Origin of the sequence: Pseudoalteromonas sp. A3 (assembly GCF_025942345.1) — a bacterium.
Taxonomy (GTDB): domain Bacteria; phylum Pseudomonadota; class Gammaproteobacteria; order Enterobacterales; family Alteromonadaceae; genus Pseudoalteromonas; species Pseudoalteromonas atlantica.
The window spans coordinates 115,344-230,686 of sequence record NZ_JAPCKL010000002.1 but is presented as its reverse complement, the minus strand read 5'-3'; the positions used below and the strand labels follow the sequence as shown (position 1 = coordinate 230,686).

The window sequence follows — 115,343 nt, the reverse complement described above, 5'->3', positions numbered from 1 at the left end:
CGTATTTTATTTTTAGAAGGCTTACCTAACTTACAAGACCTAGGCCGTTTACGCATTGGCGAAAACAGCGAAGAAATGATTGCCGCAAATATGAGCTTTGAGCTTGATACAATTGATGATTTGCGCAGTGCAATTAAATTAGCTGAAAACAAAAAAGATTATATTAGCCGTGAAGCACTCGACAATATTTTGAACGAGCAGGAAGAACAAATTGACTGGCTAGAGACCCAGCAATTACTTATTCAAAATACAGGGCTTGAAAATTACTTACAGTCTCAACTGTAAGGTAAATTTAGGTCATAAAAAAAAGCAGCTTTATAAGCTGCTTTTTTTGTATTTGAATTTTGTAATAACGAATTAAGCGACTTGATCGGTAATATCTGCAATCTCAATAAGTTTGCGATTTAGGATCTTTTTAGTACAACAACAACACTTACCGCATTGGCTGCCTACTTTAAGCTCTTTAGTTAATTCACGCATGGTAGTTGCACCATCGTCAATTGTTTGCTCAATTTTTTTATCAGTCACCCCGTGACAAAGACAAATATACATGAATACAAACTACTCTCAATTTCATTTAGTAGGTGCATATTAATCTAAACAATAATGGTTATCAATTGTTTGTGAAATAAAAAGTAGTTATTTTTCAAAAATTTGATCAGTGCCACTTAAGTCGAGAATACACGGCGCGTTGAGAACTTATTGATTTATAATGAAATATGGCACTTAAATTGAGATTTATCAACTTAATTACACTCTAAAAATAATTATGTTTTTTATTAGGTAAATTTCTTAAACAACGAGAAATCGCTTACAAACATCTATTACAGTAAGTGATTTGAAGCGGTAATTAGCCTAGTTATTAAAACGTATACTTTTTGCTTTAAACATATGGTCGAAAATGAGATACCCTGATGAAGATTAACGGCTTTGACTTAATATGCTTGTGTAGTGGCAGCGTTAACTTGTCCAACTTTATAGATGCTCATCGGTAAAACTTATAATTAAATATTTACTGGTATTTTACTTTGTGGGAAAATAGCCACCCTCTTAGGGGAGTAGCCTGCTCATTAGTGAGTAAACTTATCAACATAATTGCACCTCATGTGCATGGTAAGTTTGTAATGTTGTAGCAAGCATTATCGGCAAGACCTAGGTAGACACTATCCTCATGGCGGGAGATAGTTGTTTGCCTCGGTTTAATATTTCCCGCCAAAAGACTAAAATTTATGGATATTTTCTTAACCTCTACCGTTACTGTCGCTCTTGCTGAAATAGGCGATAAAACCCAACTTTTATCTTTACTCTTAGCAGCCCGCTTTCATAATAAAATAGCGCTTATTTTAGGTATTCTCGCTGCAACAATTATTAATCATGGTTTATCTGCTTGGTTTGGTGATTGGCTAAGTGGGAACTTTGTCGTGGAATACTTACCTTGGATAGTGAATTCAAGCTTTATTGTAGTGGGTCTTTGGCTACTTATTCCAGATAAGGATGAAGAAGTCAGCCACAAATATGACTGCTATGGCGCGTTTGTAGTAGCTTTAATCTTATTTTTTATTGCTGAAATTGGTGACAAAACACAAATCGCAACCGTATTGCTTGGTGCGCAATATCAATCAGTACTATGGGTTACCATAGGGACAACGGTAGGAATGTTAATTGCTAATGTCCCTATTATATACGTTGGTAAAGCTTTGTTACAAAGAATTCCACTAAAAACAGTAAGAGCTATTGCGGCCAGTGTTTTTGTGATATTGGGTATTCATGGCTTAATGACGATATATTGATAAAGTAACGTTGAAATCAAGCGCAAACGCTTACATAACACTATAAAAGTGACTGTAAGCGTTTTAATAGTGTCAATTGTAAACAACTTTAATACTATATTAGTCCTTAAATTTACTATTAAATTTTCGTAATTTCAGATCATAGTGGCGTTTAATAAAATAGCCAATGTTCAAAACTTGTTATTTAGAGCCTAAGCAACAGCTAAAATCGCCACCTGGTAACATGGAATCCAACACATTAAAAACCCGATTGTAGTGTTTGCGCTGATTTATTTAAGCTGTACCTCTTTAATGTGTTATTTACAGACTACTATCTTAGGTTTATCTTGAATTAAATGAAGCTATCATAGGTGAAAAATTATATCTCCATTTTTTATTGACCTTCACTGCAACCGTTTATAGCGATACCATTCATTACATCGACGCATCCTCACTAAGGCACACCCCAATAATAAGTACTTTATTGAGGTTCTGACAAAAGCCTTAAAAACATCAGAACCCGAGTTTGGAAAATTTAATCTAAGCCCAATAGACACCCTAATTAGCCAAGTGGACTACCCAGCTTTGACTTGACACCTGCTTAGAACCTTAAAGTGCAAAACGGAAGCAAACTTCCGTTTCTAGGGCTTCGTAGCTAGTTCTCAGAAATATACTTCTGTTTTTTGAAAGCGTTAACTTAGATAGCTTTATGAGCCACTATAGGGGTCTTATTTGAGCGAGAAGCAGACGACCACTCTAGCGCGTTTTTGGACAAAAATGAGTTAGAGCCGAAGGACGGCTCTGTGCCATAAGCCGACCTTGAGACACATAAAGATTAAGACTGCAAAGATACGAAAGCGGAAGTTAGCTTTGGCCTGTTTAACGACAAATATTCCGACAAAGCAGTCATGACTATTAGTTTATTGTTAAATCTAATCTTTCTTTTCGTTCATCTACTCAATAACCCCACGCTAAACGTGACTTTAGCGTGGGGTTAGAGTTCACAGTCATTTTATCTGGATAGCTCTTTTATTTTTTTCTCTGAAAACCAGCGATATAAAACAGGTAAAACAAATAATGTTAACAGTGTTGCAGTTACCAAGCCGCCAACAATAACACTCGCTAAGGGGCGCTGTATTTCTGCACCAACACCATTAGACATTAACATCGGTATCAAACCTAAAGCTGATGTTATAGCAGTCATAAGTACAGGTCTTAATCTTGAAGTAGCGCCTTCAAAAACGGCTTTAGATGCTTCTAGACCGTCTTTAATACGTTGGTTGATACTTTCTACCATAACGACCCCATTCAATACCGCTACACCAAATAAGGTAATAAAGCCAACGGAGCTTGGTACAGACAAGTATTGTCCAGATAAATATAAGGAGAAAACTCCGCCAATTACAGCAAGCGGCACGTTGACCAATATCAGCATAGCTTGACCAACAGAACCAAAGGCAAAGTAAAGTAGTAGTGCGATTAGTGCTAACGATAAAGGTACAACTATAGCTAACCTATTTTGAGCACGTTTTTGACTTTCGAACTGGCCGCCAATCGAAACAGAATAACCTGAAGGTAAGTCAACCTTTTCAGCAATTACCGTTCTGATATCGGCAACCACGCTTCCCATATCTCGATTTTGTACATTTGCTTGGATAACGACTCTTCGTTGTACATCATCGCGTCTAACTTGTGGTGGGCCTGACTCAAATGAGACTGAGGCTACGTCACCCAGCCGCACCCAAGCACCAGTAGGTGATTGAAGCCGAATATCAGCAATAGCTTCTTTGTTACTTCGGTACTCTTCCTCTATGCGAACGTAAATATCATAACGTTCATTACCATTGATTATTTGTCCGGCTTCAACACCACCAATACCATCACGCACAACCTCCATTATGTCACTCACAGACAATCCAAAGCGTGATAGTTCTTGCCTGTTAGGACTTATCACCAATTGCGCTTCACCAGCAATTTGCTCCAATGCAACATCCCTTGCACCTTCAATGTTTTTAATTGCTGTTTCTATTTCTTGACCTTTAGCCGCCAGTACCTCAAGTTCAGGCCCAAACAACTTTATCGCCAACTGAGCCTTAACACCAGATAGTAGCTCATCGACACGAGTCGCAATAGGTTGAGAAAAGTTGAGTAGCAACCCAGGGAATTCTTCTAAAGATCTCTCCATTTTTCCTTGAAGTTCATATCGATTAGATGCACTGGTCCACTCAGAAACAGGCTTCAACCCTATGTAAATTTCGATGTTATTCACAGGCTCTGGGTCTCCACCTATTTCTGCTCGACCAATTCGGCTTAATGCATAGGTTACTTCAGGAAAAGCCATTAGTTTTTCTTCTAGAATTGGTGCCACAGTGAGCGCGGTATCTAAACTGGAAGAAGGTGCAAGCGTTGCTCTTAAGTTTATCGTCCCTTCTTCTAACTCAGGTACAAATTCAGTACCAATTAATGGAACTAATGCAAAGGCAGAGAAAACTAATATAAGTGCGGCTGAAATGACTAATTTGGTGCGTTTTAGTGCGAATGTAAGCCCTTTTCTGTAGAGTTTGTCTAATGGCCTAAGAACAAAGCTTTCCCTCTCTTTTACACCTGACTTAAATAAATAAGTAGCTAAAGCGGGTACAACAAACAACGCAACCACAATAGCAGATATAACAGCTAAAATGATGCTTATTGCCATAGGTTGAAATAACTTTGCCTCAACACCTTCAAAGCTAAATAAAGGCGTAAATACGACTAAAATAATAGAAGCTGCAAAAAATACGGGACGAGCCACTTCTTTACCCGCATTTTGAAGACGTAACTTAATACCATGCTCATCTTGTTCTACATCATGTGGATCAGTATCAGCACTAGGCACTCTTTCTTTTACAGTTTTTAAATGGGTAGAGTCTGGTCTATTTAAATGCTTAAACATGTTTTCAACCATCACGACTGAACCATCAACTAGCATACCAATGGCTACGGCAATGCCACCCAATGACATAAGGTTTGCAGAAATGCCCCACCAAGCCATGATCATTAACGCGATACCAATTGAAATTGGAATAGATATTAGGACAAGGAAGGTTGCACGTATATTCATTAAAAATAGTGCTAATACAATACAGATGAAAATAAATGCTAGTAATAGTGCATCAACTACTGTATCAACGGCTTTTTCAATCAAATCAGCCTGATCATAAAATGGTTCAAAGCGAACACCTTTAGGCAATGCTTGATTAATCAATGGGATTCTTGCATTGATACCATCAATGGTGGCTTTAGTATTAGACCCCATGCGTTTTAAGACAATGCCAGAGACAACTTCACCTAAATTTTCGACTTTACCGTCTTCGGTTTTGCGCGTCATTGTGACAGCACCTTGACGAATTTCACTGCCCATTTCAACTTTAGCAATATCCGAAACCGTCACAACTGTCCCATCAACTGTTTTGACGGGAACTTGTTTGATATTACTAATACCAGCGTCACCACTTTCAAACCAACCTGCACCTCTAATAACAAGCTGCTCTTGCCCACGGTTCATATACCATCCGCCAACATTGGCATTGTTGTTATCTAGGGCACCAACAACGTCTTCTTGCGTTAGGTTATAAGAAAGAAGCTTAGATGGATCTACATTTACTTGGTACTGCCTAACAATACCTCCAAAGGAGAGTACATCAGTAACACCATCGACAGGCATAACGAGTAATTTTACTACCCAATCATTGAGACTCCTGAGTGCCATAGCATCATAGCCTGCATCTTTATCTGAAATAAGAAGGTACTGAAATACTTGGCCTAGCCCTGAGGTGTTTGGCCCCATTTCGGGTGTGCCGACACCTTCTGGTATCAGTTCTTTTGCGGCTTGAAGACGCTCAAATACAAGTTGTCTTGCAAAGTAAATGTCGGTGCCTTCTTTGAAAACAACCGTGACGCCAGACAAGCCTGTTTTAGAAATTGAGCGCACTTGTTCTACATCAGGTAAGGCATACATGACCGCTTCAATGGGGTACGTAATGAGTTGTTCAACTTCTTCAGCAGCTAGTCCTGGCGCTTCAGTATTTACAGCAACTTGAACATTAGTAACATCAGGAAAGGCATCTAAATTTAGTTTTGGTATAACCATAATTGCGCCGACAATTGTGGCAAACAGCGCAATCAAAATCAGGAGTCTATTATTAACAGACCAATCTATTATTTTATTAAACATAGTCTTGCTCCTTAGTGGTTATGCGGATCAAATCCGCCTTTAGCGATTTCAGAAGCAACAAAAAATGCGCCTTTGGTTACAATTCGCGTCCCACTATCAAGGCCAATGATTTCCCTAAAATCACCTAAGGCTCGGCCTAGTTCTACTTCTACAGCTTTAAATTCTCCAGGGTGGTCTTCGACAAATACGGTCCAATCACCATCTGCGCTGCGGATCAATGCTTCTTCTGGCACAGCCATCACTTTCTGCTTTGTGGCAAACTGAAAGTAAACTTTTACAAACATACCTGAATGAAGGTTATCATCAGCATTCTGTACCCCCAATCTAATAATTCTTGTACGAGTTACGGGATCAATTGTATGGGCTTCTTGGATAACTTTGGCATTGTAACTCTGGCCTTCTAATTTAAGTACCGCAGGAGAATCAATTGATAAATTTAGCTTTTTATTTGGAGAAACTTTTGCTTCAACCCATAGTTGTTTTTCATCAGCTAACAACATGACTGAATCCCCAGCATCAACACGTTGCCCTTGGATAAAGTCGTCTTGAAGCACGACACCTTCACGGTGCGCCGTTAATGCATATTGTCCAAATGCTTTAATGTCTTTGTTAGAAATACCATTTATTGCTTTTTCAGTTAACCCTAAAGCAATGAGCTTGCCATAGCTCGCATTGTATGTTGTTTCAGCTTGTAATAATCGACTTTCACTCACCGTCTTATTACCCAGCTTTTTTACACGTTGCCATTCGGTTGAAGCGATTAAATAGTCAGCTTGTGCTTGTGCCATTGCTTCACTAAATAATGTAACTAACTTCTGACCTATTTCTACATACTCGCCAAGCGCTGCATGGCGACTGATAATGACTGACTCTGTACGTGGTGATACCACATAACTTTTATAGCCATTAGCTTTTATTTCGCCAGGTGCATATACGGAGCTAAATTGATATTCAGGCTTAACACTTTCCACTTTAATGTTAGCAAGCGACATCTTCTTTGGATCAATAGTGATACCTTCTTCATGTCCTTCTTCTCCCTCTTTATTACCACCTTCATGGCCGTGCTCGTCATGGTCACCTTTATCTTCTTCATGTCCCTTTTCGTGTTCATGCTCATCTTGATGTTCTTTTTCTTCTTGTTTCGAAACGTTTGTGACAGAACCAGTTCCATCTGACGACTGTGCAAAAGCATCATGATTTGTAGTAAACCCAACTAACAGGCAGCTAATTACTACGGCTAAAAATTTTTTACTAATTACTGTATTCATTTTTGTAACCTATATTTTTAATAAATTTAAGATTTCGTTTTTCGCTACTGAAAAAACAAAGCGCTCAAATCTCAAATTTGGATAACTGACCCATACTTAAAATGAAGGATATTTCTGCAAGCTTGAATTGATTTTCCAAACGTATTCCTGCATGAAGCCCTTCCGCACGTTGATTTAATGCAAGTAAGTAGTCAGAAGTATTAATGTCACCAGCTTCCCAGCGCTTATTTAATAAGTTTTCGCTGCTATCTAATCTGCCTTTTGTCAGTTTTTGCCATTGCTCATAATATTTTTTACTGACAATAAGCGATTCATAATTAGCTTTTGCTTCAAATGACTGCTTTCGATAAACCGACCGAAAGTTAGCCTCTGCTGCAATTGCTTCTGAATAAGCGGCTTTAACAGTATCTGAATAGTTATTTCTGATATTTAAAGGCATTGAGAAAGTCACGCCAATCAAGTCTTCATCTCCACTTTTCCCTGCGTTAACTCCAATGGTTGGATTGGCTTTAGATTCCATAGTGGTTAGTTGAGCTTTAGATTGTTGTCCCTTCCATTTCGCTCTAGCGAGTTTAACTTTTGGATGTTCCTCAACCCACTGAGAGTTAAATGAATAGTTTGTTGCTCCAAAAGTAAATGAAAACAAATTGGTAGTATTAGGCGTCCAATCAGGCAATAACTCCTGAACATTTACCTCTGCATTTTTCAAAGCAATTTGCGACTCAGATATTTCACTGAAAACTTGGGACAAGTTTAAATAAACCAGTTCAGCGTCAAGTGGCTCTAAAAGTCCTGCTTTTCGCTTATCTTCAATAATTCCAACGAGCGTTTGTAATTGATTTTCTCTTACTGAAAGTAACTGAGCCACCTTTTTTGCTGCTTGCCAATTAACTATTGCAGTTAAAGCGTTAGCCTTTTTAGAATCGAGTAGAGATAACAATTGTTGCTGGTTTGCATAAACACCAATTTCACCAATGCTTTTATTTGCTGATTGCTTATCCCAAAAATCAATCGTTTGACTGATACCAATAGAATAATTATCAAAATCACCCTCTTTTTCATAGCTTGCTTCAAGCTCTGGGTTATATACGGCTTTAGTTAAGCTCTTGGCTCTATGATTACTTGCATTAAGTAACTCTTTAGCCGCAACAACTTCGGGATCTTTATTTATTTGACTATCTAGCCATGAAATACTTTTCTGTTTGGCATAAGTGGCAACTGAAAAACTCACAGCCATACATAAAGACAGGACTAAACCTGCATTTTTTAAATATATATACATAAAAATTCTTAATTTTAAAATTAATAAACACGAAACCTTTATCCATTATTAAAGGATAAATAGGTCATTAAAAATTAATCTAATTAAGAAATGGGCGGACGAAGTATCGCTTCAAGAAAGGTACTTGTTTGATCAATTTGATAAGGCGTTTTATTGATAATGTTTAGTTTGCCCGTGGTATTTGAATTACTGACTAAAATCCAAGATAAGTGGCTGCCACTGCAATGTCCGCAGTGATGACAATCTTTTTCATTATGCTGCTCATCACCTACATTATCATTTGAGACATTTCGATCATCTGCATGATCATGTTGAATTTGAAGGTGCTCTATATCTATTTGGTGATTCTCAGGTGTTGCGGATACAACAGCAGTTAACGATTGCAAAACAATCGAAACGACTAATAGTATTTTTAACGCAACATTGAATTTCAAAATAAACACCTACTTAAATATGAAAAATTATAATATCAAAAAAAGGTTTTCTAAACTAGCCATGCGCATGTTTTTCATGCTCGTCACGGCAAGTTTCTTGAGGAAACTCAAACTCAATGGTTGTATGAGATAAATTATAAGAAGAAAGTTCCTTAGCCACTTGTTGTTTTAGCCTAATTAATTTATCAACCTCAAAGTTATGGGCTAACTCTAGGTGAGCAGTTAATACGTGACTTTCCCCGTCTAATGACCAAAAGTGCATATGATGAATCCCATTAATTTCAGGTATAGCCTTTATCGCTTTTTCAATATTATTCTGCACTTCTTCATCAGGTGTAGCTTGAAGAAATAGTGCCAATGTTGTTTTCAGGTTTTTCAAAACGTTAAACAATATAAACAGTGTAAAGCCTATAGAAAGCAAAGGATCTAATATTGGTAGATCTACAAAAAGCAGCACGATAGAAACAATTAGGACTGCAACCCAGCCAAGTACGTCTTCAAGCAAATGCCACGTAAGTACTTTTTCGTTCAGCGTTTTACCCGCTTTTAGTTTAAATACTGCATACCCATTAACAGCAACCCCAAGTAATGCAAGACCCAACATTCCTTCAGCCATTGGCATTTCAGGATTAGATAATCTTGGTATTGCTTCAAATAGCACCCAGACAGAACCAATAACTAATACAATACTGTTAATTAATGCGCCAAACAGGGTAAGACGACGATAGCCATAGCTAAATCTATCGGATGCTTCTTTATCCGAGAAACGACTCAGTATCCAAGCGAATCCTATAGATAAACTGTCACCCAGGTCATGTACAGCATCAGCCATAATAGCGGTACTGTTGGTTAGCCAACCACCAATAAATTCGATAATAGTAAATGAAACATTAAGGAAAAATGTCCAACCTATACGGTCGTCTTTTCCATGCGAATGGCTATGGCTATGATTGTGCATTTTCCACCTCAAGAACTTTTAAATTTCTTACATTGACTACGTTAAAATTGATAAAGTGACGGATCACTCGTTGATACATCCAACGTTTGATTCCTGATAAGTTAGTTCCTTTTTCGAGATAAAACTCATCAGGGGAATTATAAACACCAAAATCATCATGAATACCTTCTTTTTGTATATAGGTATCTTGACCACGCCAATCTGTATCTGGCGAAGAGAAACACTTTGTTGCAACACCATAACCACAAAATTCGTTTTTTATTTGACTAAATTTGTGCTGTAGTGAACTTAAATATTGTTCATCTAATATAAAGCCTTCTAAGTTTATCCAACGATCCTTGAAATAAACTTCAATCCAACTATGAATGATATATTTAGGTGCTAACCAAAATACATAAGTTGGAATAGCTCCTTTTTGTAATCGCTGCTCAATAGTAAAGCCGTGAAAACGACATTGAATACCTAATCCTCGTAACAAAGCCATCAGCAAGTTACCCTTGGTATTGCATTGTCCGTAACCATCGGCTAAAACACTGCTTGCTGAAATATCATCACTCTCATTGTAACCAAATAATATTTCATCTTTAACAAATTGGTAGGCTGCACCAATTTTGTTGAAGTCATCGAGTTCTTGCCAATTACGCTCAGAAATTAATGATTGAATTGTAGAGTGTTCAAAATTTACTATCTTGGTTTTTTCTAGATATTTGCTATTCATTGATGTTTCCTTACTTTGAACAACCAAAGGTTGATTGTTTATCTTCATTTGGTGTTTAACGTGTTTTCTCAGCAACAGCTAATTCTTGTTTAGCATCGCTTAGTATTCGGTAAGCGCCTCGAAGAATTAACATTGAAATGATGCTACCAATGACGATATCAGGCCAACGCTGTTTCAGCACCATAACGAGTATGCCTGCGATAACGACACCAAGATTTGCAATTACATCATTCGCTGAAAATATCCAGCTAGCTCTCATATGTACTTCATCGTTGTTGTGCTTTCGAATAAGGATGAGACAAATCACATTTGCAACTAAAGCAACCATGCCTACGCCAATCATAAACCAAGAGTGAGGCTCACTTTCACCATACAGCCTTCTAGCAATATCCATTAGAATTAGCACGCCTAACCCCAGTTGGAAATAGCCACTCACTAAAGCAGCATTAGCCTTATGTTGGATTGACTTTCCCACCGCGTATAGTGCAATTGCATAGACGATTGCATCCGCTAGCATGTCTAACGAATCTGCAATTAAAGCCGTTGATTCTGATAACCAACCAAAGCCAATTTCAAAAACAAACATCGAGGCATTGATAGCCAGAAGCCAATAAAGCACCGTTTTTTGCTGGTTATCTTTTAGCTCAACTTCACACCCACAATCGCTCATTTTCATCTCCGATTAACTTGTATGCTCTAACTATAAATCCTATAGTGACTATAGGGTCAAGTTTATTTGGAAATTTTATGAAAATTGGTGAGTTATCGAAAACATCGGGGTATTCAGTACAAACCATCCGATATTATGAAAAGGAGGGCTTGCTGTCAGATCCTGATCGCACTGAAGGGAATTTCAGGTTGTATTCTAATAAGGCATTTAAAGAGCTAGAGTTCGTAAAGCATTGTCGAAGTTTAGATATTCCGCTTAATGATATTAAGCGACTCATTGAATTAAAAAACAAGCCAGAGGAGAGTTGCTCTAGTGTAAATGCATTAATTGATCGGCAACTAACTTTAGTTAATCAACGAATGAAGGAATTGAATGCACTCAAAAAAGAGTTAAAACTAATGGCAAGCTCTTGCGGGTCTGACGGTACAATTGAAGTCTGTGGCATTATCAAGTCATTAGATAGTTGAACTAAATATAACTTTAGATTAGTAGTATTCACAAAGGCAATAATGAAAACCATTGGCAAATTAGCACAATCATTAAATTTAAATGTAGAAACCATTCGTTTTTATGAACGAGAAGGACTGATTACACAACCTGAAAAACCAATATCTGGTTATAGACAATATGACGAATCAATAGCAGGACAACTTAGGTTTATCACAAAAGCCAAAGCGCTCGGCTTTACGTTAAGAGAAATAAAATCGCTAATGTCTATGGACAGCAACTGCGCTCAAGTTGAGCTATTAAACCGACAAAAGTTAGCAATCATTCGAGACAAAATTAATGACCTTCAACGTTTAGAGAAAGTAATTGTGGGTATGACAAATACCTGTATGCAAAACGAAGATCCAACACATTGCCCCATAATTGACTCATTAAAATGATTGACTCCGTACTTGTATACGGAGTTTAGAATGATGGTAATATCAACCAATAGACTTTCAAATGATAAATAAAATATTAGACAGAGTAGGCTCTAGTGGCGTTTGGCTAGCGGCACGGCCTGCCTCCCTGCATTAAGGTCACTTGCATCGGCATTAGGACTAGGCTTCTTCTCTCACTTCGAAGGAATAGCTGTAAATACGCTTTTACCTATTTTTGCATCTTTGGAACTATTGGTAAACTTATACAACTGGCACAAAAATAAAAACCATACCAGAGCTGTCTTCAGCATTCTAGGGCCTGTAGCAGTGCTATTAACGCTTTATCCTCTTTGGCTATATGATTGGAGCACATACCTATTTTACTTTGGTATTTGCTTAATGGTCGTTATGTCGGTTTTGGATATCGTAAAACCAGTAAGGGAGCAAACATGCAACGTATGGCTAATTGCCGTCGTTGAAACGATTAACGGTCAATGTCTGCTTTTCGCTCATAGCAGTCTGCCTGATGAAGTCTAAACTTATTCACTTAAACTGTGAGATCTGATATGAGCTAGTACAGCTGATATGCTATTTACGACAAAGTCGCTCGGTAATTAGAGCGACATAATCCCTTGGTAATCACACTAGTACATCATCATGTTTTTAAATTAAAGCTGTTGTTTACTTAACAAACATCCAAATACCGGCAGCGATCATAAACAGGTTTTCTGTTAGGGAGATAAACCCTAGTGGTACGTTACTGTCACCGCCTACACACGCACATTTTAACTCTCGTTTATCTATATAGACTGCTTTTATCACTGAAACAGCACCAACCCCACCTATGAACAATGAAATAGGGGCAATAATATAGGCTGGTAATCCGGCTATCATTCCAATGCCAACAAATGCTTCTAAAAATGGGTAAACATAGGCGTACCTGACTACTTTCATAGCGACTAAGTCATAGGTTATAAATGAATTAGTAAAGCTAAATAAGTCTTGAAGCTTTTGTATTGCTAACACTGCCATTGTTAGGGCTACAAACAGTTCAGCGGTTTGCATTGATAATAAGCTATTATTCGCTGCAAAACTAAATGCCACACTAAGCAAAAAACTAACCGAAAAAATCGCAATCACGGGCGTGTAAGTTGTACCTTCTTGCCCAGCTTTTGGTTTATCAAAGTAATCGAGTAAGTCGTCATAGCCACCTATACGTTTATTATCAATAAATGTTTGAGGTGTAGTTTCTACACTGTGTTGTTTTTTAAATTCATCTGTTTGCTCTCGAGAAGTTAATAGCTGATCATCAACTGTATATCCCTCTCGCTCTAGTAGGTCTTTTGATTTTAAACCAAACGGACAAATATGCTCATCTGTGGCCATTCTAAAAAGTTGGGCTGATTTACTCATGTTTAGCTCCCTTTTATGTATTGGTATAAAATTTTACTTAGCATTAAAATCCGGTACGGTCCTAGATTGTGCTTGCTCCTGAGTTTCTGCTAGGCCATTTTTCTCTATATCCTTTAGTAACCACTGCATTTCTTTAATCTCACGACGCTGTGCCTCAATAATATTTGTTGCAAGCTCTTGGACTCGCTTATCTTTGATTTTTGCCCTTTCACTGGTGAGTATTGCAATTGAATGATGTGGGATCATCGCCGACATCCATGAGCTATCATCAACAGTCGCTTGTGATCGAACTAAAAATAAACTTCCCGCAAATACGGTAACACTAGCAATGAGTACTGTTATATTTTTCTTTTTATCTTTATACATATTGAGCATGAAAAGTAGCATTATCACTGCCATCATGGCTCCCATATAAAGCGCCATATAAGTGCGAGTTTCACTAAAAAAAACATGACTTAGCTGATAAGTATTCAAATACATCAGTACAAACATGACTAATGTTGATGTGGCTATCATTAAGAAAAACTTTAAATACTGCGACATTAGATGGCTCCTTTCTATCATTTACTTTGTATATCATTTATACCAATGGGTAATTCTTACAGGTTATTAGGCGTAAACCCACTATATATTTAATCATTGAATCAATGTTTAATATTACATCAAGAGTTGTGCCATAAGTGTTAAAACTGCTCAGCGTATTTGCTAATATGCTTATAAGTATTTTGCTGTAAATCGTGCGTAAGCATTTCAATATTATATTTATAAAAGCGATCGCCCATTTCCATACCTGGCGTACCAGCAGGCATAGCGGGAACAGAGAGCCCTATCGTCTTTTCAGGATGTTGTTCAGCTAAAAACTGTTTTATATGTTTGGCGGGAACATGACCTTCAAATACAAATCCATCGGCTGAAACGGCTGTATGGCATGACCGCATATTTGATTTTATTTGATACTGAGATTTAATCGTCCCCATGTCATTGACGTTAATTGCTTTTGTTTGAATATTGTTTTCGCTCAAATGAGCAATCCACTTATTACAACATCCACAATTTTTACTTTTATAAACGGTAAGCTCAATTTTAGGTTTTTCTGAATTCTCATAAGTTATTAATGCTTTATGTTGTTTTTCGATACTTATCGCCGAAAATGACATAGTTAATGATAAAAATAACGCTGAGGTAATGTAGATTACTCGCATTGTTAACTCCTTAATTTGACCAATGAATATGAGTGATTTTCCAACCTGTATCGGTGTTTTTTAATGTGATTGATTCCATTCCCATAGACTTAATATCTTTTCCTTTGTACTTTCCTTGAGTTTTACTTCTTGAAATTGAGTAAGCTATGTCTCCATTTGTGTAAACTTGATGCTCTAGTAGTTCACTATTAACAGCACTTAAGAATTTCATATCCGCTATCATATGATGTTTCGCGTATTCATCTGCAGAACGCTCAACACTTCCGCCTTCAAAAATGATGACATCGTCGGCCAGTAATTTACGTGCAGCTTCGCGATTACCTTGTTTTAGAGATGCATGAAATAGGCTGACTGTTTTTGCAGCCTCGCTATCAACATTGACAAAGGCCTTGCCTTTTTTTGAATATTTTTCATCGTCATGTGCACTAACAGTAAAAGAACTAACAGTGCTAAAAATTAGTAGCAATAAAATTTTTAAATTAAAGGATTTAATTAACATACGTTTCCCTTTTTATTAATCGTTAAATAGGCGGACCAACAAATGTGCTAAATACACTTGTTGTAATAAGTACAAACAGGGCAATTACTATTTCAACAGTAATCGAGCGTTTTAATATACTTATATGGTGTTGTTGAGTGATTTGCGGGACTAAAAAAAGCTTATGCCATGCACCTAGGAGCAGCATCGCGCTGACGAGTAACAGCTTTAATAAAATTAGTTGCCCATAATCTGATGTAAACAATGCAGAAAATGACTCTAGGTACTGCAGGAGCAGAGTTAAGCCCGAAATAAGTAGTACAAATACAATAACAATAGCGAGTTGACCAAAGTAATGCATTAACCGCTTTACTTCACTGGTAGGTAGTAAAGTGCAGCTTTTGTAAAGCGGCCACAATGACCCTAACCAGCTCGCAATGGCAATAAGGTGAAAGGTTAAAATACTTTTCACTAACCCATTTTCGTTTGCACTGTGCCCAGTAAAAGTGAAGCTATAAGCGATAAACCCAAGCATGATTAGTATAACGGCACCGTTTTTATAACCTGCTACGTTATCATCTGATTCCACATTCCACATACATGCGCTAATTAGAGCAATAATAAGCGCTGGTATTCTAAACCTTGCTTGGTCACCTATGACTGATTGCCAAACAATTTCAAGCATAAAGGGGTCAAACATTCCCATAAAGCCTGATTCAGCCATTGCTCCAGCTTCTATAGGTACTTGTAAAAGTGCAGCAATACTACCTGTAACTACACACGTAATTTGCCAACGTTTTAAGAACTGATGAAAGCTAATTAAGTGATGCCCTGCAACATTGCTGTTGCCACACATAAAGCGCATTAATAAAGTGCCCGCAAGCCCTACAATTGCTATATAGCTTGCTAGTTTTAATAATAGTAAGAGCACTGACCATTCACTTAATTGCATGATGTTGCTACTTAATGATTATGTTTGCTGTGGGTATTAGATTGTTCTTGCATCATCTTATGCGATTCATTTTTATGTACCATAAATCTAAACGTGCCAGTCATTTTATGTCCATCACCACCCAGTGCTGTCCATTTAACCGTGTAAGTGCCTTGGGCTAGGCTCGGTAATGACCAATTAAAGTCTGTGCTTGGGGTGGCGCTGGGTTTGAAATCAAAGTTTATTGTTTTATTTTTTTCATCTTTGATGATGACTTTTGCTAGCCTTACTTCACCACTAAAAATTAACGAAAGTTCCTCTGGTCCTTGCATTAACATGGCTTCTTGTGCAGGTATTGATTGCTTGAGTGATATATGCGCTGATGCGGAAAATGTAAGCACTAAACCTAAAATGGCTACTGCAGAGTTAAAAAACTTCATAATTACCTCTTATTTAAAATGATTAAAACCAAAATTTAATACCCGCAACAAATGCGGTGTTGTTGCTACTTTGTCCACTTGATGTGGCATAGTCGGCGGTATTGCCAAATTTATTGCTCCATTCAACGCCAATATAGGGCGCAAACTGGCGTGTAAATTCATAACGAACCCTAAAGCCAATCGCGCTGCTTGATAGGCCACTTCCAAGCTCGTTTTGTTTATCGTTTTTGCCATAAAGTGTAATTTCGGCTCGCGGTTGTATAATTAGCTTTTGCGTGAGTAGTAGTTCGTACTCTGCCTCTAACGTAAATGCGGTATTGCCTCGCTCACCTACGTATGCTGTCATATCAAGTTCAAACCAATAAGGGGCTAAACCTTGTAAGCCAAAAGCCAACCATTGCCGATTTTCACCTTCTTTATTGTAATCAAGACGAACACCTGCTTGAGTATCCCAATATGCTGATACGGCGTGACCCCATAAAATATCGGTTTGGTTTTCTTCAATACTTCCTTCGCTGAAATCACCCTCGGTTTTAATTACCAATCGATCAAAGGTAGTGCCGTACCATGCTTGTAAGTCAAATACACCTGCGTTTGCTTGCTCGTTATATTCAAGACGATCGCCTAGTAATGCGTAAAATGGATGCTCATCAGCGAGTGTTAATCGCTCATTGCCCTCAAGCGCATATGGGCCTTCTGTTAAAGTTGTTCCCGCAGAGTAAGCATGGGGGTCTCTTGCATCTTTAGGTGCACTTCCTCCTTGTGGTTGCATCTTAGCGCTATTCATTTGTGCCATTTCACTTTGCGCTAATAAAGGGAAACTAATTAATGAAGCCCCAGTTAACATTAATAAACTAAATGATTTAGATAGTTTTAATTGTTTCATGATACGACTACCTCTCTAAACATGCCGGCATCCATATGGAATAATAAATGGCAATGCCAAGCCCAGCGCCCTACATCGTGAGGGGTGGTTAAAAAGCTGATTCTTTGTGCGGGTTGAACAGGTATTGTATGACGTCGCACTTGCACATCACCTTGCTCGTTTTCTAAATCACTCCACATACCATGCAGATGCATAGGGTGCGTCATCATGGTATCGTTTTGTAAAATAACTCTTAAACGTTGGTTATGCTTCATATGCACTGGCGTGCTTTTACCAAATTCTAAGCCATCAAATGACCAGCTATAACGTTCCATATTTCCGGTTAAATGCAACTCAATTTCAGCTTCTGGCTCTTGCTGGTTAGTGACCCCTTCAAGTGAGTGTAAATCTGCAAGTGTTAAAACACGGCGACCATTTTTACGTAAACCAATACCAGGATCATCAAGATTTGTTCTAGGCATATCAACGCGCATATCAACGGAAGCTCCATACTCCGTTTTGGCATGACGCACTTTAGGGCTGGCAACTGCCAATGGGTTTTCAGACATACCATGTTTGCTATGATCCATCGCCATTGCACCGTGCTCCATAGCGCTATGATCCATTTCTTTAGAGTTCATACCTGACATGCCAGCCATACCTGCCATTGCAGAATGCTCACCGCCGTGGGTCATATTGCCCATCATATCGGTCATCGTTAACCATTCAACAGGGTCAAGTGCAGGTACTGGCGCATCAATATTAGGCGAGCTTGATAAAGTTCCTTTTGCGTAACCAGAGCGATCCATACTTTGAGCAAAAATCGTATAGGCATCATTTTTAGGCTCAACAATTACGTCGTAGGTCTCACCAGGGCCGAATCTAAATTCATCAACTGTCACTGGTTCAACGTTTTGCCCATCAGCTTGTACAACTGTTAGTTTTAGTTCTGGAATACGAACGTCAAAAAAAGTATTGCTTGAGCCATTAATAAACCTAAGTCTTACTTTTTCTCCAACTTTAAACATTCCTCGCCAATTTGACATTGGCGTACTACCGTTCATTAAAAAGGTCATTGCTGATGCAGATAAGTCAGCTAAATCTGTAGGATTCATTCTCATTTGATTCCACATTTTGCGGCGTTGCAAAGCATTCGAAACACCGCTATTTGAAACGTCATCAAAAAATTCTGGAACAGTGGGCTGATTGAAGTTAAATACATCACTCTGTATTTTTAATTTGCGGAACAGCGCCATTGGGTCATCATCAGTCCAATCAGATAATTGAATAACATGCTCGTTATCTGCACTAATAATATCTTTTTCTCGCGGTTCAATAATTAATGCACCGTACATGCCAGTCATTTCTTGAAAGCCACTATGTGAGTGATACCAATATGTACCGCTTTGTTGTAATTTAAATTTATAAACAAAGGTTTCGCCAGGCATAATGCCTTTAAAACTGATACCAGGTACGCCATCCATTTGATACGGTAAAATAATGCCATGCCAATGAATTGAACTCGGTACTGATAACTTATTTGTTACTCTAATAGTAACGTCATCGCCTTCTTTGAGGCGCAAGGTAGGGGCGGGTATAGAGCCATTGATAGTTGTCGCCATACGTACTACGCCAGTAAAGTTAACCGGCGATTCATCTATAACCAGATCAATTACTTTGCCGCTAAGTTCGGGCACAGTGCCTGTTATTGTTCCTGCTACTAAAGATGATGCAGCATGTAATACACTCGGAAAAGCAGCAAGTACACCTCCTGCAATTAAGCCTTGAACAAATCGTCTTCGTGGTGTGCTAACCTGTTGTGATGACTTTTTAAACCCCATTTCCTTACTCCTTCATACCAGAATATGTATTGAGTATAGAAAATAGACCTGTCTTAAACATGACGCGAACATTACAAAGTTGTAATGTTGGTGTCATGTTGCTGTAGTGACAGATACTGCATAATATTTGCAGAGGTAGTTGTTAGGACTTTAATGAAGGAATTGTATGCGCTTATTAGTTGTTGAAGATGAATCAAAGACAGGAGATTATTTAAAACAGGGACTAAGTGAAGCTGGTTTTCAGGTTTCTTTGGCGCGCAATGGACTTGACGGTCATCACCTAGCAATGACCGACTTATTTGATGTAATAATACTTGATGTCATGTTACCTGACGTATCCGGTTGGAAAATTTTACAGTCGCTACGTGAAGCAGATAACAAAACCCCAGTACTATTTTTATCTGCTCGCGATAGTATAGACGATAGAGTAAAGGGGCTCGAACTTGGTGCTGATGACTATTTAATAAAGCCTTTTGCTTTTGCTGAAGTTTTAGCAAGAGTACGCACTCTTATTCGCCGTGGTGTAGTACAAACAGTTGACGATATACTGATAGTTGCTGATTTAGAAATGGATATTCCAAAGCGAAAAATACAACGTGCAGGCAAGCGTATTTTATTGAGTAATAAAGAGTTTAGCTTACTTGAACTATTGTTACGGCGCGAAGGTGAAGTACTGCCACGTTCGTTAATTGCTTCTCAAGTATGGGATATGAATTTTGATAGCGACACCAATGTGATTGATGTTGCCATTCGTAGGCTAAGAGCAAAAGTTGATGATGACTTTACTGTTAAATTAATTCATACGGTTCGTGGTATGGGCTATAAATTAGAGGTTGAAACTGATGACTATTAAGTCACGGCCTTTATCACTTACGATGCGTGTTGTGTTGTTTGTGGCTGTAACCGTTATTGCGTGCTTAACTTTAGTTGCCACCTTAATAAATAGTTCGATAAAACATCATTTTTTCCAGCAAGATAGTAGTGAACTGCATGTTATTAATCAATCTATTGAATTAGTTTTAAGACAACAGTATAAATCAAACCTGAAACTTAAAAATGAATTATCTAACGCTGTAGCGGGTCATCACGGTGTTTACTATCAGGTAAATACCGCAAAAGGAGAGCTCATTTTTCAAAGTTCTGAACGAGATTTTAGTGATTTTGTAATGAGTGCTAATGCTTCAGCTGGCTTTAACCGTAACAACATTACCTCATGGCAAAATGATACCCACACCTACCGAGCTCTGGTGAGTAATTTAAGTACTGGGCAACAGCAATACAAAATTACTACAGCGATAGACATGAGCTTTCATTTACACTTTCTCAATCAATTTCAACAAAGTCTTTGGGCTATTATGTTTGGCTCTGCGGTACTCATTTTATTGGTGGCTTGGTTTGCTATACATCAAGGATTAAACCCTTTACGAGGTTTGAGTCAGAAAATGCATGATATCCAAACTAATAAGATGGATGTAAGGCTTGATGAAAATAAAGTGCCTATTGAGCTTGTTAATATGGTGCAGTCGTTTAACTCGATGCTCGACAGGCTCCAAGGTGAATTTATTCGTTTATCAAATTTCTCTAGTGATATTGCGCATGAGTTACGTACTCCACTAACAAATATAATCACTCAAACACAGGTTGGTTTATCTAAAAAAAGACAGTTGTTAGAGTATCAAGAATTATTGTTTTCTAATCTAGAAGAGCTGGAACGACTAACTAAGATGGTTAGTGATATGCTTTGGCTTGCAAAAACTCAGAATGGACTGGTTAAACCCGTTCAAAATACTCTAAAAAGCCATGATGAAATTGAAGCATTATTTGAGTACTTTGATGCTTTGGCTGAAGACTCATTGATTACATTTAAGAAAAAAGGTCAAAACCTTTGTTTTTATTGTGACAAATTACACTTTCGCCAATTATTATCAAACCTCCTATCCAATGCAATAAGGTATGCCCCAAAAGGCTCATCAATCACAGTAAATAGTGAAATATTTACCGCTGAAAAAATATGTATTTCAGTGATTAATACTGGGGAGAGAATACCTTCTGAGCATTTACCTTATTTATTTGACCGCTTTTATCGACCCGATAAATCGCGCCAACGACACAGCGATGGAGCTGGTTTAGGGCTTGCAATAGTTAAAGCTCTAGCGCAAGCAAACGGTGGAAATATAGAGGCCAGTTCAAATAATCAAACTACCAGCTTTAAAGTTTTTCTAAATTTAGCTAAAAGCTAATTATTAAATTTAATAACCCAATGTTTGCTTGTACCTCTAGACTTCCCAGCTTTCATTAAACACCGGTTTATAAACTTAAAGTACAAAACGGAAGTAAACTTCCGGTTTCTAACCCAATATTGCTATATTTCGGAAGCAAACTTCCGTTTATAGGAATTCAAAGGTAGTTATCGGAAATATACTTCTGTTTTTTGAAAGCGTTAACCTAGATAGCTATATGAGCCATTTTTCGGGGCCTTATTTGAGCGATCAGCGGTCATTGAGATTGGATAAATTTTAAAAATAACCAATATAGTTTATAAATACAGCAACCCAGACGACTGAACATATCAATAGAGCAATTAGTACTGCTGCGGAGCCTAAATCTTTAGCGAGACCAGACAATGGATGAATTTCTAAGCCAACTCTGTCTATTGTTGCTTCTATTGCTGTATTAACAATCTCTGCGAATATCACAAATAAAACAGAGATTAGGAGCATGACCTTTTCGTAAATACCTATCTGCCAAATAGAAATAATAGTTAGCGATAAAGCAAGTAATAAAAGCTCTTGTTTAAAAGCAGCTTCATTTTTGGCAAGCCATTTAAATGCACGCTGTGAATTTTTAAAAGCTAAAAATACTCGATTAATACCTGACGGCTTATTTACATTATCAAACTGCATTGGGAATTCCCTCATTGTAGGCTTCGGCCTTACAGGCGTTAAAAATATCGTATATAGGTTGGTATTGGTTGCTATTTACATGAGTTAATCCAAGCAAAGTGTCAAAAATATTGTCGTGTGAAAATGTTTTTGAGTGTTGCATCTCAACACAGCGATTGAATTCAGAGTCAGTAAGTTTATTACTCCAAAAAATCATTGGGATATGAGTTTGCTCGGTTGGTGCTAATGCATAAGGAAACCCATGAAGGTATAAGCCTTTTTCACCAAGTGACTCACCGTGATCTGACACATACAAGAGTGATTTTTCCATTTCGTTACTTTCTTGTAATACTTTTATTAATTCGCTCAATACCCTGTCTGTGTATGCAATAGTGTTATCATATGTGTTTGTTAGCTCTGTTGTAGTACAGTTCTGAATGTCGCTTCGATCGCAGTCAGGTTTATACAAACTTGCGTGTTCAGGGTAACGACGATAATAAGTTGGCCCATGTGAACCTATCATATGTAGAATAATCAATTTATGCTTAACGTTACTTTTAGCTATTCTGTCTTTGAGTTTCGAGACTAATATTTCATCAAAACAGTAATCACCGTCACAGAGCGAGTGCTTTTTGTTCGGCTCAATGTTTTCTGATTTGACGCGAGCACACACTCCTTTACAGCTGCTATTATTATCAATCCATGCCACTTCAACACCACTGCGCTGGATAATGTCTAGGACATTTTCTTGACTATTAGCAAGGCGAGAATCATATTCTTTGCGATTAAGCCGTGAAAACATACAGGGCACGGAGATAGCCGTTGCCGTTCCACATGATGAAACATCACTAAAATATTTCACGCCTAGCTTAGAGGTATAAGCATTCGTTGCTCTACTATAGCCTTGCAGTGAAAAGTTAGCAGCCCGAGCAGTTTCTCCTACAACCATTACTGTTAGCGAGGTGGTCGTTTTATTTTCTAAAGCTGGTAAATTATCAAGTACCTTAAAAGGTAGTGGGGGGTAAAAGTAATTATCTCTCAAATATTTATAACCCGCTGTATAAAAAGCAAACGGGGTGATATAGCTTGTAAGCTGTCGGTTATTACGCCCTACAGAAGCGTACTCTTTATAAAATGTTGCTGCTATTAAAGCACAACAAAGCAAAGCAAATAGATTTAGCTTCACAAAGCTCTTTAAACGTACTCTAAAACTACCAATAATTATGAACTTGGAAAATAAGTAAGTAGGTAAAATTCCTAATAAAACTACAAATATTACAAGCTGAAAATTCAAATATGAAAATGCTTCACCTGAGTTTGTCTCAACAATATTTTGTAACATGCTTTTGTCAAAAATAACGCCATAATTAAGTGTTGAATAAAACAATAATGAGCAAAGTAAAACGCTAAATAAAAGTACGGGTTTAACAAAAGTAACTAAGGACAGCCAACTCAAAACTAAAATAGTCAATGAGAAAAGCAATAAAGGAATAGACGTGATAAAAAGCCAATTTATATGGCCTGGCTGTGTTGCAGCAATAAAGGTGTTGTATAAAAACAAGCCATTAAATACGATAACGATATACATCGAAACTAAGCAAACAAAATGACTATAACTTACATGCCAAGACGAAATGTTAAAAATTTTAAAAGCATTTTTCATAATTATTCCTTATCGCTATTTTTATCAGCTAAACGATAAAGCTGCTCTGTGTAAGCTAAGTTGCTAAATAGCACATGAGCGAGTGCTTTTTCAGCTAACGTTTTATCTGCGTTTTGCGGTTTATTTCTTTTTTGTATTTTGGTTTTTTTGTTATAGCGCCAATAGCTAGTTTGTTGATTTGGCGTTAGGATGACAGCGCGATCATTTTCTAGATATGCAAAATTGTCGTAGTACTGCATCATCGCGCGTTCAACTGGATAATTTTTGGTGAGATCAAAGCCCACCATTGGAGTTGCTTGGTCAACTCCTAAAAGTGACAACAAAGTAACAGGTAGGTCAATTTGACTAACAAGTCTTGAGTCGCGTTTAGCCTTCATATGGCTGTTTAAAATAACCGCAGGTATGTGAAAAGACTTTAAAGGGACGGGCTCAGAGCCAAAAACACGCACATCATGGTCTGCCACAACCAAAAATACGGTGTTTTTCCAGTACGATTGTGTTTTTGCTTTATTTATAAACTTCCCTAGTGCGTAATCTGCATACTTAATTGCAAGATCACGTTTATAGTTTTCAGGGCTATACCCTTCAGGTAGCGATACCTTACCTTGTGGGATGTCAAATGGATCGTGATTGCTCGAAGTAAATACAAGACTAAAAAATGGCACTGCCGCATTACTTAGTTTAGTCAGTTCCTTATCTGCTTGTTGGAATAAGTCCTCATCACTCGCGCCCCAAGATGAGATAAACTGAGGGTTTTCAATGTGGTTGATGTCAACAATATCGTTAAATCCGTTTCCTAGGAAAAAGCTTTTCATATTGTCAAAATGACTTTCACCGCCGTAGATAAATTGGGTAATATAACCTTGTTGACTCAATACATCAGCTAATGAAAAAAAGTTATGCTGGGATTTAGATAGTTTAACTACCGAGCGAGATGGAGATGGCATAAAGCCAGTGGTAATTGCTTCAATACCTCTCACGGAGCGCGTTCCCGTAGCATAAAGGTTGTCAAACCCCCACCCTTGTTGATATAGCTCATCAAGTTCAGGAGTTATACCTAACCCACCAAGTTGTCCAACAAATCGGGCACCTAAACTTTCCTCAAGTATAATTACTAAGTTTTTTTTAACTCCAGACACAAAAGGTTTGTTATGTGCCAAGGTCGGAATATTTCCGGTGACAAACTGCTTACGATAAGAAGCCTTTTTGACTATATCTATAACTTGCTGATGAGGCATTGTGCCATACAAATTGCTAGCACTTTTTTCGTTACCCATGTTTTTCAGCGCAAACGCAACACTGTAAGTGGAGTTAAGAACAAGTGAATTTACTAGTGAATCTTGAGAAAAATAGACTAATGCAGGGTTAAGCGGCCGGTGGCTCAATGTACCTCTGGCAGCAAGGAAACAAAGCATTAAAACAGCCATAAGAATAGATAAATTAGCTACTTTTTTCAGTGGCTGTACTTGTGGTTTTGTGAATGCTCTATATAAAAGGCGATAGCTGTAAATACTTGTTATTGTCGCCACAAGTAATGTACTTAGCATTGCTAAAAGGTGACCATGAATTAGCATCGAGAATACTTCTTGTGGGTAATCAAGATATTCAATATATAACCGGTTAGGCCTTACATCATATTGAGTGATGAATGCAGCTGTTGATGTTTCTAAAATAACAACAACAGTCGCAATAATGCTACCGTAAAGCGAAAACATGCGCTGGAATAGCTTTGTTTTAGAGCGTGCAATTACATGCAGCATCAATATCAGTACTCCAATAGTTGCTAAGTATCCAACGCTACTTAAGTCTATTTTGATAGCACCTGAAATGACTGGCCAAATATCACCATCATTTAATCTTGAATGTTGCCATATCAATAGCCCAATTCGGGAAGTTATAAAGATTGATAACAATATAAGTGTAAAACGTAACAAGGGTTTTAAAACGGAAGTATTTGCTGACATAGTTGTACTCGTCTTTAAAAATTGCAGCAATACTAAAAATCGAAACTTAAGAAATCCTGATGATAAACTTAATAATGGCTATACTATAAAAACTTAAGGAAGCCTTAAGTAAAACTTAAGTTATATAGCGTAACCTAGTGATTAAGATGCATTTTCAGGCGAACAAATAGAACATGAAGTTATTAATAATTGAAGATTCAGGGTCACTGCGACGTAGTTTACGGGTTGGCTTAACAAATTTGGGCTTTGCGGTGGATGAAACCGGTGATGGCTCACAAGGGTTGAGTATGGCAATGACAGGTGAATATGAGCTTGTAATACTTGATATTATGCTACCTAGTATCGATGGCATCACTGTACTGCAAACCATAAGAACAAAACAGCTTGATACTAAAGTTTTAATTTTATCCGCAAAGCAAGAACCGGAAGACCGCGTTTTAGGGCTTCTAACCGGAGCGGATGATTACCTCACTAAACCTTTTTCATTTGATGAACTTCACGCTCGACTCTTAAATTTAATGCGTCGTGGTGGACTAAAAATGGTCAGTGATATTATAGTTATTGATAATTTAGCCCTGAATTTACAGTTAAAACTGCTAAAAGTTTCTGACAACGTTATTGATTTAACACCCAACGAGTACAAAATTGTCGAATGTTTATTTAGCAATCAAAATAAAGTGTTTAGTGCGGAAAAGCTAAGTACCTATCTTGCAGGACAGTATGATTTAATATCGAAAAACTCGATTGAAGCCCATTTATCATCTGCTCGTAAAAAAGTAAGAGTTGCAGGAGGAGAGCTACCAATTCAAACCAAACGTGGCTTTGGTTATATTGTGCAAGGGCAATGATGAAATCTATTCGCAGTAAACTAGTAATTACTCTCTCAGTAACTATAACAGGGTTAGTTTTATGCATATTGTTGGCCACTGATATTGCTGTTGATAGCTGGATAGACAATGAGTTTGATCGCAGCCTGCAATCTAAAGCAGGTATGTTAAAGACCTTAGTAAATAAGACCGATAATGGTTATTCCTATAATTTTTCCAGTGAGTTTATGCCTGAGTTCGCAGGAGAAGTTGAGCCCGAATACTTTCAAATATGGAACAAAGAAGGTACCTCCATCCGCTCAAAAAGTTTAGATTTATTTGAGGTTAAAAACCTACCATTTGAAAACTTGGAAATTGGCGAATCAAAAATACGACCTATTCAACTACCTGATGGTCGAGATGGCCGAATTTTTTACAGTCGTTTTATACCACAAGTAAAAGATAATGCATCAGTTGACACCTCTAAAAAGACAGACGGTGAGTCAATGATTTTAGCTTATACAGCATCCTCTGAGGAAGTTGATTTTGTACTTTGGTTGATTGACGTTATTTTTATAGTCACGACGATTACAGTTATTGTATTTATTCGATTGTTTGTCAGAAAGGCCATAGATACATCACTTGCGCCATTGGTACAATTAAATAAGGATATCAGTCAGTTAAGCATTATCAGTGAAGGCTCAGAGATATTTATAAAAGAGCCAGTTAAAGAGCTCTTGCCAATTGTTGAAAGTTTAAATGCCTTTATTAAAGAGAACAGGCAACTTTACCTAAGAGAGAAGCGCCTCACATCAGATATTGCCCATGAAATAAAAACGCCCATTGCCGAACTAATTAATATGGCAGAAGTCTCCATACGGTTTCCAAATGAAAAAGAGCTCAATGATGACTTTAAGCCTGAAGCTTTGAAGATAAGCCTGAGACTTAAAAATATAGTCTCAAATTTATTGCTATTACATAAATACGGGGGAGGTAAGCTGAACAAGCGAGATGCCTGTGATTTAAATCAAGTTATTAGCAGAATACTGGAAACCCATGATTTATCACGTGTAAATTTGCAGTTGGATGAAAATGCACCAGCAATTATGAGCAACTTGTTTGCCCTTGAATCAATTTTTAGCAATTTAGTTAACAACGCGAAACAATACAGTCCACTCGATTCAAAAATTTTAGTCTCCACGAGAGTTGTAAGGGATAAAAACTTAATATTATCAGTTACTAATTCCCTTAATGAACCTTTGAATGATAGCGATATAGACCAATTATTTGACCCATTATGGCAAAAAGACACTTCAAGAACATCGATTGATAACTTTGGATTAGGGCTATCAATCGCTAAGACGCTTAGTAAAGCAATTGATGCGCAATTAAGCGCGAAAGTTAGTGACAAAAAAATTACATTTTCTTTAGCCTTAACTACGGATTAGCTTATTCACTAACTACATAGAAATAAAGGCTGGGGTGTACAATTATGTGAAGAGGCTCCTATATACTTAATTTTCTGGCAGCTATAAAACAATCAACACCTTTTCTGCGGCTTAGCTGGGTGTTGTTATCACTGTCCGCTCATGGAATAAATGCGTCTGTTCGATTTGATTGACTTTATTTGTTCAAATCTGACAGTTTTGGTTAGATCTTATTAAATGAATACATTACGCGCTTATCTTGTTAAGCAAAAATGCTAACTAAATCACTGTTAAAAGAAAGTCCGCTTAAGCTATTTTCATTAACCAGAGATTTAAACGCAGCATTACAATAAAGTGCTGTCCCACCTTGCATGCATGATTTAAAAACAAGATTTTTGTCTGATTTAAATGATAAGGATTTGAGGCCATCCTCAATACCATTCAGGTAAGCCTTTTCAGTAAGAGATTCGTCTTCTTCTTCGAAAACGAGTGGATTAAATAAAATTAGCTCTTTATCACACCTAAGCGGTATAAACTCCCCGTATACTTGCAGATAGTTCCCTAGGGCAATATACGCTTTTTGGTTCAAAACAAGGTAATTCGTAAATAAGTTTACGTCGTAGGCTTGCTTTAAAGCTTCTTTTTCAACCTTGCAGCTAAATCCGTTTTTGACTATATCCGTTATTCTAGTTTTGCCGCTTGGAAAGCCAATCTTGGCTAATATTACTGCTTCTTTATAACTGAGGTTATTTTCTTCGGCAATTTGGTCTGCCATCGATACGATATCTAGGTCAATTATATCGTATGTTCTATCTGGTTTGTGTAATTTATAAATATCGAGTTCCTTTCCCATAAGTAATCCTTTGTGAAGTAATATTTGTGCTTATTAAAGATTAATGAAGCCAGAATATCAACTCCTTCGGCAACGCAAACAGAATCTTATTGAATATTAGCCAAATTTTATTAGGCTGGATTACTAAGGGAGTGCGCGTTAGTTATACCTGTACTCTATTCATTTATTAGCTTTTACTGTATTCATTTATTAGCTTTTACTGTATTCATTTATTAGCTTTTAATGTATTCATTTATTAGCTTTTAATGTAGAACTAGCAATATTTACATAATACAGATTCTCATCTTTGCCTACCAAAGCCCCTAGGTATCTACCGTAATGTAGAGCTCATGACCTTTAAAAGTAAAATAGACAGATTAGAAGGCGATAATCGCCTTATTTATCTTCCATAATATCTTTAAGTGCAATGCGCTTTAGCTTAGTACCATCGCGATACCCTTTTACTAACAATTCATCTAATACAGCGCCAGTGTAGAAGGTATAGCCATTTTCTTCATCAACGGGAAGCTCGTATACAGAGCCTGATATTTGAGGCCAAATCCAATAATTCCCACAGGGTGATAAGTGAGGTAGAACCATTGAACCTGAGCTTACTCTCCATTCATCATCATTTTTCCACGAACAAAACAACACATAGCAGGGTTTGCTATCAATAGTTTGAAACGTTAAAACAACCCACCCTTCTGGCTTGTGTTTCATATGTCACTCCATCTTGTTTACAAAAAAATTTAAGCCTCCATTAACCTTAACTTAATAAACAAGAACACCCCCTCTTTTTTCTTAAAAAACACAAAAAATAAAAATGCTTAAATTAACCTAGAATTAATATCGTTGGCATTTTATGAATTTTAAAACCCAAATCAAAGACACTTAAAGAAGATAACGAGAGGTCTGACCAGTTTAACCTTCTCTATTTCTGTAATATCTGCAATCATAGTGACTGCCTTTTGAAAAGCATCAACCTTGCTGGGGGCTAGGTGTGAAATTTTAAATTTAAGCTTTTAGGAGCAGCACTGAATACTAATTTCACTTTGGGTGTTTTACTTGAACATAACAACTTCATGTTAAACACAAACATAAAATCGGTTTGGATAAGGTAAAAACAACTCGAGAAACCTTCACAGTACTTTAAAGATAAATTTTTTTTGAGAATAAATAATTTGCTCGTAGAAAAAACATTGAACTTAACTTTTGAATTTTAAAGTGAGATTAACCCTTGAAAATAAAACAAAATTTTCAGTGGCTCCAAGGATTGATAAGCCTAATTATGACGAAAGGAATAATGTAAAAATGCTTACCAAGAACAACTATTCTAAAGATAAACCTTTTAATTTATCACCCATTATCTATAGTGTAAAGACATTTATTTTTTGGGAGGTAAAATTATGACCGTTACAAAGACGAACGCTAACGTTCACAGAGGTCGATTTGTTATACGATTTTACTCCCATAAAAATCAGTGCGCACTTAATCCCGAGTCATTTCAGGAGCTGATCCTGGCTTTTAAACTGGAATGTGACCCTAATGTGAAGCTGTTTGCCACCCAGCCTGAGCAAATAGAAGTGACTATAGACAAAAAAGTTTACCGCTATACACCCGACTTCTTAGTCCTATATCATTCTGGCTTCGCTGAATATATTGAAGTTCATCATGAGTCTCAGGTTGATAAAGAGTATCACTCGAAAATTCATCTTTTTAATGAGTACACCCGAAAAAAAGCACAAATAGGTTTACGGTTAATCATCGTCGATAAGCTCAATACTATCTTTATGGCGAACCTGAATCTGATAACAATGTATTACTCGGAGCATTCATTCCCATTAACAATGCTGCCTGATGGAGATTTAACCTTTGGTCAACTCATCGAATGCTTGGAGGGTATAGCTAAAAACCCAGTGTCAGAGGCTTATGGACTAATTGCATCAAATGTATATAAATTCGATATGGAGAAGCCGTTAAACGCCTCTACTACATTGATGCGAGGTCACCTCAAATGATCGGATATGCTACGGGCACTGACTTGACTAATAAGTACGGTAACGTTGAATCTATTGCGTTTGTTGACAGTACATCAATACTCCTTTCCGGTGATGGTATAGAGACTAAGAAGCGCCTATTACCTCGAGACGACTTTGAGAAATCAATTGATGATCAAGGCTTTATATTAAGAAACGCACAGCATCCACATATTGAACTAACAGAATATCAAAAGTTAACGGTTACATCACGATTGATGTATCAATCTATCTTGAAAGAACTGGTTAGTGAAGGATACCCTGCTACAACTAAGAAGACATATGATGAGCTCATCAAACGAGTCGAGAGCCAACATCCTGCAACTATTGCCACAAAACACCCGCAATGGAAAACGGTATGTCGCCATTGGCGCGTATGGGTTCAATCAGATTTTAATGATGAGGCGCTTGCGGGAGTGAAGCGCAATAGCCCTGTACGGCTAAATGCGGCCACTGAGGCTTTCATACAGCACTACATCGCTACCGTCTATTCGTGTAATAACTCTGCTTTCAAAGGCGCATATTACAGTAACTATAAACGAGAAGCGCAAGAAGCTAGCTTGAAAAATAATGAGATTCAAATCGCATCACAACGCACCTTTTACCGCCGGTTACAAGAGCTTACTGATGCCGAAAAACTTGCTAATTTTAAAGGCCTTTCACAAGCGGAAATCAATAAGCGACTAACAACGCTACGTAAACGAATAAAAACCTATTACGCAATGCAGCGCGTTGAATGCGACCGTGTTGTGCTAAATATGTGTTTAATTGACGACAAAACAGGCCTTCCGACACCGCCTATTTCTTTGTATGTAGCAATAGACGTATACACACGCGCACCTATCTCTGTGGTGCTTAGCTTTGAACCTGAAAACTCTGCCGGTGGGCTTAACCTTTTACGTCAAATATTTATGGCGGATAGTAATCTTACAATGAATGGACGCAAACCGACTACATTGATTATGGATAATGGCCCAGGGTTTAATAATCGTTTGATAAAAAAGGCTGCGGAGCGACTTGAGTTAAATATTCATTATACACCATCAAATCAACCTGCTAAGAAGCCATTCATTGAGTCATTTTTTAACGTATTAAGAGATCACTTTTTTTCAGGTATGAAGATTGAAACGCAAAGTGGTGAGACGAGTATTGGATTTCAAAGTTATTCAGGAAAACGTACTAACCCGAACTCACTCGACACAATTCCATTAGCTAAACGTGCGGATATAAAGGTATCTGATTTTACAAAGCTACTGAATATATTTTTGACAGAATACATGCACAAACACCATAAACAGGCTGGCCATACGCCTATCAAAAAATGGAATCAGTCCATTATTGATACGCCTATGCCTTCATTCACATATGATCAGCTACAACATTGCTTCCACGTGTCCAGAGCCCAGGCCTCACATAAATTACAGCAACGTGGAACTATCAGATGTTTAGGTCAAGATTATTACAGTGATGAGCTAAAACAACTATACGCGGCTACTAAAACAGACATGGAGCTGGGTGAAAACCCCTCTGTTTATGTGTTTCATGACGACCTAGATGCCAGAAAAGTAACAGTTCAAGCAACACTGCCTGGCGAGAACAATCCTGTGGAAATAGTGGCTGATAATATTGACCATCATGATACTAAACTACCAGTCAGCTTTGCTGAATTAAATGGCAATCAAACTCTGACCCAACTCGGAATATATACAGAAACTTTCTCCCATACTCCTACTGGTCACTATGTCGGTGAAATAACTGAATTCGTAAAGCAAAAGCCCAAACGCAAACAGCACAGAGGCCCGAAGGTAGCGTCTTTCAATAAAAATACGAAAGAGAACTTATCCATTGTAGAGCGAATAAAAAAATCTCATAAAGTGAATGAACTTAAATCACAGATATCGCACTCAGGTGAACAAGATACCTACGCAGATACGATAGTGAGCAAAACCAGAGAAATGGCCTCTACCCGTTATAATGATGATGAAGGAAATGAAAAACAATGGTAACTATGCCCAGTACAATTTTCGCATGTGACATTCAAATGAAGATATGGCAGAGGATAGCGGAAATCCACAATATGTATCACGTACCTTCAGAGGATAAACGAGCTCAACTTATTTATGGTGCCTCGGGTGCTGGCAAGACGTATATATTAAAGCAGTATCACGCTCAGTTTTTACCTGTTACTAAGCCAGAAAAAACGACAAAACCAATCTTTTATGTCGCTTTTAAGGAGTTTAAAAAAAGTACTGCAGAGATAACTCGATTTTTAATTTCAGAGCTAGAGGGAACAACACAAAACTCTCGCACTACTGCAGCTGAATTGGATGCCCAACTTATCTCACTTCTCAAAGACCTAGAAGTGGAGCTAATCATTCTTGATGAAATTCAGAATATTGCCTCAAGTTATGATGGGATAGAGTTTCAACGAATTATTAAATATTTTTGCTATCTGATCGATAGCAACAAGATCCGTTGTTCGATTATTTTCGCCGGTACAAGCAGTGCTAAGCGCCTTATTACATTTGGTAGAACCGCCGGTAAATTTGACGATGACGAGCAGATGTCTCGTCGACAAATGCGCCCCATTGAAATTAAGCCAATCCTTCCTAAAACGAAAAACTGGATTGCCTGTTGTAATTGGTTCATTCAACAAGTTGGGTTGCCAAATTTAACAAAGGATGAGCACAGTGAGCTACTTGATCGTATTTACCTTGCGTACAGTGAGCACACCATGAGTACAATGCGCGATTTATTTTTACGTAATAACACACGAAATGCAAAAAACTATGATCAGCTTATAGAAGCCTTATTTGAAAACTTTGAGAAATATGCAATTGGGGCTGTCAATCCATTTGATTATGAACTTTTAACAAAAAAACAATTAGATGCATATCTAAATGAGCAAGATAAAAACCTTAGAAGTCAGTTCTATTCGGGGTTATGCTAATGCGTTTCCCAATAAAACCCTCTTACTATGAAGCGGAGTCAGGTATTGGTTATGTACTTCGTTTACTTAAAAGAAATGGCATACAATCAGAATCTCGCGTACTCAATAAGGCTATGCTAACCAGTATCATCAAAGGTAGATCAACAAAGAACGGACTCCTTGATCACCTTATTCCTATAACTCGCACTTTATCATCATTAAAGATAAAGTGCTGGACACATGCGAGATTGCTAACGCCACAAGTTTGTCCAGATTGTGTTAACCAATATGGGTATTTTAGGGCCCAGTGGCAAAATCCATTTTTACGACACTGTATTATTCATGAGTGTGCCCTGTTATCCGAATGCCCTCATTGCAATTCACCGCTGCAATTTACCATTAATCTTCTAAATGGCCGCTGCACATCACCTTTGTGCGGCTTACGCTTAACGCATATGCCATTGAATAGTCAATTAAAATCACCTGAACAAGTCCACGATGCATACCTCATAGCTAAAGTGATAGTTGACGATAGTAATACACGAACGAGTTTCCCACCAAAGGAGATTACCTCCACATTATTAAATAGAGCGGCTGATATTCTTAATAACCCAGATAGTGCTAGAGTATTCTTAAGTGAAAGGGCTAAACGTGTACCAACAGATCTACCGTTGAACATTGAGTTTCACAAAATTGAAATTATTGTTCAGAATTTGCTATGTGAATGGGGGTCATTATCCACACTATATGAAATGTATAATAGCGAGTATATTCGTTCAAAAGCTCCCATAACTCAGCTTTGGTTTGAAGCTCAAACAGCCTCCTCTATAATTGGGGTAACGTTTAAACAAATCGCTCTTTTAGTCGAAGTTGGATTGATAAGAACTGATTCAAAAAAGGCCTTAAGAACAGATACTCGCGTTGAAATATCAGGTGTTTATACCTTTTTAGCCGAGTTCAGCCACAATAAAGATTACGTCCCCCTTTCTGAGCTACGTCGCTTTATGGCTCTTCATAATATCTGTATAACTGATGTACTGATAGCTACTAAAAATAAAGAATTATCAATAACATACAAACCTTCATTAGACTTAATGCATTCCATACACGTTTTGCCTGAAGCATTCGATACCTTTTGTAAATTACATACTCAACTTATAAGAGATAAAACGATGTCCGTTGCAAACGTAGCTGAAGTCACCGGTATACCAAAGGTAGAACTAATGAGGTTGATTAATACCGGTAAGCTCAGGCCCGTTTACATTCATGGCAATAATTCAAAACGTATACTTAATTGTGATACTTTGAAGTTGGCGAAAACGCAAAACAAACAGCTATCACTCGACATTTAGTACTTTGTAATTTCAACTTTAATTTTTAGGCCGAGACATGTTCTCGGTCTATGCTTTATTAATAACAATACCGGCAGTTCACTAAAACTAATCGACTGAATATCAATAAGTTTAACTTTCCCTTTTTTAATAAAGGTTTAGTAACTTCATCCATAACTAAACCTAAATCAAACCAAATTTGAATTAACTCAACATTACAAATGAAGCTTCGCATATCTGCATTTTAACTTTCACTTAAATGGCTTCATTTCTCTTTATCCTAAAAATCCATTTTCTAATCGATTTACTACACTTTTACTAAGTAAATATTAGCGTATAGTGTTCGCCACTAATTTACCGAATACAGAATCTACTTAATTATGTGCTCATTAAAATCAAGTCAGAGTTCTTCAGTGGCAGAATGAGAATCTGCAAGGCAGAATGAGAACTTTTTGGCTGGATGAGAATTTGTGTTGGGGCAGTTTTTAGCTATAAATAATTCTCAATTTAAGAGGCGCAGTACCGATAAAGAACACAAGCTAAGTTATTGTTTTGAAATCTTATTACATGGCTGAGATTCTCAAGTTATATGGCGCCGATCAAATTGATCAGTGCCACTTAAGTCGAGAATACACGGCGCGTTGAGAACTTATTGATTTATAATGAAATATGGCACTTAAATTGAGATTTATTAACTTAATTACACTCTAAAAATAATTATGTTTTTTATTAGGTAAATTTCTTAAACAACGAGAAATCGCTTGAAAACATCTATTACAGTAAGTGATTTGAAGTGATAATTTGACTATCTATTATACGAAAGCTAATCGGGTTTACTTCGAGGTAGTATTTATTTAGGCCGATGCTTTCAGAGGAGCGACAGCGCATCTTTATTTTTCATTACATAAAGAACTTGTATTCATGGGCAGTTATAGCCGTGGATTGCATCACTCAATAATTACCAGCGGTCTGCTCTGTGCCAATTGCAGACAGTGGTAACGCCCAAATTTAGCGCGGAAAGCAGCGCAGCGGCTTGACGTCGCAGCCCAGACTTTTTGCTGGTGATAAAATTTGTTTGTTATACGCCATCAATAAAGCCTAGTAATGCACTAATAGAGCTAAAAAACAGAGGCTTGTTATCATGTGGTACGTTATGGCCCGTTTTATTAGTAACCATATGGATAGAATTTGCATTATTGATGATCATTGACTGGTGCAAATCCCGCCAGATCTTTTTACCCTGCACACTATGCCCAATCCACCAGTCACTTTCATTTAATTTTGATGAAGTGACTATAACTACAGGAATTTTATTGGCAATATCGTCATCAGCAATCATTTTCTGATGATAAATTTCCTGTAGGAGATCCCATTCAGGCTGGTTATTCATCATTCCGTTTAATTTAGTAGTATCGCGTTTCGCCCACGTTGCGTCGTATTTATTTAATTCACTATCAAACAACTCATGACTTGGATCGATCAACAGTAACCCTTTTACCCGCTCGGGATAAGCAGCAGCAAATGCTCTGACATGCAAGCCACCAAAGGAGTGACCAATTAAAATTAGATTTTCTTTTGCGTTAATAGTCGAAAGCAGTTTTTCGAGTCGTTGATTTGAACTAGCTAAACTAACGTCTTTGACAACCTGAGATTTTCCATTCCCAGCACGAGAATATATAACTGCTCTGATATTTAATTTTGAAAGGTCTGTTAATAACGGGTGCCAGTAAGCTAAGCCCATTCCGATACCTGATTCAATCACCAAAGTTTTGCTTCCAGCACCGATATCGATGTATTCCATTTGAATGCCATCAATAACTAAGAATCTTGGTTCCTGAGTTCCCGCAATGACTGGACTGGCATATAAGACAAATAAAAAAAATGTTAATCGAAAAATCAAGCGCAACTCCTGTGCGTATAACGAGGCTGGAGGATAAGTTTAACAGCCAAAATGGGTAAAAACGAGCTCCTGTAATCGTTCCTCAGCACTTTTTCGGCATTAGGAAATACATTTGAAACCCATAAACGGGCTTATTTTCTTTAAAAGGAGTAATTCTAACGCCCCACACCCAAATTATGCGCTGCCGAAGGTGATCTGCATTTATTTGTAAGGAATTTATAGCGACTCTACACTTTCTCTCCATTTTTTGAAGGAAAACCTATCATTATATTCAATTCGTTTAGCTACTGCTCTAGGGCTTCGGCCTAAATACTGAGAAATCTCACTTGCTGTCATCTCAAATTCAACAACCATCACTCTTAGTTTTTCCAAGTCGATAGTACTCCAAGGTTTACCGTTATTTCTATATTTTAGAGCAGCTTTCTCTCTGACTTCTACTCTTTGCTTCCTAGAAATTTCCCTGACAGTAAGAACATCTTGGAGTTGAATCTTAGCTAAAGAAAAAGCGGTTGGCGGAGTTGTAGACTTATTAATATTTTTGATTACAATTTTAGAAGCATCATCAAGATCAGGCAAACAATCAAAATCAATATTTATTTTTCTGACTTTGGTATTTTCAATCTTACCCAAAATACTAATATCATTTAGATTAAAAAAACCTCTCAAGTCGAAAGTTTTTATTATTCTACTCTGAATTAAACTTTCTATTATAGTTGCTTTTTCGTATGTGTAGTTTGAAAGAGGAAGTGCCCAGACACATAAGTTTGGAAGGTATTTATTATGTAATATTTGTTCCCATTCATTCGAAAACTTTTGATTTGATGACAGTAAATTTTTTGGTTCAATTGATGTGATAGTTGTTGATGCCCAAATTTTTTTAATATTTGCTAAATTTTTGTATTCTTTAATATGGTTATGAACAAGATATGAAGACATCAAGCTATACACATCTTCTGACTCATCTACGTTGTAGATCGTTCTGTTACCTCGAAGATAACCTTCGTAGTGTTCACTCATTCTTATACCAACATTTACACTAACACCAACATAAACTATTCGGTTTAATGCACCTTTATGGACTATCAAATAAATTCCACTACAACCAGAGCTTTTCGCTTCTTTAAGTGAACCAAGACATTTCCATTTCATAACATGTTGATTCCTCGATTGATGCCTAACACTTTAGTATTTATGCAGCACGCAGTTTGTGTTGCATAATCACTTGAACAACTTTATAAGAGAACATTTTTCTTATTTTAACGCGAAAACGTCCATATTGTATGGACTTATATTCTTAGCGAATAGTGTAAGCCACTGCCAACTATAAATATTATGCTTACTGTAGCTTATTTAAACATTTATAAAAGAGGAAAGTATTCACTTATTTTTACTAAGTTAATGACGACTCACCTGACTGACCGATTATCGCTCTTTGACGAAGTTCGGCTCTGTGCCAGCGGACCTTCAATCGTAGCTCGTTTTTGCCCCAAGACGAGTTAACGTAAATACTCTATAGGTCGACTTTGAGCGAAGCAGTCAATCAAAAGTTTTGATGTCTGAAGTAAAGATTTGATCCTCGTTGGCTTTTTCAAAACGAATGGGCACGAGCTTTTGTAATAGTGGCAACACAAGCAAAGGCTCAGAGCGATTATCAACACAAACAACGGCATTTGCACTACTCAGTGCTCTCACCAATGCGTTAACAGGGGTTATATCGTCCAAAGACTCAATAAAACAATTGTCTTTCTCAAACTCACTTATATCGTCGAAATACGCATCAGGCGAAAAACAATATAACTCAAGCGGCTTAACTACCGCGTTATTGTTGTTTGATAGTTTTTTCCCTAACACGATGAGTAGATGAGCTTTTTTATCCAATCCGAGCTTAAGCAAAAGCGTATTTATTAAATCCATGTACTTCACTGAATACCTAAATAAAATAGCGTCATATTTTTATCGTGCATTATTAGGTACATTAAAACAATAGCTATTTTGATGAATTACCAGCGATTGCGCTATGCACTATGCACTATGCACTATGCACTATGAGTAAGTAATTTAATCCATTCATCTGCGTTTGACACAATGAATTGATATTTATTGCCATCTTTTAATACGACTTCAATTGCATCATGTGTATAAGGCAAAATACCTGCAACTTTACCAGTGCACTTACTCACTTTTACAATTTCACGCCGTGAAAACGTATAAGGCCCTAACCCAAATTGTGCATTAAACGGTGAAAAATGAATATCAGTGTTGGTTAGCCAAAATTTACCGTCGGCTTTAATCGTCCCTTTTTGAATTGTGGCGGTTGTCGATTTGATTGTTATTGCTTGCATAATAATATTCCTTTATGTGGCTATTAATGTGTCAGTTTTATCGCTTTTAAGTCATTACCAAGTGACGACATTTAAGCTGACTGTATTACCTTTTCTTGGTTCGCCTACCGTTAATTAATGCACCCAACCACGTATTTTTAACTAATAATAAATAACTTATTTGACCAATAAGTAATGTAACAACCACGCTAACTATAAACTTTACTAAAACTGGCCAACCAGTATTAATCAATGGCATCTGAATATAAATCAGCACTGGCACATGTATTAAATAAATCCAATATGATGCATTTGAGATGCTGCGACTGAGCTTACTTTGGTGATTTAAAAAACGATGCCCAAGTAAAAACGTTATGGCGGTTAACAAAATAACACTCAGTCCTTGTGATAAAACATGCAATACATTCAGCTCTCCCGCTGCGGCAAAATACCCCGAAGTTGCGGCGGCAATCACTTCATCTAAGCTTGGCGCGGCTGGTAATAAAGAAAAATAACCAGTCAGTGATAGTGCAACACCCAAAATAAGAGGCCATAAGTACTTATGATATGAGCAAATGAGCTGCTGTTTTTTATTAAGCCCCACTCCCAACCAATAAAAACTGCCGTAAAAACCATAGGACCATAACTGTGGCGTGAGTTTATCAGGAGCAGGAAATGGAATAGATTGCCCCATTAATGAAAACGTTAACACGATGGGAAGTACAACCCACATAAATAAAGGGTGAGCGCTAAGCGCATCAAATTTATTGCCTAATAAGTTAGTTGTTTTCAACAACCAGTGAATTAGGCAAAACTGGAATAAGTTCCACAAAAACCATAAGTGCATAGTGCTAACAACAGGCTCTTTAATAACTTTAAACACAGCAAAAATCGGCGGTATTGGATTAGCTATACCGGCTCCAAAAATCAAGGCATGGTAGTAAACGGCAAAGCTGAACGGTAAAAATACAATAAAAGGCAGTAGAATATGTTTACTGCGATGATGTAAAAAGCGCGCTTTGCTCGATTTATGTATTAAAAGTGCACTGCAAAACCCTGCAATAATAAAAAATAATGGCATCCGAAATAAGTGCAGCGTATGCGTAATATAATCAAATAGACCATGTGTGCTTGGGTCTGCCGTAAACCAAATATTGCGAAAGAACGGACTGTAGGCTAAAGCGGCATGAAATACGATGCCGAGCAATAGCGCGAGGCTGCGTAAATTATCAATGTAGTGTAATCGACTGTCTTTATTCATTAATGTGCCCAACTAACTTTTATTAATAAAGCATAAATGAATGAGGTTTCATGACACTAGTCACAAAGCTCATAGCCCGAGCTATGACAGATGTCACTGTTTTTACAACGCGAGTTCTGCAATAATTGCTAAAAAAATATGGCCACAGTAATGGAATCAACTATACGACATACAACCGATTGGCATTTCTCAACATTGGCATCGTGGCTTGGGGTGACATTGGCGTGTGCCTATTATACCAACTCAGAATTAGCGCTATATTTGCAAATCATAGTAAGTGGTTCCATTTTAGCTATTTTGCTGTATGTGTTAAAACAGCCTAACAAATTTGTTCACGGCGTAGCACTTGGCTATTTCCTGCTTATTTTGGCAATGATACAACTGAGTTCAACATCCTTAGTTTTTATCCACCTAGTGATGTTTACCGCGGTTTTTAGTCCTCATTTTTCGCTTCCTAAGATACTGGCTTGTGTTGTGGCCGCCATGCTGGTGTATGGTTTAACGCATTATGCGCGCTGGGAAAATGGCATTCCTTGGATCATGTTTACAATTTGGTTTTTCTTTTGCTTGATGAATTGGTTTGTTAGCCGGCGTATTGTCGAAAGTTTAAATACACATTACCAATCCCGCCAAAACTACAAAGAGTTAAAAGCCACCCAACACATGATGGGGGCGATGCATGCAGCGCAAGAGCGACAAAACATATCACGCGAGCTCCATGATTCGCTCGGCCATAAGCTTACCGCGCTCAGCATTAATTTAGATTTTGCTAAAAGAGCTGCAAATGAAGCCACCGTTGAAACCCTCTCTCTTTGCCACCAACTTAGCCAAGAAGTATTGGCTGAAGTGCGCGAAATCGTTTCCACTCAGCGCAATGACAAAACGATACTTAAGCAAGCTCTTGAGGCCATTTGCGAACTGACACCTAATTTACACTGTGATCTCCAACTAAGTAAAGAGACAGAGCAGCTCCCTCAAGACTACGCCCTGTGTGTATTTCGGTTTACCCAAGAGATGATCAGCAACACCCTTAAACATACCCAAGCAAACCATTTTACTTTGCATGTAAATGTCACCCTCGTTGGCGAACAGCCGCTGTTAGTTGCAAAAGCGTATCACAATCAAGCAGAGACCCATTTACCAAAACAAGGGAACGGATTAGCAGGACTAAATGAGCGGATGGCACAATTTGGCGGTGAATTTTCACAACACCTTGAGCAAGAAACATTGATCAATACCATGAAACTACCACTAAATTTAGAAGAATAAAGCCATGATAAAGTGCCTACTAGTTGAAGATCAGACATTAGTTCGTTTAGGCCTCGCTAATTTACTTAACCTCGATAGCGCCATTAATATCGAAGCCCAAGCTGAAGATGGCTTGCAAGCGCTTACACTATTAGCTGAGCATAGTTTTGACATTGCTTTACTCGATATGAGAATGCCGAATTTAGATGGGCTCGGCGTGCTGCAAAAAATGCGTGAAAAGGGTGATAAAACCCCTGTGCTGATCATCACCACATTTGAAGATTGTGATGTATTAGTCAAAACCCTTAATCTAGGTGCTCGTGGGTATGTGCTTAAAAACATTGAACTTGAAGAGCTCATTAGCGCTATCAAGCAGGTCGTTGTAGGTGAGCGAGTATTGCAAAGTGCGGTGACTGATTTTTTACTCAAAAAGCAACTAAGCCCTCAGCTCTGCTTAACGGACAAAGAACAAACCGTATTGCAGTGTTTGTCTTTAGGTATGCCAAACAAAGTGATTGCCAAAAAATTAGATAACTCTGAGGGGACTATTCGTAATCATGTGTCACAAATTCTTGCCAAATTAGACGTAAAAGACCGCACTCAGGCCGTTATAAAAGCCATTAATCAAAACCTAATTTAACACGCGAACAACACCAAATTACTATTTTTGATTAGGCTTAAGTGGTGCAATCAACATAAATAAGAGTAAACAAAACCAACTAATAAACAAACAGGCGACTATCCATGCGAGCTTTTCTTGGCATTCCACTTTTTGTGACCTAGCAATGAGTATGATTGGCATCACCCAAATCTTGATTCCAGACATTAAAGATCTTCAGTCTTCTCATGGCACCGAACCGCCCGTCGACTCTAACTCATAATTGTCCAAAAAGAGTTTGTCTGGTCGTATCTTCACAAATAAAAAAGGCGAACATTTCTGCTCACCTTTTCTAGAGTTATAGTTTGGGGAAAATGCAGTTTTTTAGACCGCATTTTTCTTTATAGAGTTTTTAGTTTTAGATTGGGAATATTTAGACAATTTAATAGCCCCAATCACATGGTCGTTATTATAGTTTGGGAATTTTTAAGCTTTACCATAAATCCTTTGCTCTAAGTTTTTCACTTTCGCTTTTGAGCTCCTAGCACACTCTCCAACCTTATTTAAAATAACCTCTAATTTACTTGATAAACCTTCTATGTTTTTCCATCCCTCAAAAGTATCTTGTATCAATTTACTTTCTGCACTTGAACAAGCGGTCATGAAATTATAAACAACCCATTGGGCGCCTTCTTTTGGAATCCGCTTTAAAATACGGCCTTTATTTTTTGAAAAATATGCAGCAACAAACTCTCTATTTTCTGCAAAAAATGCTGGAAACTGGAAACGGTAATCAATAACAAACTCAGTAGTTGAATCATTGAGCAGTAACTCATAAAACGCTTTAATTTGCTCCTCTTTTAATGTGTAGCCAATTGAGTCCAAAACATCTTCTTTAAATGTAATGTCACCACTATTGAACATAGCTAAAAGCGCTAAATATTCACTGTCTGTAGAGTTTGCGGCGGCTACTCGTAGCACGGAACTGCGTGCCGGCAAATCAATAACTTTACCTTGTTTTATTTTTCCTTTAGCAAAGGCTATAGCACTGTCAGATTTCAAATAAACACCATAAAACGAAAGCCAAGCTCCACCATTTTCTTTGTTAAATACAGTTTGCCAATCAATAATCTTTGGTAAGTTTGCTTGTAAATAACTGCTGTAAGGCGCTTTTAAATCGCTTGGTACAAACTCAATAAACGAGTCTATTAGACTATTCAGTGCTTTTAAGGATTCAACACTGTCTGTAGGTAAACTATTTAGCGTTAGTACTAGCGTATCAACATAATCCATATAATCAATGAGTGCTGCGCTTGCCAATGCATCATTATTTTCCATATAAGACAGCTTTTCTGCATCACTGAGCAAATGAAGTGGAAATTCAGCATTATCTGTTTTATCAATATACCTAAAGTAACCCACACCTTTGGTGTCTATAAAAACCTGCGATGAAGGCGAAACTTCACTCAATAACATTGTTTGAGTATTTAACAGAACATTTTTATAAGAAACCTCATTGCCAACATTATAAATTTTCAATGTAAGCGGAATGCTCCACAATTTATTTTGCCTAAAGAAGTTATCTTGCTTTAAGTAAAGTGCATCATCTTTACGATACAAGGTCACTAATGGATATGATGACTGTTGTAAAAATGAGGAGGCCACTCCTACTAGGTTTTTAGGGATATAGCGTTTAAAGCTATCGAATGACACAACTGTGCCTTGAAAAGTCTTTACATACTCGCGAATTGACTCTTTAAATTCATCCCCCCCCATTGCCTGCTCAAGCATAGCCAGTATAGAAAAGCCCTTACTGTAAACAAGCTGACCTGTTCCATCTTGCTCTGAAGCTACCTTCACTTCAGTAATTACAGCTCGATCCATGTCGTTGTCACTTTCTAATGAACTTGATTGTGGCGTATAAGTACACTGTGCTTCTGTGGGATAAAAATGAGTCACTACTTGTGCAGCAAAAAACTCGCTAAAAGACTCATTCATCCAATAATCGTCATACCACTGCATAGTGATATCGTTACCAAACCACATATGTGCAACTTCATGAGCAACGAGTTTTCGGAACACGCACATATCGTAGCTACTTGCTCCGGCCGAGGGAATTTCTTTTGGGCTAAGCGCAATTAAGCCAACATTCTCCATTGCAGCAGAAGAGTCAAACGGTGCGATGAAGAAATCTAATTTGTCGTAAGGAAAAGGCTTACCTAAGTAGCCTGACAAATAATCAATTGTGTTATTGATTAATAGAGGCAATTCTTCATGATATTGATACTGTAAACCTTGTGGCGAAAACAAAGTACTCTTGTATTTAGTCTCCTCCATTTTCTTGCTATCAAACATACCTACGGCGATTGCTAAAACATCTGTCGGAATTACAGCCGTTTTTTCAAACTTAATCGTTTTTTTATTTGAATCAATTTTTGTAGAAAGAGCACGTGTATTGTGAAGCGCCGTTAAATTTGAAGGGATGGTTAAAGTAAACTGAAATGATGTTTTTTTATCTGGTTCATTTAAACTAGGGAAGACTTGCCTAGCAAGCATTGGCTGAAATTGTGAGAAAATATAATCTGCTTCGGCACCACTTGTTTGTACAAATAGACCCTGTCCATGACTAGAGAATTTCCCAATAAACTTAATAGCTAACTTTGCCTGACCACTAACGTTGTGATCGAGCTTATGCTTAACAATGTCATAGTTATTTGCCGTTTCAACCGGTAAGTTTGTTGATAATTCATCCATTAAAAGTTCCACAGACTGAATATTTAAACCATGGCTGTGGTAGCTAATAGTATCTGTTGGTGAAGAAATATCTAACGATAAAATTGTGGTGCCACTAAAGGTAGGTTTTGATGGATCTAATTCTAAATTGACGATTTGTGAATCTAGAGTAATTTCTTGGGGTAGCCGATAGTTATTAACTCCTGTCGCGTAAGAATAAACACTACAGAAGAAACAAAAAGCTAAAACATACTTCAAGCAATATTCCTTCATTTAATTTGCTATAAAACTCCGACACTAACAGCTACCTTATTGAAATAAAAGTTATTTTATAATTAGAATTAGAACAACCATCATCTGGAATACATAAACAAACTGAATTCAGCAACCTCTATTACATGGATTGTGAAACGAAGCTACAACTTGCGCACAAAGAATTAAGTGATGAAGGTGTTTGGAAGCCGAACTACAATCCTCCACTTGTAAAGTTGTTAAGCAAACTTGGGCTATATTTACCACCGCATTATTATCAGAGTTTTTTCGCAAACGTTATGCTTTGTGTGGCTTTTTCTGCTCCGGTTTGGGGAATCTTCCAATGGTTTCTAGTGTGGAGCGAGCTAGGTAAACCAGTTTTAGAAGCAGTTTATATCTCGTTACTTACGGGTGCATTGTTTAGTTTAGTTATGGCAACCCTCTACTACATTAGGCGCAAGCAATTAAATCTAACAGACTGGGGTTCATTGAGAGAATAAGCCCAAAACCTACAAACTGTTCAAGAGGGATTCGTAACGCGTGGCATTTGTACTATGCATTGGTTTTAGTGTTTAAGGCGATATGCGGTGGCTTCGGTATTGCGTTGCTCACCCCTTAACAGAGCGTTACCGAATAAATACTCTAATACGTTTTTCTCCAAAGACGAGCTTGAACGACCGTCCTCTTTTTGCTCCAATAAAAACCCGAAAATGGCCCATATAGCTATCTAGGTTAACGCTTTCAAAAAACAGAAGTATATTTCCGATAACTACCTTTAAAGTCCTAGAAACGGAAGTTTACTTCCGTTTTGTAAGTTTATAAGCTGGTGTCTAGTGAAAGCTGGGAAGTCCAGTGATAATTTTGCTAGTTGTCTAAACCCATGTGCTAATAGTTAAAGCATGAGCAAACATTGATACAGTTCAAATGCTATTTAGTAATTGAGCAGGACGCTTTCAAGAAAGCAGGCAAATAAGCGGCTAGAGTTAATTAAGCGTTATTATAGAAATAACTATATTTAAGTACTTTTAAATTCACTTGCTGTGATTGTACTAACAGTAGGCTTCATCAAAATTTGTTTATAACCGTAACCTAAAGCCGTAAATGTAGCGCTTACTCGTATTTGTCCCACAAACCTACCAGTCTAATATTCTTAATATTATGCAGGTGGCGTTTTTAATACCTATAAAAGGCTAATCAGTAATAGCGCTATCAAGCAGTGCAGTAACAACCACTGGTTTTATTAAGTAACAGTTCGCTGTTAAAACCAGCTACAAGATTATTTATAACCGTTTCAACAAAACCACTGCCCTGCGCGCAGCCAAGCCCTTGAGAAAGTGGGCCGGCATAAACAAAGTCACCTTTATCGTTAATCACCACAGCAGCTGGTGTAGCAGGGAGCAGTATTTGTAAAGAGGCTGTTTGCTCAATATTGATAAGCGTAATATTTTGCGCTTTAGAAAACGCAGCCAACTGTTTTAAATGAGGCTGAGCTTGCTTGGTGCAGCCACAGTCAGGGTCAGTAACGATAATCAACGAATTATGCTTTGCAGCTGTAAACCCTATGTGTTGTTTAAATTGAGTAAACCACCCTGGTTGTTCAAGCACGCCATAGCTGTCAAAAACGCGCAACTGATTATATTGATAATAAACTAAACCAGAGACCGTCAACACTAACCACAGAGTAATCACTGCACTCATTTTAATGGATGAATTACTTAAATTTAGCAATGCTTTGCTCTAATACCGCAATACTTACGTCGATCATTTGTACTTTAGCGGTTAGTTTTTCTACCACTTTGGTATCTTGATATTGGCTTTGCTGCATTTGTTCTGTGCTTGAGGCTATTTGTTTTGTGTTTACAGCTTGCTCAGCAACAACTTGCGCTACAGAGTGAGTACTTTGACTAACGGCTTTTATTTGCTCACTCATGGCGCTTATGTTTTCTTTCATGGTGGTGCTGATATGCGTTAAATCAACAACAAAATCGACACACTGGCTCATAGATTGGGTTGACGTTTTACTGTTTGTAACTAAATCTTTTAATGTTAAAGCAATTTTATCTGTCGTGGCTTTACTGCTTGTAGCAAGCGTTCTGACTTCATCGGCTACAACAGCAAACCCGCGGCCATGCTCACCCGCTCTTGCGGCTTCAATGGCTGCGTTAAGCGCAAGTAAGTTAGTTTGCTCTGCAATGCCTGATATTTCATTTAACAACCCTGATATTACATCGCCAGCGGCCACTAAATGATTTATTTGCTCTTCTGTATGATTAAGTAAATTAAGTAGCTCCGTGCTTTTAGTGTCTGTTTGCATAACGTCATTTAAGGCGCTATTGGCAGCTTGAGTAATGTTATCTACTTGCTGCTTTAATACTTCGCTTTCATGCTCAACTAAGCTAAAACCCTGTGCAACTTGAGCACCAGAGTCAGCTATATCATTAGTTTGTTGCTTTCTTTGCTCGGCCCCGCTTGCTAGCTCATCGTGTACGTTTATTAATTGCTGCGAATTTTGCTGCAGTGAAAGAGACTGCGTTTGCACTTGTCTAATTACATCTGATAAATAACCCAATAAAGTATTAAAGCCCGCTACTGCATTGCTATTTTTATCATCGGCCCTAAGCGAAAGCTGTATATGCTCAGGGTCTTGCATAATGGCTTCGGTCGCTTTGGTTAAAGACACGCCAGCTCTGCGCTCTTGTTGTAGTGTTTTAGCAATATAGCCTGCTACAAACACTTCTACTATTGCATAGCCGGCATGTATAAGCACCGTAGTAAACGCCAGTCTGTCAGGGTCAAATACATAAAAACCGGTGTTTTGTGTTTGTAAAAAGTAAAAGTTTAAATGATGAACGGCCACAAAAATAATGGCCGTAATAAACACCTGCCACTGTACAAACATGATCAACATAGCCATTAAGATGAATATTTCGAAGTGTATTTCTATTAACCCAAAGGCTTGTTGTATGTGCAAAAAAGAAAACATCATAATTGCCGCAGCAACAACATGACCTGTGATTGGGTTATTTTTCTGAGTTTTAAGTAACCATATAGGCATTAAGCTTAAAGGTAGGCCGACTATAAATGCTTGTGTAAGTGTCCCAAAGTACAAGCCTAGGGCGATAGACTCTACAAACAAAAAAATGAATATTATGGTGAATAAACGACTTACACTATTCATAAATACCTTTAATTATTAAAATTTTTAAACAAAATCAGGGGTTGTACGTATTAGCTAATAATTACGACCACATTTAATTATCAATATAGCCTAGCTTGCCAACTTTACTTAATAATTGATAAAACCGCTTTAAACTCAGGTAATGCTGCGTTTTTTGTCCACTGAAAAATGATACTTTCTACGCTTGTAATTATTGCCCCTGCCTGTTGTAACTGCTCTAGAGCTAGCGATTTATGCATCGTATTTCGTGAACCCACAGCATCTGCCGCTACATGCACCTCAAATCCTTGAGCTATTAAATCTAAGCAGGTTTGTAAAACACATACATGCGCCTCTGTGCCTATTACTATAATTTGTGAACGCGTAAGCTTTGTAAACACAGCATTAAATGCAGGCTCATTACACGCACTAAAATGTGTTTTTTCAACAGTCTGTGCGTTTATAAGGGTGTTTTTTAAAAGCCTGTTTGTACCACCAAGCCCTTGAGGATATTGTTCAGTCACTATGCTAGGAATTTTAAAAAGGGCGCTTACTTTGGCAATTTTTATTGCCCACTCTAGTAAATCAGAAAATTCGCTAATAGCGGGAGAAAGCTTATCTTGAATATCTATCACTAATAACACGCTGTTATCTGCAGATAAATTTTTGTGACTAACCATAACACCCCGTTTTAAGTAATTATAATTAGTAAGCGTAGCTTAAATGGTTATAAATAACTAAATTAGTGCTTTAATTTAGTTGTTATAAGTTGTAATCCACATTTTAAAAAATGTGCTATATTTAACTTTTATATGTATATCCCCTGCCCTAGAGCGAGTTTATTAGTGCGATTGAGTATTTTGTTTTTTCTCTTCACCACTGTATGTTTTCTTTGTATTACTAGCGTATCTGCCTCCACAAATTATGCTCAACAACTACAACGAATATCTACCGATGAAGGTTTATCCCAAAATTACGTAACTAAAATTTTGCAAGATGATTTAGGTTATATTTGGATAGCCACAGCGCAAGGGCTTAATCGATTTGACGGCTATACGGTAACCCCTTTTGATGGCGGATTTACCCTTAACGAAAACTTCATCACTACACTATTTAAAACGCATGCAGGCAATATAATTGTTTCTACTGAGCTTGCCGGTGCCTATTTAGTTAACCCAAAAACGTTAACTACTCGTAATATATTTTCGGGCAATCTTGCAGGTAATACAGCTAGTTTCGCTTCTATTGAAGCGATAGCTCAGCACCAAGATACCTTTTACCTTGCCATTTTAAACAACGTGTATTCACTTAACTCTAAAACAAATTCACTTACTTTAGAGTTTACTATAGGCAATGAAAACAGCGTGGTGCGCGCATTAAAATATTACAAAAATACGCTATTTATAGGCACTCAAACGGGTTTATTTAGTTACGACCTAAAAACAGAGTCATTAACCCCTCTTAATTTACATACCCCCGATAAACAAACAGTCGATAACAGTAATGTTAAATTTTTATCTGTAGACCCCGCGCTAGGATTATTAGTAGGCACCGTTGAGGGCATGTACGCATTAAGTTTAAATAGCTCAGCAGGAGCAGCTGCAGATAAAAGCACTAAAAGCGTGATTGCTGATTACAATATTTGGGATTACAGCAATACACCCTATGGCGAATTTATTGCCACAGAGCATGGCTTGTTCGAATTTAACCGAGAAAAGGGCACCACTGAGTTAATTCTTAGCTTTGATCAAAGTAAATTTAATATTACCGAAAATACTATTAACGATTTAATGGTCGACTCAAGTGGCGTGTTTTGGCTGGCGTCGCGCACTCAAGGCGTGCTTACTTGGTCAATAAACACACGGCGCTTTAACAAAATCACCCTACCCGAAAACAACTATATAAACAGTATTTACCAAGACGATGATTTAACTATGTGGTACGGCACCGATAATGGCCTTGCTCATGTAAATGCTAAAAACAAAACAACCTACTACCTAACCTCGCAAGACCCTAAAGCGGTTTATGGTGAATACGCTATTTTTGCAATTAATAAAGCGCATTTAGATTCCACTTCGCGGTATTTATGGCTAACGGGGTACTACAGTTTAATTTTATTTGACAAAGAAACAGGCACAGCCGTTGCTAAAAAAGATTTAAATAACGCACTGTCTGAAGGTGCGGTTATTTATGGTTTGTCTGAGGTAGCCCCCGACACATTCGCTTTTTATAATGATCACAGTTTTTATGTGTACAATGGCAAAACAGGCTTAACACGCGAAATTAACGGGTTAAAACAACATGTAAACCCTTTAGAGGCCTATACCTTTCATCGACCTTTTGATGATTACCCAAATGAATTTGTATTAAGTACAACTACCCACTTTTACCGGTTTAACGAACAAACAAACACCCTTACCGCTATTTATAAAACCAGTAAAAAAGACAGCCAAAATTACCACACAGTCGAAAACTGGTTAGCTGACAAAAACAATATTTTATGGTTAGCAACAACCAGCGAAGGCTTAGTGGGTATTGATGCGCAGAGCTTTGAAAAAAAGCACCACTTTAACGTAAGTAACGCCTTAAAAACGCAGTCTATTTATTCACTTATTAGCGATGAGTATGGTTATTTATGGTTTAGCAGTAAAAATGGTTTGTACCGCTTAAATACCGATACGTTAAGACTGCGAGTTTTTACAGTAAAAGATGGTTTATCGGTTAATTTATTTAGCACTTTAGGGGCAATTACGCTTAAAAATAACACTGTAATGTTTGGCAGCAGTTATGGTGCAATTTCGTTTAACCCCGCTGAGTTTTTACAGCAAAGCACGCAAACAACAACCTCAATAACCGATATAACTTTAATGTCGCGCGATTTAGACTATCAGCCAAATCAGTTTGCCACCTCTGCATTGCAATTAACACATGAAGATATGGGTTTGGAGGTCAGCTTTTCTAATTTTGATTTTCAAAATAGCGCGGAAACACGTTACAAAATTACGCTTCAAGGACCTACTTCGCTAGAGTATGATGATTTAAAAGCAAACAAAATATTTTTTACAAAGCTCCCACCAGGTAATTATCAATTAAAGGCCAGCGCGTATAATTTTAATAGTGCGACTGAATCAAAGCCGGCGCTGTTAAATTTTAATGTGGCATACGCGCCGTGGAAGTCTCCTTATGCATATGCAGCTTATATTTTAATTATTATAACTGTACTGTGTTTACTGTTTTGGCAATACAGAAGCAGACAGCTAGCCATAGCTAATGCGCAAAAAGCGACTATACACTCGCAAAAACAAACGGAGCTTGCGCTCAGTAACAATAAAAGTGGCATTTGGGATTACCATTACAGCGACGATTCAGTAAATACAAACCGGGGAAGTGAGCTTGGGTATACTAATTTGCCAAACCGTATTCCATTAAAACATTATTTAGCTTTAATTCACCCTGAAGACAAACCGCGGGTTATTTCGCACTGGTTAAACTTTACCAAACAAAAAAAGCATGAGCATTGGCAAGCAACTTACAGGTTAAAGCATAAGCTTGGCCATTGGTTGTGGTATCAAGATTTAGGGCAAATTATTTATGACGAACAAACAAATAAACCGATATCTGTATCTGGCATATATACCAACATAACTGAGCAACGTGCCAATGAGCAGCAAGCCAACATTTTAGGTGAGGCGTTTGGGCAAATAAACGACTGGCTGCTTATTTTAGATAATAATTTGGTGCCGGTTTCTGCAAATAACAGTTTTATAAAAACCTTTTCGCAAACTCATAAACATCCGCTTAGCTTAAAAGTGTTTGTTAATGCGATAGGTAAAGCGCAATGTAAAAGCTATGCCAACACATTAAAAAGCTTAACAGCAAAACAAAATTGGCGAACTGATGCCGTTATTAAAACTGCAACTAACCCGCACCACCCCATACATATAAGTGCCACTGCAATCGCTAAAGATACACATAGCATAAGTTACTATGTGATTGTTATTTCGGATTTAACCGAACAAAAAAAGGCAGAAGACGAGCTACGTTATTTAGCCAATTTCGATCCCCTAACACAATTGCCTAACCGCAGTTTAATGCATCAAAAAATTGGTAAATCGATTAAAAAAGCTCACCAGCAGCTCACTCAAAGCGCTTTACTATTTATAGATTTAGACAAATTTAAACCGGTAAACGACACATTTGGTCACGCAGTGGGAGATCAACTGCTGTGTAATATCACCCAAAGAGTGAGCGCTATGTTGCCAAGTAATGCCACGCTTGGCCGCCAAAGCGGTGACGAATTTTTAGTGCTTATTGATAACGTAGAAGACATAGCCGCACTAAATAACATAGTCAAAAGTATCAGCTCAGAACTTGCCAATAAGGTCATTATCGAAGATTTTTCTATTAATATATCAGCCAGTATTGGCGTGGCTTTATACCCATTTGATGCCAGCTCGACCGATTTACTGATCAGAAACGCCGATGTAGCCATGATGCATGCAAAGCAAGCAGGCAGAAACGGGTTTAAGTTTTTTAACGACTCGATGAACGAGCAAATAAAACAAAAGCTCATCCTCGAAAACGATTTAAAAGACGCCGCGAAAGATAATCTATTATTTAATCACTACCAACCCATAATAGACACGCACGCACAAACAATAAATGGGGTTGAATTACTTATGCGCTGGGAAAATAACGGCCAATTTGTCTCGCCGGCTTTATTTATCCCTATTGCTGAAGAAACAGGCCTGATAGAAGCATTAACTGAGCAAGCTTTAGAGCGCGCGCTAACTGAGCTAGCCCCTACATTGGCCAGCAACCCATTGTTTTATATTTCACTTAACTTGTCGCCAAAGCACATTTTAAGGACGAATATAGCAACCAAGCTGACCAATATATTAAAACAGCATCAAATGAGCCCAGTGCAACTGCGCCTAGAAATAACAGAAAACATACTGCTAGAAGACAAGCAAAAAGCCGCAAAGCAACTACAAAAGTTAAAATCGGCTGGTTTTAAGCTGTTACTCGATGATTTTGGCACCGGCTACTCATCACTTACTTATTTGAGCCAGTTCCCTATTGATGTCATTAAAATTGATCAAAGCTTTGTAAACAGCATTGGGGTTGATAAAAGTGATGAGTCGATCATCAAAACCATTTACACTTTGGCTCAAAACTTAGAGCTTTATTGCATAGCCGAAGGCGTTGAAACTAAGCAACAAAAAGCCTTTTTAGAAGGGTTAGGTTGTCATGTTTTACAAGGTTATTATTTTGCAAAACCAATGCGGGCAGAGCAATTACAAAACCCCGAAACACATGAGCATATTCACACTTTAATAAAAAGTTAGCTATGAATATGCTGGCATTCGTGGCTTTCTATTTGTAGTACGCTGCTTTTAACATTAAAACGCGCAGCGAGGAGTTTTTCTATTTTTAAGCGGCAGGCTTCATCGTGCTTTTCAACTGTACAATGCTCTTTTAACACCACGTGAGCGCCGACAATAATATCGCTGTCTTTGCGCGACACCGTCACATTATGTACGTTATGCACATGCTCTAAATCGGTAATTGACTGCTCAATATCCTTCACTTTAGGCAACTTAGCGTTATTAAAGAACAGCCCTTTAATACAGCTCGTGATCACTTTACCGCCAGTAAATAACACAAACGAGGCAATTAGCATGCTCGATAAAATATCAATAATGCTCCAGCCCGTAAAATAAATAAGTACGCCAGCTATAAACGTAGAAATGGTCGATATAATGTCAAAAAACGAATGCAAAAATACAGCGTACACATTAATGCTTGCTTTGCGGCCTTTATAAAGTACCCACGCTGCAGCACCATGAAATAAAAACCCTACAGAGGCAATACTCGACATTAAAAAGCTGTTTATTGCTAAATCATGGCCATCGTTATGATGGGAAATTCTCTCTACACCTTCATATAAAATTACGGAGCTTATTGCCAAATACAGTAAACCATTAATTAAACCACCAATGAGCTCAGCGCGTTGATAGCCATCGTTATAGGTTTTAGCAAAATGAATTGCTAAGCTTGAGGCAATAAGGGCAATAAATAGCGAGCTATTATGCACAAATAAATGCCCTGCATCGGCAAGTACAGCAAGCGAATTAGCGTAATAAGCGCCAATTACCTGAATTACCATAAATGAACATGTTATCGCTAAAGCGATAAGTAACCGACGACGAGACGCCTGGTGTGTAGTGATTTCTGTCATGAAATGCTTGAAAAACCTATACTTAAAATGCAAATAAGCCGTCAGGTGGCTTAGAGTAGAAAAGGGTAATGATATACAGTAGCAATTGTAATACGAAGCCCTCTTAAACGCACTAAAAACTTAGCAAAATAGCTAAAGTTGTACTAAATAACATAGTAGGAACAATTAAATTGTATGTAAAATCAACGGGAGCAATGAGTGGGCTTAAAACCAATCGAAGATATGTGGAGTACTATAAAGCTTATTCCGTTTGCCGTTGTACTTTATGATGCTAAAACACAAGCCTATAAAGCAAACACTCAAGCGCAGAGTATATTTGATTTACCCTCACAGCCAACATTAAAAGATGCAGACTTTAAGCACCTCACGTTAAGTAGTCCAGAAAGTAAAAAACAATTTACTGTTGCGCAATTGTTTGAAAAATACTTAGTTATAAATACTAACTGCCACGTATTTTTACAAAAACAAACGCACGGCCTATTACTAAACGCCAAACTTGCCTCGCTAAATAGTTACTTATACATTGCTACGTTTGAGATAATTGAACACAACGAAGATGCGCAATATAACTTTGATAAAATTATTTCAAAAATTTCTACCGACCTAATAGATATTCAAATAGACGATATTGATACTCATATAGAGTTTGCGCTTAAAGCCATTGGCACTGTATGCCATGCCGATAGAAGTTACTTATTTAAATTTTCTGACGATGGTAAGTCAATGCGTAACACCCATGAGTGGGTTAACCAAGGGATTCAGCCATTTAAAGATCAACTACAGCACATACCAAAAAACTCACTCCCCTACTTTGCTAATTTAATGGGCACCACACACTTATTTAAAGTAAATGATGTTTCCAGCCTCCCAGCAAAAGCGGCTAAAGAAAAACAAGAACTTGAGCGTGAAGGTATTCAATCGGTACTGTGTATTGGCCTTCGCTACGATAAGGAGCTAGTAGGCTTTATTGGTTGTGATTGTGTAAAGCAAAAACGTGAGTGGACAGACTTAGACTTAATTAGGTTAAAACTAGTAGGTGAAATAATCGCTAATGCGTTTAAAAATTTAAACTACAAGCAAGAGCTTCAGCATATTCAACAACAGCTAATTACCGCAAATCAAAAGCTTAACCACCTTGTAAATACCGACAGCCTAACCACAATTGCAAACAGACGTTGCTTTGACAAAGCACTAGAGAGCGAAATTAAACGCTGCGCACGTGCAAAGCAGCCCGTTAGCTTAATTATGTGCGATATAGATTTTTTTAAAAATTACAACGACAGCTACGGCCATCAACAAGGCGATGAAGCCTTAGTCAAGGTGGCAGCAGCGCTTAAGTCGCGATGCCGACGCGAAAGCGATTTAGCCGCGCGCTATGGCGGTGAAGAATTTGCGGTCATTTTACCGGCAACTAATGAGCAAGACTGCCAACAATTTACCCGCTTAATTCAACAAGCAATTAAAGCGGCAGACATAAAACACAATAATTCTACCGTAAGTGAGTACTTAACATTAAGTATCGGTTTTTATTCAGCCACGCCTGATAAAAATAGTACGCCGCAGTGCTTTATAAACAAAGCCGATCAAGCACTCTATACCGCAAAAGAAACAGGCCGTAATAAGGTGTGTCAATTTACATAACTAAATCTATTATAGAGTAACGGGCGGCTCTAGCTGCCCGTTTTTTATACCTGATATTTCAAATACATTACCTTGTAATGACTGGTTAGTTTTTACATTACTGTCATCTGCAGAAGTTACAAATAGCCACTGTGCGTTATTGCCACCAAACGCAACGCTTGTAGGTTTTGTTGCAGCAAGCGACAGTGTGTTTAAAACCTCCCCATCTGGCGATAAACACATAACGCAGCCCATATCCCATACCGCAAGCCATAAGTTGCCAAGGGCATCAATCACACAGCCATCTGGGTCTACTTGGGTATTTTTAAATTGATAAAAAACTTGGGCGGGTAATATAGGCTCGCCGCTGTCTGGGTTTACATTTAAAGTAAAAATACAGCTGGCTTTTGAGTCGCAGTAATAAGCACGTGAGCGCGCTTTATCAAAACATAACCCGTTGGGAATGGTTAAACCTTGCACCACGCAATTAAGCGAATTTTGATAAAAACGGTAAATCTTACCTTCGCCTGAGCGGGCGTTTGTATCCATAGTGCTTAGCCAAAACCCACCCCAAGGGTCTGCCCGACCATCGTTAGAGCGCCGTGTGGACTGGGTATTTTCTAAAAATGTGAGCGTTTGGCGCACCCCAGAAGCTATATGGTATTTATATATACCCGTACTGGTGCCAATAATAAGGTGTGCTTTATCAAGCCACGCTAAAGCCGAAACCGTATCTTGCATTTCAACTTGTGTTAGTGAGTCAGGCTTTGTTAAACACTTACTTAGCAGCAGGTTTTTTTCTATATCTACCCAAAATAGCGTTTCAAGCAAAGGGTGCCAAAGCGGGCTTTCACCTAACTTATTTTGCAAGTTACTAAATACGGTCACACTTGAGTCAGTCATAAATAACGATTCTTTAATATTAACAAAGCCTTGTATTAATAAATACTTTATCAGAAATACCCAACACTTACGATTAAACAAAACATATTAGCAACTAAATGCTTTTGCTAAGCCAAACAGTGCACTAATACCAAATAGCTTAATTAAGTGATTTAGTTTTAAATACTAAACCATGTTGATTACAGGATAAAAGCTTCGTTATTGCTCTGTTTATATCAAAATTTTTAGCGCCGTTAGCGCCAAGTTTAATCCCTTAAGTGAATTAAGTAATGTGGCAAATGGGTATAATTATTTCAGCATTTTATCGCGCTTTACATGGTTAGTTGGTAATATCATCAAAAGGGAGGTAATAGTATGATTAATAATAACAATAAACATTCTTTAGTGGTTGAGGGAGGTGCAATGCGCGGTATTTTTGCCGCCGGCGTGCTGGATGAGTTTTTAGCGCAGCGCTATCAACCTTTTACTAATTACTTTGGGGTTTCTGCTGGCGCTACCAATATAGCCGCTTATTTATGCCAACAACCTAAACGAAACTATCATGTTATTACCGATTTTTCGTGTCGGCCTGAATTTATTAACTTAGCGCGCTTTATCAAAGGCGGCCACTTATTTGATTTAGATTGGCTGTGGCAAGCAACCATTAAAGAAATCCCCCTCAATACAGAAGCCTTTGCAAAGGCGGCTCACGAATTTTATATCGTCTCTACAGCTATCACCACAGGGCAACCCCACTACCTTAAAGCAAGTAGTGATGCGATGGTAGAGCAACTTAAGGCATCGTGCGCGATTCCAATTGCGTATCGTAACTACCCTATAATTAATGATATTGCGATGACCGATGGCGGCGTAGCAGACTCTATTCCCGTAATAAAAGCATACGAAATGGGCGCTCAAGAAATAACCGTGGTGCTTTCTCAGCCACTAGGCTATAGAAAAAAGCCAAGTAAATCGCAGTGGTTAACCAAAAAACTTTATAAAAACCACCCTGCTTTAATAAATAGCTCGATTAACAGAGCGCATGTTTATAACAGCAGCATAGATTTTATTAATAACCCGCCTGAAGATTGCAAAATCAATATTATTGCTCCACCGCCTCAATTTAGAGTGGGCCGTACAACAAAAAATGTTAAACGCCTTAACGACGGGTACAAAATGGGAATTGATACAGCCAAAGCCTTTTTAAGCTAAGTGTGTTGTTTCCCTTTAGATAGCGCAACCAGTATGCCCATTACAGTAAACGCTGCAATGGTGCATATAATGCCCGCTAGCACAGCGTAAACATTTATAAAAAACGCTAAGGCAATAGCTATTAAAGCACAACAATACAGCCACTTATAGGCTACATTGTAGTGCTTACTTCTCATTAATAATAAAGCGGCCAGTAAACACGCTAGTGCAATAATTATCATAACGGTGCTCATCCTGCTTTTACCTTTGCAAGTGCTATGGCATCAGGTTTTGTTTTTAAGTATCCCCATAAAAACGCCAGTCCCACAATTAAAAAGCTAATATCTGTAAATGCCACTAGGGTACTGTTTGCGTTAATGACATTATTAACGCCCAATACACTATTAAGTGGTAAAACACTTATTAAGAATAAGGCGCAAAGCAACAAGGTTGCTCTGAAGTAGTTTTTATAGTTTTGCCAAAATGCTGCAATTACTAGCCATACTAACCACGTGTAAAAAAATACCGGCCCAAAGTAAGCATTGTGCTCAACACCAGCCACGGCATAGTTTAAAAGTACTTGCACAGGGAATAACACACAACAAGCAAGCACTAAACCACCGCAACTGCCTATAATAAAGCGGTTCCACCTTGCATACGCGCCAGCGCTAAGCGTTGGTGTGCTGCCTCTGGTACGCTTTGCTAACCACATCATCATGCCTGAAAGTGGCATTAAGGCACATGCTAAGCCAAGCATTACCCAAAGTAACTTCACAAATAAACCTGCAAAATTACCAAAATGGAGTGGGAAGAGTATTTCAATAATTTTAATTGATACCCCTGCAATATCGCCAAAACTACTCATAGAAGTGATGTACTCCCCTTGCCCATTGTAATGCAATAACTGAGAAGCCACGGCTTCGCCTCCTAAAAGGCGTAAATACACTTGTGCGTTAGCATCGTTATGCGCCATTACCGTGGCATCTAAAATAACTGCATGTGGGTAGCGTTGTTGCGCATCACTTAAAATAGCGGTTATGTTAGTCGGCTGATTTACATGACTAATTATTGGCTCAGGAATAGCTGTAAAAGTTTCTATCAACTTATCTTGGTCTCCTCCAAAGCTAACAAAAGCTGCTGCAGGTAGTAAAATTACGGTTGCGAGCCCTAAAAATGCGCCGCTAAAGCCAATTACAATATTAAAAATACTGCCCCAAATGCCCATTACTTTATGGCCGTCACTTATGGTTACATCAAAGCCTTTAAGCCACCTAAAGGTGAACAGCTCTTTAATTAATTTACGATGTATAAATAAGCCAGTTACCGTACTTACTAATAATGTTAAACCTAAAAACCCAGTTAAAATAAGCCCTATAGGTCGCCCTAAATGTAAGTCAGCGTGAAACTCACCAATGTAGCTGGCTGCATCTGTTTTTTTATTGGCATAATATTGCTTACTGGGGCCATAGTAGGTATTTACCAACGCTAAGCTCGCTGGGTCAAATTCAAATGCCCGAAGTACTTCTTGCTGGTAATTTTCATCACCATGGTGCGATTCAAATACTAAAGCCAGTAAGTGAAAATTATGCCCTGTTGGCATAAATACATGAATGTTTTCACCAAACTCTTTGGGCACCTGAGCGTGGTATGTATTAACTAATGTGCTTATTTCGCTATTAGGAATATGTTGAGTTTGCTGCAGTGATTGGTTGGCCCAAATTTTTAGCTCAGGCCTTGCAAGTACTGCTAACGCGCCGGTAAATGCCACAACAAACAATAAAACGGCGGTTACTACGCCCACCCAACTATGTAATAAGAATAGCTTTTTTAAAGTAATTGATTTCATCCTTGCCCCTGCATTAATGCAAAATAACTTAAAATTCCATGCACTAAACACAAAGTGATCATGAGTAAAAGTGGCTGCCATGCTTTTTCGCTAATGTAGGCATATATAAAAAGCCCAACCCAAATAATTGGAAACAGTAAAATAGGCAGTAAAATTTGTTCACTCATTTGTAAGGGCAAGTAGGTAGTCATCCCGGTGATCATCACCGTAGCGGTTACCAATGCCAATACGCACGCCATTAAATGGCGACGCTTTGTAGCGCTAAAGGTTTTTTTATTATTCATTTTTAGCTCATTTAATAAATAGCAGGCGCGCACATTTGCACATGCAAATAACAACTATTTGCATTATATTGCGCATTTGTAAATTTATGCAACATATTATCGTTACTTATTAAGCGAACAAGCTCCTTTTTATTCGCACAATCAATGCCTGTTTATTTATAAAATTACATTTTTTGAGCATACTTGGTATTTAGGTAGGCAAATATGATGAGCTAAAACTGTTTTTAAATAATCCCAAAAACAACTGCGTTATCATGCTGATCAGTGATTAACTGCTTAACCCAATAAAATAACGACTAAACAGGCAAATTTTTAACTTTAACAGTCAACAAACTCTATAATTATTGTTATTTTGTTAGGGCGTATGCAAAAAGCTAATTGTCCCTAGCCAGGCTCTTTTAGCAGCTGTAAAACTAATCACTATACATTGATAAAATGAGAGAAATTTATGAGCGATAAAATCAATCCAGACGCGTTACACGCACTAAAAATTGCATTTACTTACATGCCGCAAGCAATTGAAGTAACAAAATACGAATATGGCGAGCGCTATCAAACAGTGCTTGATCATATTGAAGCCGTGCGCGAAGTGTTGCTTATAAACGATGTAGACCCAGAAGAAGTAGGCGGCGACATAAACCCAGAATACACGCCTAATTCTACCTATTAATGGGAAAAGTTTGCTAATTGAGCAAAACAATTAAGTTCGCGTGTTGATAGCCTAACACCCATTACTCAATATATTGCTCAGCGGTTTACGCCTGTTGGTATAAACTGTTAAAAACATATAAATAAATGTGCCTATCTGCCGATACGCATAACGATATAAAATACAATTAAGGTAATTGCGGTGAACTTTTTAAGGCGTTTTCACGATATAGTCTCAGACCAAACTCTGGATTTTAATTCTAAAATTAAAAACCTACTCGCGTTTGGCCTAGAAGTGTTCAGCCTTGATGTAGCAATAATTAGTAAAATTGATGCTAATACGTACACAGTATTACATGCTCTAACACCCGATAACGCCTTATTACCCGGTACACAATTTGAGCTAGATGGCACCTATTGCGTCCATACGTTATCTGCGGGCTCGGCGCTTTCGTTTCATAAAGCCTCACAAAGTACGATTGCAACTCACCCTTGTTACATAAATTTTCAACTTGAATCCTACATTGGCGCACCTATAAAAGTAGCCGATAAAACCTTTGGCACGGTTAACTTTTCATCACCTAACGAGTCAACTGCATTTAGCGACGAAGCCTACGATTACATTGAGCTATTTGCTCAGTGGTTAGGATCTGAATTTGCAAAAATAGACACTAAAGAGCAACTTTTAAAAAATAGCTACACCCTGTCAAAGCTCGAAAACATCGCGAATATCGGCACTTGGGAGGTCGATTTAATCGAGAACAAAGTTTATTGGAGTAAGCAAACTAAACGCATTCATCAGGTAGCCGATGACTATCAGCCAATAGTTGATAACGCAATTGAGTTTTACAAAGAGGGCCCCAGCAGAGAAGCCATAAATAAAGCGGTAGAAAACGCCATAAACAAAGGTGAAAAATGGGATTTAGAGCTTGAGGTTATCACTGCACAAAACCAAGAAATTTGGATTTCGACTTTTGGAGAAGCCGAGTTTCACGAAGGTAATTGCATAAGGCTATTTGGTACATTTCAAGACATTACCGAATCTATATTACTTAGAGAAGCGCTAAAAAAGAAAAAAGCCGAAGCAGAGCATATGTTAGAAGATAGAAGTATGCTATTTGCTAAAATTAGCCACGAGTTACGCACCCCCCTAAATGGCATAACCGGCATGCTCACCACCCTAATAGATGAAAAAGACACTGAAAAACGAGATGAAAAAATAAAAATAGCGCTACGCAGCGCTGATATTTTATTAAATATTATCAACGAAGTACTCGATTTTTCTAAAATTAATCATGGTGAATTAAAACTAGAGCCAACCGATGTACTGCTTAAAACCATATTTAGTGATTTAGCCTCTTTATATACCCCGTTATTTAAAGAAACCCATGTTGAATTAATCATAGAAAATACAATTGATGATAGCTGCTGGGCCTTTTGCGACAGTACACGCCTGAGCCAAATTACCTCTAACTTATTAAGTAACGCATTAAAATTTACCGAGCAAGGCCATGTAAAACTTAAAACACAGCTCATAAATAATAACGATGCGTTATCTCTTGGTATCACAGTTTCTGACACTGGTCGCGGGATGACCCCTGCCTTTTTAGAGTCTTTATTTTCGCCATTTACACAAGAGGTTGACGCTAAAAATAATAAAGGGGGCACAGGGCTTGGCCTAGCAATTATAAAAGAGCTTGTAGAATACATGGGCGGCACAATAAAGGTGACAAGTGAGCTACAAAAAGGCTCAACGTTTAGCATTAATATTCCGCTAGAGCTTGGTAAAGAGCAAGTAATAGACGATATTAAATCAAAAATTGAGTTAAACAGCCATTCGCTCAGTGTACTTATTGTTGATGACAACGATATAAACCGCCGTGTGCTTGATGCCTCTCTTGATAAGTTAAACGTAAAAGCCGACTGCGCCATTGATGGCCAAGACGCTATTTTTAAGTGTAAGCAAAAGCATTACGACCTTATTTTTATGGATTGCATTATGCCAATCCTGGATGGTTTTGAAGCCACTAAAACGCTGAGAGCGCAACGTATTTGCCCTAGCGAAAGCACCTACATTGTAGCGCTAACTGCTAATACATCGTCGCAAGATAAACTAGCTTGCCAGCAAGCAGGCATGGATATGTTTGTCTCTAAGCCATTTAAGCTTCCGCACATAGAAAAAGCGCTTTCTAATGCCTTAGAACATACAGCTAAAGTAAACTAGCTTTAACTATTAAGGATATAAAATGAAAAATATAATAAGAACATTACTATTCACTGTACTGTGTTTAGCCATATTTAAGGGCATTTCCACTGAGCAATGGAGTTCATCAATAACGGTCGTTATTGTATCAGGCGTATTGTTATTAGTTACGTTTATCAATGGGAAAGCATCACGTAGCTCTTCAACTTATACAAGCAATGACTCTGCAATTTATTCTAACAATAACTCACACTCTAATAATGATTGCGGTGGGGATTCTGGCGGCTGTGATTAATAATTTAAAGCGGCCTATTAAAGCTTTGTAGAACGGAGGTATTTTGCCAACAATTAAAATTGCTAAACTCTGGCGTTCTATTGAAGCATTTGGAGAAATTTGTACGCGAATCCTTGGCCTAGGATTAGTCTATCTAATTTTCTCATTCATAGGGCAAGAATTAATAGGTGAGCAGTTCAAAAATGATGTTCTACTAAGCTTAGTCGTCTTACCTGCAATTTATGTCTTAAAAGATTCTCATAAAATTCTGGAAGCAGTTTTCATAAAAGTCATTGCAAAAGATAACTCGATAACCGTATTTAGTGGAATACTAACAAGAAGAGAAGACAAGCTAGGCTTCACAAGTGTCGAAAATGTTGAACAAGTAACAACATTTTTAGGCCGTATTTTTGGTTACTCTACAATCCACTTATATGCTTATGGAAGCTGGGTTAGGATACCTTTCATCAAAGATCCTAAAAGCCTTAGAGTTTGGCTTGAAGAACGAATACCTAACTAAGTTCTCAAAGTCGTTAAAAAAGCCGCCTTTGGAGAGGGCGGCTTGGGTTAACAAACAGCTTTTGGGTGTACCTATTGCTGTTACATCAAGAGACGATTTGCCTATTAAGCTGCATTTTGGTCTTGGTTGCTTTGCTCGCTATGGCGAATTAAGTAATCAAACGCCCCTAAGCTTGCTGTTGCACCACTACCCATTGCAATAATGATTTGCTTAAATGGCGTATTTGTTGCGTCACCCGCACCGTAAACGCCCGGTAATGAGGTTGCGCCTTTAGCGTCAATTTCTATCTCGCCAAACTTGCTTAGTGTAAGGTCGCTCTCTTTTAACCATTCGGTATTAGGGATCAAACCTATTTGTACAAAAATACCTGCAAGTGCTAATGACTTTTCCTCGCCTGTTACACGGTCAGTGTAATTAAGTCCGGTTACTTTTTTACCATCGCCTACTACTTCAGTGGTTTGCGCATTTTTAATAATAGTGATGTTGCTTAAGCTATTCGCTTTACGAATAAGTACTTCGTCAGCGCGCAGCGTGTCAGCAAACTCAAGTACCGTTACATGCTCTACAATGTTAGCTAAGTCGATAGCCGCCTCTATACCCGAGTTACCACCACCAATAACGGCAACAGGCTTACCCTTAAATAGCGGACCATCACAGTGTGGGCAGTAGGCTACGCCATGGCCGCGATATTCTTGCTCACCAGGGACGTTCATTTCACGCCAGCGTGCACCGGTTGCTAAAACAAGCGATTTAGCTTTTAAAGTAGCCCCGTTTTCAAGGGTAATTTCATAACCATTACTACCGCGACCAAGCCCTGCTGCGCGTTGGTTATGCATTACATCTACATCGTATTCTTTAACATGCTCTTCAAGCTGAGCAACAAGCTTTGGACCTTCAGTGGCTTTAATCGAAATAAAGTTTTCGATAGCCAACGTATCGGCAACTTGGCCACCAAATCTATCGGCCACTATACCGGTGTTTAACCCTTTACGAGCAGAGTAAATAGCGGCTGAGGCACCCGCAGGCCCGCCACCGACTACTAATACATCAAACTCATCTTTTTCGCTTAATGCTGCAGCTTGTTTAGCCGCGCCTTTAGTGTCTACTTTATTTAAAATGTCGGTCAGGCTTAATGCACCTTGGCTAAATGGTTCGCCATTTAAGTACACAGCTGGTACTGCTAAAATATTGCGCTCTTCTACTTCGTCTTGAAAGAGTGCGCCGTCAATCATTGTTGCTTTAATTTTGCTGTTTGTTGCTGCCATTGTATTTAGCGCCTGCACTACTTGCGGGCATGTTTGGCAACTTAAGCTTATGTATACTTCAAAATTAAGTTCTTGATTGAGTGATTCTATTTGTTCAATGTCTTCGCTTTTTGCTTTACTTGCGTGTCCGCCAGTGTGTAAAAGCGCTAACACTAAACTTGTAAATTCGTGACCCATAGGTACGCCAGCAAACGTAATGTGGGTGTTTTTTTCAGGTGAATGCACAACCATAGATGGGCGACGTGCGCTCGAATCAGGGTTGCTCACTACCGTAAACTTATCGCTTAGCGAGGCTAAATCGTTTGCTAAGCTTTCTACTTCTGCTGATTTTTTGCTGTCATCCAAGGCAATAAGCAGCTCAACAGGTTGAGTAAGCGATTCAAAATGGCTTTTTAATTGATTTTTAATGTTGTTATCTAACATGGCTTAACCCTTTTTAGGAAAATTTAAACAGCAAACCTCCCATGCCAACTAATGCATGTGCTAATGAGTCCGAGTTGAGATAGGAGGCACCAACAAACGAAATGATGTTGGTTTAAGGGCAGTTACCTGCCCTCATAAAAGTGGGTAAACCTGTATTTAGATTTTACCAACTAGGTCTAGTGAAGGAGCAAGTGTGTCTTCACCTGGCTGCCAAGATGCAGGGCAAACTTCACCGTCGTGAGTTGCAATGTATTGTGCAGCTTGAACTTTACGTACTAACTCTTTAGCGCTACGGCCAATACCTAGGTCATGCGTTTCGATTACTTTGATTTCGCCCTCTGGGTTCATTACAAAAGTACCGCGAAGTGCTAGGCCGTCATCTTCAATCATAACGCCAAAGCTGCGAGTAATACGGCCAGTTGGGTCGCCAATCATTGGAAATTTAATTTTACCAATAGTGTCTGACGTGTCATGCCATGCTTTATGCGTGAAGTGAGTATCAGTTGATACTGAGTAAACTTCTACACCCATTTCTTGTAGCTGCTCGTAGTAATCAGCAACATCGCCAAGCTCAGTAGGACATACAAACGTGAAATCTGCAGGGTAAAAGAAGAAGATTGACCACTTACCTAGTACGTCTTTTTCAGACACTTCTACAAAGTCACCATTGTGGTATGCAGTTGCGTTAAAAGGTTGAATTTTTGTGTTGATCAATGAAGTGCTCATAGTATTCCTCATTTATATTTAAAGTGTTTTAAAGTTACTCAACGCAGCCAAAATGTGTGGCCTTTCGCGTTGGCTTGATTAATACAATAAGCCCATTGATTAACTAAATAAAATTGATTGTTTAGATTAAAACAATCGATTTTTAAGATTGAACTATCTAGCTCTTCTATTCGTAAACGATTTATTACCTGTAAGTGCTAAGAATACTGCTACAATAGCCGCGCTAAAAAACACACAACATAAGGCATGCTGTAATGGAAAAATTTGTTAATCATATTCAACTTGGCTATTTGGGGTTACTACCCTTTTTAGGCTGCGTAGCGTGGCCGCTTATGTTTGGCAGTAATAGCGTTAACTTGGAGTTTTTTACTTTTTATAGCATTGCTATACTGGCATTTATGGCGGGCAATTTATGGCGCGCTGGGATGCAAAGCTACAGCGATGCAATTAAAGCGGTTGTGCCTGTTATACCCGTACCATTTTTATCGTTTATCCCGCTGGAGTGGGCGCTTGCCTGGTTAGGGGCTAGTTTTTGGTTAGTTCTGATCTTTGAAAAAGCCACACCACAATGGCAAACCTACCATCGCGATTATCAAAAAATGCGCTTTATTCTTACCTCAGTGGTATTTGTGTGTCACATACTCACCATTGGTATGAGCCTTTACCCAAAATAACCTTGCGCTGCTTAACCTACTAGGCGTAATAGTGTAACATCCGCGCACTGCTATTTAAGGACGCACCATGATTGATACATTACGCCAGCAGCTTAACGAGCTTGGCGAAAACTACGTAGAAAAAAACGCCGCTTTTAAAATTAAAGTTATTCCGTTTTTTTGCGCTATTAGTATTAAAAAAGATCACAAAAATGAAGGCCGGCTCAGCTTTTACTCAAACCAATTAATAGAAATACTGTTAGTGGTGTTATTTATGTTGTTTGGGCTTACGCTTTATAACCCAGAGGCGGGTTTTACACATGGCCCTATTCATATTGTGTTTGCTATTTTAATTACCTTTAATTTAATTTTAAAACAAATAGCCATTGAAGGGCTTAAAACACGCCTTGCGTTTCATCGTTTGCATGGTGCTAGTACAGCGCAAAATACTCAAAGTGCAGATAAAAACACTCACAAATCTAATTAAGTTATGTATTTAAATCCTAATTGGCGAATTCTCACCGTAGGCGATGGCGATCTATCGTTCTCTAATGCGGTGGTTAATCATATAGAACCGGCAAAGTTAGTCGCATCTACTTATGATAGCGCCGAAACCATAGAGCAAAAATACCAGCACAATGCGCTAGGTAGTTTAAAAAAGTGTCATGTTGAGGTTATTAATTGCTTTGATGTAACGGACCCTTTATGTTGGCAAAAACTAGCTGCCCACCAGCACAGCTTTGATGTGGTTATTTTTCAGTTTCCGCTTATTCCAGCCTTTGTAGGGCGCGAAGCATTTGAAAGCAACACCCAAAAAACCAGCATGAACGTGCTTAATCGCGCGTTACTACATCAATTTATTAAATACGCTAACAAATACGCACTCGACAAAAGCGGCCCTATGCTTTGCTACATAACCTCAAAAGATGTAAAACCCTATCGCGAGTGGAATATTGAAGGCAGCTTAAGTAATGGCCTTGAGGCTAAGTACGCGGGCCAAATGCCTTTTGATATTAACCAGTTTGATGGTTACAAAATAAGAAACGTAGACCGTGACAAACACGTAAAAGACACCAGTGGCATCACTTATGTGTTTACGCCTAAAGCAATCTCGGCGCAATCTGACGAACTAAGCACTCATCTTACAAAGCCTGCGTATTTAGGTGAAAATCATTGCTCGCTTTGTCGGGTAGGCCCTTTTATTGCCACCGAAGATGAAAACAAACACCTTAACGCTAAAAAGCACCAACAAATGCTTAAATTAGAAGATGACTGGCAGGCGTGGCTTACTCACTTTTACAACCGCAACTTATAACCCTGTTTTATAGCTCAATTTAATTAAATCAGCGGCCTTTTCAGCAATAGCAATAACAGGTGCGTTTGTGTTACCTGTTACTATGGTTGGCATAATTGAGGCGTCAATAACCCTTAAGCTGCGTATCCCGTGTACTTGTAGTTTGCTATTAACCACCGCCATATTGTCGGTGCCCATTTTACAGGTGCCCACAGGGTGATACTCGGTATCGGCAGTTTGGCGAATAAACTCAATAAGCTGGTCGTCGTTACTTACATCAAGCGGGTAAACAAAGTTGCCACGAATTTTATCAAAGGCGGGGCTTTGCATAATACGCAGCGCTTTTTTAAGCCCTGCAAGCATAAGCGATAAATCATCAGGGTGGCTTAAATAATTAGGGTCGATAAGCGGCGCACTGCGTGGATTGCTATTGGCAAGCCTTATTGTCCCTCGGCTTTTGGGACGCATAATACTACTGTGAATACTATAGCCATGGCCAAGGTGAACTTTGCGACTATGATCGTCCACCAACCCAATTACAAACTCAAGTTGAATATCCGGCGCAGGCGAATTATCCAACACATTAATAAACGCATGTGACTCAGCAAAATTACTGGTTAATATTCCGCTGCGTTTACTAAACCACTGCGCACACCCTTTAATAATACTTGCAGCGCCTTTTACACTTACCCCAAAGGTGCCTTTTGCAGTATTTGCTTTACACAAAGGCACCACGGTTAAGTGATCTTGTAAATTACCCCCTACTCCTTCCAGTGCATGTTCCAGTGGTATGTTATGCGCTGCTAAATGCGCTTTAGGGCCAATTCCTGAAAGCATTAACACTTGTGGAGAGTTAATTGCACCGGCGCTTAAAAGCACCTCCTTTTTGGCCATTAATGTAATAATTTTACCGCCGCGCTCAAGCTCTACGCCGTGGGCGACCTTATTTTTGATTATAATTTTATTAACGTGGCTGTGGGTAAACACACTAAGGTTAGGCCTGTTTAAGTGCGGTGTTAAATACGCTTTTGCAGCACTACAGCGCTCACCATTATGTTGCGTAACCTGCGAAAGCCGTGCTCCATGTTGCTCAGCGCCATTTATATCGTCATTTAACTGTATTCCTTGCTCAACACACGCCTTTAAAAAGCAAGAGTTTACCGCACTTGGCTTAGTCAGCTCTTGCACATGCAATGGCCCTTTTGTGCCATGTAACGCGTTATTAAACGTTTTATTGTTTTCGGCTTTTATAAAATAGGGTAATAAACTGTTGTAGTCCCACCCAAGGTTGCCATTTTGTGCCCAGTTATCGTAATCGTATTTATTACCGCGTATATACACCATGGCATTAGTAGAGCTAGACCCACCTAGCACTTTACCCCGCGGCACAAAGCCACATCGGTTATTAAGCGCCTTTTGCGGTACCGTATTGTAGTGCCAACTATTTATGCCATATGGCACACTGGCCGCAATACCCGCAGGCATTTGAATTAAAGCGCTCTTATCGCTACCCCCCGACTCTATTAAGCACACACTTATATGCTGATCTTCTGATAAACGCGCTGCCAGCACACAACCTGCACTGCCTGCGCCAATAATAATATAATCAAACGTGTGGTTACTCATAGGTGCCTTTGCATAATCACTATTTAGGTGTTATTGGTAGCTGCTTCTGCTTTGTACATCCATGCAGTTGTAAATAAGCAGTTTTATTGCAGCAAGCTATTCGCTCTATAGTGCATAGATTAAATCCTAAAAACTTGATATTTTTAGACACCCTCTTTAATTTACAGCGCCAGTGTATGAGCAGCCCAATACGTGCCACCTCTTTATATTCAATAGACTCGTTAATTAAAGAACTTGGCGCAGACCCAGCAAGCGTAATGAAAACCTGTAAGGTCACTGTCGACTTTAATAACCTTGAAAACCAATATTTACCCTACTTGAGCTATGCAAATTTATTAGAGTACTGCAGCCACACGCTTAACTGCCCAAGCTTTGGGCTTAAATTAGCAAATAAACAAAACTTTGATATTTTAGGCCACATAGCCATAGCCGCTAAAAGTGGGACTAATTTAGAAGAAGCGCTTAGCTGGGTGGTTAAATATTTACACTTACACAGCCCCGCATTGTGCTTAACAACGCACTCATTAGATAATGACGAGAGCTTATTTTTATCGTTTGAATTTAACCTAAAGCCCCTACCACAAATAAACCAAGCCATAGAGCTCACGCTTGGCTTAGCCATGAGCATAATAAAAAAATTAAGTAATAATCAGTGCAAGCCTCGCACTGTGTTTTTACCGCAAAAGCTGGCAACTAATACACTCGCATACAAAAGCTATTTTGGCTGTGAAGTAATAGAGCACCGCAACAGTGCGGGCATTGTAATAAACAAAGCCGACTTATCGATAAAGCTTAACCACAACAACCTTAATAAAACCGACGCGGCCTTTAATTTTTTAGCTAAACGCAACGAACACAGTCACTCATTACCTGCCCAAGTAAGCGCACTCATAAGGCCAATGCTGCCTATTTATCAATGTTCAAACCAAACTATTGCCGAGGCACTTAATATGCACCCGCGTACCTTGCACCGTGAATTAGCTAAACATAACACCAGCTTTGTAAAACTGAAAGACACCACACGCCGGGCGCTGGCAGCGCATTACTTGCTTCAAAAACAATACTCTATCAGCACTATTTCAATGCTTTTAGGCTATCACGAACAGGCAACCTTATGCGCAAGTGTTAAACGCTGGTTTGGGTATTCTCCACGCGCATACAGGGCAAAAAAAATGTTAAAGTAACGGCTCTTATTATTTAAGCTAAGGAGCAGGCATGAACTTTGTCATTGTCGGTACAAATTTTATTAGTGATACCCTATTAAGCGCAGCAAATACGTTACCTGCATTTAATTTATACGGTGTGTGCTCACGCAAACAATCAAGCGGCGAAGCCTTTTTATCTAATCACCCCAATACCGATGTAAAAATTTTCACCTCAATTGAGCTGGTATGCCAAGACCCCGATGTTGATGCGGTGTATATTGCAGCGCCAAATAGCCTACACAAGCAATATGCAGTAATGTGCCTTGAAGCAGGCAAACATGTACTAGGCGAAAAACCTTCAGCCGCTAATAGCCAAGAGCTAAATGCTATTTTAACTGCAGCTAATGCCAATAAACGCCTATACATGGAAGCAATGATGACCACGCATTTGCCAAACTTTGCGCGACTTAAAAATGCGCTGAGTAAAATTGGTAAACCCCGTAAGTTTATTGGCCAATACAGTCAGTACTCATCACGTTACGATAAATACAAAAACGGCGAACGCCCAAATACCTTTTTACCGGAATTTGCCAATGGCGCTTTGCTCGATTTAGGTGTGTATCCGCTTTACCTACTTATAGCACTTTGGGGCGCTCCACAGCGCGTGAGTGCCAGTGGGGTACTATTAGATACAGGCGTAGATGGCGCAGGCGACGTATTATTAAATTACGATGATAAACAAGCCGTTATTAGCTACTCTAAAATTTCTCAAGGCGATAACATCACAGAAATACAAGGTGAGCGCGGACGCTTACGAATACACGCCGTGTCGCAGTTAAAACACATAGAGTTTGTTGCCAATAACGGGGAGGTTGAGGTTATTTCTGATAAATTTGATGAGCACTTTATGAAATACGAAGTTGCGCACTTTATGAAAACCATAAACGCGCAAAAGCGAGAGTCAGATATTAATACACATCAGCTTGCCCGCGACGTAATGAACGTACTTGATACCGCAAGAAAGCAGCTTGGGGTAGTGTACCCTAATGATAAAAGCGCAGCAGCGGACTAAAGTTGACCCCCATCCGTGGGCAATCAAGGCAAGAGCCTAGTTGTAATTATGTGCTTACTTATTTTTTATTAGGTACAGCTAAATTACACAGGCTCTTTATTAAAGCGTGTAGATTTTTAATGGTTTAATTTGCATAAATCTATTCACCATTCAACCAAGGCTGCGCCAGTTATTAGGCGAACTAGGTTACTCACCTCGCACCACCATTAACCCGCGCCTAGATTGCACACATTTCAATCCATTAAAGTTAGCTTGCTCTAAGCACGCTTATATAAATGAGCAAAGTTAACTTAGCACACAAAAACATGACCAATCAAGCTAGCCAATTATTAAAATTTATACTAAATTGGTAACATAAATAGGTTAACACTCATTTATAATATTATATGGCCGTTACATCACTTTAGAATTTTGACATAATAGTGAATTTTGGGGTAACCTCTGCTAATAACAGTAGGTTTAGGCTATTTGAGCCTATTAGCCGCTATTCCTTAAGGTAATAAAGGTAGAATATGGGAAACCGTCGCTTATTTTGGCGCATTGTTGATAAAGTTGAAGCTTTGATAAACCAAGGAGAGTTTTCTGCTGGGAGTCGTTTACCACCAGAGCGAGAACTTGCCGACATGTTTGACGTAAGCCGCCCAACAATTCGTGAAGCTATTATTGCATTAGAAGTACGAGGCCGCGTAGAGGTCAAAACCGGCTCAGGCGTTTATGTAATAGAACAACAAGAAACATCTGTAAAAACTAAAGAGATCAGCGCTTTTGAGCTAACACAAGCTCGCGCACTCATTGAAGGTGAAATAGCCGCACTTGCCGCTCAATCAATCACCGATGAAGAACTAGCTCAATTAAAGCAAACGCTAATAGCCATGGAAAAAGGCTTATATGTAGAACAAGCAGACCGCGAGTTTCATGAAATTATAGCGCGTGCTACACGTAACAAAGCCCTTGAGTATGCAGTGGCAAATTTATGGGATTTACGTTTAAACAATTCACAAATTGTGGCTGATTATGGCAGTGTGTGTAAAAACAATAACGATTGCGTAATGGATGAGCACACCGCTATTTATAACGCGCTACAAACACACGATGCAAGCGCCGCACGTACCGCAATGCATAAACACTTTAACCGTTTAATTAATGCATTATTTGACGCTGTTGAAGCGCGTGCGCTTGAAGAAATCAAACGTAAAAATGATGAAAAACGTGGCCTTTATTCTTTAGATGGCCTAGTTAAAAGTGCTAGCAAAACACACTAAAACGACCTAAACGTTTATAAGCCAGCGATCTATTCGCTGGCTTTTTTATTTTAAGGCACTCAGCGTTTGCCTTTAGTTATGCATAATCAGCTACGCTAATTCATCGCACATATTAGTCACTCCCTCCCAAATTTAATTTGTATGCACTACAAGCTATTACTTAGCCAATAAAAAACAGATACACTGCGCAAAACTAGACGATTGTTACCAAGGAAAACAATGCAATCATCCACTAAAGACTTTTTGCTCGCGCTTATGTGCGTTATTTTAGCAATGATCACAATTCAATCTGGCGCCTCATTTGCTAAGCAGTTATTTCCTGTTATTGGCCCCGAAGGCACTACTGCACTTAGGCTTGGCTTTTCTGCACTTATTTTGTGTTTAATATTTAAACCGTGGAAACACCTACCAGCTAAGGGTAATCGGTTATCAATTGTGGTATACGGTTTAAGCCTAGGCGGAATGAACATTTTATTTTATTACGCCATTGAACGTATCCCTTTAGGGATTGGTGTGGCGCTTGAATTTACCGGCCCATTAGCGGTGGCGTTATTTAGCTCACGCGCTAAGCGCGACTTATTTTGGGTGGCGTGTGCAATTGCGGGTATTTTACTGTTATTGCCCGATATGAGCAGCCAAGAAAGCCTAGACCCAATTGGCGTAATACTCGCGCTAGGTGCCGGTGCTTGCTGGGCAGCCTATATTTTATTTGGCAAGAAAACCGGCACGCAAAGCTCAGGCGGCGCAACGGTCGCACTCGGCATGACCGTAGCAGCCATTGTACTTGTACCTTATGGCGGCATATTACAAAGCAGTGCGTTTACATGGAGTGTTATACCGCTGGGCATTGGCATTGCTATTTTATCAAGCGCACTGCCCTATACACTTGAAATGGTTGCACTGCGTAATATGCCCGCTCAAGGGTTTAGCATTATGCTAAGTTTAGAGCCTGCGTTTGCCGCCCTTGCTGGGTTTATTATACTTGGTGAGTTATTAACCTTGTGGCAATGGTTGGCTATTTTATTAGTGATTATAGCCTCGGTGGGTAGCTCATTTTCGAGTGTTAAAAAACAATAATCCCCTCTATAAAAAGGCCAGCACATAACTGCGCTGGCCTTTTAAATAACAAAATATTATATAACTTGTATCGCGCTACTTTTTACTTGTCATTAAATAGCCAACTAGTGATATAACTGGCATACCCGCTGCCACTAACGCCACGCTTTCCCAGCCACCAGCTTCGTATAGCGGGCTTGCCATTAACGAGCCAAGCGCTCCACCAACAAAAATACTGGTCATGTATATAGCATTTAAGCGAGCTCGGCTTTGCGGCTCTAATGAATATACCACCCGCTGACCCAGCACCATATTTGCCTGCACAGAAAAATCAATAAATATGCCCGTAAGCGCTAAAATAATAATACCGTGCGGAAGCTCAAATATACTGGGTAAAAAGCACGCAGCAGCAATCACTTTTGCAAGTAACGATAATTGATGCGTGTAACCTTTGTCGGCTAAACGCCCAACAATAGGGGCTGCAATAGCACCAGCTGCGCCTACTAAAGCAAATAAGGCGATTTGTGATTGCGATAAACCATACTCCCTGGCTAATACCACCGGTACGCTGGTCCAAAATAAGCTAAAAGAGGCAAACATAAGCGCCTGATACAATGCCCGCTGACGCAGCACTGGCTGCTGTATTATTAGCTGCTTAAGCGATTTTAATAACTTAAAGTACGTTGTATTGTGTGCCGGTTGCCTGCTCGGTATAGCAAAATATATAACACTGGCTATAAATGCCATACAGCCTGCGGCAAAGTAAAATACGGCTCGCCAACCAAAGTGATCGGCTATCAAGCTTGAAACTGGCCTAGCTAATAAAATACCCAGTAGCAACCCTGCCATTATATTGCCCAGTACTTGCCCACGTTTTTCATCTGACGATAAATGCGCAGCAAGCGGTATTAATACTTGCACCGATACAGAGCTCGCCCCCACCAATAAGCATAATAGCAACATTACACTTGGGCTTTGCGCCAAGCCTGCGCCTATCAAACTTAAAAATGTTATGGCTAAGGTAATGAGCATTAAGCGTTTGTTTTCGACTAAATCAGCCAATGGCACTAAAAAAAACAGTCCCATTGCATAGCCAATTTGTGTAAGCGACACAATAAAACTGGCGCTGTGCGCACTTAAACCCACATCGGGCGCTAATAGCTCAATAATAGGTTGGGCATAATAAATATTTGCCACAATAAGGCCACAGCACAGAGCAATAATGCTCACTAAGGTATTACTTATTTGCACTGGCTGTACACGTGATTGGTTCATAAATAACTCTAATTTATAAATAATAAAACCCACTGCATATAAATGCAGTGGGTAGCCATGGTAAATGTAAAAGTGTGGGTTACTTAATAGGTGAAGGCTGCCCATGTGGGCTAGATCGCAAGTACTGCTTAGGCGCATTAACGGTTGCACCAAGCTGCGCTGCAGCATGCCAAGGCCAATGCGGGTTATACAAAATACCTCGCGCTAGTGCTACGCCATCGGCTTGCTGCTCGCTAATAATATCTTCGGCTTGTAGTGGCTCCGTGATTAAACCTACGGCTATTACCGGCATACTTACGACCTCTTTAATAGCGGTTGCAAATGGTACCTGAAAGTTAGGTTTAACCGGTATTTGTTGCTCTGGGCTTAGCCCTGCTGTACTTACGTGAATAAAATCGCAGCCAAGCTTGTCTAATGCTTTAGCAAGCTCAATAGATTGTGCTAAATCCCAGCCACCTTCTACCCAATCAGTAGCAGAGATACGAATGCCTACCGGTTTATGGCTTGCAAATTCAGCTCTTAGTGCTTTAAAAACCTCAAGCACAAGGCGCATACGGTTTTGCAAACTGCCCCCGTATTCATCATCACGCTTGTTTGAAAGAGGCGATAAAAACTGGTGTAACAAATAACCATGCGCACCATGTAGCTCAATTAAATCAAGCCCTAGCTCATCAGCGCGCTTTGCTGCACTGACGAAATCGTTTATTAGCTGGGTTATATCCGATTTTGTCATAGCCTTTGGTTGATAGGCGCTGTCATCGTAGGCTATGGCAGAAGGCGCTAGTGTTTGCCAGCCGTTTTCATCGCTAGGTGCAATTGCACCACCGCCATCCCATGGTTTTTCAGTAGATGCTTTTCGCCCTGCATGCGCAAGCTGAACGCCAATAGGCATAGGACTGTATTGCCTAAGCGCTTTTAAGCTTTTGCCCAGTGCTTGCTGGGTTTCGTTATTCCAAAGCCCTAAATCGGCGTAACTAATGCGCCCCTCAGGGCTTACCGCGGTGGCCTCTAAAATTAATAGCCCTGCACCACTTAAGCTCAATTGCCCTAAATGAATAGTGTGCCAATCACTGGCAGACCCCTGATTTGCTGAGTACTGGCACATAGGCGCAATAATAATGCGGTTGTCTAAAGTGAGTTCACCGAGCTTTAAAGGTGAGAATAATTGGCTCATAAATATTCCTTAAATACGCGTACTTTAGTACGAAATGCTATAGCTTACGGTATGAAGGGTTAATGGGGATCAAACTTCACTTTTATAGTGTCAAAACGAGAATAAATACCGTTGAGCAAAACATTCAACAGGGCCTTATAGGTTTTTAACCGTATTAATACATTTAGGTAATTAACCAATATGAATGGCTATTTACATTTGCTCAACGAGTAAAATATGCTTCTTTGTACCTTAATTAGCCAATTACTTGGATGTTATACATATTTATATAATTTTTTGTTGTGCAACTAGCCATATTTATTCCAAAAAAGTGAATTAAAATTCAATTTTAATATTCCCACCACTTTAACTCCCTGATAAACTGATTAACTTATATTAACTGGTGTTAAATTTTGAATCTGGGGATCACTTTTTATGTTTAAACCAAGCTTGCTAACCTTGGCTATTTCGAGCGCTGTATCTGGCGCATTTTTATTTTCTAACTCGGCTGTGGCACAACAAGAAACCACCGCTAAAAACAAATCACTCGAAGTAATCGAAGTTACAGCAACAAGACGCAGCGGATCTGTACAAAATGCACCGCTAAACATTACCGCACTTGATGCCGATGTAATGAAAGATCAAAACATTGGCGAACTAGCCGATGTAGCGCGTTGGGTACCTGGTTTAACAATTACCGATCAAGGTGGTCGCTCAGGCTCACCGATTATAGTTCGTGGTTTAAACACTAACTCGTCGGGTCCATCATCAGATGGCGGCACCGTAGCCACATACGTTAACGAAATCCCAGTGTCAGTTGATATGCGTTTAGTAGATATAGAGCGCGTAGAAGTACTTATTGGGCCACAAGGTACCCTTTATGGTGCGGGCACTTTAGGCGGCGCAATTCGTTACATGCTTAAAGAGCCAGAGCTTGATTTTACAACGGTAGAAATATTTGGCGATATGTTTCAAACCCAAGAAAGTGACTCGTTAGGCGGCGAAGGCGGCTTTATAGTAAACCTGCCACTTATTGAGGATGAACTTGCAGTACGTGCCAGCTTGAACGTATACGAAGACCCAGGCTTTATTGATTATGCTTACACAGTGCGTGAACCAGGTGTATCGCTACCGGACCCTGATTGGAGCAACGCCGACGAAGTAAACAACAATATTAAAAATGTTGAAGATGCTAACGGCGAAACAACTACAACAGGGCGTATTTCTGTACGTTGGAAACCAAGCGAAACATTTGAAGGGACACTTAATTACTTTTACCAAAACCAAGACAGCGAAGGCCGTTCAATTGTTCATTACAACAGCCTAAACGATGATAACGGTTTAAGCGATATTGTAGGTAAATACGAGTCGGCTTATCGTTATGAAGAGCCGCGCGAAAAAGAAGATCAACTACTAAGCCTTGAGCTAAAAGCCGACCTAGGTTTTGCAGAGCTTGTATCGGCAACCGGTATTTCAAGCTTTGATGCCGACGGCCAACGTGACCAAACCGATTTACTTATCCGCCTAGATTACGGTTATGAAGAGTTCCCTGCGTTTTCATCATACACACGTGAAATTGACGAAGAAGATACCTTCACTCAAGAAATTCGCTTAGTGTCTCAAAGCGACAGCGACTTTAACTGGATTGTAGGCGCGTTTTACAACAAAACAGAAACCGAAGCATCAAGTAGAGAGTTTACGCCTGGGTTTGACCAATTCGCTATCGATAACTTTGGTGGCGCTCAGCTAAGACCTGACTCATTAGAATACTTAGAGCTTACAAAAAGTAAGGTCACTGAGTCTGCGCTATTCGGCGAAGTTGGCTACCAAGTTACCGAAAAATTAGATATTACCATTGGCGCACGTTTTTACGAATACGATGTAGAGGCGCAAGCAGCATTTGACTTCCCGCTTGCAAATACACTTTATGGCGATGCAGACCCTGATGCAATCACCGTTGCTTACGAAAAAGACGAAGCAGGCGATAACGGTAACTTATTCAAATTTAATGCTAAATACCAGTTTACTAATTCAGTAATGGGTTATGTAACAGTAAGTGAAGGCTTTAGAATTGGCGGTTCCAACCTTCTAGCTGTTTGCCCTGATCCTATCCCTGAAAACCAGCAAACAGGGTGTGGTAACGCTGACGAAAGGCTTTTTGATGCAGATACCACAACAAACTACGAGCTAGGCCTTAAAAGCACCTGGTTTAGAAGCCAATTACACTTTAACGCCGCTTTATTTAATGTAGATTGGGAAGATGCGCAAATTGCAGGCGCAACAGATGTAGGCCAATTACCGTACTTATCTAACGCAGGCTCTGCCAACGCAAAAGGTATTGAGCTATCTACCCGTGCTATTTTATCTGACTCGTTTACCGTGTACGCAACATACGCATACACTAAAGCAGAGCTAACCTCAGACGCCCCATTTTTATTTAATGCTGATGGCACCGATGGCGCAGAAGACGGCGACCGCTTACCGGGCTCGCCAGAGCATCAGTTCTCAATGGGTGTAAACTATCAAACAGATGTGTTTAACGACAAAACCCTTGATATTAACTACGGTTTAACCGCACAAAGTGATGTAATTTCAAAAGTAGGTTTGCATGACAATGGCGAAACCCTGCCAGGTTACAGCTTAAGTAATATTTCTGCTAAGCTAACGGCTGATGAGTGGTCTACTACTTTATACATTGATAACGTATTTAATAAATACGCCGTTACATCAGTACGTCGTTCAGATGCCGATATAACAACTGCAAACGGTGCCGACATACAACGTAACTACGGCCACTATATAAATCGCCCACTTACGGTAGGCGTTAAATTTAACTACAAATTTGAAATATAATTTATAGTCACTTTTAAACAATGTTATAAGGCTCAAATTTATTTGAGCCTTTTTTCTTTATTAACACATAAATAAAACAAACATCATGCAGCCAAACTTAAAGCACCTTCATCAAAGCGCCATTGAGTATTTAAACCAAGGTAATATACAACGTGCCCATAAAGCCCTCGTTGAATTAGTAACGCAAAAAAATGACTTTGCTGATGGCTACTTTTTACTGGCCATGGTTAATTTACGCGTAGGGCAAATTCATAAAGCCATAAAGCTAATAGAAAAAGCCCTTAGCCTTGGCAAAAGCATTGAATACACCGCGCAGCTTGCAAAGTGTTATGCATTAACAGGTGAGCTTACCAAAGCCAAAAACACCGCTTTAGCGATACCCGTTGAGCAAATAAAAAAGAGTCTTGATGCCGACACTCTAGGTGTTGCACTTACGCAAGCAGGCCTACACAAAGAGGCACTAAACTATTTTAACTGCGCTATTGAGCTGGCTAACCATGCAAATAAACCGCAGCCACAGTTTTATTATAATTTAGGGGTAAGCGCTAAATTTTTAGGCCAATTTGAACAAGCCAAAACTGCCTTTGAAAGCGCAATTACTCTCAATCCGCTGCATCACCAAAGCCACTTTGCATTAAGTGACTTAACCAAAGCGTCGCTGCAAAATAACCATATTGAAGGCCTAAAAAACGTGTTTGAGCAAGTAACACACCCCGATGCAAAATTACACATTGGCCACGCACTTGCAAAAGAGTACCAAGACATAGGCAAATTTGATGATGCGTTTAACAGCCTAGAGCAAGGAAAAGCCACTAAACGCGCTATACAGCCTTTTGATCATAAAAGCTCAGTCGCATTATTTGCACACATTAAACATTTAAGTGAGCAGCATAAACACGCGCTAACACACGGCAGCCCAACGCAAGAGCCTATTTTTGTATTAGGTATGCCCCGCTCTGGCACCACATTGGTTGAGCGTATTTTATCGAGCCACAGCGACGTACAATCAGCCGGTGAATTACAAGACTTTGGCCTAAGCGTTAAAAAATTAAGCCAAACTCAAACACTGCATGTGCTCGATACTCAAACACTCACTAAAGCGTATGAGCTTGATTTTAATCAGCTTGGGACAACGTATTTAAACGCCACTCGCGTAACCACCGGCAGCCATAAGCACTTTATAGATAAACTCCCGTTTAACTTTTTTTATATCGACTTAATAACCAAAGCCCTGCCAAACGCGAAAATTATTTGCATGCTACGCGACCCAATGGACACCTGCATTGGTAACTACCGCCAGCTATTTACTATAAATAACCCCTACTACGCGTACTCGCTCGATTTACTCGACACTGCCAAATTTTACAGCCGCTTTTATAAACTCATGCAGCACTTTAGCGCCCTGCATAGCAATATAAAATTAGTAAAATACGAAGAACTAGTCGCCCAGCCCGAGCAGCAAATAAAAGAGCTAGTTAGCTTTTGTAATTTAGAGTGGCAAGCACAGTGTATAGACTTTCACTTAAACACCGCGCCGGTATCTACTGCAAGTAAAGTGCAAGTACGCCAACCACTTAACAATAAAGCAATTGGGCGTTGGAAGGCATTTAAGCCCCATACTAATGCAGCAGTGGAGTACCTTTTAAGCCAAGGTATTAGTGTTGAATAAGCGTTTTATTTTGGGTAGTAGGTGAATCCAAATAAGCAGCTTTGTGTAAGTGTAGGTCGGATAAGCGAAGCGCCATCCGACACAGTAAAATACCTTGCCAATTATTATCACATTTTATGTTGTCGAGTGGCTGAAGAGTGCCAGAAGCGGACCTTCACACGAAACTCGTTTCTGCCCCAAAACGTGTTAAAGCAATTATTCTATAGGTCGGCTTTGAGCGATAACCGGACACTGAAAAAGTTAAATTTATTCCTGTGTTTTAAGTAGAAATCTAATTTTGTCCAATAACATTATTAAACGCCGTTTTGGGGCAAAATAACATGCTTAATTCCTAGCTGTTTTAATTACTTGTTTACAAAGGTAATTATTGGTGAAATTATCAGGGTATGTAATATACGCCGTTTCGGTGTGTTATAAACCACCAAAATGGTGTTCAATAAGCTGTTAGCTGTTTTGCTATGTTCTAGGCTTTTTTCAAATAAAAACATCGACTTTCTTTTTGTCGGTTAACAATAAAGCAGCCTTTTCTTGATATAAATCAAAAGTATCGTCTGATATAAATTTATCAAACGTATTAATTATTTCTTTCATGTAAGAGGCTCTTACTTGATAAGTCTGACGTTCAGGATATTCTTTAGCAAGTCCATCTAATTTCTCTGAACTATTAGAAAAATACTCCATAACATTAATTTTTTTATCAGGATCTACATCCCCTCCACCATAAGAAAGGATCCTAAGTTTAGACTCTAAACTATTCATATCTTCTCTTTTTTTGGATATTATGGGGTTTCCTGACTTACCTAATCTAACTGGTTCATCACTATCGTATTTTTGTGTGTATTCTCGTTCCATTTCATTCACATTTTTAACAATACTATGAAGTTCTTTTATACTCATATTAGAAAAGTTGAGCTCTTCTTTTTTAAATACTTTTTCATATGCACTTCCCTCAATTAATGATGAATCAAAAGCATTATTGTCTTTTTTTTCTTTAACTTTAGGATCAAGGTGAGTTGTGTTTATATTAATTTTTAAGCCACTTTCGCTTGTTTTAGTAGAAAAGCTTTTTATTTTTTCATCATCACTGTTTGTAAAAATAGATATTTTACTTTCAAATAGAGTAGGTAGTAGATTGGTGCTGATTTTCATAAAAATCCTTTTTCATATGTCGTTTTCTTTTATCGACATAATTTTATAAAACTTAAGCTTTTATTTTAGATTGTTTTCTATTAACGACTCATAGGGCTGAGTCGTTAATAGAAAGTTTAACTAGCCACCAGATCTTACTTCATAAGTAATTCCACCATAAGTAGATCCAGTTGTTGTTTTATTTTCAACTTCCCAATAATAAGTGCCTGCATTAAAGATAGAAGTGGAAACTGCTACGCTATATCCGCCAGCAACTCTATTGAATCGCCCCGTGTTTGCCAGAGACTCAATAACTTGAGAAACTGGAACTATGAAAAAATCAAATCGCTATACATCAGAATTTCGTGAACGTGCAATTAGGCTTGTTACCACACAACAGCATGAATACCCTTCTCTTTGGGCTGCGCTAGTATCGATTTCAGATAAACTGGGATGTACCCCAGAAACACTTAGAGCATGGGTCAAGAAATCTCAAGCTCAACCGTCTAAACCCTCTTCTAATACGCAATCAACTGAAGAACGCCTTGCCGTCTTAGAGCGCGAGAATAAAGAGCTCAAGCGAACGAATGATATCCTGAGGCAAGCTGCCGCTTTTTTCGCCCAAGCGGAGCTCGACCGCAAACAGAAGTAATAGTGGATTTTATTGATGCTTGCAGAGAGCATTACGGTGTCGAGTCAATTTGCAAGGAATTGCCGATTGCACCATCAACGTATTATTCTCATAAACAGATACAAAGAGAGCCTGAGCGACTGTCTAACCGCAAAAAGCGTGATGCTGAGCTGATAATACTCATTCGCGAAGTGTGGGAGGATAATATGTCAGTTTATGGTGCAAGAAAAATATGGAAGCAGCTACAGCTTGACGACCATCAAGTCGCCCGCTGTACAGTCGAACGATTGATGCGAGTTATGGGAATTCAAGGTGTTCGTCGGGGTAAAGCACATAAGACAACGATACCTGACGAGCAACAAGATAAGCCACTTGATTTAGTTAATCGTCAATTTACTGCTGAGCAGCCAAATCAACTTTGGGTAGCTGACATCACCTATGTTGCCACATGGAGTGGGTTTGTTTATGTCGCTTTCGTGATAGATGTTTTTTCACGATACATTGTAGGTTGGCGTGTATCAACGACAATGCACACAGAGCTTATTCTTGATGCGTTAGAGCAAGCTATTTGGCATCGTGGCAACCCCGAAGGGTTAATTCACCACAGCGACAGAGGCAGCCAATATTTGTCTATACGATACACTGAGCGACTTGCTGAAGCTGGAATTCAAGCGTCTGTAGGCAGTGTGGGTGACTCTTATGACAATGCATTGGCTGAAACAATAAATGGATTATTTAAAACAGAGATTATTCGCAGAAATGGCCCGTGGAAGAATGTTGATGCTGTTGAATACGCAACGTTAGAGTGGGTCAATTGGTTTAATAATCAACGCTTATTATCTTCAATTGGGTATATTTCACCAGCTCAATATGAAACAGACTACTATGATAATTTAAACGAGTCAGGTAAAGTGGCCTGACTTAAACAAACTGGTCTCCGATGAACTCGGGGCGATTCATTCGACAGCGTGCCTATTATCTCATTTTGTCATACACAGTTTTCATCTAAAATAACCTGTTGCGCCTTTAAAAATAGGCGTATACGCTTTGTTTACACCCGTATACATCAGAGGTATTTTAGAATGGCTATTCTAAGCATCCGAATTGACGATAAATTAAAAGAGTCTTTAAGTAGTGAGGCGCAAAAGGAAGGTATTTCTTTATCTGAATATGTGAAGAAATCACTGGAAATTAAGAGCGTTGATACTCATATACTAGCAACAGAGAAAAACTTAAAAAGCTCTGTTGATAGTATTAAAGATTTAGCGCTCGTCTCTCAGGAGACTGTACACGAAGTTGAACTAAATATTCAGCGGCTAAATGAATCGCTTAAAAATGCAAATCACTTAAAAGAAATCAAAAAATTGAAATGGATATTGATTTCTATATCCCTCATCTTTGTATCAATCTCGATCCCAATATTTCACTTTAATATTGCTTATTTCAAAACCTTCTTTTATTAGGCTTTATCCTGAATAATTTAAGGCCTATGAGCCAAGCCTATTAGTAAATATTCCAGTTACCGGAAAGCCTTTGCCGTCCAACACCTCTGTATTAAGCTTTTCACTTTACGATGAATTACCTTCAACAACTTAATTTAAATAAACTTTTTAAAGGCGTTTTCAAAAGACTATAAGTGTATAATTATGGCGCAGGTTTTGCAGTTAATATCACTCATACGATCATACTAAGGAAAAGAACCTATGCGAGTTGATGCAAACGTACATTATTTTAATGGGAACCAGCGTACCAAGCCTTCAACAGAGGCCTCAACGTCATTTTCGGCTGCATTAACAGCAGCACAAACAGACAATGATAAGACTGACAGCAGCACAAAACAGGCGGATTTCACTAGTATGACCCGGCAAGAAATGCGGGACTGGGCCAACACTCAAATCCGCAATGGAGAAATGTCTCTCGATGACGGCAGGCCTTTCATGGCTATGACTATGAAAATACCCGTAAATGGAGGCGAACTGGCAGGTGCACACAGTGATGAAACACGATATAACTTCATTCAAAAAACGCGTGATGGCATCCAAGGCGCACTGTCACGCAATGACGAGACTACTTTGAAGATGTTAGAATCAGCTATGTCTATCATGCAAGACAAAAGTACTGGTGTTAACATTCGTATTTAGAAATATAAAAAGGCCAGAATGTCTGGCCTACATCATTAATAAATCAAAGAATACTGATCTGGACTGACATAGTATTCCATGGCGAATTAGTCGAAGTATTTTGGTATTTGAATAATCCGTTTTGATGACCATCGACATTGTATTCATTGAGGAAACCCACGACAGTTTGCCCAGCGGTACAAGGCCATGTGTAATTACTACCAGTCACACAAACAGGCGTACTTGAGTACATTGTGGAACTCGGAAGTAACCCACCGTTCATCCAAGCAATATGATTATAACCATAACCAATTTCTAAAACAGCAGTACGCAGCTGCTCTCCCCCATGATCACATGCAGTTGTTGTCATACCAACAGTGGACTCCCACCCACAATCAGTTGAACCAACAGCATATACCCACATTGAAGATAGCGGCGGAGCTGATGCTCGAGCCATTAATTCAGACTCCATGCGGATGTTTTTGATTTCGGCAGGAGCTGGAGCATTCTGACTAGTGAGTACAGGAAGGGAGGTAATTACTTGTTGACTGCGCGGAACTTCCTCAGCATAACTCATATTACTTACACCAGTTGCTATGACTACAGATAGCAGGCAATTAATTAAATTTATTTTTATAGTCCTTGAATTTCCCTTTTAATATCAATTGAAAGGTATTTATAGTTCACGCCTTTAGCATTGTCAAAAAATGAAAACATAATGATAAATAATTAATTTTTATATTTGTTAACTGATAGCAGAAAATCAAACACAAGACCTTCATCCAACAACTGAGTTTCACCGGTGAAACTTTAATTTTAGCGGCTAAAATAATGGGGTATCACACTTTGACCTGCAATACCCCCTACCTAACAATTAACCTATTAAACTTATAACCAATTGGGCTACAGAAATTAGGGAAATTAAATTAATAGAAAACCTTCCTTCTACTTTCACTTTATAATGAATATCTATTTTCATTCGCGTGCTCATTAATATTGATAGTGCCCCAACCGCAGTGTAATCTTAAATTGCCGTAAAAGATTGGCGGTTAGAACGTGGCATCCATGCCATTTTACTATCGTTGATTTTCAACCAGGCCTCGTGCCTGGTTACCTTCATTTTTTATGTTTCTTTGATACTAACAAAATTTTTTAACTATCTGCGGCGCTGAAAAAATTAACCTGTCGCCTTAGTTCCGCTTAATCATAATTTAACGCATAGCACTTTTACGAATAAGCAAAAGGTGAGTATTTATTAAAATAATTGCCGGTGTATCTACCATTTCACATTAAAAACAGGTGCGGCGGCACTCTAGGTTACACTGTCGTATTAACCTAGAGGCCTTGCCATGTAAGCGCTAATAACGAATTGCACACGGGAAAGTTACACGCGTGATGTGAACGGTACTTTTGAACGGACTCGATAAAGTTATTGAATAAACAGGTCTGATAAACACAGCCGTACGTATTGCTATCTGTGCGTTGCTAATTTAGAAAAGTCCCTGACACGTTTCTGTCCAAAAACGAGTTTAACCGACCGTCTGCTTCTCGCTCATAACGGCCCTTTAAAAACTTAATTTAGTTAGCCCGAGTCCCCTACCACAACGCTTATTTACTTTTGTGTCGGTTCAACCTCTTATAATGTCGATTCAGATAAACATTAATGAAGCTGGTTAAAAAGCTCGCTAAATTCCTTATCAACAAAACGCCAAATACCTATTTATTGATAAGGAATATAGTCATGAACATTATTACAAAAACAGTTATAGCACTGAGTTTAGCAAGCCACTTTAGTGCGTATGCCATTGACCTGCGGGTCGACAACATTCGCTTATACCAAAGTAGCTCGCAAAGTTTTTCTGTGCCGAGTTCGCTGTATATTGATGATGGTAAAATAGTAAGTATTACTAAAGCGACTGATCCACTACAAAACGCAGATAAAACTATTGATGCTAACAACCAATATGCAATACCTGGTTTAATTGATTTACATGTACATTTGGGTTCATCGGGCAGTAACTTTACTGAGTTTCAGTATTTGCCGGTTCAATCGCACTTTAATTCTAATTTGTATTTAGGCGTAACTAATATTGTTGATTTGTTTTCGTTTGAGCAAACCCTAAACGAAGCCGCTCAATTAAAAGCAGCCCAACTAACCCCTAACCTTTTTTATGCGGGTACTTTGTTTACCAACCCTGGTGGGCATGGCACGCAGTTTGGCGGCCACGCATACGAAATTGCAAAAGATGAAGACATAGCAGCGCTATGGCAAAAACATATAAGCACTAATCCACATGTAACTAAAGCAGTTATAGAAACCTTTGGCGGTGTGGGTAAATCGTTAACTGATAGCCAATTAAGCGAGCTAGGTAAACGCTCTAAAGCGGCTAATTTACCGTATTTTGTGCATGTTTCTACATTAAATGATGATAAACGCGCTATTAAAGCCGGTGCAACGGCTCTAGCGCACGGTATTAATAGCGAAGCGATTGACGATGAATTTATTACGCTAATGAAACAGCATAATGTAACCTATATTCCTACCCTTGCGGTGTATCATAACCATAGCGATGAAAAGCATAACCATACTATAAGCTCACAAAGCGAGTTACTAAAAACCATTCCCGAAAAGCTTCAAGGGTGTTTGTTTGACAACGTGCCTGCACCTTCAAAATGGAAAGAGCACGCGTGGGAGGAGCGAAAAACCGCTTATGCAAATATACAAAAGCTACATAAAGCTAATATTACTATAGGCACAGGATCTGATGCCGGAAACCCTTACACGCTGCACGGTACTGGGTTACACAACGAGTTAGATGCCCTTAAAAAAGCAGGCTTAACAAATGGTGAAATAATTAATGCAGCCACAGTTAACGGCGCAAAAGCGATTAATAAAGCCAAGAGCATTGGCAAGCTGGCTAATGGCTTTGAGGCAAGCTTTGTACTGCTTAAGCAAAACCCGCTTGATGATATAAACCACATTCACACTATCTCAGAGGTTTACAAATCAGGTATACAAGTAGACCGCCCAGCCTTAATTGCGCAAAACAAGGCTATAACACCACAAGGCCCCGCTTGTAATGAAGTAATAAAAAGCAGCCAAGCGCAACATGTTATTGATGATTTTACCGGTGATACACCATGGCAAACCTTGAGCGACTCGGTAATGGGTGGTCAGTCTGTGGCAACACTTACCACAAATAAAAACAGCTTAACTATTGATACAACCATTACAAAGCCAACCAGCTTTGGCGCGTGGGCAGGCGCTGAAATAAAATTTACATCGCCGGCTGATGCCTCTGCATTTAAAGGTATTCGATTAACCTATAAAGGTTCAAGCACGCCTTTTGCCTTGTCTGTTTATCATAATGATGTAAAAGATTGGGATCACTTTAGTGTACTTTTAAAGCCGCGCGATGAGTGGACAACGCTTGATATTCCTTTCACTACATTTAAACAATTTGGCTTTGGTAGCCCCGTTACGTGGTCGGCCACTGAATTAACTGGAGTTAACTTAATGTGGCGAAAAATGCCAGGCGCAAGCAATGAGCCATTAAAAAACACATTACAAATCAAAGAGCTAACTTACTTTTAAAAGAGTAGCAGTCAAAACACAAACTCTTTGGGTTTTGACTGTTTTTTGTTATGGTTTAATCACTTACAAAAAGAAGCACCTATTATGCTCAAACATCCTTTTTATAAATACAGCTTTTTTATTTTACTTGTTGTAGATATTGCTTATGCCCTTGGGCTGATAATTGCTAACTCTGCGCCCTTTACTGCGGGTAGTGCACTCGCTGCTACCGTGTGGTTTGTTACTTTTTACTGGGTTCCTGTTTGGAGTGCGGCAGCGGTTATTTTTTACCTGCGTAATAAACACATTAACAAAATAGCGTTTGAATGGTTAATAGCAGTTGTATTTATGGCACTTGGTAATGTGCTTACCGATATAGTACTCACACAGCTTTTTGATGGGCACAAATCGATGGGGGTGTTTGTTGTTTGTAACGGCTTACTTTGGGGCTCGTGTATTTACTTTACCAGTATTTTTATTGAAAACAAAAAACGCGCAACAGCCGAAAAACACGCGCTTAAACAAGCCCAACTTGCTACATTACGCTACCAACTAAACCCACATTTTATGTTTAATAGCTTAAATACAATTTCGGCTTATATTCATACAAACCCTGATTTAGCCGATGAAGTACTGCATGAACTGGCTGACATTTTAAGGTACTCCCTCGACACGGCAGAGCAACAACAAATACCTTTACAGCAAGAGCTTACAATAATAGAAAAGTACCTAAATATTGAAAAAGCCCGCTTTGGCGATAAACTTCAGGTTAATTACCACATTCCCAATACGCTTAAAAACATATCGCTGCCCCCGCTACTTATTCAACCAATTATTGAAAACGCCATTAAACACAACGCCCAACAAACGTCGTTAATACTTAATATAACGCTTAGTGAGCTACCTAACGGCGTTAAAATACAAATTAGCGATAACGGTAAGGGTTTTTCGAGCGATGTTATAAAACACGGCCATGGCAGTGGTGTAGGAATGAAAAACATACTCAAGCGCGTTAAACAACTTGGTAAAAGTAAGGTACTACTGAGCAATAATAATGGTGCAGTGGTTACGTTGGAGCTAACACTATGAGCAGCGAAAACCAGCCAAACACAATGACTAAAATGCGTGTATTATTTGCCGATGACGAGCTTCCCGCTCGCGAAAAATTAAGCCATCAATTGAGTTTAATGGAGCATGTTGAAGTAGTGGGTATGGCCACAAATGGCAAAGAGGCCATATCATTAATTAATGAGCTGACTCCGGATGTGGTATTACTTGATATACAAATGCCTGAAATTAACGGCTTAGAGCTTATTGATTTACTTAACTACCAGCCCATTATTATTTACACAACCGCGTATGACCAATTTGCAATTGAAGCTTTTGAGCACGCCTCAACTGACTACTTACTCAAACCTTTTCCTATTGCTAGGCTAAAAAAAGCTCTCGGCAAAGCGCAGCAGCAACTAGAGCAACAACGTGCCCACTCCCAAGTTAACAGCCCAGAACACGAGCAAACCTTTACATTAACCAAAAACACCATAAATAAGCTCATTAGTAAAAACGGTGAGCGGATATTTTTACTCTCCCCAAGTGACATTAAATTTATTAAATCGGAGCAAGGCAATAGTTTGGCGTGGAATGGCGAGACATTTCATCACTTAAGCGATACACTCGATCAACTTGAACATGCCCTAGTAGCAAAAAACTTTGTACGAATTCATCGAAGCTATTTGGTTAACGTTGACCACATTAAAGAAATACAGCGTTGGTTTAACGGCAAGCTAATGGTGATTGTAAATGATGATATTAAATCTGAACTAAGCACCAGCAGAGCCGGTGCCGATAAACTAAAGCAATTGCTACATATTTAACTTATCTAAAAACATGTTACTGATCATTACTGGTATACACACTTAAAATAGGAAACGTATGCTCAGCAAACGATACCGTTACCGACTGTGTTTGATTGCCTTTAAAGCCTAGTTTAAAATCACTTGGTGTTAGCCTGCTGCCATCTGCAAACAACGCTAATACGTGTTCTTGATTAAGTTCACGCTTGCCAGAGGCTAAATTAGTAAGGGTAATAACCGCCCAACGCTCTCCTATTTTGTTGCTCATAAGTACATAGTTTGCAATAGAAAAGTCAGACTTTTTAGGCGTTATATTATTATCGTTTGGAAACGACAAGTGCATGCCATTTGGTATGGCTCGGTCAACGTTTAGTACATTATTTTGCGCTGCACACACATTGGCGCAAAGTACCAATAAAAATAAAAAGCTAACTACAATTTTTGCCACAATTAAACGTCCTTTTAAATTTCGAATTTTGCATACTTGATTGAAATTTATACTCGCAGTTTTTACCTATTATGTAAACACTCTATTAAACGCTCAGTAAACTAACTAAGCGCTCATTCAGTGACGCCCCATTAGTATTAATACTTTGCGGCACGTTAATAAACACATGATTATTAAACAGGAGTAAATTACATGGCAACCACACCTAAAAATTCACATGAGGTTAGTAATGCGCAATCGGCTTTATTAAACCCAGAGCACAGCATTCAAGTACGAGGCGCGCGTGTTCATAATTTAAAAAATGTGGATGTAAACTTGCCCCGTAATTCACTTGTTGTTTTTACTGGTATATCGGGCTCGGGTAAATCATCGCTCGCCTTTGGAACATTATTTGCCGAATCACAGCATCGTTATCTTGATTCGGTATCGCCTTATGCGCGCAGATTAATAGACCAAGTAGATGAGCCCGATGTAGATTCGATTGAAGGGCTGCCACCCGCGGTAGCATTACAACAACAGCGTGGCGCACCCTCGGTACGCTCATCGGTGGGTAGCGTAACCACTATTTCTAACGCGCTGCGAATGCTTTACTCACGCGCGGGCGAATACCCCAAAGGGCAAGGTATACTGTATGCCGATGCGTTTTCGCCTAACACGCCACAAGGTGCCTGCCCAGAGTGCCATGGTATTGGCCGCGTATTTAACGTAACCGAAGAGCTGCTAGTGCCCGACCCGACTAAATCAATTAAAGAGCGCGCCATTGCAGCATGGCCGCCAGCTTGGCAAGGTAAAAACCTAAGCCGTATACTTACCTCGTTAGGTTACGATATTAATAAACCGTGGAATACCCTGCCTAAAAAAGCCCGTGATTGGATTTTGTTTACCGACGACACGCCCACAGTACCCGTGTTTCCCGAGTATACGCTTGAGCAAACCCAAGCGGCTATTAAAAATGAAGAAAGCCCCAGCTACATGGGTACATTTATAAGTGCTAAACGCTTTGTTTTACAATCGTTTGCCAGTACCCAAAGCCCACGCACAAAAAAGCGCGTGTCGCAGTATATGCAAATATCACAATGCCCGCAGTGCGAAGGAAAAAAACTTAAAAAAGAGTCGTTATCGGTTAAAGTAGCAAGCCTTGATATAGGCGAAATTTCGCAATTAACACTTGGCGAGCTGGCAGAAAAACTCAGCATTGCTGCCAATAACCCCGCTAAAAGTAACGCAGCCAACCCCGAAAAAGCCATTGTGGCAAAGCGCATCACAAGCGACATTATCAAACGCGTAGAAGCACTCACTAAACTTGGTTTAGGGTATTTATCGCTTGAGCGTACTACGCCATCGTTATCAGCTGGGGAATTACAACGCTTGCGGCTTGCAACGCAAATTCGCTCAAAATTATTTGGTGTTGTGTATGTGCTAGATGAACCTTCGGCAGGTCTACACCCAGCCGATACGCAAGCACTTTTAAGCGCCCTAGATGAGCTAATAGCGGCTGGTAATTCAGTATTTGTGGTCGAGCACGATACAAGTGTAATTCGCCACGCCGATTGGGTGGTTGATGTAGGGCCAAATGCGGGTTCGCATGGCGGTAATATTGTTTACAGCGGCCCAGTTGAAGGCTTAGAGCAAGTGAGCAACTCACATACAAGTCAGCATCTTTTTAAACATAACAATAACGCAAAGCCAAATCATCAAACACAACGTACGCCAGCAGCCTGGCTTAAGCTAAGTGGTATTGAGCGTAACAATTTACACAACATCAGTGCCGAATTTCCGCTTGGGGTTATTACAAGTGTTACGGGGGTTTCTGGCTCAGGTAAATCAAGCTTAGTAAGCCAAGCCTTAGTCGAGCTTATTCAAGATGCTTTAGGACAACAAACGCCGCCGCCAATGCCTACCGATGAAGCCGACTTGCTTGATCAAGAACTCCAAACACCAACCCATGGCAAAATTACCGAGGGCCTTGAGCATATAAAGCGCCTAATAACGGTTGATCAAAAAGCCATTGGCCGCACGCCTCGCTCAAACCTTGCTACTTACACTGGTTTGTTCGATCACGTACGTAAATTGTTTGCCAATACCAAAGAGGCAAAAGCGCGTAAATACGATGCAGGTCGTTTTTCGTTTAATGTGAAAAAAGGCCGTTGCGACAACTGCGAAGGCGTAGGTTTTGTAAGTATTGAGCTGTTATTTTTACCTAGCGTGTATTCGCCGTGCCCTGTGTGTAACGCCAAGCGCTACAACCAAAAAACACTCGACATTACCTATAAAGATAAAACCATTGCCGATGTGCTTAATTTAACGGTGGAGTCAGCGCATACATTTTTTGCCAATGAACCCGCTATTTTACGTGCGCTAAATGCGCTCTTACAAGTAGGCCTTGGCTATTTACGTTTAGGGCAACCTGCTACTGAGCTTTCGGGCGGAGAGGCCCAGCGCATAAAGCTTGCCACAGAGCTGCAACGTGCGCAGCGCGGCGATACGCTGTATATTTTAGATGAACCAACCACCGGCCTACACCCAAAAGATGTAGCCATGTTAATGGCGCAGTTAAATGGCTTAGTTGATGCGGGCAACACCGTAATTATGGTTGAGCACGATATGCAAGTTGCCAGTAACAGTGATTGGGTTATTGATATTGGTCCAGGAGCCGGCGACGAAGGCGGCTTAATTGTTGCTCAAGGTAAACCAGAAGATGTGGCTCAATCTGAGCATAGCCGCACGGCAACATTTTTAAAAAGCGCAATTTAGCTTTTTAAAAATCGCTCTAATTTAGGTTTTACAGTAACCGACATAACAAGCATTAATGTTAAACCAATGGGTAGCGCGGCTAATAACCCCTCTACCCACGCGGTATAAAATAAGCGCATATTGGCAAAACCTATATTGTTACTAGCGGTTACAAACGCCATTAGCGACTCCATGGTAAGCGCCATAAAAACACTAATCACTAAATTACGTTTTAGCTCACTTGCTTTTGGTAATAACTTAGCCACCAAGGTATTCATAAGGGCTGTCATTGCTAACCCCACAGGAGCCATAACCAACACCGCACTTAAAAACGAGGTAAACCAATCCATATAAAAATGCTCAGTTATACCTACATTTGTGTAAGTCATAATGCCTGTTAAGCTGCCGCCTACAAAAACAATAATACTTACCATCACCATTATTTTATAAATTACAGGTGTTTTTTTAGGCTCTACGAGCGCAGAATTTACTAAAGCAGGCGTATTCATTAAACAGGTATTTCTCTTAAAATAGATGACAAAATCAACTATAGCAAATTAATTGACAATATCAACTGTTATTTGATTACCCTAACGCCAGCCATATGCCTACTAGCACCATAAGGCTGCCTGCAATTCGGTTCATCCATTTTATATTATCGCCACGGCTTAAAAATAAACGTAGGCTTTTACCGCCTGTGGCGTACGCTAACATGCAAATAAATTCGCTTATCATAATAACTAAAACAAGCACTAACAGTTGCGGGGCGAGTGCGTGTTCAACGCTAATAAATGGCGGTAGTAAAGAGATCATAAACGCCCAGCCCTTTGGGTTAGCAATGGCAGTCACAAAGCCTTGCGTAAATAGCGACTGGCGGCTTACATCACTTGGGCTATGTGTATCAATCGACATTTTACCTTTTGCGCGCCACATATTTATACCTATATAAATTAAGTATGCACCGCCTACCCATTTTAAAATATCGAACGCATTAGGGTAATTTAGCATTACGCTTGCAACACCTAATACCGCAGCAATAGCAACACTTGCGACCCCTAACAGCTCACCTATCATCATCCATAATGTGCGCCTTACACCTATGCTCATACCTAATGTCATGGCAAGGGTCATACACATACCCGGTGTGATAGATACAAAAAAGAAGGTAGGAATAAAAACGGCAAGCGCTGCAACATCAATCATTTTTTCTCTCTATATTAAAAGCAAAAAACGCGGCTAAAGTAGCCGCGCTATTGGTTACCTATTATCTACTATTGTTCAGTACTTGCCACTGGCTGAGTAATGACCTCTACTGGCTTTGCGGTATCACTTAATAAATACTTATCTAGCCATTGCTCTTGCTCCCACAGTACATGTAATAAGCTTTTACGTGCGCGGTAGCCATGTGCCTCGTAAGGGAGCATTACTAAGCGAGCGTCTTTACCTAAGCCTTTAAGCGCTGCGTACATACGCTCACTTTGCATTGGGAAAGTTCCAGAGTTAGGGTCTTCTTTGCCATGAATCATCAGCATTGGCTCGTTAATTTTTTCAGCATGGAAAAACGGCGACATGTTTGCGTACACACTTTGTGCTTGCCAAAAATCACGCTCTTCACCCTGAAAACCAAACGGCGTTAGGGTACGGTTGTAAGCACCACTGCGAGCAATACCGGTTTTAAATAAATCACTATGCGCTAATAGGTTTGCCACCATAAATGCACCGTACGAGTGCCCTGCTATAGCAATGTTGTTTTTATCGGCAATGCCTTTTTTAACCAGCACATCAACCGCAGCTTGCGCACTTGAAACTAGCTGCTTTCTAAAGTTATCGTTTGGCTCGCTGCCATCAATACCTACAATAGGCATTTTAGGGTCGTCAAATACGGCAATACCTTTAGCAAGGTAAGGCATAGGGCCCCAATAACCAATGTAAGTAAATTCGTATGGCGATTCGCGCACTTGTGATGCTACGGCTTTATCTTTGTATTCAAGTGGGTACGCCCACATAAGTACGGGTAACGGGCCTTGGGTTACATCGTAACCTGGTGGTAAATAAAGCGTGCCTGAAAGCTCAACCCCGTCATCACGTTTGTAACGTAACTGCTCTTTTGTAACCCCTTTAAATGCTGGGTACGGATGAGCAAAATTAGTAAGCTGCGTAAGAGTATCGTTATCTAAATCACGGATAAAAAAGTTAGGTTGCTCGGTTTTAGACTCTCGCACAGTTATAAAGCGCTCGCCTTCGTCGTCAAGCAATGCACGAACACGCTCGTAGTATGGCGCTTGTGATTGCCATAAACGCTTGCTGCTATTCGTTTTTACATCGTACTGGTCTAAAAACGGAATATTACCTTGCTCAGACGCGCCGTTACCGCGCAGATACATATAACGCCCGCCAACAATTTTAATAACGTTGGCGCCTAAATCGTTACGCTCGTATATAAAGCTACCTGGGTTTTTATACGCATCGTTATAGCTTCGCTCAGAAAAAAGCACACGGTTTTTATCTGCATTGCGTGGCTGGATAACATACGTACGCACTTGGCGGTCGCTAAAGCGCCAGTCGCTAAGCATGGCAATATTTTGATTGCCCCAGACTATACCAGCATAGCGGCGCTCTACTTTAGCAAACAGTTTTGGCTCGCGTTTAAACGGCGCGCGTAGGCTGTAAATATAATCATGATGCTTAACATCAGTTTTCATGTCGCCGCCATCTTGCGCTTCTGCCCAAATAACTTCTGCGCCTTGATCCGCGCGCCATTCAAAATCGCGGCGGCCGGTGCGAACACTGTCATAGCCTTGTGGAATGTTATCGGCAAGCGGTTGTTTTACAAGTTCGGCTAATGCGTAACCACGCATTCCCCATATTTGCCAAGTGCTGGCAAAACGGCTGTACGGTACTTGATACGAAAACGGCTCGTTTATCGCAGCAACTAATATATTGGTTGAATCTGGCGATACCGAAAACGATTTAAATAATGCAGGGGTGCCAATGGCTTGTGTATTGCCATCAAGCGTTACGTAAGCTAATTGCCCTTGGCCGTAAAATTTAAACTGTGCTTCGTCAAACGGGCTGGTTAATAAGTTTTGATAAGTACGCGCTGGGGCTTTTTCGCCTGTGCTTTGCTGTATAACAGGCACTACATTTTGACTGCTGTTTTTTAACGCGGGTTTACCTATATTAACCGCTAAATTTGCAACCAGTGCGCTGCTATCGGGCAGCCATTGGTAAGGCGTAGCGGTAATAACCGAGTTAAGCGCTGCATTTGAGAGCATTTTTGCTTGCTTTGTCTCTACACTGTAAAGCCATAAATTTGCTTGGTTTTGTTGCTCTACAACAAATGCTAAATATTTACTGTTAGATGACCATTTAGGCGAGCGAATAATACCGTTTGGTAAATTATTAATATTAATAACGGTGCCGCTTTGCACATGCTTAAGCTCAAGCGCGCTGTATTTAGCGCTAACACGCGAGCGTGAAAAGTTAGCAGGGTTTAGCTTTATACCCGCAAGTTTAAGCTCATCTTTAGCAAGCTCGTCAAGCGTCTCTACGCGCTTACGCTCAAATAAAGCAAGCCATTGGCCATCGCTCGATAAAAAACTAGTGGGTGCTAATTTGGCATCTACCACAGCGGCTAGCTCAGGCGAAGGTGTTTGATAACCTTGCTCAGCATAGCTGTTTGGCATTATTACAACACAACAAATAAAGGCAACTAACAGCCTAAATGCGTTCATGTATTTATCCTTTTGTTATTTTTAAGATTATAAAAGGTATATAAACATGTTTTGCTCTGTTCATAAAGTATTAAGCTTTAAATTACAGGGCTAAAAGATGACTTAAACGCATTATATACGCTACACTACGCAGCTATTTACTCACTACTGCGCGCTTAAAATACCATGCCTAACAAAGCTAAATCGGTCACTATTTTTGATGTTGCTCACCGTGCGGGGGTGTCTAAATCGACCGTATCGCTGGTGCTTACACACAGCAATAAAGTAGCCGATAAAAGCAAACAAAAAGTGTTACAAGCCATAGGTGAGCTAGGCTATGTGTATAATCGCGATGCAGCAGCTATGCGCTCAGGGCGCTCTAATTTAGTGGTTGTAGTGATTGACGATTTAACAAACCCGCTTATGGCATTGCTTGCTAAAAATATAGAGCAGGCTTTAAGCGAGGCTTTTTTTCAGGCCATTATTGTTAGTAGTAACAACAGCGTAGAGCGCCAAACGCAGCTAATAAATAATTTAAAAGAATACAAAGTGGCTGCATTTATAATTTGCCCTGTGGCTAGTACCTGTGCGCAGTGGCTCGACAACCTTGCTGCTGCCTACCATGTTATTAGCCTAATGCACGAAGTACCTTACAGCTCAGCCCCGTGTGTTTTACCCGACTACACTAAAGCAAGCCATGTAGTAACATTGCAGCTAATAAATGATTCGCCTAAAAACATACTGTTTATGGGTGATGAAAGCTTATCTGCACAAGGTTTATTAAGTGGCTTTAATAGCGCGTGTAAAAAACACAATATAACCCCTGAGCCAGCTATTACGTGCACAAAAAGCACCCCATTACATGCTAAGCAAATATTTAGTAGCACATTACTTAATAATCCGAGTATTGACGCGGTTGTATGCGCTAACAATATAATTGCGCATGGCGTTTTAGCCGCCGCCCCGCATTTGAAAAACAATATAGTAAGTTGCTTACATATTCCTGATATTACCGAAATGCAACCTCGCTTTACTTGCGCCAATATAAACACGCAAGAGCTTGCTAAGCGCAGTATTTTAGTGCTGCAAGAACAACTTCAAACAAACACTGCACCAGTAAAAACACTGGTAAATGTAAACCTACAAATTAGAGAAACACCGTAATGAAAAAAGTGCTGGTAATTGGTTACGTATGGCCAGAACCAAATTCGTCTGCTGCGGGTACGCACATGATGTCGTTATTAAATGCGTTTAAAGCGCAAAATTGGCAAGTAGAATTTGCCACCCCAGCACAGCGCACCGAGCACATGGTAAACCTAGATCACTTTGGTATAACCAGTCAAAGCATTGCCTTAAACTGCGAAAGTTTTGATGAGTACGTTAAAGCGTACAACCCAGACATAGTGATGTTTGACCGCTTTATGATGGAAGAACAATTTGGCTGGCGTGTAGATAAACATTGCCCCAATGCCATTAAAATACTCGATACCGAAGATTTACAATGCCTACGTAATGCGCGCCACGAAGCGCACAAAGGCGAGCGAGAATTTACCACCAGCGATTTACATTCAGACATAGCAAAACGCGAAATAGCCGCAATATTGCGCTGCGACCTAAGCTTAATTATTTCAAGCTTTGAAATGCAATTACTTAGTAGTGTATTTAACGTAGAAGCCAGTTTATTACATCATCTCCCTTTTATGGTCGATTTAACCGCTTTACCTGCGCAAACTAAATCGTTTGAACAACGTGAGCACTTTATGACCATAGGTAACTTTAGACACGCCCCCAACTGGGATGCCGTGCTGTACTTACAAAAAATATGGCCGCTTATTCGCAAGGAATTACCAAAAGCAGAACTGCATATTTATGGCTCTTACCCGCCACCAAAAGCAACAGCACTTAATAACCCTAAAACCGGTTTTTTAATAAAAGGCTGGGCCGACAATGCCTATGAGGTAATGCAAAGCGCACGCGTATGTTTAGCCCCACTTCGTTTTGGCGCAGGTATAAAAGGCAAGCTGCTAGAAGCCATGATAATGCAAACCCCCAGCGTAACTACCAATATAGGCAGTGAGGGCATGCACAACGAACTACCATGGCCTGGTAAAGTGGCTAATAATACCGACGATTTTGCAAATGCAGCCGTTGAGCTTTACACCAATCAAGCCGATTTTGAACACGCGCAACAAGCTGGCAATACGCTACTTAATACCTTGTACGACAAAGTAAAATTAAGCGCGGCGTTAATTAATAAAATTGACTCTATAAGCAACGATTTAAAAGCGCATAGGGAAAAAAACTTCACCGGACAAATGTTAAAACACCATACTATGCGCAGTACGCAATATATGGCGCAATGGATTGCTGAAAAAAATAAAAAATTAGATTAAAAATGACTAGACTCCTACAGATTTGTGTTTAAAATCGCGCCCATTACAAATGGGCGTTTTAGCCTATACTTTTAGCTAATTTATTTACACACTGGTCCATACAAGATTTGAAAACTGCAACCTTTACTGAAAAACGCAAATTTATCGTTAAATTAGGTAAAATGCTTCATAAGTACGGCACCCCTGCGTACCGCCTAGAAGCACACTTAATGGAAGTGGCCACTTACTTAGGACTTAAATCGTCTTTTGTTATGTCGCCAACTTCGGTAACGTTTGTAATTTGGACTGATGGCCACGAAGACGAATACACCCACGTGGCACGCGTAGACCCAGGCGATCACGACTTAGGCTCACTTGCCGACACCGACGACTTAGTTAATCAAATGCTCGACGACAAGCTCACCTTACAAGAAGTTGATGCTCAGCTTGATGCCATTTACGACATGCCAAACCCGTACAATAAATTTGTTACCGGTATTGCTTTTGCAACATCGGGGGGTGCATTTGCCATGCTAATGGGTACCAGTTGGACAGACGTTATTTGGTCTGCGTTACTTACTTTAGTGGTGTATGTGTTTGTGCTGTGGTCGGGGCGCTCAAAACGGGTTGCTCACATGCTTGAGCCCCTTGTTGCTATAGTATCGGCAGTGCTGGCTTGTGCAATAAGTGTGTATATTTCGCCCGATATAAATATACGGTTAGTCGTGCTTTCAGCCATTATTGTATTTATACCTGGTTTAGCGCTAGCGCTTGGTTTAGCAGAACTTGCAGCTAGACATTTGGTGTCGGGTACGGCGCGGGTTATGGACTCGTTTATGCTGTTATTTAAACTGTACTTTGGCGCCTTTATTGGCATAGGCATTGGCTTTGCCATATTTGGCCAAACCGATTTTGTACAGCCCGAGCCACTACCGCGCTGGACTGCGTGGCTGGCTATATTTTTACTTTGTAGCAGCTTAATAGTGATATTTAGAACCAAACTTAAACATGCTGGATGGTCTATCGCATCAGGTTTTATAGCCTATGGCACGAGTATTGGTTCGGCTATGTACCTTGACTACACGTTAGGCACGTTTGTTGGTGCGCTTTCGGTTGGAGTGTTTAGTAACTTATTTAACCGCGTTGCAAATGCGCCAGCTTCCATTGTTGCCATGCAAGGCTTAATTGTACTGGTACCCGGCAGTAAAACGTATATTGGCTTAAACTCGCTTATTGAAGGCCAAGACTTTGTTTACGCCGAGCATATAGGCCAGCAAACGTTTTTAATATTTATGTCGCTTGTAGCAGGGCTAATATTTGCAAACGTAGCTTTACCGCCTAAAAAAAGCTTATAAGCTTGTTACCATTTAAAAGCCCGTTTACTTTGTAACGGGCTTTGTTGTTTAACGCGCTATTCGCTATGAGGGATGGTGAGTACAATTTTTCCTACGTGTTGTTTTTGTGCAAACACTTTTTGCGCCGTAACAATTTCGCTCAGTGGGAATGTTTGCGCCACAATAGGCTTTATTTTTTCTTGCTCAATAAAGTTAACTAAGCTTTTAAATACCTCAGGCTCTATAACTGTACAGCCAAAAAAAGTTAAATCTTTTAAGTACAAAGTACGTATATCAAGCTCGACTAATGCCCCGCCAATAGCGCCCGACACCGCATAACGCCCTTTTGGTTTTAATACCTCCAGCAGTGCAGGCCATTGCTCGCCGGCAACAAGGTCAATGACTACATCAACACTGTTTTTACCTAAGGCTTGAATTAAATCATCTTCACGAAATATAACTTTATCGGCACCTAACTCTATAAGCTGCTGCGCCTTACTTTTACTCGTAATGGCAATAACAAAAGCGCCACGTGCTTTAGCTAATTGCACCGCCGCTGAACCAACACCACCAGAAGCCCCCGTAATTAAAACGGTTTGCCCTTGTTGTGGGTTTGAGCGAAACAGCATGTTTTCGGCCGTAGAATATGAGCACGGAAAAGAGGCCAGCTCTTCATCACTATAGTTACTATTGATTTTATAAGCGTGAATAGAGTCAACGCGGGTAAATTGTGCGAAGCCACCATCGCACTCAGAGCCAAAATACCATGGTGATTTAAGCCTTTCACCATTAGCTTTAATCAAACATGGCTCAACTATGACGCGCTTACCAATACGGCTTTGATCTACGTTTTTACCAACAGCGACTATTACGCCGCATACATCTGCCCCTTGAATACGAGGAAAAACAAACGCATCACCAGACCAACTTGCATCGTCTTTACTGCTTTGTTTTTTAGCGTACCACGCCGTACGGGTATTAAGATCTGTGTTATTAACACCTGCAGCCATGACTTTTATAAGTACATCGGTTTGTGCAAGCGCTGGCAACGGTAAGTTAGTTGCATACTTTAATACATTAAAATCGCCATGCTCGGTAAGCTGTACAGCGTGCATTGTGCTAGGTAAATTTGCCATTGGTTGCTCCATTATATTAATTTTAGAATACTGTTTTTTGCAGATGTAACCGCCTCATCGCCCATAACTGGCCATGCACTCGATACTCCCTCGTGCAGCAAAAACAAGCTACTAGCCAACGATGAATTTAAACCTTGCTCACCTAGCAGTTTTTTTACGTCATTTTTATGTGTTTGCACCGCAAGGCTAATAGCTTCATCTTCAGGGAACGCCGACAACGCATTAATAGATAAACAGCCATTAGGCGCAAATTGCACCATCCACGCTTTTAGTTGATCAAACATGTGCAAAACCGCCTCAACTCCCGGAGCAGGTGCATTTTTAAGTAAAAAATTAATATAGCGATTATGTCGGTACTCAAGCGCAGCAATGATCATTGCCTGCTTTGACGGGTAATATTTATAAAGGGTGCGCAAACTAACGCCACTGAGTTTTTGCAGCTTAGCCACACTAGGCTCAGCAAAACCATGTTGACTAAAGGCCACCTCAAGCGCAGCAGCTATATCTTGTTTTAGCAAAGTGTTTAACTCATGTAGAATGAATGCTCTACCCAGCATGATAGAGCATTCATTCTACATGTCAACCAATACAGATTTATACAAAATAATAACTTTGACACCCATTTTAAAATTAACAAATGAGGAAAGCCCTCAAGTTCAAAATGTATAAGGATAGTGATAGATATGGCATCCCTTTAATCTTTCTTAGTCATAATAAAGCTATAACTATGACACCCAATCTAATTATTTATAAATTAACAATGTAGTAAGAAATATTTAGTTGGATTTATATATTGATTTGAGATGTTGAGTGGTAATGGAGATGTTTGAGTTTATATACTTAAGCTTTTTATCATAATCTTATGGCCATTAGAAACTTCATGCACCGTAAAAGCTCAGCAAAGCTAAGTGACATACTATTTATTTAATGGATTTTTAGGCTAATAATTTTTTACTATTTGAATAGCTAGGCCTTCGCTTAATAGCTTGATGTTTACAATAACTATCTAATGAACTTACACGCCCCACGGCTCCATGAAAAACATTGCCAAATTCGGTTGTAAGTTTTAACCAGTTCTCTGGCGCTATATTCAGACGTATCAATAATTCAGGTGTTGAATGCGCAATAAAGCCTATTTTATCAGCGCGAATACATCTGCCTGTTAATTCCACTAACTCTAAATACGTTTTTAATTCGAATGGTAAACCTTTTGGCGCGTATTTTTTAGGCTTTCCTGCAAAGCGTAATAACTGTTTTGGCTGCTTAACTTTTAACGCCTGGTTGCTTTTAAGTGCAATTGCTTTTATGCGTTGTTTTACGCTCGTAAAGTGTGAATCCTCTGGCGTGGCAGCCGCTTTGGCGCGTATTGGATTTAAATCTACATATGCCATGCACGCCAACAAAGCAGCTTCATCTAGTAACGCTTGAGATTTAAATCGCCCTTCCCAAAATCGCCCTGTGCAGCCATCTTCTTTGTTAGCTCGCCTTGCAATATTTTCGTTCAATGCTCGCATAAACCAGCTAATACTACTTAAGCGTTCTCGATACAGCTTTAGGCTCTCGTTTAAAAACCAACGTTCGGTAGCCGATAACTTCTCACCGCGTATAAATTTATGCGTGATAGCGGTACCTTTAAAAAGCTTATGCCAACGAATTGCTATTGCTTTGTCGTTTAACCTATTAGCTTTTTTATCATCTACATACAACATAATATGTGTATGATTACTCATAACTGCGTATGCACAAACATCTATACAAAATACCTTTGCAAGGCTTATAAGCTTATCCTCTACCCACCCTCTTCTATGCGCGTAATTTTGTCCTGTAAAAGGGTCTTCACCACACAAATATGCCCGGCGAACACAACGTGAAATACAGTGATAATATTTTGTATCTGCCAAACTTATTTGGCGCTTACGAGCAATAGCCATAACACAACCCTGTTTATTATTTAAGCTAAAGCGTAGTCCGAGCTTGTGTTTTATACAACTATTATGATGGGTGTCGTTATTATTTTATTATTTGTGTTTTGATGGGTGTCATAGTTATGTTTTAAATGGGTGTCATCATTATTTTAATAATAATTTTCATACTTATTTACTAGAAAATGGGGTTTTTAAAGGGATGTGGTGGTGTATTCCCAATAAAGTATTAACTTGTTATTTACAAGCAATGCTATAGTTAGTTATATCGTTTTAGGTGTTGATTCAGTAAAAAATAAATGACGAACAATATAATAATAAAAATCAATATGGTGTGGTTTCGCTTTTTTGTGCTCCTGTTATTTTTACTAACTAGTAGTGCTACATTTGCCAGTAGCTCTTCACTAACTTCATCTGATATAAAATCAATCCAAAGCCTGCTTAGTGATATTAAAGCCAACAAGCTAGATTACCTTTTACACCAAAAACAACTAACCCACGCTTATAACGTCACTAAACATACAAAGCATAAACAGTTGCACCTTGAAGCGGCTGCCTTATATTCAGAGCTACTTTTTCGACAAGAACAATACACCGCGCTAAGTACCCATTTGCTAATGTATTTAAAGAGTACTGAGCTTGTAACATATAAAAACAGCCACCTACTATTTTTAGAGGCTCAGCTTAAGCTTTTCGCAATTAACAAAGAGTTAAGTAATGCGCAATCGCTTGCTAATCAACTGCAAACGCAGGTAAAACAGCTTTCTCCTAACGAAAAAATCATTGTTTTTCGGGCTATAGCCTATTACTACACCGAAACCGACGAACTTAAAAAAACGCTAAGTGCGGCGTTAACAGGTTTAGAGCTTGCTATAAAGGAAGAAGACATAGCCTCGCAGGGCTACTTTTTTAGAAAAATTGCCGACGCTTACAACTACCTCTACAAAGATGATAAAGAAAAAGCCATTTACTATGCCCAAAAAGCGGTAGATGCCTACGAGCAAACAAGCGACGGCCTATTTACTGCTAAAGCTTATTGGAGTTTAGGAAACGTATTACTTGAGGTCGGTCAGCCTAAAAACGCGCTTGTATACTTAAATAAAGCGCTAGCTTATTTTAGCAAAGTTAATATGAAAAAAGGTTTAGCCTTCGCTCAATATTCTATTGCAAATATTCAATACCTGCAGGGTAATTACGATACAGCTTTAATGCTTGCAAACAAAAATATTGCACTTGCAAGCTCTGCCGGTATTAACGACATGCATTTAGCATCAATGATTTTATTATCAGACATCTACACAAAACAAAATTTATTAAATAAAGCCAACCAAGTAAACGACGAAGTATTTTTAAACCTAGATAAATTTAGCCGCAGCATTTATAAGGCTGATTTTTTAAGCAAACGCTATAAATTAAAGCGCCAACTTAACTTCACCGAAGATGCATTTAAAGCAATCGAAGATGAGCTTGCTTATACAATAAAACACTACGAAGCCACCAGCGAAACCAATATAAAAACCTTGCAAGTTAAATTTGAAGTAAAAGAAAAAGAAGACAAAATTTTACAGCTAGAATACGAAAAAGACATAAACAAATTGCAGGCAACAGAAGAGCACCAGCAAAAAATAATTTGGCGCTTAAGTGCCTCAATTGCCTTTATTTTAGTCATCGTGTCGCTATTTTTATTTTACCGCCAAATGCGCCAACGTAAAAAATACCATGCTATAGCATTAACCGACTACCTAACTAACAGCTTAAACCGGCGTGGCATTTTGCAAAAAGCAAATGAGTGTTTATCCCAGCAGAGCCTAGCAATAGCCATTGTCGATTTAGATTACTTTAAAGCTATTAACGACAAATTTGGCCACGATATAGGAGATTTAGTACTTATAAAATTTGCTCAAGCAGCAAAAGACACACTAAGTACTAACGATAAGTTTGGCCGCTATGGCGGCGAAGAGTGGCTATTTGTTTTAAAAACGCAAAATCGCGATAAAATAAGCGACTTTTTTGAAAATCTTGAAAATAAGTTAGCGCAGTACTGTAGTCATATTGAGGCATTGCCAAGTAAAACACACGTTACCTTTAGTGCTGGCGTGGCAATAAGTGATGCTAAAAGCGACTCACTTAGCGAGCTAATTAAACGTGCAGACCAACAACTCTATAAAGCAAAAGAAAATGGTAGAAACCAAATAGCAATCGCGTAAATATACGTTATTAGTCACCTTCAATAATCATTTGTTTTATTTTTATCGCTTTTTCAAAGTGATCTAACTTATGGGTGTGTATCCACCACGTAGCGGCTTGCATCAGCAGCTCTGGATTGTCGTTTTTATTTGCAAAAAAAGCGTAAAAAGAAAGGCCTACGTTTTCGACTTTGGCTGCTATTTTTTTATCGCATACAGCTATAATTTTTGCTTTTAGTTCTTCCTGCATACATACCTTATTTAATTGTATTTTAATTATCTAAATATACCGTTTAAAAAACTAACAATTAGCTGTAAAAGACTTCTATCAACAATACTATGATTCTGAAACTCTTTATTAGGCGTATTTACTTTTGTAGCTTTGCATTCATTATTTAGCGGCTCATTTTTATGTATATTGGTTTCATAAGCTATATCAGCTTGTTCCATACATTTTGCAGAGCCCGCATAAGGCTTTGCCACACAGCCAGTTAAAAATATACACAATGAAAATACAATTAAAAACGCTTTCATATTCAATCCTATTTTACGCACCCTTGTGCTTTAAATTATAGCTGTAAGTTTGCTTACTTAGTCGGCTATTAAAACAAGTAGATCAATAAAAAACACACCAACTTCATCAAAAAAAGTGTCGCCTTTAGCATCCTTTTTTATTTGAGCGCTTACACATTCATTGTAAACCTCTGAGCTTGTTTTAGCGCCATTTAGCTCAGTCATTTCTGCCTTTTGTATGCATACACGTCGTTCAGAATGCTCGGCTGTACTACATGCACTTAATAACGCGCACAGTAATAATGCTGTAGTGGGGCTTTTTAAGTTCATCCTTAAACTATCCTAATATCTAAAGTTTTATAAAAATATAGGTAAGGCAAGTATGTACAGCTTGTACCCAAATAATGCGCTACTTTACCACCTCAATAAAATACCCAACCAGTAAAAATATGTAAGCTTATGTAGCGTCAAAAGCAATCACCTCTTTTAATCTGAAAAAATTGCAGCTGTTTATGTGTAAAAGTTACAGAGCAACGCCATCCAAACCAACCAAAAGTACATTAAAGTCAATTATATCAACATATTAAATTTGGCACTGCGCTTGCTTTTAAAAGTTTATAAAGCAATTACAGCAAGGAAAGAGTTATGAATATTTTTGAAGCGCTACGTCACGACCACGATAAACAACGCGAGTTAGTAGATGCCCTTATTCAAACGCACGGCGATACACAGCAGCGCCACAAGCTAATGGACGAGCTAAAAACAGAATTAGAAGATCATGCAAAATTTGAAGAGCGTTATTTTTATAACCCACTCATGTTTGACGATTTAACGCACGAAAAAGCACGCCACAGCGTTGCTGAACACCATGAAATTGACGAATTAATTGAACAACTTGAAGACACCGAAATGAGCTCATCGGCATGGTTAGTTGCTGCTAAAAAATTGCACCATTTAGTGCATCATCATTTAAGTGAAGAAGAACATGAAGTATTTCAATTAGCGGGTAAAGCCCTAACCGAAGGGCAAAAAGAAAGCCTAGCTAAACAGTACAACGATGCCATGCATTAGTTATTAATTAAACCGACTTCCATACACTCCCTTGTGTACTTATTGGTTATAAGCCGTATGGCTTATAACCATTTTTTTTGCTGCGCTACTTAATGGTAAATTTAACGTCTTGTTCGCGTAACACATACAGTGCAAAACACGCTGCCCACATTGGCCACGCTGTAAAAAACAATAAGTTATTAAAGCCATCAATATACTGATTATAAGATGAAAGCGTAGAAAGGCCGTGCATTACAAATATAACGCCATAAGTAAGGCGATTTTTAATACCCGCTATGAAAGCCAACACTAAAATAAGCTGTAACGCCCCCAGTACATAAGCAACCACATCTGTAGAGCCGCCAATACCATAAAAATGCTCAAAAATTCGAGCGCTATGCCCAGGGTTAACAAACTTATCAAACGTCCACATAATCATTACAATAAATACGCCTAGGCGTAGCGAAAAAAGCGACCATTGCAAACGATTTTGAAAGTCAGTACCTGTTGTACCAGTCATAAAATTTCCTTAAAACTAAATAATTTAATGTTGAAACTAGCAAGACCGCTCAACACATATTTTATTTCATCTTAATGTATAATTTTTTAATAAATTCGGTGCCCTGCTTTACGTTTGTTTGCGTATAAAACCGCTATTTATAAATTACGACCTATTATGGCAATAACTAACTACAGTATTTGTAAAACAAAAACATAGTGGCTAAAACTGAATAACGCTTTTGAGCAATGTGCTAAACTTTTAACGTTTCATTCTAAAAAACAAAAAGAATTAATATTTACTGAAAGTTATTCACAAAGCTGCAGGTCTTTATTGCCACATTCACACTAACCAAAATGAGAACCCTTTTGAAACATTCATATTTGGCACTTTTTATAGCCGCTTCACTCACACCTAATTTTTATGCTCATGCGGCACAATCTGCAGCTAATACCGACTCAATTGAACGTATTGAAGTAGCAGGCCAAACGATTAAATCTCAAGGGCTTTCTGTAAAAGATGCCACTATTAACGGCCCCTTCGGCGACAACCTTGCACTGCAAGACATAGCACGCTCAGTAACGCCTATTTCAAGCGAGTTAATAGAGCAACTAAATATTACTACCCTACAAGACGTACTAGCCGTAAGCCCAAACACTTACTCTGCAAGTGGCTTTGGTGCGCCCAGCTTACCTACTATTCGTGGCCAGCTAGGTGAGCTTTTTCAAGATGGTACACGCCGCCAAGCAGGTAATAATGGCTTTGGTGTGCCGTTATCGTTCAATTCTGTAGAACAAATAGATGTAGTAAAAGGCGCACCGCCGGTTTTATTTGGTTCAAGCCAACGTAACGGTGGTTTTGTAAATTTACACTCAAAGGCTGCCTCTACAGATGAAAGTAAAGGTAAAGTTAAGCTCTCAGCGGGGCGATGGGATCAATACAGTGCGCAAGTAGATTACACTGCCCCCATTATAAAAGATAAAGTGGGCCTAAGAGTAAGTTACGAGCACCTCGATGAAGGCAGTTACTACGATTACTCAGGCACTAAAAGCGACAGTTTATTTGCAGCACTACGCATATTGCCCGATGATAAAAGCAGTTGGGATATTAACTTTGAGCTATACCAAGTTGAATTTACCGACAACGCTGGTATTAACCGCCCTACCCAAGCCTTAATTGATGATGGCCTTTATATTACCGGCCAAGGCGTGCAAGCCAATGGCAGTACCGTACCTGCAGCGGGTTCTATTGTATCGCCTACTGGGCAAGTAAAAATAGATCGCAGCACCGTACTTACCGACCCTGATAACCAAAACGAAGCAACCACTTATTTAATTCACAGCATTTATAAGCGTGAGCTAAGTGCTAATGCCTCACTTAAAAACATTACGTATTTTCAGCATTTACAGCGTGAAGAAATAGCCCAAAACAGCTTTGTAGAAATTATAGACGGCGCCGATACAGCGCAAAACCGCACTGAGCTTACCTACCGTTGGAATAGTGACCAACAAACAATTTTTGCTTTTGACGTACGCTACAACAAAGTACTTGGCTACAGCCAATTTACTACCGAGGCCGATTTACCAATTGATTTAACAGGCCCACTTTCAAACCGCCGCATACCCTTAACCGATGCACAAAAAGCACGTTTAGTAGAGCTAAGCCCAGGTGTATTTGTATCACCTGGCGGCCAATACGATCTAGATAACGATGGCAGCGGCGACTTTAACCTATCAGACACCACCGACTCACGTTCATGGCAAACCGGGCTTGCTATTCAGCAAGACTCAGATTGGGGCGATAAACTTCATACCAGTGTGGGTTACCGCGTTGACTTTTACGATGTAGAAGCAAACGACCCTATTGCACCACAAGGTCAAGTTGCCGCAAGCGACAGCATTAACGAAATACTGCATTCTGGCCAAGTTAGCTTTAATTACAAATTAAATAGTGATTACACCACTTATGGTGCAGCAAGTTATAACGAAGCAACATCAAACAGTATGGCTGGCGGTACATCACTTGGTGGCGATAACGCGATTAGCGCACAAAATTTTGCAACCGAAAACACCTTAGTTGAGTTTGGCTTAAAGTACGCCCCAACCGACAGAGACTGGTACGCTGATGGCGCGGTATTTAGCCAGCGCCGTAGTTTACGTAATCGCGACGGCAGCAATACAGGTATTCGTACTACAGGTTTTGAAAGCCAAGTATTTTACGATGCCTACCCATATTGGCTAAGTGCGGGTTACAGCTACATAGACGCTCGTTACGACAATTCTGCAAGCAGTCAAGATTCTGCTCAAGTAATCGATGCGTTTGACAATTCACGCCCAGATATTATTGCAGGTACCGGCGTTGGCGCACCAAGTTTTACCGCGTTTGCACCTTCAAACCGCCAAGTTCAGGGCATTCCTGAGCAATCGTTCAGTTTTAACGGAAATTATTCAATTAATTCGAAATGGCAAATGGGTTTTTCAGGTCTATATACAAAGAGTTACCCATTAGACTTTTTAGCAACAGTTAAAATTCGTGATCAATACACGCTAAACGTTAATACTAGCTACGCTTTTACGCCTAGCACTAAGTTGCGATTAGATGTAAACAATGTCACTAATCAAAAAAACTGGCGCCCAGTATTTGAAGGGGGTTACTTTGGCGCAACATTGGCATTTCCTGAACTACCAATAAACGCAAAATTAACACTAACCCATAATTTTTAAGAGCGGTTGAGAGAACATGATTAAAAAACTATTTTTGGTATTGATTGCAGCAGCGGCTATAGGCTTGTTCTTTCACTTTAATTTACACCAGTTACTTACGCTTGAAGGCTTAAAAGGCTCGATGGATCAATTTAGCCAATATAAAGAGCAATCGCCATTATTGGTTTTTGGTGGCTTCTTTTTATTATACGTAGTGGTAACGGCTCTCTCATTACCGGGGGCGGCTATATTAACACTGGCCGCAGGTGCGTTATTTGGCTTAGTTGAAGGCTTATTGGTTGCCTCGTTTGCCTCTACGGTAGGTGCTACGCTTGCCTTTTTAGTGTCGCGTTACTTATTGCGCGATACAATTAAACAACGTTTTCCTGAGCGCTTAGACGCTATTGACGCAGGCGTTGAAAAAGAAGGTGGCTTTTACTTATTTACGCTTAGGCTAGTGCCAGTATTTCCGTTCTTTTTAATTAACTTATTGATGGGTGTTACCGCCATTAAAGCATGGACCTTTTATTGGGTAAGCCAAATAGGCATGCTGGCGGGTACATTTGTATTTGTAAACGCAGGTACGCAACTTGCGCAAATAGAGAGCTTATCTGGCATTTTATCGCTCGATCTTATTTTATCGTTCGCTTTATTGGGTGTATTCCCTTTTATTGCTAAAGGAATCTTAAACGTGTTTAAAAAACGTCGCGTATACAAAAATTACACTAAACCTAAAAAGTTCGACCGCAACATGATTGTTATTGGCGCAGGTGCTGGCGGCTTAGTAACAAGCTACATTGCAGCAGCGGTTAAAGCCAAAGTAACCCTAATTGAAGCCGGCGAAATGGGCGGCGATTGTTTAAACTACGGGTGTGTGCCAAGTAAAGCCGTTATTAAAAGCGCTAAAATTGCTGAGCAAATTCGCCACGGTGAACACTATGGCTTAGAAAACGCGGCACCGCAGTTTTCGTTTAAAAAAGTAATGGCACGAGTACATAAAGTAATTGCCGACATCGCACCGCACGACAGCGTTGAGCGTTACACTAACCTAGGCGTAGATGTAGTAAAAGGCTACGGTAAATTATTAGACCCGTGGACTGTAGAAATTAAGCTTAACCACGGTGGCACGCAAACATTAACCGCTCGCACGATTGTTATTGCCACAGGCGCACGCCCATTTGTACCGCCATTACCGGGTATTGAAGAAACAGGCTATGTAACAAGCGATACATTATGGACTAAATTTGCTGAGCTTGAAGAAGCCCCTAAAAAGCTTGTTGTACTTGGCGGCGGCCCAATTGGTAGCGAACTTGCACAAAGTTTTGCACGCTTAGGCTCAAATGTTACGCAAGTTGAAATGGCAGAGCGTATTATGATCAAAGAAGACCTAGAAGTGTCTACCTTTGCTCACGAAGCGCTTATTGAGAGCGGCGTAAACATTTTAACATCGCATCAAGCACTGCGCTGTGAAGCGCGCGATGGCAAAAAGTTCATTGTGGTAAAACATAATGATACCGAAATCGATATTGAATACGATGAGCTACTATGTGCTGTGGGCCGAAGCGCTCGCCTTAAAGGTTACGGCCTTGAAGAACTTGGTATAGAAACTAACCGTACTGTAGTCACTAACGAATACCTTGAAACGCTTTACCCTAACATTTTTGCCGCTGGCGATATTGTAGGTCCGTATCAGTTTACGCACGTAGCCGCTCATCAGGGCTGGTACGCAGCAGTAAATGGCTTATTTGGTAATCTTAAAAAGTTTAAAGTAGATTACCGTGTTATACCGTGGACTACGTTTATTGACCCAGAAGTAGCACGTGTTGGTTTAAACGAGCAAGACGCTATTGATAAAGGCATAGACTATGAAATCACTCGCTTTGAATTTGAAGAGCTAGACCGCGCCATTACCGACAGCGCCACCAAAGGCTTTATTAAAGTAATTACACCAAAAGGCAAAGACAAAATACTCGGTGTTACTGTGGTATCTGAGCACGCTGGCGATTTAATAGCTGAATTTGTACTGGCAATGAAACACGGTTTAGGCCTTAACAAAATACTGGGCACTATTCACAGCTACCCTACTTGGGCTGAAGGTAACAAGTACGCTGCAGGTGAGTGGAAACGCGCTCACGCACCAGAAAAAGTACTTAGCATGCTTGAAAAATACCACGCATGGCGCAGAGGCTAATATGTTTAAAACACCTTTAAAAGCGCTATTGTTAGGGTCTGCTTTGCTTGCAACATCGTTTGCAACATCGTTTGCAACGTCATTTTCGGCCCAAGCTCAAAACATGCACGAGAGCTGGAACGCATTATTAAACAACCATGTTGTAGCTATTAATCATGGCCACAGCACAGAGGTTGATTACGCAGCAATAAAAGCTAAGCAGAGCGAGCTTAAAAGCTATTTAGATTCGCTATCGGCTGTTACGCAAAATGAGTTTGATACATGGAAAAAACCAAAGCAGCTGGCGTTTTTAATCAACGCGTATAACGCCTTTACTGTTGAACTAATATTAACAAAATACCCAAACCTTAAATCAATTAAAGATTTAGGCAGCTTTTTTAGCTCACCATGGAGCAAAGAGTTTGTGCCATTACTTGGTAAAACGCGCAGCCTTGATGATATAGAACATGGTTTAATACGTGGCAGTGGTAAATACAACGACCCACGCATTCACTTTGCTGTAAATTGCGCAAGTATTGGCTGCCCAGCCCTACGTGAAGAAGCCTACACTGCCACTGATTTAGAAAGCCAATTGCAAGCGCAAACGGTGCGTTTTTTATCAGATACAACCCGCAATATAGCGCAAGGTAACACGCTAAGTGTATCTTCAATATTTAAGTGGTACGGCGATGATTTTGAACAAGGTTTTAAAGGCGCCAACACATTGCAGCAGTTTTTTTGGCAATACCCTAAAGCACTAAAACTGATACCCGCTCAGCAAAAAGCGCTTAAAAATAACGACATAAAAGTTAAGTTTTTAGACTACAACTGGGATTTAAATGCTCGCCAATAAATGTTGGCAAACATTATCGCGATACAGCTTTTGCTGTGTCGCGTTTTGCATTTGCCTTGTTATTAGCTTTAAAAGCCTAGCAAGTACACAACTACAAAGCCGTTGGCAACAAATAGAAAGCTTAGGTAAAAACCAAAGCGTATATTTTTATGCGTGGGGCGGCGATGCGCAAATAAATGCATATATTCAATGGGCTGCGCAGCAAGTAAAAGCTAAATACAACATTAACTTAGTCCATGTAAAACTCAGTGATACCAGCGAAGCCGTTAGCCGGGTACTTGCCGAAAAATCAGCAAACAATAACGATAAAGGCAGCGTAGATTTAATTTGGATAAACGGTGCTAACTTTGCCACCATGAGCGAGCACTCGTTATTACTTAAACAATGGGCTAATAAGCTGCCTAATTTTAGCTACACCGACCCTAGCAATAACCCCGCTGTTAATTTTGATTTTGGAATACCCACCAACGGGATGGAAGCACCTTGGGGCCAAGCCTCGCTCACCTTTTACTACGACAGTTTAGCAATCGACGGCAC

100 protein-coding genes, 1 riboswitch and 1 other annotated feature (2 of these 102 cut by a window edge) are annotated in these 115,343 nt (G+C 39.3%); of the genes, 47 read left to right on the top strand and 53 right to left on the bottom strand.

From position 1 onward, the window contains the following. On the top strand, positions 1-285 hold the 3' portion of the coding sequence (gene bfr, locus OIZ54_RS04100) for a bacterioferritin (RefSeq protein WP_004588793.1). It extends 180 nt beyond the left edge of the window; 285 of the gene's 465 nt are visible here — the last part of the coding sequence; its start codon lies off the left edge, out of view; it ends in the stop codon at positions 283-285. 72 nt (positions 286-357) lie between these two features. Here the strand turns inward: bfr and OIZ54_RS04095 are convergent, their stop codons facing one another. Beyond that, entirely contained in the window at positions 358-552 is a 195-nt protein-coding gene (locus tag OIZ54_RS04095; protein ID WP_004588794.1) for a (2Fe-2S)-binding protein, read from the bottom strand. A gap of 489 nt (positions 553-1,041) precedes the next feature. Continuing rightward, positions 1,042-1,143: riboswitch (yybP-ykoY riboswitch) on the top strand. 86 nt (positions 1,144-1,229) lie between these two features. Between OIZ54_RS04095 and OIZ54_RS04090 the strand changes: the two genes are divergently transcribed. Further along, entirely contained in the window at positions 1,230-1,790 is a 561-nt protein-coding gene (locus tag OIZ54_RS04090) for a TMEM165/GDT1 family protein (RefSeq protein WP_055016676.1), read from the top strand. Between the two features lie 991 nt (positions 1,791-2,781). Here the strand turns inward: OIZ54_RS04090 and OIZ54_RS04085 are convergent. From OIZ54_RS04085 to OIZ54_RS04055, 7 genes are all read right to left on the bottom strand, one after another. After that, the gene (locus OIZ54_RS04085) at positions 2,782-5,982 is read right to left on the bottom strand and encodes an efflux RND transporter permease subunit (RefSeq protein ID WP_004588883.1); all 3,201 of its coding nucleotides are present in this window, start codon (positions 5,980-5,982) and stop codon (positions 2,782-2,784) included. A gap of 11 nt (positions 5,983-5,993) precedes the next feature. Then, positions 5,994-7,250, bottom strand: coding sequence for an efflux RND transporter periplasmic adaptor subunit (locus tag OIZ54_RS04080; protein ID WP_002962258.1), 1,257 nt, complete (start codon positions 7,248-7,250; stop codon positions 5,994-5,996). Positions 7,251-7,314: 64 nt separating this feature from the next. Continuing rightward, positions 7,315-8,532, bottom strand: coding sequence for a TolC family protein (locus OIZ54_RS04075; RefSeq protein WP_264389792.1), 1,218 nt, complete (start codon positions 8,530-8,532; stop codon positions 7,315-7,317). Positions 8,533-8,615: 83 nt separating this feature from the next. After that, on the bottom strand, positions 8,616-8,966 hold the full coding sequence (locus OIZ54_RS04070; RefSeq protein ID WP_004588885.1) for a hypothetical protein: 351 nt from the start codon (positions 8,964-8,966) through the stop codon (positions 8,616-8,618). A gap of 55 nt (positions 8,967-9,021) precedes the next feature. Beyond that, the gene (locus OIZ54_RS04065) at positions 9,022-9,924 is read right to left on the bottom strand and encodes a cation diffusion facilitator family transporter (protein WP_004588886.1); all 903 of its coding nucleotides are present in this window, start codon (positions 9,922-9,924) and stop codon (positions 9,022-9,024) included. Then, on the bottom strand, positions 9,911-10,642 hold the full coding sequence (locus OIZ54_RS04060; protein WP_004588887.1) for a transglutaminase-like domain-containing protein: 732 nt from the start codon (positions 10,640-10,642) through the stop codon (positions 9,911-9,913). The genes OIZ54_RS04065 and OIZ54_RS04060 overlap by 14 nt, the downstream gene beginning before the upstream one ends. Before the next feature lie 55 nt (positions 10,643-10,697). Further along, entirely contained in the window at positions 10,698-11,312 is a 615-nt protein-coding gene (locus OIZ54_RS04055; RefSeq protein WP_004588888.1) for a cation transporter, read from the bottom strand. Positions 11,313-11,389: 77 nt separating this feature from the next. On the opposite strand from OIZ54_RS04055, the gene OIZ54_RS04050 reads away from it, so the two are divergent. From OIZ54_RS04050 to OIZ54_RS04040, 3 genes are all read left to right on the top strand, one after another. Beyond that, on the top strand, positions 11,390-11,779 hold the full coding sequence (locus tag OIZ54_RS04050) for a Cd(II)/Pb(II)-responsive transcriptional regulator (protein WP_004588889.1): 390 nt from the start codon (positions 11,390-11,392) through the stop codon (positions 11,777-11,779). A gap of 42 nt (positions 11,780-11,821) precedes the next feature. Then, entirely contained in the window at positions 11,822-12,199 is a 378-nt protein-coding gene (locus OIZ54_RS04045; RefSeq protein ID WP_004588890.1) for a MerR family transcriptional regulator, read from the top strand. 102 nt (positions 12,200-12,301) lie between these two features. Continuing rightward, entirely contained in the window at positions 12,302-12,715 is a 414-nt protein-coding gene (locus OIZ54_RS04040) for a MerC family mercury resistance protein (protein WP_226898058.1), read from the top strand. 144 nt (positions 12,716-12,859) lie between these two features. On the opposite strand, the gene OIZ54_RS04035 is transcribed toward OIZ54_RS04040, so the two are convergent. The 8 genes from OIZ54_RS04035 to OIZ54_RS04000 form a co-directional block, all read right to left on the bottom strand. Then, on the bottom strand, positions 12,860-13,591 hold the full coding sequence (locus OIZ54_RS04035; RefSeq protein WP_024032682.1) for a MauE/DoxX family redox-associated membrane protein: 732 nt from the start codon (positions 13,589-13,591) through the stop codon (positions 12,860-12,862). A gap of 33 nt (positions 13,592-13,624) precedes the next feature. Beyond that, positions 13,625-14,134 (bottom strand): DUF305 domain-containing protein, encoded by a 510-nt coding sequence (locus tag OIZ54_RS04030; protein ID WP_024032683.1) that lies wholly within the window; start codon positions 14,132-14,134, stop codon positions 13,625-13,627. A 140-nt stretch (positions 14,135-14,274) separates the two neighbouring features. Next, positions 14,275-14,793 (bottom strand): DUF411 domain-containing protein, encoded by a 519-nt coding sequence (locus tag OIZ54_RS04025; protein WP_024032684.1) that lies wholly within the window; start codon positions 14,791-14,793, stop codon positions 14,275-14,277. Between the two features lie 10 nt (positions 14,794-14,803). Beyond that, on the bottom strand, positions 14,804-15,292 hold the full coding sequence (locus tag OIZ54_RS04020; RefSeq protein WP_008109928.1) for a YybH family protein: 489 nt from the start codon (positions 15,290-15,292) through the stop codon (positions 14,804-14,806). A gap of 22 nt (positions 15,293-15,314) precedes the next feature. After that, positions 15,315-16,223 carry a copper resistance D family protein gene (locus OIZ54_RS04015; protein ID WP_264389789.1) on the bottom strand — a complete coding sequence of 303 codons (909 nt, stop codon included), beginning with the start codon at positions 16,221-16,223 and terminating at the stop codon, positions 15,315-15,317. A gap of 11 nt (positions 16,224-16,234) precedes the next feature. Continuing rightward, positions 16,235-16,642 (bottom strand): copper resistance protein CopC, encoded by a 408-nt coding sequence (locus OIZ54_RS04010; RefSeq protein WP_004588802.1) that lies wholly within the window; start codon positions 16,640-16,642, stop codon positions 16,235-16,237. Positions 16,643-16,664: 22 nt separating this feature from the next. Next, the gene (locus OIZ54_RS04005) at positions 16,665-17,528 is read right to left on the bottom strand and encodes a copper resistance protein B (RefSeq protein ID WP_055011431.1); all 864 of its coding nucleotides are present in this window, start codon (positions 17,526-17,528) and stop codon (positions 16,665-16,667) included. Then, a complete protein-coding gene (locus tag OIZ54_RS04000) occupies positions 17,525-19,348 on the bottom strand; it encodes a copper resistance system multicopper oxidase (RefSeq protein WP_024032687.1) in 1,824 nt (607 codons plus the stop codon). The genes OIZ54_RS04005 and OIZ54_RS04000 overlap by 4 nt, the downstream gene beginning before the upstream one ends. Positions 19,349-19,514: 166 nt before the next feature. On the opposite strand from OIZ54_RS04000, the gene OIZ54_RS03995 reads away from it, so the two are divergent. Both OIZ54_RS03995 and OIZ54_RS03990 read left to right on the top strand, forming a co-directional pair. Next, entirely contained in the window at positions 19,515-20,201 is a 687-nt protein-coding gene (locus OIZ54_RS03995) for a heavy metal response regulator transcription factor (RefSeq protein WP_024032688.1), read from the top strand. Continuing rightward, entirely contained in the window at positions 20,191-21,588 is a 1,398-nt protein-coding gene (locus OIZ54_RS03990; RefSeq protein WP_264389788.1) for a heavy metal sensor histidine kinase, read from the top strand. Before OIZ54_RS03995 ends, OIZ54_RS03990 begins: the two co-directional genes overlap by 11 nt. A gap of 276 nt (positions 21,589-21,864) precedes the next feature. Here OIZ54_RS03990 and OIZ54_RS03985 read toward each other — a convergent pair whose 3' ends face one another. The 3 genes from OIZ54_RS03985 to OIZ54_RS03975 are packed head-to-tail and all read right to left on the bottom strand — an operon-like array spanning position 21,865 to position 25,857. Then, a complete protein-coding gene (locus OIZ54_RS03985) occupies positions 21,865-22,251 on the bottom strand; it encodes a diacylglycerol kinase (protein ID WP_024032690.1) in 387 nt (128 codons plus the stop codon). Next, positions 22,241-23,893 (bottom strand): phosphoethanolamine transferase, encoded by a 1,653-nt coding sequence (locus tag OIZ54_RS03980; protein ID WP_264389787.1) that lies wholly within the window; start codon positions 23,891-23,893, stop codon positions 22,241-22,243. The genes OIZ54_RS03985 and OIZ54_RS03980 overlap by 11 nt, the downstream gene beginning before the upstream one ends. Before the next feature lie 2 nt (positions 23,894-23,895). Next, positions 23,896-25,857 (bottom strand): LTA synthase family protein, encoded by a 1,962-nt coding sequence (locus tag OIZ54_RS03975; RefSeq protein ID WP_264389786.1) that lies wholly within the window; start codon positions 25,855-25,857, stop codon positions 23,896-23,898. Positions 25,858-26,030: 173 nt separating this feature from the next. Between OIZ54_RS03975 and OIZ54_RS03970 the strand changes: the two genes are divergently transcribed. Further along, the gene (locus OIZ54_RS03970) at positions 26,031-26,705 is read left to right on the top strand and encodes a response regulator transcription factor (RefSeq protein WP_024032693.1); all 675 of its coding nucleotides are present in this window, start codon (positions 26,031-26,033) and stop codon (positions 26,703-26,705) included. Continuing rightward, positions 26,702-28,111: a sensor histidine kinase gene (locus OIZ54_RS03965; RefSeq protein WP_223866400.1), complete on the top strand. Its 1,410-nt coding sequence runs from the start codon at positions 26,702-26,704 to the stop codon at positions 28,109-28,111. The genes OIZ54_RS03970 and OIZ54_RS03965 overlap by 4 nt, the downstream gene beginning before the upstream one ends. 241 nt (positions 28,112-28,352) lie before the next feature. On the opposite strand, the gene OIZ54_RS03960 is transcribed toward OIZ54_RS03965, so the two are convergent. Together OIZ54_RS03960 and OIZ54_RS03955 are read right to left on the bottom strand one after the other, a co-directional pair. Then, on the bottom strand, positions 28,353-28,943 hold the full coding sequence (locus tag OIZ54_RS03960; protein WP_055018897.1) for a hypothetical protein: 591 nt from the start codon (positions 28,941-28,943) through the stop codon (positions 28,353-28,355). 375 nt (positions 28,944-29,318) lie between these two features. Then, complete coding sequence (locus tag OIZ54_RS03955; protein ID WP_024032696.1) at positions 29,319-29,642, bottom strand: hypothetical protein; 324 nt, start codon at positions 29,640-29,642, stop codon at positions 29,319-29,321. Between the two features lie 686 nt (positions 29,643-30,328). On the opposite strand from OIZ54_RS03955, the gene OIZ54_RS03950 reads away from it, so the two are divergent. Genes OIZ54_RS03950 through OIZ54_RS03935 form a run of 4 tightly spaced genes read left to right on the top strand, consistent with a single transcriptional unit; the run spans position 30,329 to position 35,239 of the window. Next, entirely contained in the window at positions 30,329-30,940 is a 612-nt protein-coding gene (locus OIZ54_RS03950) for a TnsA endonuclease N-terminal domain-containing protein (RefSeq protein ID WP_055253882.1), read from the top strand. Continuing rightward, positions 30,937-32,964 carry a DDE-type integrase/transposase/recombinase gene (locus OIZ54_RS03945; RefSeq protein WP_096042865.1) on the top strand — a complete coding sequence of 676 codons (2,028 nt, stop codon included), beginning with the start codon at positions 30,937-30,939 and terminating at the stop codon, positions 32,962-32,964. Before OIZ54_RS03950 ends, OIZ54_RS03945 begins: the two co-directional genes overlap by 4 nt. Beyond that, on the top strand, positions 32,958-33,908 hold the full coding sequence (locus OIZ54_RS03940; protein WP_024032700.1) for a TniB family NTP-binding protein: 951 nt from the start codon (positions 32,958-32,960) through the stop codon (positions 33,906-33,908). Before OIZ54_RS03945 ends, OIZ54_RS03940 begins: the two co-directional genes overlap by 7 nt. Beyond that, entirely contained in the window at positions 33,908-35,239 is a 1,332-nt protein-coding gene (locus tag OIZ54_RS03935; RefSeq protein WP_264389785.1) for a TniQ family protein, read from the top strand. Before OIZ54_RS03940 ends, OIZ54_RS03935 begins: the two co-directional genes overlap by 1 nt. Before the next feature lie 1,057 nt (positions 35,240-36,296). Here OIZ54_RS03935 and OIZ54_RS03930 read toward each other — a convergent pair. The 5 genes from OIZ54_RS03930 to OIZ54_RS03910 form a co-directional block, all read right to left on the bottom strand. Next, positions 36,297-37,118, bottom strand: coding sequence for an alpha/beta fold hydrolase (locus OIZ54_RS03930; RefSeq protein WP_054981798.1), 822 nt, complete (start codon positions 37,116-37,118; stop codon positions 36,297-36,299). Positions 37,119-37,334: 216 nt separating this feature from the next. Further along, positions 37,335-38,267 (bottom strand): hypothetical protein, encoded by a 933-nt coding sequence (locus OIZ54_RS03925; protein ID WP_054981797.1) that lies wholly within the window; start codon positions 38,265-38,267, stop codon positions 37,335-37,337. Between the two features lie 387 nt (positions 38,268-38,654). After that, positions 38,655-39,032, bottom strand: coding sequence for a hypothetical protein (locus OIZ54_RS03920; RefSeq protein ID WP_024605377.1), 378 nt, complete (start codon positions 39,030-39,032; stop codon positions 38,655-38,657). Positions 39,033-39,154: 122 nt separating this feature from the next. Beyond that, a complete protein-coding gene (locus OIZ54_RS03915) occupies positions 39,155-39,460 on the bottom strand; it encodes a hypothetical protein (protein ID WP_138578570.1) in 306 nt (101 codons plus the stop codon). 85 nt (positions 39,461-39,545) lie between these two features. Then, positions 39,546-40,700, bottom strand: a complete 1,155-nt coding sequence (locus OIZ54_RS03910) for an acyltransferase family protein (protein WP_264389784.1) — start codon at positions 40,698-40,700, stop codon at positions 39,546-39,548. A 150-nt stretch (positions 40,701-40,850) separates the two neighbouring features. On the opposite strand from OIZ54_RS03910, the gene OIZ54_RS03905 reads away from it, so the two are divergent. Together OIZ54_RS03905 and OIZ54_RS03900 are read left to right on the top strand one after the other, a co-directional pair. Next, a complete protein-coding gene (locus OIZ54_RS03905) occupies positions 40,851-41,969 on the top strand; it encodes a sensor histidine kinase (protein WP_264389783.1) in 1,119 nt (372 codons plus the stop codon). 4 nt (positions 41,970-41,973) lie between these two features. After that, a complete protein-coding gene (locus OIZ54_RS03900; protein ID WP_264389782.1) occupies positions 41,974-42,588 on the top strand; it encodes a response regulator in 615 nt (204 codons plus the stop codon). A gap of 444 nt (positions 42,589-43,032) precedes the next feature. Here the strand turns inward: OIZ54_RS03900 and OIZ54_RS03895 are convergent, their stop codons facing one another. Further along, positions 43,033-45,537 carry a M1 family metallopeptidase gene (locus OIZ54_RS03895; RefSeq protein ID WP_264389781.1) on the bottom strand — a complete coding sequence of 835 codons (2,505 nt, stop codon included), beginning with the start codon at positions 45,535-45,537 and terminating at the stop codon, positions 43,033-43,035. 140 nt (positions 45,538-45,677) lie between these two features. Here OIZ54_RS03895 and OIZ54_RS03890 point away from each other — a divergent pair, with 140 nt between their 5' ends. Then, entirely contained in the window at positions 45,678-46,031 is a 354-nt protein-coding gene (locus tag OIZ54_RS03890) for a DUF6404 family protein (RefSeq protein ID WP_096042196.1), read from the top strand. 709 nt (positions 46,032-46,740) lie between these two features. Here the strand turns inward: OIZ54_RS03890 and OIZ54_RS03880 are convergent. From OIZ54_RS03880 to OIZ54_RS03870, 3 genes are all read right to left on the bottom strand, one after another. Next, complete coding sequence (locus OIZ54_RS03880) at positions 46,741-47,229, bottom strand: DUF6436 domain-containing protein (protein WP_264389780.1); 489 nt, start codon at positions 47,227-47,229, stop codon at positions 46,741-46,743. A 13-nt stretch (positions 47,230-47,242) separates the two neighbouring features. Continuing rightward, entirely contained in the window at positions 47,243-48,709 is a 1,467-nt protein-coding gene (locus OIZ54_RS03875) for a methyl-accepting chemotaxis protein (protein ID WP_264389779.1), read from the bottom strand. Positions 48,710-48,813: 104 nt separating this feature from the next. Further along, entirely contained in the window at positions 48,814-49,368 is a 555-nt protein-coding gene (locus tag OIZ54_RS03870) for a hydrolase (protein ID WP_055253861.1), read from the bottom strand. A gap of 132 nt (positions 49,369-49,500) precedes the next feature. On the opposite strand from OIZ54_RS03870, the gene OIZ54_RS03865 reads away from it, so the two are divergent. Next, complete coding sequence (locus OIZ54_RS03865) at positions 49,501-54,036, top strand: EAL domain-containing protein (RefSeq protein ID WP_413680432.1); 4,536 nt, start codon at positions 49,501-49,503, stop codon at positions 54,034-54,036. Here OIZ54_RS03865 and OIZ54_RS03860 read toward each other — a convergent pair. After that, complete coding sequence (locus tag OIZ54_RS03860; protein WP_264389777.1) at positions 54,033-54,929, bottom strand: cation diffusion facilitator family transporter; 897 nt, start codon at positions 54,927-54,929, stop codon at positions 54,033-54,035. The genes OIZ54_RS03865 and OIZ54_RS03860 overlap by 4 nt on opposite strands. 198 nt (positions 54,930-55,127) lie before the next feature. Here OIZ54_RS03860 and OIZ54_RS03855 point away from each other — a divergent pair, with 198 nt between their 5' ends. Further along, the gene (locus OIZ54_RS03855) at positions 55,128-56,570 is read left to right on the top strand and encodes a diguanylate cyclase domain-containing protein (RefSeq protein WP_264389776.1); all 1,443 of its coding nucleotides are present in this window, start codon (positions 55,128-55,130) and stop codon (positions 56,568-56,570) included. Positions 56,571-56,579: 9 nt separating this feature from the next. Here the strand turns inward: OIZ54_RS03855 and OIZ54_RS03850 are convergent, their stop codons facing one another. Further along, positions 56,580-57,452 (bottom strand): SMP-30/gluconolactonase/LRE family protein, encoded by an 873-nt coding sequence (locus OIZ54_RS03850; RefSeq protein WP_264389775.1) that lies wholly within the window; start codon positions 57,450-57,452, stop codon positions 56,580-56,582. A 354-nt stretch (positions 57,453-57,806) separates the two neighbouring features. On the opposite strand from OIZ54_RS03850, the gene OIZ54_RS03845 reads away from it, so the two are divergent. After that, positions 57,807-58,643, top strand: coding sequence for a patatin family protein (locus tag OIZ54_RS03845; RefSeq protein ID WP_264389774.1), 837 nt, complete (start codon positions 57,807-57,809; stop codon positions 58,641-58,643). On the opposite strand, the gene OIZ54_RS03840 is transcribed toward OIZ54_RS03845, so the two are convergent. The 3 genes from OIZ54_RS03840 to OIZ54_RS03830 are packed head-to-tail and all read right to left on the bottom strand — an operon-like array spanning position 58,640 to position 60,752. Next, positions 58,640-58,876: a hypothetical protein gene (locus tag OIZ54_RS03840; RefSeq protein WP_264389773.1), complete on the bottom strand. Its 237-nt coding sequence runs from the start codon at positions 58,874-58,876 to the stop codon at positions 58,640-58,642. The genes OIZ54_RS03845 and OIZ54_RS03840 overlap by 4 nt on opposite strands. Then, positions 58,873-60,468 (bottom strand): PepSY-associated TM helix domain-containing protein, encoded by a 1,596-nt coding sequence (locus OIZ54_RS03835; protein WP_264389772.1) that lies wholly within the window; start codon positions 60,466-60,468, stop codon positions 58,873-58,875. The genes OIZ54_RS03840 and OIZ54_RS03835 overlap by 4 nt, the downstream gene beginning before the upstream one ends. Beyond that, complete coding sequence (locus tag OIZ54_RS03830) at positions 60,465-60,752, bottom strand: hypothetical protein (RefSeq protein ID WP_031289698.1); 288 nt, start codon at positions 60,750-60,752, stop codon at positions 60,465-60,467. The genes OIZ54_RS03835 and OIZ54_RS03830 overlap by 4 nt, the downstream gene beginning before the upstream one ends. A 448-nt stretch (positions 60,753-61,200) precedes the next feature. Here OIZ54_RS03830 and OIZ54_RS03825 point away from each other — a divergent pair, with 448 nt between their 5' ends. The 3 genes from OIZ54_RS03825 (at position 61,201) to OIZ54_RS03815 (ending at position 64,397) form a co-directional block, all read left to right on the top strand. Next, positions 61,201-61,422, top strand: a complete 222-nt coding sequence (locus OIZ54_RS03825) for a hypothetical protein (protein WP_024032720.1) — start codon at positions 61,201-61,203, stop codon at positions 61,420-61,422. 180 nt (positions 61,423-61,602) lie between these two features. Continuing rightward, positions 61,603-63,624, top strand: coding sequence for an ATP-binding protein (locus OIZ54_RS03820; RefSeq protein WP_264389770.1), 2,022 nt, complete (start codon positions 61,603-61,605; stop codon positions 63,622-63,624). Positions 63,625-63,941: 317 nt separating this feature from the next. After that, positions 63,942-64,397, top strand: coding sequence for a PH domain-containing protein (locus OIZ54_RS03815; RefSeq protein ID WP_264389769.1), 456 nt, complete (start codon positions 63,942-63,944; stop codon positions 64,395-64,397). A 104-nt stretch (positions 64,398-64,501) separates the two neighbouring features. Here the strand turns inward: OIZ54_RS03815 and ahpF are convergent, their stop codons facing one another. Beyond that, complete coding sequence (gene ahpF, locus OIZ54_RS03810) at positions 64,502-66,085, bottom strand: alkyl hydroperoxide reductase subunit F (protein WP_054981773.1); 1,584 nt, start codon at positions 66,083-66,085, stop codon at positions 64,502-64,504. Positions 66,086-66,241: 156 nt separating this feature from the next. Further along, a complete protein-coding gene (gene ahpC, locus OIZ54_RS03805; protein ID WP_004587118.1) occupies positions 66,242-66,811 on the bottom strand; it encodes an alkyl hydroperoxide reductase subunit C in 570 nt (189 codons plus the stop codon). Between the two features lie 254 nt (positions 66,812-67,065). Here ahpC and OIZ54_RS03800 point away from each other — a divergent pair, with 254 nt between their 5' ends. From OIZ54_RS03800 to OIZ54_RS03790, 3 genes are all read left to right on the top strand, one after another. After that, entirely contained in the window at positions 67,066-67,485 is a 420-nt protein-coding gene (locus tag OIZ54_RS03800; protein WP_054981772.1) for a DUF3429 domain-containing protein, read from the top strand. Positions 67,486-67,552: 67 nt separating this feature from the next. Beyond that, a complete protein-coding gene (locus OIZ54_RS03795; protein WP_096042842.1) occupies positions 67,553-67,951 on the top strand; it encodes a hypothetical protein in 399 nt (132 codons plus the stop codon). A gap of 3 nt (positions 67,952-67,954) precedes the next feature. Then, the gene (locus tag OIZ54_RS03790; RefSeq protein ID WP_264389768.1) at positions 67,955-68,779 is read left to right on the top strand and encodes a class I SAM-dependent methyltransferase; all 825 of its coding nucleotides are present in this window, start codon (positions 67,955-67,957) and stop codon (positions 68,777-68,779) included. On the opposite strand, the gene OIZ54_RS03785 is transcribed toward OIZ54_RS03790, so the two are convergent. Next, a complete protein-coding gene (locus OIZ54_RS03785) occupies positions 68,774-70,384 on the bottom strand; it encodes a GMC family oxidoreductase (protein ID WP_264389767.1) in 1,611 nt (536 codons plus the stop codon). The genes OIZ54_RS03790 and OIZ54_RS03785 overlap by 6 nt on opposite strands. A 176-nt stretch (positions 70,385-70,560) precedes the next feature. Between OIZ54_RS03785 and OIZ54_RS03780 the strand changes: the two genes are divergently transcribed. The 4 genes from OIZ54_RS03780 to OIZ54_RS03765 all read left to right on the top strand — a co-directional run bounded on the left by OIZ54_RS03780 (position 70,561) and on the right by OIZ54_RS03765 (position 74,940). Then, positions 70,561-71,568 carry an AraC family transcriptional regulator gene (locus tag OIZ54_RS03780; RefSeq protein WP_264389766.1) on the top strand — a complete coding sequence of 336 codons (1,008 nt, stop codon included), beginning with the start codon at positions 70,561-70,563 and terminating at the stop codon, positions 71,566-71,568. 31 nt (positions 71,569-71,599) lie between these two features. Then, the gene (locus OIZ54_RS03775) at positions 71,600-72,601 is read left to right on the top strand and encodes a Gfo/Idh/MocA family protein (protein ID WP_248443952.1); all 1,002 of its coding nucleotides are present in this window, start codon (positions 71,600-71,602) and stop codon (positions 72,599-72,601) included. A 512-nt stretch (positions 72,602-73,113) separates the two neighbouring features. Further along, entirely contained in the window at positions 73,114-73,863 is a 750-nt protein-coding gene (locus OIZ54_RS03770) for a FadR/GntR family transcriptional regulator (protein ID WP_004587131.1), read from the top strand. A 219-nt stretch (positions 73,864-74,082) separates the two neighbouring features. After that, the gene (locus OIZ54_RS03765; RefSeq protein ID WP_248443953.1) at positions 74,083-74,940 is read left to right on the top strand and encodes an EamA family transporter; all 858 of its coding nucleotides are present in this window, start codon (positions 74,083-74,085) and stop codon (positions 74,938-74,940) included. A gap of 75 nt (positions 74,941-75,015) precedes the next feature. Here OIZ54_RS03765 and OIZ54_RS03760 read toward each other — a convergent pair whose 3' ends face one another. Next, on the bottom strand, positions 75,016-76,194 hold the full coding sequence (locus tag OIZ54_RS03760) for an MFS transporter (protein ID WP_248443954.1): 1,179 nt from the start codon (positions 76,192-76,194) through the stop codon (positions 75,016-75,018). A gap of 79 nt (positions 76,195-76,273) precedes the next feature. Continuing rightward, complete coding sequence (locus OIZ54_RS03755; protein WP_248443955.1) at positions 76,274-77,368, bottom strand: NADH:flavin oxidoreductase/NADH oxidase; 1,095 nt, start codon at positions 77,366-77,368, stop codon at positions 76,274-76,276. Positions 77,369-77,782: 414 nt separating this feature from the next. Here OIZ54_RS03755 and OIZ54_RS03750 point away from each other — a divergent pair, with 414 nt between their 5' ends. Continuing rightward, complete coding sequence (locus OIZ54_RS03750; RefSeq protein ID WP_248443956.1) at positions 77,783-80,200, top strand: TonB-dependent receptor; 2,418 nt, start codon at positions 77,783-77,785, stop codon at positions 80,198-80,200. A gap of 85 nt (positions 80,201-80,285) precedes the next feature. Beyond that, positions 80,286-81,869 carry a tetratricopeptide repeat-containing sulfotransferase family protein gene (locus tag OIZ54_RS03745; RefSeq protein WP_248443957.1) on the top strand — a complete coding sequence of 528 codons (1,584 nt, stop codon included), beginning with the start codon at positions 80,286-80,288 and terminating at the stop codon, positions 81,867-81,869. A gap of 474 nt (positions 81,870-82,343) precedes the next feature. Here the strand turns inward: OIZ54_RS03745 and OIZ54_RS03740 are convergent, their stop codons facing one another. Further along, complete coding sequence (locus OIZ54_RS03740; RefSeq protein WP_013463096.1) at positions 82,344-83,018, bottom strand: hypothetical protein; 675 nt, start codon at positions 83,016-83,018, stop codon at positions 82,344-82,346. Between the two features lie 310 nt (positions 83,019-83,328). On the opposite strand from OIZ54_RS03740, the gene OIZ54_RS03735 reads away from it, so the two are divergent. From OIZ54_RS03735 to OIZ54_RS03725, 3 genes are all read left to right on the top strand, one after another. Next, a protein-coding gene (locus OIZ54_RS03735) for an IS3 family transposase (RefSeq protein WP_223230517.1) occupies positions 83,329-84,548 on the top strand; the annotation gives its coding sequence in 2 pieces (ribosomal slippage) (positions 83,329-83,617 and positions 83,617-84,548; 1,221 coding nt in all). Then, positions 83,607-83,723 (top strand) — a sequence feature (AL1L pseudoknot). Its footprint overlaps the gene before it by 117 nt. Positions 84,549-84,710: 162 nt before the next feature. Further along, entirely contained in the window at positions 84,711-85,091 is a 381-nt protein-coding gene (locus OIZ54_RS03730; RefSeq protein ID WP_024606317.1) for a hypothetical protein, read from the top strand. 240 nt (positions 85,092-85,331) lie between these two features. Beyond that, positions 85,332-85,769, top strand: a complete 438-nt coding sequence (locus tag OIZ54_RS03725) for a hypothetical protein (RefSeq protein WP_013463093.1) — start codon at positions 85,332-85,334, stop codon at positions 85,767-85,769. A 43-nt stretch (positions 85,770-85,812) separates the two neighbouring features. On the opposite strand, the gene OIZ54_RS03720 is transcribed toward OIZ54_RS03725, so the two are convergent. After that, positions 85,813-86,325 (bottom strand): YolA family protein, encoded by a 513-nt coding sequence (locus OIZ54_RS03720; RefSeq protein ID WP_082423038.1) that lies wholly within the window; start codon positions 86,323-86,325, stop codon positions 85,813-85,815. Between the two features lie 1,164 nt (positions 86,326-87,489). Here OIZ54_RS03720 and OIZ54_RS03715 point away from each other — a divergent pair. Genes OIZ54_RS03715 through OIZ54_RS03705 form a run of 3 tightly spaced genes read left to right on the top strand, consistent with a single transcriptional unit; the run spans position 87,490 to position 91,196 of the window. Next, entirely contained in the window at positions 87,490-89,343 is a 1,854-nt protein-coding gene (locus OIZ54_RS03715; RefSeq protein ID WP_248444446.1) for a CIA30 family protein, read from the top strand. Between the two features lie 27 nt (positions 89,344-89,370). Further along, positions 89,371-90,411 (top strand): sensor histidine kinase, encoded by a 1,041-nt coding sequence (locus OIZ54_RS03710; protein WP_319640995.1) that lies wholly within the window; start codon positions 89,371-89,373, stop codon positions 90,409-90,411. After that, positions 90,408-91,196: a LytR/AlgR family response regulator transcription factor gene (locus OIZ54_RS03705; protein ID WP_248444444.1), complete on the top strand. Its 789-nt coding sequence runs from the start codon at positions 90,408-90,410 to the stop codon at positions 91,194-91,196. The genes OIZ54_RS03710 and OIZ54_RS03705 overlap by 4 nt, the downstream gene beginning before the upstream one ends. A 16-nt stretch (positions 91,197-91,212) precedes the next feature. On the opposite strand, the gene OIZ54_RS03700 is transcribed toward OIZ54_RS03705, so the two are convergent. Continuing rightward, the gene (locus tag OIZ54_RS03700; protein WP_248444443.1) at positions 91,213-91,623 is read right to left on the bottom strand and encodes a hypothetical protein; all 411 of its coding nucleotides are present in this window, start codon (positions 91,621-91,623) and stop codon (positions 91,213-91,215) included. 192 nt (positions 91,624-91,815) lie between these two features. On the opposite strand from OIZ54_RS03700, the gene uvrA reads away from it, so the two are divergent. Continuing rightward, positions 91,816-94,377 (top strand): excinuclease ABC subunit UvrA, encoded by a 2,562-nt coding sequence (gene uvrA / locus OIZ54_RS03695; RefSeq protein ID WP_264389762.1) that lies wholly within the window; start codon positions 91,816-91,818, stop codon positions 94,375-94,377. On the opposite strand, the gene OIZ54_RS03690 is transcribed toward uvrA, so the two are convergent. The 3 genes from OIZ54_RS03690 to OIZ54_RS03680 form a co-directional block, all read right to left on the bottom strand. Further along, positions 94,374-94,865, bottom strand: a complete 492-nt coding sequence (locus OIZ54_RS03690) for a DUF2798 domain-containing protein (RefSeq protein WP_264389761.1) — start codon at positions 94,863-94,865, stop codon at positions 94,374-94,376. The two genes, uvrA and OIZ54_RS03690, sit on opposite strands and share 4 nt — an antisense overlap. A 76-nt stretch (positions 94,866-94,941) precedes the next feature. Then, entirely contained in the window at positions 94,942-95,559 is a 618-nt protein-coding gene (locus tag OIZ54_RS03685) for a LysE family translocator (RefSeq protein WP_024032743.1), read from the bottom strand. Positions 95,560-95,627: 68 nt separating this feature from the next. Further along, on the bottom strand, positions 95,628-98,090 hold the full coding sequence (locus OIZ54_RS03680; protein WP_264389760.1) for a prolyl oligopeptidase family serine peptidase: 2,463 nt from the start codon (positions 98,088-98,090) through the stop codon (positions 95,628-95,630). Between the two features lie 165 nt (positions 98,091-98,255). Here OIZ54_RS03680 and OIZ54_RS03675 point away from each other — a divergent pair, with 165 nt between their 5' ends. The 3 genes from OIZ54_RS03675 to OIZ54_RS03665 all read left to right on the top strand — a co-directional run bounded on the left by OIZ54_RS03675 (position 98,256) and on the right by OIZ54_RS03665 (position 101,796). Then, a complete protein-coding gene (locus tag OIZ54_RS03675; RefSeq protein WP_264389759.1) occupies positions 98,256-99,233 on the top strand; it encodes a LacI family DNA-binding transcriptional regulator in 978 nt (325 codons plus the stop codon). Further along, positions 99,233-100,462: a glycosyltransferase gene (locus tag OIZ54_RS03670; protein WP_264389758.1), complete on the top strand. Its 1,230-nt coding sequence runs from the start codon at positions 99,233-99,235 to the stop codon at positions 100,460-100,462. Before OIZ54_RS03675 ends, OIZ54_RS03670 begins: the two co-directional genes overlap by 1 nt. 107 nt (positions 100,463-100,569) lie before the next feature. Then, complete coding sequence (locus tag OIZ54_RS03665; RefSeq protein ID WP_029773039.1) at positions 100,570-101,796, top strand: threonine/serine ThrE exporter family protein; 1,227 nt, start codon at positions 100,570-100,572, stop codon at positions 101,794-101,796. Between the two features lie 56 nt (positions 101,797-101,852). Here OIZ54_RS03665 and OIZ54_RS03660 read toward each other — a convergent pair whose 3' ends face one another. The 3 genes from OIZ54_RS03660 to OIZ54_RS03650 form a co-directional block, all read right to left on the bottom strand. Continuing rightward, positions 101,853-102,911: an alcohol dehydrogenase family protein gene (locus OIZ54_RS03660; RefSeq protein ID WP_264389757.1), complete on the bottom strand. Its 1,059-nt coding sequence runs from the start codon at positions 102,909-102,911 to the stop codon at positions 101,853-101,855. An 11-nt stretch (positions 102,912-102,922) separates the two neighbouring features. Next, positions 102,923-103,429, bottom strand: a complete 507-nt coding sequence (locus tag OIZ54_RS03655) for a TetR/AcrR family transcriptional regulator (RefSeq protein ID WP_024032749.1) — start codon at positions 103,427-103,429, stop codon at positions 102,923-102,925. Between the two features lie 417 nt (positions 103,430-103,846). After that, on the bottom strand, positions 103,847-104,842 hold the full coding sequence (locus tag OIZ54_RS03650) for a transposase (protein ID WP_264389756.1): 996 nt from the start codon (positions 104,840-104,842) through the stop codon (positions 103,847-103,849). A gap of 290 nt (positions 104,843-105,132) precedes the next feature. On the opposite strand from OIZ54_RS03650, the gene OIZ54_RS03645 reads away from it, so the two are divergent. After that, on the top strand, positions 105,133-107,040 hold the full coding sequence (locus OIZ54_RS03645) for a tetratricopeptide repeat-containing diguanylate cyclase (RefSeq protein ID WP_264389755.1): 1,908 nt from the start codon (positions 105,133-105,135) through the stop codon (positions 107,038-107,040). Positions 107,041-107,050: 10 nt separating this feature from the next. On the opposite strand, the gene OIZ54_RS03640 is transcribed toward OIZ54_RS03645, so the two are convergent. Genes OIZ54_RS03640 through OIZ54_RS03630 form a run of 3 tightly spaced genes read right to left on the bottom strand, consistent with a single transcriptional unit; the run spans position 107,051 to position 107,862 of the window. After that, entirely contained in the window at positions 107,051-107,269 is a 219-nt protein-coding gene (locus tag OIZ54_RS03640; protein ID WP_264389754.1) for a DUF6500 family protein, read from the bottom strand. Between the two features lie 26 nt (positions 107,270-107,295). After that, the gene (locus OIZ54_RS03635; protein WP_264389753.1) at positions 107,296-107,553 is read right to left on the bottom strand and encodes a hypothetical protein; all 258 of its coding nucleotides are present in this window, start codon (positions 107,551-107,553) and stop codon (positions 107,296-107,298) included. 57 nt (positions 107,554-107,610) lie between these two features. After that, on the bottom strand, positions 107,611-107,862 hold the full coding sequence (locus OIZ54_RS03630) for a hypothetical protein (RefSeq protein ID WP_264389752.1): 252 nt from the start codon (positions 107,860-107,862) through the stop codon (positions 107,611-107,613). A gap of 315 nt (positions 107,863-108,177) precedes the next feature. On the opposite strand from OIZ54_RS03630, the gene OIZ54_RS03625 reads away from it, so the two are divergent. Next, a complete protein-coding gene (locus OIZ54_RS03625) occupies positions 108,178-108,603 on the top strand; it encodes a hemerythrin domain-containing protein (RefSeq protein ID WP_004589589.1) in 426 nt (141 codons plus the stop codon). 85 nt (positions 108,604-108,688) lie between these two features. Here the strand turns inward: OIZ54_RS03625 and OIZ54_RS03620 are convergent, their stop codons facing one another. Next, complete coding sequence (locus OIZ54_RS03620) at positions 108,689-109,102, bottom strand: hypothetical protein (RefSeq protein ID WP_264389751.1); 414 nt, start codon at positions 109,100-109,102, stop codon at positions 108,689-108,691. Positions 109,103-109,449: 347 nt separating this feature from the next. On the opposite strand from OIZ54_RS03620, the gene OIZ54_RS03615 reads away from it, so the two are divergent. The 4 genes in view from OIZ54_RS03615 to OIZ54_RS03600 are tightly spaced (at most 16 nt apart) and all read left to right on the top strand, a layout consistent with a single transcriptional unit that may run on beyond the window. Beyond that, complete coding sequence (locus OIZ54_RS03615) at positions 109,450-111,804, top strand: TonB-dependent receptor (RefSeq protein WP_264389750.1); 2,355 nt, start codon at positions 109,450-109,452, stop codon at positions 111,802-111,804. Between the two features lie 16 nt (positions 111,805-111,820). Continuing rightward, a complete protein-coding gene (locus OIZ54_RS03610) occupies positions 111,821-113,974 on the top strand; it encodes an FAD-dependent oxidoreductase (RefSeq protein WP_264389749.1) in 2,154 nt (717 codons plus the stop codon). 1 nt (position 113,975) lies between these two features. Then, positions 113,976-114,806 (top strand): DUF547 domain-containing protein, encoded by an 831-nt coding sequence (locus OIZ54_RS03605; RefSeq protein ID WP_264389748.1) that lies wholly within the window; start codon positions 113,976-113,978, stop codon positions 114,804-114,806. Continuing rightward, positions 114,793-115,343, top strand: partial view of an ABC transporter substrate-binding protein gene (locus OIZ54_RS03600; RefSeq protein WP_264389747.1) — the 5' portion only. 727 nt of this gene lie beyond the right edge of the window; 551 of the gene's 1,278 nt are visible here — the first part of the coding sequence; its start codon is at positions 114,793-114,795; the stop codon falls past the right edge of the window. The genes OIZ54_RS03605 and OIZ54_RS03600 overlap by 14 nt, the downstream gene beginning before the upstream one ends.

Bases quoted from the DNA above. Each gene is read 5' to 3' on its own strand.
- OIZ54_RS04095 (WP_004588794.1), bottom strand. From the start codon at position 552: ATGTATATTTGTCTTTGTCACGGGGTGACTGATAAAAAAATTGAGCAA.
- OIZ54_RS04090 (WP_055016676.1), top strand. From the start codon at position 1,230: ATGGATATTTTCTTAACCTCTACCGTTACTGTCGCTCTTGCTGAAATA.
- OIZ54_RS04085 (WP_004588883.1), bottom strand. From the start codon at position 5,982: ATGTTTAATAAAATAATAGATTGGTCTGTTAATAATAGACTCCTGATT.
- OIZ54_RS04080 (WP_002962258.1), bottom strand. From the start codon at position 7,250: ATGAATACAGTAATTAGTAAAAAATTTTTAGCCGTAGTAATTAGCTGC.
- OIZ54_RS04075 (WP_264389792.1), bottom strand. From the start codon at position 8,532: ATGTATATATATTTAAAAAATGCAGGTTTAGTCCTGTCTTTATGTATG.
- OIZ54_RS04065 (WP_004588886.1), bottom strand. From the start codon at position 9,924: ATGCACAATCATAGCCATAGCCATTCGCATGGAAAAGACGACCGTATA.
- OIZ54_RS04060 (WP_004588887.1), bottom strand. From the start codon at position 10,642: ATGAATAGCAAATATCTAGAAAAAACCAAGATAGTAAATTTTGAACAC.
- OIZ54_RS04055 (WP_004588888.1), bottom strand. From the start codon at position 11,312: ATGAGCGATTGTGGGTGTGAAGTTGAGCTAAAAGATAACCAGCAAAAA.
- OIZ54_RS04050 (WP_004588889.1), top strand. From the start codon at position 11,390: ATGAAAATTGGTGAGTTATCGAAAACATCGGGGTATTCAGTACAAACC.
- OIZ54_RS04045 (WP_004588890.1), top strand. From the start codon at position 11,822: ATGAAAACCATTGGCAAATTAGCACAATCATTAAATTTAAATGTAGAA.
- OIZ54_RS04035 (WP_024032682.1), bottom strand. From the start codon at position 13,591: ATGAGTAAATCAGCCCAACTTTTTAGAATGGCCACAGATGAGCATATT.
- OIZ54_RS04030 (WP_024032683.1), bottom strand. From the start codon at position 14,134: ATGTCGCAGTATTTAAAGTTTTTCTTAATGATAGCCACATCAACATTA.
- OIZ54_RS04025 (WP_024032684.1), bottom strand. From the start codon at position 14,793: ATGCGAGTAATCTACATTACCTCAGCGTTATTTTTATCATTAACTATG.
- OIZ54_RS04020 (WP_008109928.1), bottom strand. From the start codon at position 15,292: ATGTTAATTAAATCCTTTAATTTAAAAATTTTATTGCTACTAATTTTT.
- OIZ54_RS04015 (WP_264389789.1), bottom strand. From the start codon at position 16,223: ATGCAATTAAGTGAATGGTCAGTGCTCTTACTATTATTAAAACTAGCA.
- OIZ54_RS04010 (WP_004588802.1), bottom strand. From the start codon at position 16,642: ATGAAGTTTTTTAACTCTGCAGTAGCCATTTTAGGTTTAGTGCTTACA.
- OIZ54_RS04005 (WP_055011431.1), bottom strand. From the start codon at position 17,528: ATGAAACAATTAAAACTATCTAAATCATTTAGTTTATTAATGTTAACT.
- OIZ54_RS04000 (WP_024032687.1), bottom strand. From the start codon at position 19,348: ATGGGGTTTAAAAAGTCATCACAACAGGTTAGCACACCACGAAGACGA.
- OIZ54_RS03995 (WP_024032688.1), top strand. From the start codon at position 19,515: ATGCGCTTATTAGTTGTTGAAGATGAATCAAAGACAGGAGATTATTTA.
- OIZ54_RS03990 (WP_264389788.1), top strand. From the start codon at position 20,191: ATGACTATTAAGTCACGGCCTTTATCACTTACGATGCGTGTTGTGTTG.
- OIZ54_RS03985 (WP_024032690.1), bottom strand. From the start codon at position 22,251: ATGCAGTTTGATAATGTAAATAAGCCGTCAGGTATTAATCGAGTATTT.
- OIZ54_RS03980 (WP_264389787.1), bottom strand. From the start codon at position 23,893: ATGAAAAATGCTTTTAAAATTTTTAACATTTCGTCTTGGCATGTAAGT.
- OIZ54_RS03975 (WP_264389786.1), bottom strand. From the start codon at position 25,857: ATGTCAGCAAATACTTCCGTTTTAAAACCCTTGTTACGTTTTACACTT.
- OIZ54_RS03970 (WP_024032693.1), top strand. From the start codon at position 26,031: ATGAAGTTATTAATAATTGAAGATTCAGGGTCACTGCGACGTAGTTTA.
- OIZ54_RS03965 (WP_223866400.1), top strand. From the start codon at position 26,702: ATGATGAAATCTATTCGCAGTAAACTAGTAATTACTCTCTCAGTAACT.
- OIZ54_RS03960 (WP_055018897.1), bottom strand. From the start codon at position 28,943: ATGGGAAAGGAACTCGATATTTATAAATTACACAAACCAGATAGAACA.
- OIZ54_RS03955 (WP_024032696.1), bottom strand. From the start codon at position 29,642: ATGAAACACAAGCCAGAAGGGTGGGTTGTTTTAACGTTTCAAACTATT.
- OIZ54_RS03950 (WP_055253882.1), top strand. From the start codon at position 30,329: ATGACCGTTACAAAGACGAACGCTAACGTTCACAGAGGTCGATTTGTT.
- OIZ54_RS03945 (WP_096042865.1), top strand. From the start codon at position 30,937: ATGATCGGATATGCTACGGGCACTGACTTGACTAATAAGTACGGTAAC.
- OIZ54_RS03940 (WP_024032700.1), top strand. From the start codon at position 32,958: ATGGTAACTATGCCCAGTACAATTTTCGCATGTGACATTCAAATGAAG.
- OIZ54_RS03935 (WP_264389785.1), top strand. From the start codon at position 33,908: ATGCGTTTCCCAATAAAACCCTCTTACTATGAAGCGGAGTCAGGTATT.
- OIZ54_RS03925 (WP_054981797.1), bottom strand. From the start codon at position 38,267: ATGAAATGGAAATGTCTTGGTTCACTTAAAGAAGCGAAAAGCTCTGGT.
- OIZ54_RS03920 (WP_024605377.1), bottom strand. From the start codon at position 39,032: ATGGATTTAATAAATACGCTTTTGCTTAAGCTCGGATTGGATAAAAAA.
- OIZ54_RS03915 (WP_138578570.1), bottom strand. From the start codon at position 39,460: ATGCAAGCAATAACAATCAAATCGACAACCGCCACAATTCAAAAAGGG.
- OIZ54_RS03910 (WP_264389784.1), bottom strand. From the start codon at position 40,700: ATGAATAAAGACAGTCGATTACACTACATTGATAATTTACGCAGCCTC.
- OIZ54_RS03905 (WP_264389783.1), top strand. From the start codon at position 40,851: ATGGAATCAACTATACGACATACAACCGATTGGCATTTCTCAACATTG.
- OIZ54_RS03900 (WP_264389782.1), top strand. From the start codon at position 41,974: ATGATAAAGTGCCTACTAGTTGAAGATCAGACATTAGTTCGTTTAGGC.
- OIZ54_RS03890 (WP_096042196.1), top strand. From the start codon at position 45,678: ATGGATTGTGAAACGAAGCTACAACTTGCGCACAAAGAATTAAGTGAT.
- OIZ54_RS03880 (WP_264389780.1), bottom strand. From the start codon at position 47,229: ATGAGTGCAGTGATTACTCTGTGGTTAGTGTTGACGGTCTCTGGTTTA.
- OIZ54_RS03875 (WP_264389779.1), bottom strand. From the start codon at position 48,709: ATGAATAGTGTAAGTCGTTTATTCACCATAATATTCATTTTTTTGTTT.
- OIZ54_RS03870 (WP_055253861.1), bottom strand. From the start codon at position 49,368: ATGGTTAGTCACAAAAATTTATCTGCAGATAACAGCGTGTTATTAGTG.
- OIZ54_RS03865 (WP_413680432.1), top strand. From the start codon at position 49,501: ATGTATATCCCCTGCCCTAGAGCGAGTTTATTAGTGCGATTGAGTATT.
- OIZ54_RS03860 (WP_264389777.1), bottom strand. From the start codon at position 54,929: ATGACAGAAATCACTACACACCAGGCGTCTCGTCGTCGGTTACTTATC.
- OIZ54_RS03850 (WP_264389775.1), bottom strand. From the start codon at position 57,452: ATGACTGACTCAAGTGTGACCGTATTTAGTAACTTGCAAAATAAGTTA.
- OIZ54_RS03845 (WP_264389774.1), top strand. From the start codon at position 57,807: ATGATTAATAATAACAATAAACATTCTTTAGTGGTTGAGGGAGGTGCA.
- OIZ54_RS03840 (WP_264389773.1), bottom strand. From the start codon at position 58,876: ATGAGCACCGTTATGATAATTATTGCACTAGCGTGTTTACTGGCCGCT.
- OIZ54_RS03835 (WP_264389772.1), bottom strand. From the start codon at position 60,468: ATGAAATCAATTACTTTAAAAAAGCTATTCTTATTACATAGTTGGGTG.
- OIZ54_RS03830 (WP_031289698.1), bottom strand. From the start codon at position 60,752: ATGAATAATAAAAAAACCTTTAGCGCTACAAAGCGTCGCCATTTAATG.
- OIZ54_RS03825 (WP_024032720.1), top strand. From the start codon at position 61,201: ATGAGCGATAAAATCAATCCAGACGCGTTACACGCACTAAAAATTGCA.
- ahpF (WP_054981773.1), bottom strand. From the start codon at position 66,085: ATGTTAGATAACAACATTAAAAATCAATTAAAAAGCCATTTTGAATCG.
- ahpC (WP_004587118.1), bottom strand. From the start codon at position 66,811: ATGAGCACTTCATTGATCAACACAAAAATTCAACCTTTTAACGCAACT.
- OIZ54_RS03800 (WP_054981772.1), top strand. From the start codon at position 67,066: ATGGAAAAATTTGTTAATCATATTCAACTTGGCTATTTGGGGTTACTA.
- OIZ54_RS03795 (WP_096042842.1), top strand. From the start codon at position 67,553: ATGATTGATACATTACGCCAGCAGCTTAACGAGCTTGGCGAAAACTAC.
- OIZ54_RS03790 (WP_264389768.1), top strand. From the start codon at position 67,955: ATGTATTTAAATCCTAATTGGCGAATTCTCACCGTAGGCGATGGCGAT.
- OIZ54_RS03785 (WP_264389767.1), bottom strand. From the start codon at position 70,384: ATGAGTAACCACACGTTTGATTATATTATTATTGGCGCAGGCAGTGCA.
- OIZ54_RS03780 (WP_264389766.1), top strand. From the start codon at position 70,561: ATGAGCAGCCCAATACGTGCCACCTCTTTATATTCAATAGACTCGTTA.
- OIZ54_RS03775 (WP_248443952.1), top strand. From the start codon at position 71,600: ATGAACTTTGTCATTGTCGGTACAAATTTTATTAGTGATACCCTATTA.
- OIZ54_RS03770 (WP_004587131.1), top strand. From the start codon at position 73,114: ATGGGAAACCGTCGCTTATTTTGGCGCATTGTTGATAAAGTTGAAGCT.
- OIZ54_RS03765 (WP_248443953.1), top strand. From the start codon at position 74,083: ATGCAATCATCCACTAAAGACTTTTTGCTCGCGCTTATGTGCGTTATT.
- OIZ54_RS03760 (WP_248443954.1), bottom strand. From the start codon at position 76,194: ATGAACCAATCACGTGTACAGCCAGTGCAAATAAGTAATACCTTAGTG.
- OIZ54_RS03755 (WP_248443955.1), bottom strand. From the start codon at position 77,368: ATGAGCCAATTATTCTCACCTTTAAAGCTCGGTGAACTCACTTTAGAC.
- OIZ54_RS03750 (WP_248443956.1), top strand. From the start codon at position 77,783: ATGTTTAAACCAAGCTTGCTAACCTTGGCTATTTCGAGCGCTGTATCT.
- OIZ54_RS03745 (WP_248443957.1), top strand. From the start codon at position 80,286: ATGCAGCCAAACTTAAAGCACCTTCATCAAAGCGCCATTGAGTATTTA.
- OIZ54_RS03740 (WP_013463096.1), bottom strand. From the start codon at position 83,018: ATGAAAATCAGCACCAATCTACTACCTACTCTATTTGAAAGTAAAATA.
- OIZ54_RS03730 (WP_024606317.1), top strand. From the start codon at position 84,711: ATGGCTATTCTAAGCATCCGAATTGACGATAAATTAAAAGAGTCTTTA.
- OIZ54_RS03725 (WP_013463093.1), top strand. From the start codon at position 85,332: ATGCGAGTTGATGCAAACGTACATTATTTTAATGGGAACCAGCGTACC.
- OIZ54_RS03720 (WP_082423038.1), bottom strand. From the start codon at position 86,325: ATGAGTTATGCTGAGGAAGTTCCGCGCAGTCAACAAGTAATTACCTCC.
- OIZ54_RS03715 (WP_248444446.1), top strand. From the start codon at position 87,490: ATGAACATTATTACAAAAACAGTTATAGCACTGAGTTTAGCAAGCCAC.
- OIZ54_RS03705 (WP_248444444.1), top strand. From the start codon at position 90,408: ATGAGCAGCGAAAACCAGCCAAACACAATGACTAAAATGCGTGTATTA.
- uvrA (WP_264389762.1), top strand. From the start codon at position 91,816: ATGGCAACCACACCTAAAAATTCACATGAGGTTAGTAATGCGCAATCG.
- OIZ54_RS03690 (WP_264389761.1), bottom strand. From the start codon at position 94,865: ATGAATACGCCTGCTTTAGTAAATTCTGCGCTCGTAGAGCCTAAAAAA.
- OIZ54_RS03685 (WP_024032743.1), bottom strand. From the start codon at position 95,559: ATGATTGATGTTGCAGCGCTTGCCGTTTTTATTCCTACCTTCTTTTTT.
- OIZ54_RS03680 (WP_264389760.1), bottom strand. From the start codon at position 98,090: ATGAACGCATTTAGGCTGTTAGTTGCCTTTATTTGTTGTGTTGTAATA.
- OIZ54_RS03675 (WP_264389759.1), top strand. From the start codon at position 98,256: ATGCCTAACAAAGCTAAATCGGTCACTATTTTTGATGTTGCTCACCGT.
- OIZ54_RS03670 (WP_264389758.1), top strand. From the start codon at position 99,233: ATGAAAAAAGTGCTGGTAATTGGTTACGTATGGCCAGAACCAAATTCG.
- OIZ54_RS03660 (WP_264389757.1), bottom strand. From the start codon at position 102,911: ATGGCAAATTTACCTAGCACAATGCACGCTGTACAGCTTACCGAGCAT.
- OIZ54_RS03650 (WP_264389756.1), bottom strand. From the start codon at position 104,842: ATGGCTATTGCTCGTAAGCGCCAAATAAGTTTGGCAGATACAAAATAT.
- OIZ54_RS03645 (WP_264389755.1), top strand. From the start codon at position 105,133: ATGACGAACAATATAATAATAAAAATCAATATGGTGTGGTTTCGCTTT.
- OIZ54_RS03640 (WP_264389754.1), bottom strand. From the start codon at position 107,269: ATGCAGGAAGAACTAAAAGCAAAAATTATAGCTGTATGCGATAAAAAA.
- OIZ54_RS03635 (WP_264389753.1), bottom strand. From the start codon at position 107,553: ATGAAAGCGTTTTTAATTGTATTTTCATTGTGTATATTTTTAACTGGC.
- OIZ54_RS03630 (WP_264389752.1), bottom strand. From the start codon at position 107,862: ATGAACTTAAAAAGCCCCACTACAGCATTATTACTGTGCGCGTTATTA.
- OIZ54_RS03625 (WP_004589589.1), top strand. From the start codon at position 108,178: ATGAATATTTTTGAAGCGCTACGTCACGACCACGATAAACAACGCGAG.
- OIZ54_RS03620 (WP_264389751.1), bottom strand. From the start codon at position 109,102: ATGACTGGTACAACAGGTACTGACTTTCAAAATCGTTTGCAATGGTCG.
- OIZ54_RS03610 (WP_264389749.1), top strand. From the start codon at position 111,821: ATGATTAAAAAACTATTTTTGGTATTGATTGCAGCAGCGGCTATAGGC.
- OIZ54_RS03605 (WP_264389748.1), top strand. From the start codon at position 113,976: ATGTTTAAAACACCTTTAAAAGCGCTATTGTTAGGGTCTGCTTTGCTT.